This window comes from Sphingomonas sp. PEI4 (assembly GCF_056679955.1).
Window position 1 is genome coordinate 942,672 of the sequence record NZ_CM155258.1, and the last position, 111,259, is coordinate 1,053,930.

Here is a 111,259-nt window from a genome sequence, read left to right on the forward strand (position 1 = left end):
ACGCTGCTGGGCCGCGACGAGATCGGCGACGAGCTGAAGGCATTGGCGGCGACGATCGGCGAGCTGCTCCACATCCTCGGTGATCGTGCGAAGCTGTACGAAGTGATGCGCGGCGAGCTGATCGCGATCCGCGACGAATTCGCCACGCCGCGCCGCTCCGAGATCGCCGCCGCGGCCAACGGCATCGACGACGAGGACCTGATCGAGCGCGAGGACATGGTCGTCACCGTGACCATGCAGGGCTATATCAAGCGCACCAGCCTCGACACGTTCCGCGCGCAGGCGCGTGGCGGCAAGGGTCGCGCGGGAATGTCGACGAAGGACGAGGACGTCGTCACCGAGCTGTTCGTCACCTCGACGCACACCCCGGTGCTGTTCTTCTCGAACCTCGGCAAGGTCTATCGCTACAAGGTCTGGCGCCTGCCCGAGGGTGGCCCAGCCACACGCGGTCGCCCGATGATCAACCTGTTGCCGCTGGCGCCGGGCGAGACGATCTCGACCGTGCTCCCGCTGCCAGAGGACCTCAGCGAATGGAGTCGCCTGCACGTGATGTTCGCGACGCAGCGCGGCCTCGTACGCCGCAACGCGATGGATGCGTTCACCAACGTGCCGTCCAACGGCAAGATCGCCATGCGCTTCGAGGAAGGGTCCGAGGACAAGCTGATCGGCGTCGCGCTGCTCAGCGAGCATGACGACGTGCTGCTCGCGACCAAGTGCGGCAAGGCGATCCGCTTCGCCGGCGACGACGTTCGCGAGTTCCAGAGCCGGACGTCGACCGGTGTGCGTGGCGTTACGCTGAAGGGCGACGACGAGGTCATCTCGCTGTCGGTCCTGCACCGCGTCGGCGCGACACCCGATGAGCGCGAGACGTACCTCAAGTTCGCGCCTTGGAAGGGCGAGCGCGAGGGCGAGCATGATCTGGGGCTTGAGCGGTACAACGACCTGAAGGACCGCGAGCAGTTCATCCTGACGGTCTGCCAGAACGGTTATGGCAAGCTGTCGAGCGCCTATGATTATCGTCGTACCGGTCGCGGTGGCCAGGGCATCACCAACATCGACAACATCGCGCGCAACGGTCCGGTGGTGGCGAGCTTCGCCGCGGCGAAGGGCCACCAGTTGATGCTGGTCACCAACCAGGCGAAACTGATCCGCACGACGCTGGCGTCGCTCCGCGTGATCAGCCGCAACTCGGCCGGCGTGAAGCTGTTCGATGTGGCGAAGGGCGAGCATGTCGTCTCGGCCGCGCGGATCGAGGAAACCGAGGAAGACGCCGAGATCAACCTGGCGGACGCCGTGCCAGAGGTCGCTCCGGATACCGGCGCGACGATCGGCGAGGATACCGCCGCAGGACCGGAGGACGGCGAATGAGCCGCGATTCGATCGCGTATAAGGTGCTGACGGGGGAGCAGCTCGCGACCCTGGAAAGCGGGAGCTTTGCCGGTGCGCCGGTGGATTTGGCCGACGGTTATATCCACCTCTCAACCGCCGCGCAGCTGACGGAAACGGTCGACAAGCATTTCGCCGGCCAGTCGGACCTGCACGTGGCGGCGATCGACCTCGAAGCGCTCGGCGACGATGTGAAGTGGGAAGAGTCGCGTGGCGGGCAGTTGTTCCCGCACATCTATGGTGGGCCGCTGCTGCTGGAGGTCGTGCTGTCTTACGGTTCCCTGGAGCGCGACGACGAGGGCAAGGTGAAGCTACCCGTCGCGGGCTGAACCTGGCCTCAAGCTTGTTCTCCCGCGAAGGCGGGAGTCCAGACTGGGCTCCCGCCTTCGCGGGAGAACAAGGAAGCGGGGATGGCGTTCGATTAACACCGCCTCGATGCCGATCATCTAACACCACCCCGGCGAAGGCCGGGGCCCAACTGGGCACGGTAGCTAACGGAGCACCGTCCCCAATTACATCGACCTTTCCAATTGGGCCCCGGCCTCCGCCGGGGTGAATAAGCTGCTTGGTCTCCGCGAGTAATTTACCCAGCCGCAAACGCAGCCCGCACGAACCGCGCACACGCCTCAGGTGCGGTGATCGGGATCATATGCCCCCCCTCGATGGTATCGATCTTCGCCCCCGGAATAACCGCCGCAGTCCGGTGCCCATTCCAGGCCGGATCGAGAATCGCATCCTGCCGCCCGAACAGGATCCGCACCGGCACGCCGATCTCCGCATACCGCCCGACCATCGCCGCGACATCGTCGTTCGCCCCGGCAAGATCCGCCGCCGCCGCCGCGATCGCGATCGGCCGCGCCGACAGCGCACCGCCACCGCGCGTCACGAAATCCTCCGGCACCGCCTCGGGCGCAAACACGCCCTCAAGCGTCTTCTTCGCAGTCAGTCGGCTCAGTGGCGTACCAAGCACCTGCGCGAACGCCAGACGCGCGCCCGACGGGATTCGCGCCAGCCCGCGGAAACTCTCCGGAACCTGCTCCAGCGGCTGCGTCAGCGGCGCGATCAGCGCGAGGGCGCGGACCAGATGCGGATGGTCGAGCCCGACCGCGAGACTGAGCGCACCGCCCAGCGAATGCCCCACCAGCAACGGCCGATCGAGCCCGAGCTTCTGGATGAAGTCGGCGATGATCGCCGCCTGCGCGATGATCCCCGGCGTCTTGGCGCCGATCGCGACTGAATAACCCGATCCCGGCCGGTCGACGACGATCACGCGGTACTCGTCCTTGAGCAGATCGACGAGCGCATAGCTGAAGTTGCGCAACTGCCCGGCGAGGCCGTGGACCATGACGATCGTCGGCCCCCCGTTCTGGCCACCACCGACGTCGATATAATGAAGCCGCGCGCCCGCAACGTCCAGGAAGCGCCCCTCGGCTGGCACCAGCTCCTCGGCCCGCCGCGCGACGCGGCTCGAATAGAGCGACAGCCCGATCCCCGATACCGCCGCCAGCAATGCCCCACCTATCAATCCCTTGCCTGTCCGCCTCATCGCTATCTCCTTTGCGTAAAGGTAACCCCCGTCGCAACGCGTGCTCACAAATCGAGTTCTCGTTCGATGCGTAATTTCTTTGCGGCGATCATTTTGATTACGAACGCCTGCATATCCTCGCTTGGATACACGGGATTTGGACCATCCCGCACACCGGTCCACATCCTGTTGAGATTTAACAACGTCTGAGCGATGCTAGTGGATACTCCGATCGTCCGGGGCACTCGCGCATATAAAGCTTCAAGTTGATCAAGATGCTGCTTGATCTCCATTTCTGCTGCGGTGGAATTTCCGGAGGCCAAGCGTATGTTGATCAGACGTTGAATTTCGGCGTAGCTTGCTTCTTCAGTTACTCCTTCGCGTCGAACGTATATCGCTCCGGCTCGAAGGCCCTCTCCCTCGCGATCCGAAACGAAGGGAGCATGATCCAAGTCAGGCGTGATGAATACGACCTGAAAACGCTTGCCTGCTAAAGCCGCATAGTCCGATGTTTCGTAGGCAAAATCCAGGACACTGACATGATCGCCCAGCACCGCCGGAAGACGAGTCTTTAAAGCATTGCTGATGTCAGCCTTGTCGTGCAATGTTTGAAGGCCGGTAGCATCGACCGTTTTATCGTCGCGTTCGGCTACCCCAACGACGATGCACCCGCCGCCGCTGTTAGCCATTGCAAGTACGTGCTTTGCTAACTGGCCATGCTTCGGCCAGTCCGCCTTGAAATCTAGGTTCCGAGTCTCGCCGACGTGATCCTTCATCAAGTCGCGAAAGCTATCTCGAGATGGGTCCTCGAAAAAAGTGGCGAAGGTCTCTTTCAAACCGCGTTCACTGACAGCCATCTCTCGCTCCCCTTTCGATGTTGAAAAGGACCATAGGCGATTGAACGCGCGATTTGCAGTTCGATGATACCCGTTTACGAAACAGAAGATATTTTCGTCGGAAGAATGGTGCACCCAGAGCGATTCGAACGCCCGACCCTCAGATTCGTAGTCTGATGCTCTATCCAGCTGAGCTATGGGTGCATCGCCTTGCCATGATGGCTCAGCAGCGCCGCTATAAAGCGGAAAAAAATCCTGGTGCACCCAGAGCGATTCGAACGCCCGACCCTCAGATTCGTAGTCTGATGCTCTATCCAGCTGAGCTATGGGTGCACTGGAGGGGCGCTGATAGCAGGCATTTTCGGGGGCGCAAGGGTTTGCCGCGATAAAGTTGTGTCGAGCGGCGCGGACGCATAGAGCGGCGGGCATGAAACTCGCCCCTTCTTCCCGATCGCAGTCGCTCCGCTCGCTGTCGCTTTTCGCCCTGCTCGCGGTGACGGCGTGCAGCAAGGATACCTCCGCCTATCCGTCGCTCGGTCTGCGCCCGGTCGAGAAGCTTGGATTTGCAGAGCCGGAGGTGAAGACGCCGGTCGCGACGCCCGATCCGGCGCTCGATGCGGATATCCGGACGATCTCGGGCAAGCTTGATGCGATCGCGACCGGCTTCACGCGCGACGCGGCCAAGGCTGAGGCACTCGCGCGAACCGCACGCGGCGCCGCGGTCGGCAGCGACGCGTGGCTCGCGGCACAGACCGCACTGGCCGGGCTCGACGACTGGCGCGCGCAATCGTCCGCGCTGGTGACGGATATCGAGCAGCGCGCCACCGATCGCGCCGCCAAGCTGCAAGCCGATTACCCCGCGCTGGCCGAAATCCGCGAGAAGGCACAGGCCGAGAACGATCGCCAGGGCGCCACGATAGCACGCATCCAGGCAAGCCTGCCGGACGCCTGATTCGCTTACGATCCCTCCCCCTGGCGGGGGCGGATCGAGAGGCTAGAACCCCTTCAGCAACGGCAGGATCGTCGAATAATCGTCGGTCCACGCAGTGAAGCCCCTTCGCGGCACCAGCGGCGCCCACTCGGTATCGCCCGAACGCAACGCGGCAATCGCACGCGGGTCACGCGACAACGCCACCCAATCCGATGCCGTTGCGCGATCGACCAGCAAGCTCGACGGACGGTATTTCAGCTCGATCGCGGTCCACCCGCCTTCACGCGCCGCCGCCGCGATCACCGGCTCCATATCGATGAACCGATTGGAGATATGCACCAGCAACACGCCGCGCGGCGACAGCACCCGGCCATAGGTCGCGAACGCCTCGCGCGTCATCAGGTGCATCGGCACCGAATCCGACGAGAACGCGTCAAGCGCGAGCAAATCGAGGCTGTCTGGCATATCCTGTGCCAGCGCGATCCGCGCATCGCCCATCCGGATCTCCGACTTGGGCAGGCACCGCGACAGATAGGTGAACTGCCCAGTATCGCGCGCGATGCGCACTACCGCCGGATCGATCTCGTAGAACCGCCAGCGCTGCCCCTGCCGAGCGTAGCAGGCGAGCGTCCCCGTCCCGAGCCCAACCACGCCGATCCGCGCCTGCGGGCCGTACAGCGCGGGCGCGGCTCGCATCGCCTGCCCCACGCCGGATCCGGCCGCGTAATAGGTCGTCGGCGTCCGCTCACGCTCGGCTGAACCGCGCAACTGGATGCCGTGCACCGTCGTCCCGTGATCGAGTTCGCGTACGCCGCCATTCGGGCCCGGCGTGTTGCGCACGGTATAAACGCCGAAATAGCTGCGCACCCGCGCACCCGGATCGAGCGAGAACTCGAGCGAGCGATACCCGCCGAACAGCACGAGCGCGCCCGCCAGCACGACCATGTACGGCCGCCGCGCCCCGATCGCGACGAACCCGATCGCTGCAATTACGAGGAAAACGAGGCCCTGCCGGCTCTCACCGAATACGCCGGCGGGATTGGTGATCCGCAATCCGGTAAGGACGACCAACGCGACGACGATCGCGAGCAGAGCGGCATGTTTCGCCGGCCCCTTGCCCATCCACAGCGCGCGGAACCGGCCGAACAGATAGACTTGCGGCACCAGCGCGCCTGCCGCGAGGATCAGCAGCGGATATTCATACGTCCAGTCGAACACCACCGGCGCCACCAGCGCGGCGAACACGCCCCCGAGCGCGCCGCCAGCCGACATCGCGAGGTAGAACCCGGTCAACCGATCGGGCGCCGGTCGCTTGCGGTACAACGCAGTGTGGAGCGCGACCGAGATCATGAACAGCAGCACCAGCGCGATCCCCGCGCTGAAGAACGGGCGTTCGTTGACCCCGCCCATGATGATCCCGCCGAACAGCAGGATCGTGATAGGCGCGATCCGCGTCAGCAGGTCGGCAAGCCAACGATCGTTCGCGAACGCCACGCTGAAGCTCAGCAGGTACAGCCCGAGCGGGATTACCCACAGCAGCGGCATCGCGACGATATCGGTAGTGATATACGTGGAGGTCGCCAGCATCATCCCCGACGGCACGAGCGCCAGCGCGATCCAGTGTGCGATCCGCCTGGCGCCCGGCGGCGCACTGGTCGCCGCGACATGATCGACCGCCGCGGTCTTCGGCAATCGCGTGGCACAGGCGAGCACCAGCACGATCAGCAGCAGATACCCGCCGCTCCACAGCAAGCTCTGCCCGTGCACCGCCATCAGCGGCTCGACCAGCAGCGGATAAGCGATCAGCCCCGCGAAACTGCCGAGATTTGACGCCGCATACAACGCATAGGGATCACCGCCGCCGCTCGCGTCGCTGAACCACCGCTGGATCAGCGGCGCCTGTGCGGAGACCGCGAAGAACAACGGCCCGATCGACAGCCCGAGCAGCCACGGCACCCACAAGGCGGGTAGCGCGTCCGCTGGCAGATCCATCGCGATCAACCCGATCGGCAACCAAAGCGCCGCGACGATCAGCACGCCAAGGTGAATCGCCGCCTGCGCACGCGGCCTGACCCGCCCGAGCCAATGCGCATACGCATAGCCCGCGAGCAGCAACGCCTGGTACACCAGCATCGCCGAGTTCCACACCGCCGGCGCGCCCCCCAGCCGCGGCAACGCCATCCGCGCCACCATCGGCTGGACGAGGAACAGCAGGAACGACCCCGTCAGGATCGTCGCCACGAACATCGTCCGGCACCAGCGCGCCATCAGCGGCTTGTCGTCCGCGCCGACAGTGTCAGCCATTCAGCAATTTCGCCGCATGCGCCGCGTGATAGGTCAGCACGCCCGAGCAGCCAGCGCGCTTGAACGACATCAGCGTCTCCAGCACCATGACGTCGCGGTCCGCCGCGCCCGCCGCGACGGCGTGCTCGATCATCGCATATTCGCCCGACACCTGGTAAGCGAACACCGGAACCTCGAACGCCTGGCGGACGCGGACGATGATGTCGAGATACGGCAGGCCGGGCTTGACCATCACCGTGTCGGCGCCCTCCGCGAGGTCCATCGCGACCTCGCGCAGCGCTTCCTCGGCGTTGGCGTTGTCCATCTGGTACGTCTTCTTGTCGCCCTTCAGCAGCCCGCGCGAGCCGACCGCGTCGCGGAACGGGCCGTAGAACGCGCTGGCGTACTTTGCCGCGTAGGACATGATCTGGACGTTATGATGCGACTCCGCCTCGAGCGCGCTGCGGATCATGCCGATGCGGCCGTCCATCATGTCGGACGGCGCGATGATGTCGGCGCCCGCGTTCGCTTGGTTCAACGCCTGCGCGACGAGCATCTCGGCGGTCGTGTCGTTGACGACATAGCCCGCGGCGTCGACCAGCCCGTCATGCCCGTGGCTCGTATACGGATCGAGCGCGACGTCGGTCAGCACGCCGATTTCGGGCACCGCATCCTTCAGCGCGCGGATCGCCTGGCACATCAGATTATCGGGGTTGAGCGCCTCGCGACCGTCCTCTGTGCGACGCTCGGGCTGCGTGTACGGGAACAGCGCGATGCAGGGAATTCCAAGGTCGCGCGCCTCGCGGCCACGCGCGACGATCCCGTCGACCGACCAGCGCGACACGCCCGGCAGGCTGGCGATCGGTTGCTCGATGATGCCGCCAGAACTGGGCCCTTCTGCAACAAACAGCGGCCAGATCAGGTCGGCGGGCGTCAGCACGGTCTCAGCATGGAGGCGGCGGCTCCAGGCAGAGGCACGGGTGCGACGGAGGCGAAGCGCGGGATAGCTTGCGGTCATGCGCGGGCTTTGCGGGATGACCGCGGGCGGATCAAGCTTTACGCAAGAGCGTTACGGGTGCGAAACCGCATTCCGTGCGTTGAGGGCCCTATGCAGAACGATACGATCACCTCCGCTGCGCTCGTCGTCAACGCCAAGTCGCGTAAAGGGCAAAAGCTGTTCAAGCGCGCCTGCGCGGCGATGTCGGGGCTGCCCTACGAGGTCGACGCGCACGCGGTCGAGGATCCGAAGGACCTCGAGGCGACCGTGCTGCGGGCACTCGCAAAGAAGCCCGACCTGCTGATCCTCGGCGGCGGGGATGGGACGGTCAGCGGGCTGGTCGACCTGATGGTCGGGCACGACGTGATCCTCGGCGTGCTGCCGCTCGGCACCGCCAACAGTTTCGCGCGCACGCTCGGCATCCCGCTCAACATCGAAGGCGCGGTCGAGGTGATCCGCACCGGCAAGCCGCGCCGGATCGATCTCGGCATGATCGACGGTGATTATTTCGCGAACTGCGCTGCGATGGGCATCAGCCCGAAGATCGCCGCCACCGTGCCCCACGGGCTGAAAAAAGTGCTGGGCAAGGTCGGCTATCTCAGCTGGGCGGCGTATCAATATCTCCGCTTCCGGCCGTTCACGCTGATCGTCGGCGAAGGCCCGACCGCCGTGAAGATCCGCGTCGTCGAGGTGCGGATCTCGAACGGGCCGTATCATGGCGGCACCGAACTGGTGGATGCCGCGGCGGTCGATTCGGGCGAGATCGTGGTGCAGGCGGTGATGGGCCACGTGAAGCGGCGGCTGGTGCAGAACTGGGTCTCCAGCGTGTTCCGGCTTGAGTCGCGGCATGAGAAGGTGCGTGATTTTCGGGGGAAGAGCCTGAAGATCAACACGATCCCGCCGTTGCCGATCTCGATCGACGGGGAAGTGCTGGCGAAGACCCCGGTGACGGCGAAGGTCGCGGCGGGGATCATTCGGGTGATGGCACCGGCCTGAGGGGCGGGAGACCGCAACTGGCGGCACCTCCCGCCCCCTTGTTCTCCCGCGAAGGCGGGAGCCCAGACTGGGTCCCCGCCTTCGCGGGGAAACAATTTGGTAGAGGGATCACATCGGTATTCCTGCGCCACCCCGGCGGAGGCCGGGGCCCAATTGGGGAACGTTGCTAACTGAGCGCCGCGCGCCGTTACTCCAACCTCTCCAATTGGGCCCCGGCCTCCGCCGGGGTGGAATGAGGTGCCGTTACTTAACCCTACGAACGGTGAGTACCTTAACCGGCGCCGCAATCATCTGCCCCTTCATCACCCCAATCCCAGCAGTCGGCGACGTCGGCGCAGCAAGGATGCGCTTCACCACGTCCATCCCCTCCACGACATGCCCGAACGCGGCGAACCCCGCCGTATCCCCACTCCCCGCCGGGTTGGCATCGAGCGACAGCACCGGCCCGACCGTGATGAAGAAGTCCGCCGTCGCACTCCCCGGCGCGAACCGCGCCAGCGAGATCGTCGCGTCGACATGCGACAACCCGGTCTGGCTGGTCGGCTCATGCTTCACCGGCGGCAGGAGACGCTTCGCATCGCCCTGCGGCCCGCCCTGGATCAACCCGGCGTCCGCGCCCAACTTCATCGCCCGGTAAAACGTCACTCCGTCGAGCCGCTTCTCATCGACATAGCGCAGGAAATTCGCCGTCGTCAGCGGCGCGCGATCCTTCTCCAGCGCCAGCGTGATCGGCCCCTCGCTCGTCGTCATCACGATCGAGACGGTCGCCGGAGCAACAGGCGACGGCACAGGCGGAGCCTCCTGTGCCGAGACGGAAACGGCGCCGAGAACGGCAAGAGCGAACGTGACGAATCTTGAAATCATCCACCACGCTACCGCGTCATCTACCCGCTGTCAGCCGGCTCCCTGTCAGCGGGCGCACGACGATATTGCGCGCAGCAAAGTTTTGCTTGGGTTTGCACGCCCGCACGCAATGCGTATCCGGGACGCGATGACCGATCTTGCCATTCTCTACGAGCACCCGCTCTGGTTCGAACCGCTGTTCGCCGCCCTTGACCGCCGCGGCGTTGCGTTCACCCGCGCGACGCCCGACGGCTTCTGGAACCCCGCCGACCGTAGCGCCCCCGCGCCCGTGGTCTTCAACCGCATCGCGATGTCGAGCTTCCTCCGCAACGACGAGCATCCGATCTTCGACACGATGGCGATGCTCGATCACTGGCGCCGCACGGGCGCGCGCGTGATCAACGGCACCGACGTCCTCGCGATCGACGCCTCGAAGGCTCGCCAATTGTCGCTGATCGCGTCGCTCGGCCTCGCAATCCCGGAGACCCGCGTGGTCCACCGCGCCGCCGACGTCGTCCCCGCCGCGCAGACGCTTCGCTTCCCGCTGGTCGTGAAAGCCAATATCGGCGGATCGGGCGCCGGCATCATCCGCTTCGACAGCCTCGACGAGTTGCGCACCGCAGTCGCCGACGCCGGCCTGCCGAGCAGCGTCGACGGCGTGTTGCTGGTTCAGGAATACGTCCCCGTCCGCGATGGCACGATCACCCGGATCGAGACGCTCGACCGCAAGTTCCTCTACGCCATCGAGGTCGCCGGCGGCGGCGCGTTCGATCTCTGCCCGGCGGACGCCTGCGTCGTCCCCGGCTCCGGCATCAAGATGGCTGCGGTCGAGCCCTCGCAGACGTTGAAGGACGCCGCCGAAGCGATCGCCAGCGCGGTCGATCTCGACGTTGGCGGGGTCGAGGTGATGATCGACGACCGCGATGGCATTGCGCGCTTCTACGACATCAACGCGCTGTCGAACTTCGTCGCAAAGCCATTGGAGGTGCTCGGCTGGGATCCGCACGACCGCCTCGTCGATTACCTGATCAAACAGATTGGGAAGGCACGCTGATGCGCTATGGTTACTGGACTCCGGTCTTCGGCGGCTGGCTCCGCAACGTCCCCGACGAGGGGATGGAGGCGAGCTGGGCCTACACCAAGGCACTGACGCAGAACGCCGAGCGCTGGGGCTATGACCTGACGCTGATTGCCGAGCTGAATCTCAACGATATCAAGGGCATCGAACAGCCTGCTCTCGACGCGTGGTCGACCGCGGCAGCGCTGGCGGCGGTGACCGACAGCATCGAACTGATGGTCGCGGTCCGCCCGAACTTCCACCACCCCGCGCTGTTCGCCAAGGCGGCGGCGAACATCGACCGGATTTCGGGCGGGCGGCTCGCGCTGAACGTCGTGTCGTCCTGGTGGGCGGACGAGGCCAAGCAATACGGCCTCCAGTTCGACCAGCACGACGATCGCTACGCCCGCACCGCCGAATGGCTGACCGTCGTCGACGGGTTGTGGACTCAGGAGCGGTTCGACTTCGCCGGCCAATTCTACACCACCGAACAGGCGATCTGCGCGCCCAAGCCCGCCAAGCGCCCGATCGTCTATGCGGGCGGCGAGAGCGAGAAGGCCAAGGCGATGATCGCCGCGCAGTGCGACGCCTACGTCATGCACGGCGACCCGGCCGACGCGATTGCCCCGAAGATTGCCGACATGGCAGCGCGACGCGCGGCGGCCGGTGGCGCACCGATGCAGTACGGCATGGCCGCCTACGCGATCGTGCGCGACAGCGAGGCCGAGGCGAAGCGCGAGTTGGAACGCATCACCAGCGTCACCGAACTCCCTGCAGGCTATGCGAACTTCGACCAGTGGCTGTCGGGCACGCAGCTCGAACGCGAGTTGAAGATCCAGGAATACTCCGTCTCCAACCGCGGCCTGCGCCCCAATCTGGTCGGCACGCCCGAACAGCTAAAGGAGCGCGTTGCGGAATACGAGGCCGCGGGTCTCGACCTGTTGCTGCTCCAGATGAGCCCTCAGGCCGAAGAAATGGAGCGGTTCGCGTCGCAGGTCATGGGGACCGCATGATCCGCCTCACCGACGTCGTTAAAACCTACCCGGCAAGCGAAGCGGCAGCACTCGACGGCGTATCGCTGGAGATTCCGGCGCGCGGCGTGTTCGGTGTCATCGGCCAGTCGGGCGCAGGCAAGTCGACGCTGATCCGCCTGATCAACGCGCTCGAACGTCCGACTTCGGGCCGGGTCGAGGTCGATGGCGTCGACGTCGCGGCATTGTCAGCCTCGGACCTGCGTGCGTTGCGCCGCCGGATCGGCATGATCTTCCAGAACTTCGGTCTGCTGTCGTCGCGCACAGTCGCGGCGAACGTCGCCTTCCCGCTGGTCCTCACCGGTGTCGCAAAGGCCGAGCGTGAGACGAAGGTAGCGGCATTGCTTGACCGCGTAGGCCTGTCCGATCACGCCACCAAATACCCCGCACAACTCTCCGGCGGCCAGAAGCAACGCGTCGGCATCGCCCGCGCCCTCGCCACTGATCCCGACATCCTCCTGTGCGACGAAGCCACCAGCGCGCTGGATCCCGAGACGACCCGCTCGGTTCTGACCCTCCTCCGCGAGCTGAACCGGGACCTCGGCCTGACGATCGTCCTGATCACCCACGAGATGGACGTCGTCCGTTACGTCTGCGACCGCGTAGCCGTCCTCGAACGCGGCCGCATCGTCGAGACCGGCGAGGTCACCGACATCTTCGCCAACGCCACGCACCCGGCGACGAAGCGGATGCTCGCGGCGCTCGCAGCATGAGCTTCTTCGCCAACATCGACTGGTCGGACATCGGCCAGGCCTGCCTCGACACGCTTATCATGCTCGGCGGCTCCCTCGTCCTGACGATCGCACTCGGACTCCCGCTCGGCGTGCTGCTCTACCTCACCGGGCAGGGCCGGCTGTCGCAGAACCGCGTCGCCAACGCCGTTCTCGGCATCATCGTCAACATCCTCCGCTCGGTGCCGTTCATCATCCTGCTGATCGTGATGATCCCGCTCACCGTCATGCTCGTCGGCACTTCGCTCGGTGTCGCGGGCGCGATCCCGCCGCTCGTCGTCGGGGCGGCGCCGTTCTACGCGCGGCTCGTCGAGGGCTCGCTCAAGGAAGTCGACCGCACCACGATCGAGGCGGTGCAGGCGATGGGCGCCACCACGCGCCAGATCGTCACCGGCGCGCTGATCCCCGAGGCACTTCCCGGGCTGATCGCCGGCGCCACCGTCACGGCGGTCGCGCTCGTCTCGTTCACCGCGATGGCGGGCGTCGTCGGCGCCGGCGGCCTCGGCGATCTCGCGATCCGGTTCGGCTATCAGCGCTTCCAGACCGACGTCATGGTCGTCACCGTCGTGCTGCTGGTCGTGCTCGTCCAGATCATCCAATATGCCGGCGACGCGCTCGCCCGCCATTTCACCCGCCGCTAGGAATGTCTATGAACCGCCGCACGCTCCTTGCTACGCTCTCCGTGCTCGCGCTCGCCGCCTGCGGTGGCGCCAAGACCAACGACGGCAAGACGCTGACGATCGCCGCGACTGCGGTCCCGCATGCCGAGATCCTGGAATCGATCAAGCCGTCTCTGGCAAAGGAAGGCGTAAATCTCCAGATCCGCGTCTTCAACGATTACGTCCAGCCCAACCTCCAGGTCGAGCAGAAGCAGATCGACGTCAGCTATTTCGAGACCAAGCCGTATCTCGACCAGTTCAACGCCTCGCGCGGCACGCATCTGGTGACCTATGCCGGCGTCCATGTCGAACCGCTGGGCGCCTATTCGCGCAAGTGGAAGTCGATCGCGCAGATCCCGAACGGCGCGACCGTCGCGATCCCGAACGAGCCGAGCAACGGTGGCCGCGCGCTGCTGTTGCTGCAAAAGGCCGGGCTGATCACGCTCCGGAACCCGACCAACCCGCTGGCAAGCCTCAACGACATCGCGACCAACCCGCGCAACCTGCAGTTCAAGGAGCTGGAGGGCGCCACCCTGCCCCGTACGCTCGGCGAGGTCGATCTCGCGCTGATCAACACCAACTACGCGCTCGACGCGAAGCTCAACCCGGTCCGCGACGCGCTCGCGATCGAGGACAAGAACAGCCCCTATGTCAATTTCGTCGTCGGCCTGCCCGGCAACGAGAAGGACCCGCGGGTGGTGAAGCTGATCGCTGCGTTGCGCAGTCCGGCTACCAAGACCTTCATCGAGCAGCATTATCGGGGTGCGGTGTTGCCGGCGTTCTGATACCGGCGCGAGCCTCGTTCGTGTAATTCAGAGGCTCCATGACGGTCGTCGCCGCGTATCTCTATCGTCATGGCAAGCGCGTCCGCGCGGTCTCGATCGACGAAAGGGTCGATTGCCCCGCGGATCGTTCCGAGTTCGTCTGGATCGGCATCTGCGACCCGACCGACGACGAGATGCGGACGCTCAAGGAGCAGTATAATCTCCACCCGCTGGCGGTGGAGGACGCGATCAAGGCGGACCAGTTGCCCAAGGTCGATGTGTACGGCGACCAGCTGTTCGTCGTGGCGCGCACCGCGCAGCTCGAGGCGGACAAGATCGCTTACGGGGAGACCGCGATCTTCGTCGGCCACAGCCACATCATCAGCGTCCGCCACGGTTCGGCGCGATCGCACAAGGCGCTGCGCGAACAGCTCGAGGCCGCGCCGACCTTGCTGATCAACGGCGTAGACTATGTCCTCCACGCGATCCTCGACTACGTCGTCGACGGCTACCTGCCGATCATGGAGAGCATCGAGGACGAGGTGCTGGCGATGGAGCAACGCACGATCGACGCGTTCCTCGGCCGCGACGAGATCGTCCGGATCTTCGGGCTCAGGCGCGAAATGATCCGCTTCCAACGCATTCTCGGCCCGATGGGCGAGGTCGCGAGCAAGATCGTCCGCCTCGACGTCCCCTGCATCGACTCCGAGGCCAAACCCTATTTCAGCGACGTCCTTGATCACGTCCGCCGCGTGCAGACGATGGTCGAGGGGTTGCGCGAAGTGCTGACATCCGTGTTCGAGTTCAGCAACCTGCTGGAGCAGCAACGCACCGGCGCGATCACCCGCCAGCTCGCTGCATGGGCCGCGATCCTCGCCGTGCCGACCGCGATCGCCGGGATCTACGGCATGAACTTCGAGAACATGCCGGAGCTAAAGACGGAGTACGGATACTTCGTCGTGCTGGCCGTGATCGGGGTGGTCTGTTCGGCGCTGTATGTGAAGTTCAAGCAGGCGAAGTGGCTGTAGCGGGGACGACCACCCACTCCGTCATGCCGGGCTCGTTCCGGCATCCACCGGCCGCCATACTCGCCAGCCGTCGTTTCGCGGCACCGTGCACCCCGGAACCAGTCCAGGGTGACGAGGGTGAAACCAGCCCCTTACTTCATCCTCCCCCGCCAGGGGGAGGTGGCTGGCACTCGCCAGACGAAGGGGAGGTAAGGGCAAACCGCTGTTGTGCAGTCCGCCCCCTCCGTCGCCTTCGGCGCCACCTCCCCCTGGCGGGGGAGGATCAAACGCCGAGCGACTGTCGTTCAAACCTTGACGAGCATCTTCCCCGTATTCCCACCCGAGAACAGCCCCAGGAACGCATCCGGCATCGCCTCCAGCCCCTCATGCACGGTCTCCTGCCGCTTCAACGTCCCCGCAGCCAGCATCCCGCCCATGTCCTTGTAGAACTCCTCGGCGCGATCCATGAAATCGCTGACGATGAACCCGCGGATCTGGATGCGGTTGCCGATCAGCCGCGCGAGATATTTCAGCTGCGTCGCCGCGCCGCTGTTGTAGACGTCGATCATCCCGCACACTGCGAACCGCGCATGCATATTCGCATGTGCAAGCGCGGCGTCGAGATGTTCGCCGCCGACATTGTCGAAGTAAACGTCGATGCCCTTCGGAGCGACCTGGCCAAGCGCCTTCACCACCGGCACGTCACCCTTGTAGTCGATCACCGCGTCCGCCCCGAGCGACTTCACCCAGGCGCATTTCTCCGCGCCGCCCGCAGACCCGATCACGGTCATGCCCTTGGCCTTCGCGACCTGTACCACGGTCGAGCCGACCGCGCCCGCCGCCGCCGACACGAACACCGTGTCGCCTGCCTTGGCTTCGGCGACCTGGAGCAACCCGAAATATCCGGTCATCCCCGGCATCCCGAGCTGTCCCAGAAACGCCTGTGGCGGCACGTCGAGCCCTGGCAGCTTCTGCACCTGCGCCGCCGGCACCACCGCCTCGTCGCGCCAGCCCGCCATGTGCAAGACCATGTCGCCGACCTTGATGCCGTCGTCGTTACTCGCGACCACTTCGCCGACCGCGCCGCCCTGCATCGCCTCGCCCAGCGCGAACGGCGGGACATAGCTTTTCACGTCATTCATCCGCCCGCGCATGTACGGGTCGACCGACAGCCAGCGATTGGCGATACGGACCTCGCCTGCACCCAGCGAGGACTGGTCGAGATCGATCATGGCGAAGTCGGTATGCTTCGGCATGCCTTGCGGACGCGCCTTCAGGCTCCATGCACGGGCCATATCTTTGCTCCTGTCTAGAATATTCGTATCGCGGGTATGGCAAAACGTGCCCGCAGCGCAACCCGCAAAAAAGCCCGGACGTTTCCGCCCGGGCTCTTGTCGGATCGGGATCGCAGGACCCCGATCATTGCCACCGAGCGATCAATAGGTGCCCGAAAAGCTCTTGCCGAGGGTCTGGCCCGACGTACTGGTCGTGCCGGTGCCCGTCATAGGCTGACCGCTGACGTCGGTGCCGTTGGTCGAAGATGGCGCAGTTGGCGACGTGCCATAGTCGGTGTTCGAGGCGTCCTTCTTGTCGCCACCGATGCGATCGCCGCCAGTACGATCGCCGTAATCGAACATCGCCGAGTTGCGCTCTTTCTCTTTCCATGCCGCCTTGGCTTCGTCAGCCGACTTCGAGAGCGTCACCTTGCCGTCGACGGTCTTGATCCAGCGCGACGGGATCGAGTGGTGCACGCCGCCCGCATCCTTGTCGTTCTTGGTCAGCAGGATCCGGTCGCCCTTCACCTTGTCGACCGTGCCGACATGGCTGCCGTCCGAACCGACGACTTCCATATGCTCGATGACCTGTGACAGCGAGCTGCGCTGCCCCTGACGCTCGGTCCGCCACGACGAAAACTCGTTTTCGAACTTCGAGCGGTTCTCGTTGCGATACTCGTCATAGTCGCGGTCGAGCGCCGCGATCTGCGTACTGCGCCAGCTATGGTAATGGTCATCGTGCGTGTTCGACGAGCGGTTGCCGGACGAACGGTTGTCCGAGTTGCCATAGGACCGCTCGTCGTAGCGCGCATCGGCTTCGCGGCGACGCTCGGCCTCGTCGTCACCGAACCACGAGCGAACCTCGTCGCCTGCACGCGCGATGAACCCGCGATCGTCATAGTCGTAACCCTGGGGCTGGCGACCATAATTACGGCTATCGCCACGCGACGCGTTGCCGCGGCGGTTGTCATCGTCCGCGTCGCGGTTGCGACCTACGTCCTCGAAGCGGCGACCGTCCGACGCATAGCTGCCGTGATATTCGGTATCGCCCGAGCCCTGGCTGCGCTGTCCGTAGGATTGCTGGCCATAGCCTTGCCCCGAGCGCTGCTGGCTATACCCCTGGCCCGACGCCTGACCATAACGGGACTGACCATAACGGGACTGCCCATAGCGGTCACCGCCCGACGGCTGCGAACGATCATTGTGGCCACCATAATAGTCACGACCGCCCTGCTCCCGACCATATTGGTCGCCGCGACCCTGTTCATCACGCGCTTGATCGGCCTGCGAACGGCCACCGCGGTTGTCATCGCGATCATATTCGCCGGCCGCTTCATATTCGCGCGCGCTGGATCGACCATAGTCGCCGCCATCGGAGCGGAAATCGCGTCCATAATCCTGCGAGTTGGGCCGGCCGAAATAATCGCCCGACTGACGATCTCGGGTATAGCGTTCGTAGACCATAGGAACCTCCTAATTGCTGTCCTGCGGCTGTCGACTTCGTCGATCGATGTGTCGATCGCGCGGCCGTACACTCCGAAAACTACAAAGGCCGAAAACGGTGAATGTTCCTGCAAACGCGGCCGTGTGGCGGCGACAGGACGCAGCCTTGCGACGACATGCGGGACGGACTGCAGCGATAGTTGCATCGCCCAAAACCACCCGCTAATGACCGGATCATGGCCTCTGGCCAACGCACGGGGCCGTAGCTCAGATGGGAGAGCGCCGCAATCGCACTGCGGAGGTCAAGGGTTCGATTCCCTTCGGCTCCACCAGCATCAAGATACTCAAATCATTAAGTTGTTACTCGGCCGAAGAGGCGACTAGCACCGACTTTGCCGGGTTCAAGCGTGCAGCCGATCTGACTTGGTCCTCGCTTGGACTTCAGCGGCATTCGAAGCTCCTCGGGAAGTACGAAACTGAGCCCATTCACGACCGACTTGATATAAATTAGTCCTTCAATATCGGCGCGAAATCTCCTATTTGTGCCCTTCTTGTAAAAATATTGGAGCGTTCAAATGCGTAAACTCATCCTCTCCCTGTCCGCGATCGCCGTTGCAGCAATGCCAGTGGCCGCAAGCGCAGCCTCGAACTCCGCAGCATCGCTTTCGACCACGAAGTCGGTTCGCGCCGCGACCTCGACCGGGAAGAAGAGCAATTTCGCCGACATGAGCGGCTCCGGCCTGCTGATCATCGCTATCGCTGCCGTCGCAGTTGGCGGCGGTCTGTACATGGCGATCGACAACGACGACAATTCCGACAGCAACTAAGTCGGTTGGGGCGGCGAAGAACCGCCGCCCCTTTTGCTACTCCCCACCGAAGCGCGAAGTCGTCATCAACACCCAATACCTCTAAATATCGAAGACTTCGAACAGCCAAAGCCCGGCGGCAACCACCGTCAGCCGCGACGGTTCTCGTGATCCTTATGTTGGTCCATCATCGTCCATTCCCGCGTGCTGTCTGCATCGTGGATATACCGGCTTGAAGACCCGCCCGCGCGACGACGGCGTTTCTTGACGACGAGCAACAGTAAAGTCGCGCCGGTCGCTATCCCGCCGCCCACAATTATCCAGAACATCGCCGCCCCACTTGATTTACATCATGATGGCCCGTGCATCTTTGTGGACCGCATGGCCATAACCTGTTTCTTACAACAGTCCCGGACAGGGACTTTCCGCCGTTCGAGAGTTTTATAGCAGGCCGCTCGGCGCGATTGCGGCGGCCCTACCCGGCGTCAGGGGAGACGAAGGGGCAGCGAGCGTTGTCGCCCGCAATGCGGAGCCTCGACCGCCATGACTCTCGCCGATATCGCCACCGAAATTGCCACTGCCGTCCAGCGCGATGCCCGCGACATCGAGCATATGGACGACGGCATCCGCCAGAGCAGCCTTAGCGAGGAGCCTGCCCGCGTCACGTGCATCGACGAGGCCACCGATGTACGGAGTCGCGAGCAGACCCGGCAGCAACTGCGCCACGAGCAGCATCGGTACGGCGAACGGCTCGCGGGCGGCGGTCGGCGGTCGGCGGTGGGCCGGAACATCAGCGTGTCAGGCGAGTCTCGTCGCCGGTCGTCGAGATCGCGACGTCGTAACAGCAACCACGCCCATCCCTCCTGAACTCGACAGTCCCATGTCGCGCCCTCTTCCCGATTGCACATCTGCATGGAAGCACGATCGAGGCAACGGACAGAGGCTCGGGACTACGAGGCGCAGGCTTGGCGTTTCACTGCGTGGGCGGAACCTCGCCGGCGAGCGCGCGGCGTAGTGCCGCGACTTCCGCATTGAGCGACGAGAGACGGTCCGGCGTCATGCCGGATCGCTCGACAATCAACGGCCCGAGGCAACCCGTTTCGGTCCAGCGCGCCCTGCCCGCCTCGGTCAAGCGAACGCGCACCTGGCGTTCGTCGGCGGGGTTGCGAATCCGGGTGACGAGCCCGGCGGCCTCGAGCCGCTTTGCCAGTGGCGTGATCGTGCTCGGCTCCAGCGCGAGCCGCTCGGCTATCGCCCCGATCGAACAGCCATCCTCCGCCTCGTTCAGCGTCTGGAGCACGAGAAACTGCGGATAGGTGATGCCGAGCCGGTCGAGCACGGGCTTGTACGCGCGATTGATCGCGATCGTCGCGGCATACAGGGAAAAGCAGAGCTGTTGATCGAGGGGCAGGGGATCGGACATGGCAGGCTCCTTCAAGATCCTTAATAGCACGAAAATGCTTATCGCGACAATTGTTGCTGGACTTCGGTATCGCATTCGCCTAGATAGTTATCGCGATAACAAATATGGAGATAGAGCATGTCGATCGACGTAAAGTACACCACCGAAGCCACCGCAACCGGCGGCCGTGACGGCCACGCACGCTCGCAGGATGGGCGCTTCGACGTAGCACTCTCGACGCCGAAGGAACTGGGCGGCGCAGGCGGCGACGGCAGCAACCCCGAGCAGCTGTTCGCGGCCGGCTATTCCGCCTGCTTCATCGGCGCGCTCAAGGTCGCGGGCCAGCAGCTGAAGGTGAAGGTTCCGGACGACGTCGCCGTCACCGCCAAGGTCGGCATCGGCCCGCGTGCCGCTGGTGGCTTCGGCATCACGACCGATCTGACGGTGTCGCTGCCGGGTCTGGAGCGCGATCAAGCGCAGCAGTTGATCGATGCGGCGCATCAGATCTGCCCGTATTCGAACGCGACGCGCGGCAATGTCGATGTCGGCCTGACGCTCGCCTGAACGATGCCCCGGGCGGGCGGCGCGATGTCGCCGCCCGCTTGGGATACGTCTTTACTCTGCGGGTATCGGCTTCAATTGCGCCGACCCGATATGCCACCGCGACTGGCTCGCCGACGCGCCGTCGACATCGTTGATCCGCCGTATGACATAAGTGCCGCGGAAGCGTTGGTGCGTACCGTCGTCTAGCGTCGCATCGACGGTGACGGGCACCGGCTGGTAGATCGATCCCGCGCCGCCGTTGCCGGGCTGTAGCGTACCGATCGTCACGCGCGTGCTGCGGGTATGCGCGAACCCGGCTTCGAACGCGGCCAGCGTCTGGCCCGGCCGTCCGTCATCGCCCCACTGCGTCCAGGCCGTCGCGTAGTCGCGCGCATTGATCGCCGAATAATAGCGGCGCACCACGGCGGCGGCGGCGTCCATGCTCTTTGGTGCCGGTCCGCACCCGGCCATCGGCGCGTCCTTCCCATCGAACAGCGCGCAACTCCGCGCGATCTAGTTCCCGATGATCGCACAGCTATTGACGACGTTGCACGGCGGATGGGTCGCCGGTGAGACATTCCGGCAGATCGCCACGCGCTTGGCGGCGGCAACATCGCCGATCTCCGCCTTGCAGGACAGCGGCTCCGACGAGATCGGTGTCGAGGCGACCGGCTTCGAAGACGGACCAGACGTCAGGGCGACCTTCGCTGGTGCTCGCGTCGGTTCTGCCGCCGGTGCGGTGGTTTCGGCGTCGCGCGCTACGGTCGTCTGGTTCGATCGGTCGGGTTCCGCACCGCATGATGCCAGCGCCAGACATACGAACATACTGGTCATCATCACGCGCATAGGGTGCTTCTCTCCTGCGATCGTCATTGCCGTCGCCTTGGCCCGACTTAGCTCCTGGGGCGTCCTAACAAAAGTCGCCAAGTCATTCGGAAGTGAGCCAGTTTACCGAGCTGAGCGGAGAGTGATCCGCGTCATCTCCGATGGCCGCCCCAGTCGCAACGCGAACCCCGGCCACAGCGCAGTGCCGTTGCTGACGTACAGCGTCATGCCATCGACATCGTACCGCCGCGTCACGAACCCACCATTGGCAGACGCGAACAGCCGGTCGAACCCACGGATCATGCCACCGTGCGTATGTCCCGAAAGCTGGATTGCGATGCCCCGTGCCGCCGCCCGCCGCGCATTCTTCGGTTGATGATCGAGCAGCACGACCGGCATGCCGGCCGGAGCACCCGCCAGCGCGGTATCGAGATCGGGGCCGGCCTGTCCGGCTCCGGGGGCCGACAGATCGGTGACGCCCGCGATCACGAGCCCGGCGCCGCCACGCGTCAGCACGGTATGTGCGTTCGGCAACATGCGAATGCCAAGCCCGGACAGATGCCGCATCCACGCGGCGTAATCGAAGAAATATTCGTGGTTGCCGGGAATGGCATACACACCGTCCGGCGCACGAAGATCCGCCAGCGGGGCCACGTCCGTACGGCGCATGGCGACGGACCCGTCGATGAAGTCCCCGGTCACGACGATCAGGTCGACGCCGGTCGCATTGGCCCGGTCGACGACCGCACGCGTCCAGCGTGCGGGAAACAAGCGGCTGATATGGAGATCGGTCAGTTGCAACAGCCGATACCCGTCGAATTGCGGCGGCAGGCCGCGCACGCGGATCTCGACATCCTCGATCGGCGGGACTCGCACGGCGTTCGCCACACCGATCGCGGCGAGCAGCCCCGCGAGTCCGCCGATCGCATAGCGAACGCCATCAGGCACCCCGACCGATCCACGGCGCACCAGCATCGTCGCGAGCGTACCGAGGTCGAGCAGGATCTGCAGCACCGCCAGCAGCATGATCGCGCCGAACGCCCAATTGAACAGAATGACGATCGCGCGCGGAAACTCCGGCGCGAAGATCGATCCGGACGATAGCCGACTCCAGAAATGATATTGCGAGGCCAGCAGGAGCACTATGGCGATGCCGCCTTTCATCCAGAACGGCAGCGCCAGCGGCCATAGCCAGCGCGCGAGGACGAACAGGCACGGCGTCGCGAATATCAGGTTGAAAATCGTCAGTCTCCATCGCCGAAGCGCTATTGGCACCCACGTCCTCGACCGGATTTCCGACCGGGCCACCGAAAGGCGAGGATCGAGATAGCCCGCTTCGTTCGACTCCATACCGATATCCTCGCCGGGTTCCATGCGACAATATCCGCGCGGGCTCGGCGAACCTGTACGCCAGCCGACAATGTCGTTCAGGAACGATGCTGGCGAACAACCGTATCAAAGGCGCATCCCGATCGTCGGGTTCGAGAGGACATCTCATGAAGTTTACGCATCTCATCGCCGCGGGCCTCGCCTTTGCAACGCTCGGCCTCGGCGCCGCCGCTCCCGCAGAAGCGCAGCGTGATCGCGGGCACAGCCAGCAATACCGCGACAACGACCACCGCGGCGACCATCGTGGCGATCGCCGCGACTATCGCCGGAACGATCACCGCGGCGATCGTCACGACAACCGCCGCTATCGTGGTCGCGACAACGATCGTCGCAACTGGAACAACAATCGCCGCTGCCGCACCGAATGGCGCCACAACCGCCGCGTGCAGATCTGCCGCTGATCCAGCGGTCGACATAGGCCATTGATATCGGGCGGGCGGCAGTCTCATACTGCCGCCCGCTCTCGTCGTGAAACCCTGGAAGGATCCGGATCATGAAGCGTTTTCTCGGTACGGCTACACTGATCGCCGCTACCTGCCTTTCCGCCGCCACCCCCGCGCTCGCGCAGTCGCAGGCCGATGACGCGCGTTTTGCCGCCGCACAGTCGCGACTCGACAGCGAACTGCAGATCTTCCGCCAGGAATTCGATCGCTATCAGTCGGTCCGCGGCAACCGTGGCAGCTACGCGCCGCAGGGCGGTTATCGCCAGGCGCCCGATCGCAGCGGCGGCTATCAGGAAGCGTATCCGGACGAGCGCGACGAGGGCAATTACGACCCCTCGCGCTACTATCGCGCGGGCCCGAACTACCAGGAGCGCACGCTGGCAACCAACGACCGGGTCTATGCCGGACAAGACGGCAAATATTACTGCAAGCGCAACGACGGCACGACCGGGCTGATCATCGGTGCGGCCGGTGGCGGCATCCTCGGCAACGTCATCGACGGCGGCCGTTCGCGGATCGTCGGCTCGCTGCTGGGCGCGGCCGCTGGCGGCCTGGCCGGGCGTGCGGTCGAGCAGAGCAACAGCCAAGTCCGCTGCCGCTGACGTTGAAGAACTAGCGCCTCACTGTTCCCCCGCGAAAGCGGGGGCCCAGGACCGCAAGCGATAGCGCTCGTGACCCTGGGCTCCCGCTTTCGCGGGAGAACGGAAGGGAGCGGGCGTAGAACAGTAAGGCGGCTTCTACTTCGCCGGCCCAACCAGCTTCTGCGTGAAATACGTCATCTGCAACGCCTGCAACCGAGCCCCCTGCTCGATATCCGCATCGCCCGAATGCCCGCCCGCGGTATCCTCGTAGAACAGATACGGCAGCCCATACTCCTTCAACCGCGCCGCGAACTTCCGCGCATGCTGCGGCCCGACGCGGTCGTCCTTGGTGGTCGTCCAGATATATGGCTCCGGATACGCAACGCCCTTCTTGATGTTCTGATACGGCGAGATCGTCTCGAGAAACGCCTTCTCCTCGGGCACCGTCACCGATCCATATTCGTCGACCCACGATGCTCCCGCAGCGATCCCCTCATACCGGATCATGTCGAGCAGCGGCACCTGGATCGTCACCGCCTTCCACAGATCCGGATGCTGGTTGAACTCGACGCCCATCAACAGCCCGCCGTTCGACCCACCATAGATGCCGAGCTTGGCCGGACTGGTCAGCTTTCGCGTGAACAGGTCCTTCGCAACAGCCGCGAAGTCGTCATAGATCACCTGCCGCTTGGTCTTGCGCCCGGCATCATGCCACTTGGGCCCGAACTCGCCGCCGCCGCGGATGTTCGCGAGCACATAAGACCCGCCCCGCTCCAGCCAAAGCTTGCCGGTGCTGCCCGAATAGCTCGGCGTCATCGACACCTGGAAGCCGCCATACGCCGTCATCATCGTCGGCGTCGTGCCATCGAGCGTAATGCCCTTCTTGTGCACCACGAAATACGGGACCTTCGTCCCGTCGGTCGAGGTCGCCTCGAACTGCTCGACGACGTCGTTCGACGCGTCGAACTTAGGCGGCAAGGTCTTGATCGGCTTCGGCGCAGCACCCGTCGCCGCATCCAGCGAATAGAGCGAGGTCGGCGTCAGGAACCCCGTCACCGTCAGGTACGCGTCGTCGCTGCGATCGGTCGTGCTCGCCACGTCGATCGAGGCGTTGTCGGGCAGCGCGATCGGCTTGGCGGTCCAGCCCCCCGCCCCGTGCGTGTAAACCGACGCGCGGCCGCGGACGTTGTCCGACACCACCAGCAGCAGCTTCGACCGGGTCAGCGTCATCCCGTCGACCGACTGACGCGGCCCCGGTGCGAACACGATCGTCGGGTTGATCGTCCCCTTCTCAACCTCAGCAAGCGGCGCCGACGCGACCGCACCCTCGGGAATCTTTCCCCACGGGTCGCTGGTCGAGAAGATCACCTGTCCATCGATCATCCCTGCCGGAAACGTCCGATCTGGCAGCGTCAGCGGGCGCGTGCCCGCCGGCGTCCACACCAGCTTGTCCGCGCCGAAGAACGTTTTCCGGCGCTGGATCACGACCAGCCGGTTGCCCTTCTCGTCGGTCAGCACGTCGGCACCGGTCGGACCCTGGTCGGTCGCGGCACCACGATACACCTCGGTCGCAGCGGTCAGCGGCTGGCCGCGCTTCACCTGCTTCAGCACGAACGCATAGCCCGACTGAGTCGTCGTCCCCGCCCCCCAGTCGCGCGCGACCAGCAGCGTATCCTTGTCGACCCAACTCGCGTCCTGCTTCGACTTCGGCAGCGTGAACCCGTTCGCGACGAACGCGCCGGTCGACAGATCGAACTCGCGATACGTCACCGCATCCTCGCCGCCCTCGGACAGCGCGACCAGGCACAGCCGCTCCTCGGGCTGGAGACAGGTCGAACCCTTCCACACCCACTGCTTGCCCTCGGCCTTGCCCAGCGCATCGAGATCGAGCGCGGTAGTCCATTTCGGCGTTGCGCTCGCGTAATCGGCCGCACTGGTCCAGCGCCACAGTCCATGCGGATGATCGGCATCGCGCCAGAAATTGTAGATCCGCCCGAACATCTGGTTCGGCATCGGGATGCGATCCTTCGCCGACGCGATCGCGAGCGCCTCCGCATAGAAGGTCTTGTAACGCGGATCGTTCTGGAGCCGCGGAAGTGTCTTCGCGTTCTCCGCCTCGACCCAGGCCAAGGGCTTTGCGCCGTCCTTGTCCTCGAGCCAGATATACGGATCGGCGGCAGTATCTGTTTTGGTCATCGGTGCGACTTGGGCGAGAGCAGGTGCACCCGCAAGGAGTGTCGCCGCCGTCGCGAACAAGATACCACGCATATACAACTCCTTGCCGTCACCCCGACCCTTCGACTTCGCTCAGGAGAGCCTTGTTCCGGGGTCCACCGTTCCGCATAGGAAACCGCGGCGAGTGTGCGGCACGGTGGACCCCGGAACAAGCCCGGGGTGACGAAGGGAGTCGAAATTATGCAGGACGGCCTGCCCAAACCCCGCCGCTTCGTCGCGATCGCCGCGATCTCGGCGGGCACCGCGCTCACCATCATCGACGGCGGCGTCGCGACCGTCGCGCTCCCGACGATCGCCCGCGACCTCAACGTCGGCAGCAGCGCGGTCGTCACCGTCGTCACGGTGTACCAGCTGATCCTGGCGATGGCGCTGCTCCCCTTCTCAGGGCTCGGCGACCGCATCGGCCTCAAGCGCATGTATCAATATGGCCAGCTGATCTTCACGATCGCGACGGTGCTTTGCTTCTTCGCGAAGAGCCTGCCGTTCCTGCTCGTCGTCCGCGCCGCCCAAGCACTCGGCGCCGCCGCCGCGCTCAGCGTCTCGTCGGCGTTGATCCGCTCGATCTACCCGACGAAACAACTCGGTCGCGGGCTAGGCATAAACTCGGTCGTCGTTTCAAGTTCGGCCGCACTCGCCCCGACGATCGGCGGCCTCGTGCTCGCCATCGCCCCCTGGCCGTGGGTGTTCGCCAGCGCAGTCCCGTTCGCGATCATCAGCCTGCTGCTCGGCCGCACGCTCCCCGAACCGCAGAAGCACGACCAACCCTTCGACGTGCTCGGCGCGGTGATGTGCGCGGCGATGATCGGCCTCATCATCGGCGGTGCGGAGAGCGCGGTCCACGGCGACAGCCCGATCGTTTCCGCTGCGATCGTGCTTACCGGAGTCGTCATCGGCTGGTTCTTCGTGAAGCGCGAGCAAGGCGAGACCAAGCCGATCCTGCCGATCGACCTGCTTGCGCGGCCGGTGCTCGCGCTGTCGGCGATCGGCGCCTACACCGCGTTCATCGCGCAGATGACGTTGCTGCTGTCGACGCCGTTCCGCCTGACGCATGCTTACGGCTTCAGCGCGGCGGAGGTCGGCGCGGCGATCGCACCGTGGCCGCTGGCCAACATGTTCGTAGCGCCGCTGTCCGGCTGGTTGTCGGATCGCTATCCGGCGGGCCTGCTTGGCGGCATCGGCATGGGGATATCGATCTGCGCGCTGTTGCTGATCGCGTTCATGCCGGTCCATCCGAGCTATTTCGACATCGCCTGGCGAATGGCGTTGTGCGGGTCGGGATTTGGGATGTTCATGGCCCCGAACGCGCGGCTGATCATCGGCTCGGCCCCACGGGAGCGGGCGGCTGCGGCGGGCGGCCTCGTCTCCACGGTGCGCCTGGTAGGCCAGACAACCGGCGCCACCCTGGTCGCCGCCCTCCTGGCCATGGGCGTAGGCGCCGGCATGACCCCGCCGCTGGTAGCAGCCGGCCTCGCGCTAGTAGCAGGCCTATGCAGCCTAAGCCGCCTCCGCCCCTCGATCCGCAACCCGCCGACCGAAGAAACCCAAGACGTCCAACCCGCGCAACAGACGCGGTAATTCCCACTCCCTCTCCCCTCCGGGGAGAGGGTCGGGGTGAGGGGCAGCCAAGCAATGCTCCACCCGGAACAGCCCCTCACCCCAGCCCTCTCCCCACAGGGGAGAGGGAGCCGAAGAGAGACAGAAGAATGTTCACCCGCGAAGGCGGGTGCCCAGTCTGGGTCCCCGCCTTCGCGGGGACACATGCTTTGATTTGAGGCGCCCTCACACCCAACAGCTACCACCCCGGCGGAGGCCGGGGCCCAATTAGCAAGGTCGGCGTAACGGAGGACTGCGCTTCGTTAGCGACGTTCCCCAATTGGGCCCCGGCCTTCGCCGGGGTGGTGCAAGGAGAACGCCTGCTCAACAAGATCAAAACGCCGCGCTCGCCTTGGCCTCCCCCATCATCGCAGCCCTAACCAACGGAACCGGCGGCCCACCATAACTCAGGAACTGGTCGTGGAACGCCTTCCAGGCCTTCCGCCCACCCCTTGTCGCAGTCCAGTCGCTACGCAGCTTGCGGATCATCAGCTTGCCCATCGTGTAGTTCAGGTACGCCGGATCATACGTCCCCCGCGCCGCCTGCTGCCTCGCGTTCCCTTCGTCCTGGTAACACTCGTCGACGAACATCCGGAACGACTGCTCCTGCGTCATCCCCTTCGCATGCATGCGGATCGCCGATAGATACCGGCAGTCGCGCAACAGAGCGTTCGAGATCTGGCCGACATGCGTCTCCGGATCGCCGTCATTGAGCCCGGCCTCCCACATCATCTCCTCGGCATAATGCGCCCAGCCTTCCGCAAACGCATACCCCACGAACAGCCGCCCGAAGAGCGACGGCGAGCGGTTCGCATGCAGGAACTGGACGAAATGCCCCGGCATCACCTCGTGCACCGACGTGAACAGCAAGTCGTTCTTGCCCGGCACGAACGCGTCCTGCACGGCCTTGGTCCAGCTCGGGTCGGGCGGCGAGATGTAATAGATCGACGGCACGCCCTTCTCGAACGGCCCCGGTGGATCGATATACGCCGAGTTCTGCCGGTTATACGGCGGCGATTCCTCGACCAGCGCATGCTCGGTCCCTGGAATCGTCAGCAGATCGTGATCGATCACGAATTTCCGCAACGTCGGGATTTGGCGCCGCGCCTCGGCAACCGGCCCGCCGACCGGCTTGTTCGCGTTCATCTTGTTCATGCATGCGGTGATCGACAGCCCCTTGGCGAACACCCCGCACGCCTGCGCCAACGCCGCCTGGTTGCGCTTCAGATCGGCGACACCCGCCGCCTCCAACTGATCGAGCGGCGTATCGACGCCCTCGGTCATCGACACCATCCGCGAGAACTTGTCCGCCCCCAGCGCGAAATCCTGCGTCGCGGTCGCCCGCTGGCCCTCGGTCCACGTCCCCAGATCGCGCATCGCCGCCGCAGCCGCCTTCGCCGCATCGGCCAGTTGCTTCTGCGCCGCCGCATCCTTCACGCCCGCAAACGCCTTCACCGCGTCGCCCGCATAATAGTCCGCAAAGCCGTTGAACGCCGCCGTCCCGAAATTCACATAGCTCAGCGGCATCGGCGCCTTGAGGTTCGCCTTGATGTTGCCCGCCGCCGCCGGGATCTTCTGCAGGAGCGCGGTCAGCGCCTTCATCCGCGTCGGCGCATCGGCATAGTTGCGCGCGATATACACGTTCGGGTCGAGCCCCGCGCTCACATACCAGGACGGATTATGATGCGGTTGGTCAGCGTCCTCGAGCCAGAACAATTTACCCTTCGCGGCCTGCACCAGATAGTCGCGCTCGAACGCCTCGGCGGGCTTCAGGTCCTTGAACGCCCCCGCCTTGTCGATAGCCGCGTGGAGGAAGTCCGCCTGCCGCTTCAGTCCCGCGGCGCTCCAGTCGCCGAGCCCGCCGTCGTACTCATGCTTGCCCTGATACACCGCGTTCGCCGGATCAATCTTGAACCACCCATCGATGAAGCCGTCGCGGAATCCGGCCCAGTCGCTCTTCGCCTCGGCCGTAGGTGCAGGCGCCGCAGCCTGCGTATTCGACGCGGTCTGCGCGGGTCCACACGCCGCCAACGCCAACGCCGCCCCGATCGCGGTAGCAGTCGCCAAAAGTCCGATCCGCATCCTGTCTCCAATTCGATTCGTACGCGGGCGCCATGCTGCCAGCCGAACCCCCGGCACGCCAGTACGCGGAACGGCAAAAGCGCTGGGCCGTTTAACGTGCATCTACCTCGAGAAACTGGACAGCTTCATGCCCTATGTAAAAACCCGTGACGGTACAGATATTTACGTCAAGGACTGGGGCACGGGACGCCCGGTCATCCTGACGCATGGCTGGCCGCTCAACGCCGACAGCTGGGACGCGCAGGCGATGGCGCTCGCCCACGCCGGCTTCCGCGCGATCGCATACGACCGCCGTGGCTTCGGCCGTTCGGGCCAGCCCTGGACCGGCTACAATTACGACACGCTCACCGACGATCTGGCCGACGTGATGGAAGCGACCGGCGCGACCAATGACGCGACGATCGTCGGCTTCTCGATGGGCGGCGGCGAAGTCGCGCGCTACATGAGCCGCTACGACGGCAAGGGCGTGGTCGCCGCCGGGCTGATCTCGTCGGTGGTGCCGTACATGCTGAAGACCGAGGACAATCCAGACGGCGTCGACGAGGAAACGCTGGCCAACATCGGGGCCGGTATCGAGGACGACCGCCCGGCGTTCTTCAAGACGTTCCTCCAGCAGTTCTTCGGCGTCGGCTTCATCACCTCGCCGGTCAGCGACGAGGTCGTCGACTGGGCCTGGAGCCTCGCGATGCAGGCGGGCCTCCACCCGACGCTGGAATGCGCCAAGGCGTTCAGCCACACCGACTTCCGCGGCGACCTCGCAGCATTCCGCGTACCCACGCTGATCGTCCACGGCACGAGCGACAAGACCGTGCCCATCGACCCGACCGGCCGCGCCGCCGCAAAGGGCATCGCCGGCTCGCAGTTGGTGGAATATGACGGCGCCCCGCACGGCCTGACAGTGACGGAGAGCGATCGCTTCACCAACGACCTGCTCACGTTCCTGGGTCGGTAACGCCTCAATCCTCCCCCGCAAGGGGGAGGTGGCAGGCACTAGCCTGACGGAGGGGGAGGAAAGGGAAACGATTGTTCCGTGTCCTCCCCCTCCGTCACCTTCGGCGCCACCTCCCCCTGGCGGGGGAGGATCGAGCGCTCAATTCCCCAGCGGCACGATAACCTCGTCCGGATGCGCGACGTTCAGCTCCCTCCGGACCATCTCGTCGACCATGTCCGGGTTCGCATGATCCGGGTTCAGCAGAGCAACCCGGTTCTTCAGAACCTCGCGCTTGCGATCGAGCGCAGCATAGTCCTGCTCGCGCTTCGCAAGCTGGCGCTTGTAATCGCCATACGCGAACATCCCGTTCGGCCCGAGCACGGCATACGCGCCGAAGAAGGCCATCAGCGTCAACCCCAGCGCCGGCCACGCGGCCTTGCGCATCGTCTTCCGCAACTTGCTGGTCTTCGTCGTCACGCGTGCCATTTCGTTCTCCGGTACTCCCGCTTTCGCCACCCACTCCGTCACCCCGGACTAGTTCCGGGGTCCACCGTTCCGCACAATCATCGCTGTCGATTATGCGGGACCGTGGATGCCGGAACAAGTCCGGCATGACGGAGTGGGTAAGTAATCAGCCCCCAATCAGGATGTCGCGACCCGCATAGCGCGCCGCATCGCCCAGTTCTTCCTCGATCCGGATCAGCTGGTTGTACTTCGCCAACCGGTCCGACCGCGCAAGGCTGCCCGTCTTGATCTGCCCGCAGTTGGTAGCCACCGCCAGATCGGCGATCGTCGAATCCTCGGTCTCGCCCGAGCGATGCGACATCACCGCGGTGTACTTCGCCCGCTGCGCCATCGACACAGCCTCAAGCGTCTCGGTCAAAGTACCAATCTGGTTCACCTTCACCAGCAGCGAGTTTGCAATACCCTCGTCGATCCCGCGCTTCAGACGCTTCGGATTGGTCACGAACAGATCGTCGCCAACCAGCTGCACCTTGTCGCCGATCAGGTCGGTGAGCGTCTTCCAGCCCTCCCAATCGTCCTCGCCCATGCCGTCCTCGATCGAGAAGATCGGGTAACGCCGCGTCAGGTCCGCCAGATACTCCGCCATCTCGCCGCTCTCGAGGATCTTGCCCTCGCCCGAAATGTCGTACTTGCCGTTCTTGTAGAACTCGGTCGCTGCGCAATCGAGCGCGAGCATGACGTCCTCGCCGGGCTTGTACCCAGCCTTCTCGATGCTCGACATGATGAAGTCGAGCGCTTCGGTGGTGCTGCCGATGTTCGGCGCGAAGCCGCCTTCGTCGCCGACGCTGGTCGACAGGCCCTTCTCGCTCAGGCCCTTCTTCAGCGTGTGGAAGATCTCCGAGCCGCAGCGGACCGCCTCGAGGATGTTCGACGCGCCGACCGGCACGATCATGAATTCCTGGAAATCGATTGGGTTGTCGGCATGCTCGCCGCCGTTGATGATGTTCATCATCGGCACCGGCAGCAGGTGCGCCTGAATGCCGCCGACATAACGATACAACGGAAGCCCGCGCGCTTCGGCCGCAGCCTTGGCGACGGCGAGGCTGACGCCAAGGATCGCATTCGCGCCCAGCCGACCCTTGTTCTCGGTACCGTCGAGTTCGATCATCGCGCGGTCGAGGTCCGACTGGTCCTCCGCGTCCATGCCCAGCACGGTATCGGTGATCTCGTCGTTGACCGCATCGATCGCGCCATCGACACCTTTGCCGCCCCAGCGGCTCTTGTCGCCGTCGCGCCGCTCGACCGCCTCGTGCGCGCCGGTCGATGCGCCCGACGGCACCGCCGCGCGGCCGAAGCTGCCGTCTTCGAGCAGCACGTCGACCTCGACGGTCGGATTGCCGCGGCTATCGAGGATCTGGCGTGCATGAAGGTCGATGATTGCGGTCACGTAACGATGCTCCTACAAATTCCGGGGACTGGACCTCGGACCGTTCGCGACGCCTCTACCGCCTCGCGACATAACGGGCAATCGCACCGGTTATCGGGAACCGCGCTTCGGCGACGGTGTTGAGAACGTAACAATTTCGAAAGGGATGGCCATGGCCGACACGAACGCAACACCGATGAGCGATGCAGATGTTTCGAACACTGCCGATCTGACCCAGTCGGAGCCCCTGAAGGGTGCGACCATCGACAGCGCAACCGACACGGCAGGCGAGAAGACCACCGATGCGAAGCAGTTGATCAAGGACAATGCCGGCAAATACACCGCGCAGGCGACCGACAAGGTCCGTACCTTCGCCGAAGACGGCAAGGCGCGTGCGAGCGGTGCATTGGAGCAGGTCGCGCAGTTGCTCACCGACGCCGCCGGCCAGGTCGATGAAAAGCTCGGTGCGCAGTATGGCGGCTATGCCCGCAGCGCCGCCGACAGCGTCTCGGGCTTTGCCGACCAGGTGAAGGCCAAGGATATCGACGAGTTGTTCGACGATGCGCGCGAACTCGTTCGCAAGTCGCCCGCCATTGCCGTCGGTGCAGCCGCCGCCATCGGCTTCGTCGTCGCACGACTGGTGCAGTCGGGCGTCGATGCCAACTCGAAGGGCTAACGCGTTGTCTGACCCACTGACGTTTGCCACCAACGAAGACGAGAGCATCGCGTCGATCGTCGGACGCCTGGCGACCGAGACGAAGAGCCTCGCGACAGCGGAAGTCGCTGTCTACAAGGCCAAGTTCGGCGAGACGGCGACGGCGTACAAGTCGGCCGCGATGTTCTTCGCGGTCGCCGGCGTGCTGGCTTTGGCCGCGCTGATCGCACTGCTGGTCGGTGCGATCTTGACGGTGGCGACGCTGGTGGGGCCAGGATGGGCGACCGCCATCGTCGTGGTGGCCGTCCTCGCAGTGGCGGCAATCCTGGCGATGATCGGCAAGTCGAAGCTTCAGACGAAGAGCGAGCCCGCATCATGACATCCGCCAAAGTCGCCGCCGCCGAGATCGAATCGGCCCTCGCCCGCCAGCGCGTCATGATGACGCTCGGGCAGTTGCAGGACCGGCTCAACCCGCGGAAGCTCGCACTCAACGCCAGCCGCGACGTCGCCGATGCCAGCACCGCCGCACTCAGCGCCAGCGTAGAGACCGTGAAGCGCAACCCGGGGCCGACCGCAGGGTTTGCCGCGGTCGCCGGGTTGTTCCTCGCGCGGCACCGGATCGTCGGACTGTTTCGCCGCGGACGCTAATCGTTGAAACCTTGAAGTCCCGGCTCGCGTTGAACGACGAGCAGCTTGCCATCAGAAGGACACTTCCATGACCGACGCAAAGACCACCGCAAACGAAACTCCCCACGAGACCGCCCACGAGACAGAGAGCCGTCTGCGCGAGGGCCTCGACACCGTCCGCGAGACCGCATCGAAGGTCTATCACGACGCTGGAGACAAGGCGTCCGAGGTTCTCGAAGTCTCGCGCGAGAAGACGAAGCGCGTCGTCAACACCCTCGAATCCAACCCGCTCGGCATCCTCGTCGGTGGACTCGCGGTCGGTGCACTCGCAGGTGCACTGATCCCACGTTCCGCGCGTGAGAAGGAATTGCTGGCCCCCGTGGGCAAGCGCCTCAGCGAAACGCTCGTCGCGGCGACTGCTGCTGCGAAGGACGCTGGCCGTTCTGAACTGGGCGAACTCGGCCTGACCAAGGACAATGCACGCGACCAGGCCAAGGGCTTGCTCGAGGGCATCGTCAAGGCCGTCACGACCGCCGGTACTGCAGGTGCGAAGGCGGTTTCGCAAAAGCCTACCGTCTAAGGGTTCAAACCGCGGGTCGAACACGCTAGGGAGGCGGCAACCCCCTCCCTAGGAAAGCAAGCGCATGAGCAAGCTCCACCTCGTATTCGGCGGCCGCGTCAGCGACCCGCGCACCCTGGATTTTAACGATCTGAGCAAGATCGAGTTCGTCGGCCTGTTTCCCGACTACGCCAGCGCCGAGAAGGCTTGGCGTGCTGCGGCGCAGCGTACTGTCGATGATGCCGAGATGAAGTTCGTGGTGGTCCACCTGCACCGCATGCTCGAACCCAACCTAGGCGCGACTGCAGCTTAAACTATACTGCGACCGTCGTTCCGCGGAGGCGGGAGGCCATATCGGTTGACGTCGCGATGTAGTCGCAACGGCATAGAATATGGATCCCGCCTCTGGGGAGATGACGGCCGCAGCGCTGCTGCACCTGCAGCCAGCGCTATGCCCCGCTGATATGTCAGGCGCGCCGGGCCCACTCGCTATCCATAAGCAAAACGATCACCTCAACCCCTCCCCTCTCCCACCGGGAGAGGGAGAGACGCCGAAGGCGGCAAGGGTGAGGGCACGCCAAGCAATGCAATCGCTGTTTTCTCACGCCCGCCAACGCGCCGACGCTGACGCAGCCGCTACCGGTTACACCCCACCCGTTCGTGCTGAGTAGCTCCCTCAGGAGCGGATCGAGGGCACGCATCGAAGCACAGGCCCACAAATCTAACCATCCTTCGATACGCCGCTTCGACAAGCTCAGCAGCTACTCAGGACGAACGGTGTGGGAATGGGTGTGGGTGTGAGGCAGCGTTAAGTGGAGTGAGAGGTTCGTCAGCAGCCAGCCGCTCAGGCAGCCCGGTAATGCCAAAGCAACAGCGGCCGAGCCAGCACCAGCCCCGCCAAGAACCCGCCAATATGCGCGCCAATCGCAATCGGACCGCTAGCCCCAACCGACGCGCCAAACCCGGCCAGCCCCATCAGCAACTGGATCCCGATCCACGCCGCGGCCAGCCAGACCACATGCACGACCCCAGCCGGCACCGGCCCGATCGCTTGCGCTCGCCGCTCGCCATACAACAGAGCATAAGCCCCAACGACTGCGGAAATAGCCCCGGAAGCGCCAATCATAGGCGCAGTGGACTCAGGCCCGAACGCCCAATGCCCCGCCGCCGCCGCATACGCGCCCAGCACGTACAGCACGACCAACCCGACCGTCCCCAGCGCACGCTCGACGAACTGCCCACAATACACCAGCATCACGAGGTTCAGCGCGATATGCGCCCACCCGCCATGGATCAACGTCGCGGTCAGCGGCGTCGCCCAGGACGGCACGACGAACATATGGTCGCTCGGAATACCAAGATCGGTCATCCGCAACGGGATGAACCCAGCATTCACCGCCCAGTACCCAAGCGACCCGCTCAGCACCAGAAATCCCGAGACGATGACCGTCACGATCGTGATGATCGCCGTCGCCCGCGTCTCGAAAAAATTCATATCGGTCAGATGAACTCGATCTTGGAGACGACGTAATAGCGCTCGCCAGCCGGCACCGTCACCTCGACCTCTTCGTCGAGCTTCCGCCCGATCAGCCCGCGGCCCAGCGGCGAGTTGTATGAAATCCGCCCGGTCTTGGCGTTCGCCTCGGTCTGGCCGACGATCTGATACTTCACCGGCTTGTCGTTCTCGTCGAGCAACGTCACCGTCGCCCCGAACACGACCTTGTCGCCCGACAGGTCCTTCGGATCGATGATCTGCGCGCGGCTCAGCTTGTCCTCGATGTCCGAGATCGACGCCTCGACCTGGCCCTGACGCTCCTTCGCGGCATGATATTCCGCGTTCTCGCTCAGATCGCCGTGCGCGCGCGCCTCTTCGATCGAGTCGACGATCGTCGGGCGTTCGGCCTTCAGGCGCTTCAGATCCGCCGTGAGCGTTTCATAGCCTTCCTGCAGCATCGGCATCTTTTCGACGGTCGCCATTATCTAGTCCCCAAATTCATTTCCCCGTGCAGGGCGCCATAACGGCCCCGCCCACACATCACGCTTATGTCGGGATCAGTTGTGCGACTGCGAATAATAGGATTGCAGCGGCCGTACTTCAAGGCTGTGCGTCGAAAGCTTGGCAATCGCCTTCGCCGCCTCGAGCGAAGCCGGGGCCGTCGTGAAGTACGGAATGCGTTGCCCTAGCGCCGACGCGCGGATCGGCTGCGAGTCCTTCAGGCTCTGCCACCCCTCCGTCGTGTTGAAGATCAGCGCGATGTCGCCGTCCTTGATCCGGTCGACGATATGCGGACGACCCTGCGCCACTTTATTGACCTTCTCGACCGCAAGCCCCGCGAGTGCGAGGTAATCTGCGGTCCCACCGGTCGCGACGATCGAGAAGCCGGTATCGATCAACGCCTTCACCGCCTCGACGATCATCGCCTTGTCGCCGTCCTTCGCGCTGACGAAGACGTTGCCCTTCGTCGGCAGGATCGTCCCCGCACCAAGCTGTGCCTTGGCGAACGCGATCGTAAAATCGGGATCGATTCCCATGACTTCGCCGGTGGACTTCATTTCCGGTGAGAGCACTGGATCGACGCCCGGGAACTTGTTGAAGGGGAACACCGCCTCCTTCACCGCGTAATAATCGATATGCCGGTCGATCTTGGGAAGGTCGACGAGCTTCTCCCCCGCCATCACCCGCGCGGCGATCTTGGCGATGGGCGCACCGATCGCCTTGGCGACGAACGGCACCGTGCGCGACGCGCGCGGGTTCACCTCGATGAGATAGACCAGCCCGTCCTTCACCGCGAACTGGATGTTCATCAGGCCGACGACCGACAAGGCATGCGCGAGCGCCACCGTCTGCCGCTCGATCTCGGCGATGATCTCCGCCGACAGCGAATAGGGCGGGATCGAGCACGCGCTGTCGCCCGAATGGACGCCCGCCTCCTCGATATGCTGCAACACGCCCGCGACCACCACGTCGGTCCCGTCACAGATCGCGTCGACATCGACCTCGATCGCATCGCGCAGATACTGATCGATCAACACCGGCGAGTCGCCCGAAACCTGCACCGCGGTCGCGATGTAATTATCGAGTTGCGCCGGCCCGTCGACGATCTCCATCGCCCGCCCGCCCAGCACGTACGACGGCCGCATCAGCACCGGATATCCGATCCGCTCCGCCGCCGCGATCGCTTCGTCCCGGCTCCGCGCCAGCCCGTTCTTCGGCTGCAGCAACCCGAGCTTGGTGATCAGCGCCGCAAACCGCTCGCGATCCTCCGCCAGATCGATCGCATCCGGCGTCGTCCCCAAAATCGGAATACCCGCAGCCTCAAGCGACCGCGCAAGGTTCAGCGGCGTCTGGCCGCCGAACTGCACGATCACGCCCACCAGCGTCCCGTTCTGCTGCTCGACATGCAGGATCTCCAGCACGTCCTCGGCGGTCAGCGGCTCGAAATACAGCCGGTCCGACGTGTCGTAATCGGTCGACACCGTCTCCGGGTTGCAGTTGACCATGATCGTCTCATAGCCCGCGTCCGCGAGTGCAAAGCACGCATGGCAGCAGCAATAATCGAACTCGATCCCCTGCCCGATCCGGTTCGGCCCGCCGCCGAGAATGACGATCTTCTTCCGGTCGGTAGGCTCGGACTCGTTCTCGGGCTCGCCGAAGCTCGGCGCCTCGTAGGTCGAATACATATACGGCGTCTTGGCATCGAATTCGGCCGCGCACGTATCGATCCGCTTGAACACCGGCCGCACGCCCAGCTTCAGGCGATGCTGGCGCACCTCCTCCTCGGTCACGCCACCGGTCATCGCCTTGACGACCTCGTGGATCAGCCCCGAGCCACGCGCGACGCCGCGGTTCATCCCGCGCAAATTTACCGACTTCAGCGCCAGCCATGCGAGCCGCTTGTCGCTGAACCCCATGCTCTTCAGCCGCCGCATACCCGCCGCGTCGATCGGCAAGCCGTCCTTCATCACCTCGGCCTCGACTGCGATGATCTCGGCGATCCGCTCCAGGAACCAGGGATCATACTTCGCGATCGCATGCACCTCGGCGACCGTGAAACCCTCGCGCAAAGCCTGCGCCGCCACGAGCAACCGGTCCGGCGTAGCCACGGCCAGCGCCGCCTCGATCTCCGCCCGCGGCGCGCCGACCAGATGATCGACCTGGTTGAAGCCCGACAGGCCCGTCTCCAGCCCACGCAAAGCCTTCTGCATCGATTCGTGGATGTTGCGACCGATCGCCATCACCTCGCCAACCGACTTCATCGCCGTGCCGAGCGTGTTGGACGCGCCCTTGAACTTCTCGAACGCGAACCGCGGTATCTTCGTCACGACGTAATCGATCGTCGGCTCGAACGCGGCCGGCGTAGCGCCGGTAATGTCGTTCTCGATCTCGTCGAGCGTGTACCCAACCGCCAGCTTCGCCGCGACCTTCGCGATCGGGAAGCCGGTCGCCTTAGACGCCAGCGCCGAAGACCGCGACACACGCGGGTTCATCTCGATGACAACCAGCCGGCCGTCCTTCGGATTCACTGCGAACTGTACGTTCGAACCGCCTGTTTCGACACCGATTTCACGCAATACCGCAATCGATGCGTTACGCATGATCTGGTATTCCTTGTCGGTCAGCGTCAGCGCGGGCGCGACGGTAATCGAGTCGCCGGTGTGGACGCCCATCGGATCGACATTCTCGATCGAACAGATGATGATCGCGTTGTCGTTCCGATCGCGCACCACCTCCATCTCATATTCTTTCCAGCCGAGCAGCGATTCCTCGATCAGCACCTCGGTCGTCGGCGACAAATCGAGCCCGTTGCGGACGATCGCGATGAATTCCTCGCGATTATACGCGATGCCGCCCCCCGAGCCGCCCATCGTGAAGCTCGGCCGGATGATCGACGGAAGCCCCGTCTTCTCAAGGCCTTCCAAAGCTTCTTCAACAGTATGTGCGATCGCCGAGCGCGCGCTTTCCAGGCCGATCCGGTCCATCGCATCGCGGAACTTCAGCCGGTCCTCCGCCATGTCGATCGCGTCGGCATCCGCCCCGATCATCGTCACGCCATATTTGGCCAGCGTACCGTCATGGAACAGCGCGAGCGCGGTGTTGAGCGCGGTCTGCCCGCCCATCGTCGGCAGGATCGCGTCGGGACGCTCCTTCTCGATGATCTTGGCGACGATCTCGGGCGTGATCGGTTCGACGTACGTGGCGTCGGCCAGTTCGGGATCGGTCATGATCGTGGCGGGGTTCGAATTGACGAGGACGATACGATAGCCCTCCTCCTTCAACGCCTTGATCGCCTGCGTGCCCGAATAATCGAACTCGCACGCCTGGCCGATGACGATAGGTCCTGCGCCGATGACGAGGATCGAGGAGATGTCGGTGCGTTTTGGCATTTCAGGAAAACATTCCAAAATAGCTGAAAATCAAAGCGAGCAGCGCAGTCGCAGCCGTGCCAACTAATGCACTAGCTGCCTGTGATCCGATCCATCGGAGCGTTGTTGAAGCAGCATCCAGAAACGGCTGAAGTCTAATAAAACTACCCGAGAGGTTTTGCCTCAGGCCTTTAAGCTCACCGATGGCTGCGCCGACCTCCTCTGCGGAAAGGTCGCCTACATCGTTGCCCCGCTCTAGTTGAGCTATCAAAGCGTCAGTAGATTGATTTATTTCTACTAGGCCGAAGCTGTTATGATCCAGCGGAACCATCCTATCGGACGCCGGTATGACCGCCGCATCCCCCACTTCCGATAATTTTTGCTCAACTAGCAATATTCCCGTCTCTGTTATGGAATAGTCGCCATGATCGTAATCGATCAGACTTTCCGCCTCGAGCGAGTTTAAAGCCTTAAAAACGTATGAGTATGTATATTGGGGAATGAGTGAATGAACCTGCTCGCTACTCAGCGCTAGCATTCCGTCGTCAGACGTCAGGCTCTCATATATGCTAACTAAAACTTTTTGCTTGGCTTGCTTAAAATCTAGTATCGGCATCAACCTAGGCTCGCCACGAACTTATCGAACAGGTACAGACTATCCTGCGGCCCCGGGCTCGCTTCCGGATGATACTGCACCGAGAACGCCGGCTTGTCAGTCAGTTCCAACCCCGCATTCGACCCATCGAACAGCGACACATGCGTCTCGCGGACATTCGCGGGCAGGCTCTCCCGCTCGACCGCGAAGCCGTGGTTCATGCTGGTGATCTCGACCGTGCCGTCGGACAGGCGCTTGACCGGATGGTTGGCGCCGCGGTGGCCCTGGAACATCTTGGTCGTGGTCGCGCCGACCGCGAGGCCGAGCAACTGGTGGCCGAGGCAGATGCCGAACAGCGGCTTGCCCGTCTCAAGCAACTGCTGGATCACCGGCACCGCATATTCGCCGGTCGCGGCGGGATCACCGGGACCGTTCGACAGGAAGATGCCGTCGGGCTTGAGCGCCATCACGTCGTCGAAAGTGGCGGTCGCACTTACGACCGATACTTGAGCACCCGCCTCAACAAGGTTGCGGAAGATGTTGCGTTTGCTGCCATAATCGATCGCGACGACATGCGGGCGCGAACCGTCCTTGGTGACACCTTCGTAACCTTTGGCCGGCGCATCATACCCAAACCCCAGCCGCCACACGCCGCCCGGCGCATCCTCACCCCAGCCATAATGCGTCTCGGTCGAGACCGCCTTGGCGAGGTCCATGCCCTCGATCCCCGGCCAGCCGCGCGCCATCGCCAGCAACGCCGGCACGTCGAACGCCCCGCTCGCCGAATGCGCGATCACCCCGTTAGGAGCCCCCGCCACCCGGATCCGCCGCGTCAGCGCGCGCGTGTCGATGCCCGAGAGCCCGATCCGCGCATGCCGCTTCATCCAGCCGTCGAGGTTCTCGACCGCCCGGAAGCTCGACGGCTGGGTCACATCCTCGCGGACGATGATCCCCAGCGCGTGCGGGCCGTCCGCCTCGGCGTCGTCGGGGTTCGCGCCGACATTGCCGATATGCGGGAAGGTGAAGCAGATCATCTGCCCCGCGAACGACGGGTCGGTCATCACTTCCTGATAGCCGGTCATCGCGGTGTGGAAGCACACTTCGCCGACGGCCTGCCCCTCGGCGCCGAACCCGCGCCCCCAGATCACGTCGCCATTCGCCAGCACCAGAACGCCGGTCGCGCCTGTAGGCATTGCCATGGACATGGGTGTGGGCTGGGCGTCGGCCATCAGGCTGGGCACTCTCTTTAGATTGTCGATGTCGCTAAGTGGTGTCCGCTAAGGCCGGCGCGCCGCAGCGTCAATCTGTTAAACATTCGGCGGAAGCGCTATCCCACCTGGCTAAGCACGAACCACCTGAAAGACCAGTACATGATTCGCGACGACATCAAGGCCGCGCAGCTCACCGCCATGAAGGCCGGCGACAAGCAGAGCCGCAACGCTATCTCCCTGATCCAGGCCGCAATCAAGAACCGCGATATCGAGGCGCGCACCGGGAAAGCGCCGGAAAGCGACGACGCACTGGTGGTCGAAGTGCTCCAGAAGATGGTCAAGCAGCGCCGCGAGTCGATCGAAATGTTTTCGAAAGGCGGCCGTCAGGAACTGGCCGATGCGGAAGCGGCCGAGGTCGCCGTGATCGAACGCTTCCTCCCCCAGCAGATGAACGAAGCGGAAACGACCGCCGCGATCCTGGCGATCAAGGACGAACTCGGCGCCACCGGCATGAAGGACATGGGCCGAGTGATGGCGGAGCTCAAGACACGCCACGCAAGCGAGCTGGACATGAGCAAGGCAAGCGGCCTAGTAAAGGCAGCGCTGTCGTAAATGGAAAAGGGCGGGCCCTTACTTCCTCCCCTCCCGCAAGCGGGAGGGGACCGAGGGGTGGGCCCGCGCCATCGCCTGGACCGACCAACCGAGAGAGCACGAGAACTCCGCAACGAAGCGACGAATGCCGAACAGATGTTATGGCGGCAGCTGAAGGGTTCGCGACTGCAAAACCTCAAGTTCAGCCGCCAGATGCCGATAGCCGGGTATTTCACCGACTTCGTATGCCGCTCGCACATGCTGATCGTCGAACTCGACGGGCGCCAACACGTCGAAGACCAACCCTATGACGACGCACGAACGAAGCAGCTCGAAGCCGCCGGCTACCGCGTCATCCGCTTCTGGAACAACGATCTGACGAGCAACATGGCCGGCGTCTTGGAGACCATTCTGACCGCTGCGATCGGAACCGAGCGCCTGCCCACCCCCCAGCCCCCTCCCGCTAGCGGGCGGGGGGGCTCTGTCGTGGCCGGGGCGAACTAATGGCGCTAACCCCACAATTCCTCGACGAACTCCGCGGCCGCACCTCGCTCTCCGCTCTCGTCGGAAAAACCACCAAGCTCACCAAAGCAGGCCGCGAGTACAAGGGCTGCTGCCCGTTCCACAACGAGAAGACCCCATCGTTCTACGTCAACGACGACAAGGGCTTCTACCACTGCTTCGGCTGCTCGGCGCACGGCGACGCGATCAAGTGGATGACCGATCAGCGCGGCCTCCCCTTCATGGACGCCGTCAAGGAGCTCGCGCAGGCCGCCGGGATGGACATGCCAGCGATGGACCGCCAGTCCGCCGCCAAGGCCGAACGCGCCAAGGGCCTGCACGAGGTCATGTCGGACGCCGCCGACTGGTTCACCGAGCAACTCAACGGCCTCCCCGGCACCGACGCCCGCGCCCTCCTCGACCGCCGCGGGATCAAGCCCGAGACGGCACGCGCGTTCGGCATGGGGTTCGCCCCCGACAGCCGCGGCAAGCTGAAGAGCGCGCTGAACACTTACGGCGACCCGATGCTGGTCGAGTCCGGCATGCTCATCTCGGTAGAGGGCAAGGATCCGTACGACCGGTTCCGCGGCCGGCTGATGATCCCGATCCGCGACCCCCGCGGCCGGACGATCGCGTTCGGCGGACGCGTGCTCGACGGCGGCGAACCCAAATACCTGAACTCCCCCGACACGCCGCTCTTCGACAAGGGCCGCACGCTCTACAATCTCGACAAGGCCGCCCCCGCCTCGCGCAAATCCGGCCGCGTGCTGGTGGTCGAGGGATACATGGACGTCATCGCGCTAGCCCAGGCCGGCTTCGGCGAAGCGGTCGCCCCACTCGGCACCGCGCTCACCGAAGCGCAGCTCGAACGACTGTGGCGGATGGTCGACGTCCCCCTGCTATGCTTCGACGGCGACGGTGCGGGCCAGAAAGCCGCGCTGAGAGCCGCACACCGCGCACTCCCGATGCTAGCCCCCGGCCGCAGCCTCGCCTTCGTCACGCTCCCGCAAGGCCAGGACCCCGACGACCTCGTCCGCACCGGCGGCCCCGCCGCGTTCGAAGCGTTGCTGAAGACCCCCGAACAGCTCGTCGACCGGCTCTGGGCGTCCGAAGTCGCCGCCGAGGCGCTCGACACCCCCGAACAGCGCGCCGGCCTCAAGCGCCGCCTCCACGAACTCGCGGAGGGCATCGCCGACCCCTCGGTGAAGCAGCAATACCATTCCGAGTTCAAGAACCGCTTCTACGAGCATTTCAAACCCGTCCGAGCCCCCTTCGTACCCAGAGGCGAGCGACCGAAAGGCGGCTGGAAGCCCCCCACCGCGCCCGTAACCGAAGACGCAAAGGCCTTCCTCGCCACTGGCATCGACCGCGTCCTGGCGAAGGCGGTGCTAGCCGGCCTGATCCGCCACCCGGTCGAGATCGCGCGCCACATGGAGGTGCTCGGCCCCCTCCAAATGATCGACGGCGCGCTCGGCCGATTGTTCGAAGCGGTCGTAGATGTTGCACTTGAGGACCAGAAGCTTGATAGCGGGCGACTTCTCACCATATTGGCGAGGTCCGGTTTCAATTCAGTCGCAAGTGATTTGTTGAGAGCCGATACGATGCCCTATTCGTTCACGCAGACCACGGCCGATCCAGCCCGCGTCCGTGCCGACCTCGACGAGGCGATCGCGATCATGGTCGCACGTCCCGAGGTCGACGCGGCACTGAAGCAGGCGACCGCGGCGATGCAGACGCACTTCACCGAAGATGCGTTCGAACGACAAGTGGCTATGGTAAGAGAGAAACAGGCGTTGGAAGTCCGACTTGCAAATCTTGTACAGTCGAACGAAGACGCCCGAGCGTTGGGTACCGAGGGCGATTGATGGCTAAGGCGAACATGGCGGAACCCGCCGAGACGAACGAAACCGGCGATGCGCCGCTGATCGACATGAACGATGCGTCGATCAAGAAGGTCATCGCGCGCGCCAAGAAGCGCGGCTACATCACCTATGAGCAGCTCAACGAAGCGCTGCCCCAGGGCGAGATGTCGTCCGACCAGATCGAGGACATCAGCGCCGCGCTGAGCGAGATGGGCATCAACATCGTCGAGAACGACGAGGCTGGTGAAGACGGCGAGACCGAGCCCGCCAAGGAAGACGAGGACGAGCCGGAGACCGCCGACGCGGATGCCGACACAGGCCCTGCGATCGAGAAGAAGAAAGAGACGATCGATCGCACCGACGATCCGGTCCGCATGTACCTGCGCGAGATGGGCGCGGTCGAGCTGCTCAGCCGCGAGGGCGAGATCGCCATCGCCAAGCGCATCGAGGCGGGTCGCGACACGATGATCCTGGGTCTCTGCGAATCGCCGATCACCTTCAACGCAATCATCGACTGGTCGACCGCGCTGAACGAGGGCACGATGCAGCTGCGCGAGATCATGGATCTCGATGCGATGCTGTCGAAGGACCCTGCCCCAGAGGCAATGGCCGAAGACGGCGAAGCGGACGACGGCGAGATCAGCGAAAAGAACGCCGGCCCTTCGTTCAAGGAAGAGGCCGAGCCCGAAGAGCCGTCCGCCGACGAGGACGAGGACGGCGAGCGCCGGACTCCGCGCGCATCGGACGACGAGGAGGAGGACAACACCCTCAGCCTCGCGCAGATGGAAGAGCAGCTCAAGCCGATCGCGCTAGAGCGGTTCGCCAGCATCACCGCGCTCTACAAGAAGTTCAGCAAGATCCAGCAGGCGCGCGTCGACGCGATGGGCATCGGCGGCGATTTCTCCGCGGCCGACGAGCGCAAATACCAGAAGCTGCGCGAGGAACTCACGGCGGAGGTCGAGAGCGTCCAGTTCCACAACGCCAAGATCGAATATCTGGTCGATCAGCTCTATGCCTATAACCGTCGCCTCACCGCGCTGGGCGGCCAGATGCTGCGCCTCGCCGAGCGCCACAAGGTGCCGCGCAAGGACTTCCTCGATCGCTATATCGGCCACGAGATCGACGAGAACTGGCTGACGACCCTCGCCAAGATCGACAAGAAGTGGACCGCGTTCGTCGCGAACGAGGGCGAAGCGGTCGAGCGCATCCGCGCCGAGATCGCCGACATCACGCAGCAGACCGGCATGGCGCTCACCGAGTTCCGCCGGATCGTCAACATGGTCCAGAAGGGCGAGCGCGAGGCGCGTATCGCCAAGAAGGAGATGGTCGAGGCGAATCTGCGGCTGGTGATCTCGATCGCCAAGAAATACACGAACCGCGGCCTTCAGTTCCTGGATCTCATCCAGGAGGGCAATATCGGCCTGATGAAGGCGGTCGACAAGTTCGAGTATCGCCGCGGCTACAAGTTCAGCACCTACGCGACGTGGTGGATCCGCCAGGCGATCACCCGCTCGATCGCGGATCAGGCGCGGACCATCCGTATCCCGGTCCACATGATCGAGACGATCAACAAGCTGGTCCGCACCAGCCGCCAGTTCCTGCACGAGCAGGGCCGCGAACCGACTCCGGAGGAGATGGCCGAGCGCCTCTCCATGCCGCTGGAGAAGGTCCGCAAGGTGATGAAGATCGCCAAGGAGCCGATCAGCCTCGAAACGCCGATCGGCGACGAGGAGGATTCGCATCTCGGCGACTTCATCGAGGACAAGAACGCGATCATCCCCGTGGATGCCGCGATCCAGGCGAACCTCAAGGAGACGGTCACGCGGGTGCTGGCGTCGCTCACCCCGCGCGAAGAGCGCGTGCTGCGCATGCGCTTCGGCATCGGCATGAACACCGATCACACGCTTGAAGAGGTTGGCCAGCAGTTCTCGGTCACCCGCGAGCGCATCCGCCAGATCGAGGCAAAGGCGCTGCGGAAGCTTAAGCATCCGAGCCGGTCACGGAAGATGCGGAGTTTCCTCGACCAGTAAGGGTTGCGAAATTTCTGATCGAACAAACGGGCCGCGGTGGAAACACCGCGGCCTTTTTTGCGCCAGCGATATAGCAGCTAAATCCAATTGACAGCGATCGATAAGATTACATCGATTCGCCACGCAGAACTCGGCGCGCGTTCACTGTTCTTGTATCACCAGCCTGCTGTCGGCCACTTATGTGGCCGCACTTGCAGCGATGCCGAGCACCTTAAACCATCCATGATGAGCAAGGTAACCTATCGCCTTACCGCCAATGTCAATTATTGCATATGCAGATGATGCTAGTCCTACCGTCTTTGCAGCGACGCCATCAACACTGCGCTCCATCTTAACTAATGTAGTCGATCTGGTAGTTTTTAGCTTTTTGTCGAGCGTCAGTTCGACGACATCGGAGAAAAATTTGACTTTGCATACTGTCGACGCGTGAAGTCGCGCGTACTCTTTCTGTCGAAATAGTTCAACTTCATCTTTTCCCAGAACAAAATCGCGACGAATGCCGCCGTTTACCTCCATGAGTTTCTGCATGTGAGGAGTTCCGACGTAATTCTCGCCGTAAATTCCGAACAAGATAGCTGCTATGTTAATTCGGTTGTCGATATCAATAGACGGCGCATTCCGGCCCGTAAGTACATAATAGCGATGAGCGAGCGTCTCAAATCCGTAATGAATATTTATCATATTCCAGTGCAACCACAGATCGCCACTATGGCTTTGAACGAAGCTATAAAAGTCTTCCAATAGCTTAGTTTCTATTTCCAGAAACCTGCCCTCAATGTCATCTTTCGCGATGTGCATTTTCTCAGCCACGAGATGCGCCGCGAAGCTAACTGTTTGGTCGTTTTCCCAATCTTTGATGACAATATTGGATATGCTTGGGGACAAACTTTCCCGATCGTCATATAGGCTCTGACAAGCGTAGTGAACGACAAGGCAACGACTACTGTTCCGTCGAATTTTAGCCAAGGCGTCCCGCGAGCGATTAAATGCGATCGCCATTATGTACTTGTCGCCTCTGCCATCTTCACTTCCCCGCTACGATCACAAACCATAGACAGTGCTCCGGTAGTAGCAAGAGACGGGTAAGCCTCCAATTTTGCGATCCTCCCCCGCCAGGGGGAGGTGGCACCGGAGGTGACGGAGGGGGAGGATACGCGACAGCTGTTACCCTTTCCTCCCCCTCCGTCTGGCAAGAGCCAGCCACCTCCCCCTGGCGGGGGAGGATCGTTGGCTTCGACAATCGTGAGTGATGGTTCGCCCTGCCGCGTTCCGAACACCTGATCCTCCCCTGTAAGGGGAGGTGGCGCGAAGCGACGGAGGGGTGTCGCCCTATCGAGAGCGGGTCACCCCTACGTCAGCGCTATGCGCTGCCACCTCCCCTTGCAGGGGAGGAATTACGGTCGAACCGGATCGACATTCCCTCTAAGCCCCCGTCATGCCCCGCATAATCCTGTTCAACAAACCGTACGACGTCCTCAGCCAGTTCACCGACGTGAACAGTCCGACTCCGCGCGCGACGTTGTCGCAGTTCGTCGATGTGCCGGGCGTCTATCCGGCGGGGCGGCTCGACCGCGATAGCGAAGGACTGTTGCTGCTGACCGACGACGGCCGCCTCCAGGCGCGGATCGCGGACCCGCAGTTCAAGCTGGCCAAGACCTATCTCGTGCAGGTCGAGGGCGATGCCGGCGAGGACGCGCTCGATGGCCTGCGCGGCGGCGTCGTGCTGAAGGATGGCCCCACCCGCCCCGCCGACGTCGAGCGGATCGCCGCGCCCGACCTCTGGCCGCGCGTGCCGCCGATCCGAGTCCGCGCGAGCATCCCCGATTGCTGGCTGAAAATAACGATCCGCGAAGGCCGCAACCGCCAGGTCCGCCGCATGACCGCCGCGATCGGCCACCCCACCCTCCGTCTCGTGCGGTGGAGCATCGGGGAGTGGACCTTGGCAGGTCTGGCACCGGGGACATGGCGCGACGCCTGACGGCGGTTGAGGGGGCTGGCGGGCACCTGCGAGCCAGCTGGCGCGTACGCCCCGCTAAGACATGCCCTTTGGACGGCAGCGTTCGTGACCACAAGCGGAACGCCTCCCCACCCACGCCGTCATCCTGACGAAAGTCAGGATGACGGAGAAGGGGATGTTCACGCGAAGGCGCTAAGGCGCGAAGAGAAGATCGAGCAAGTGAAGCAAAACACGCCACTTCTCTTCGCGCCTTAGCGCCGTCGCGTGAATCCAGTCCTGGAGCTGCGCTACGCCCCGAAGGACAGAGGAGGCATGCAGACATCACGGCCACCGCTGGTCGAAATGCTAATCGGCTGTCCTACACGTTCGGAGAAGCGCACCGTCACCGGATGCCCGCGCACGCCCCCTTCACCTCGACACCGCCCCCACATCCCCGCGCCACCGCCGCGGCGAAAATGCTCCCCAGCGTCTATACTTCCTATACTTCCGTGCTGCAGCATAAACGCGAGTTGCGGTTAAACAGTAGCGCTTCCAATACCTTGCCGCTCCAACCAGCCCCCACCGCGCGCACAACGAAAAAGGGCGCGGGGACCATCGCCCCCGCGCCCTTCTTCAACCCAAACAGTCTCCGATTACTCGGCGGCTGCGGTGCCCTTTGCGGGGCGCATGTCGCGGCGCTCGGCGATACGCGCTGCCTTGCCGGTGCGGCCACGCAGGTAATACAGCTTGGCGCGACGCACGGCGCCCTTGCGGACGACTTCGATCGAATCGACGTTCGGCGAGTAGAGCGGGAAGACGCGCTCGACGCCCTCGCCGAAGCTCATCTTACGCACGGTGAAGTTCGAGCCCATGCCCTTGTTCGAGCGCGCGATGCACACGCCCTCGTAGTTCTGAATACGCGTGCGCTCGCCTTCGACGACCTTCACGCCGACCTTCAGCGTATCGCCAGGGCGGAAATCGGGGATCGTCTTGTTGGCCAGGAACTTCGCGATGTTCTCGGCTTCGATCGTCTGCAACAGGTTCATGTCTCGTCCTCGTGTCGCCGCGCGCCAGAGGGCGACTGGACCCGAGCACCCTCATGGCGCTCCCAAAGGTCCGGTCGCCGTGACCGTGTATCGATCTCCGCGCGGCGTTTGCGCCATGCAGCGATCTTCGCATGATCCCCCGATCGCAGCACCTGCGGGATCGTGCGCCCTTCCCATTCCTGAGGTCGGGTATAATGCGGATATTCGAGCAGCCCCGTTTCGAAGCTCTCGTCATCCCCACTAGAAGCCGCGCCCATTACGCCGGGCAGCAGCCGAATGCAAGCATCGAGCAGCACCAGCGCCCCCATCTCGCCCCCCGACAGGATGTAATCGCCAATCGAAACCTCCTCGATCTCCCGCGCCTCGAACAACCGCTCGTCGAACCCCTCGAACCGCCCGCAGAGAATGGTAACGCCGGGCCCCCTGGCCAGCTCGCGAACGCGCTCCTGGGTAAGAGGCTTCCCCCGAGGCGTCATGGCCAGCACCGGCCGCCCGTCCGCAACGCTGTCGATCGCAGAGGCCACCACATCGGCCCGGAGCACCATCCCAGCCCCGCCCCCAGCCGGCGTATCATCCACCGACTTGTGCTTGTCCGTCGCAAAGTCCCGGATCTGCACCGGCGAACAAGACCACCGTCCCTCCCCCAGCGCCCGCCCCGCAAGCGAAGTCCCCAGCGGCCCCGGAAACATCTCCGGATACAACGTCAATATCGTGGCAGCGAAAGTCACAGCGTCCAATTCTCTATGCGAAGGCCGGGCACATCGGCGAAGTCGCGCTCGTTGTTGGTGATCAGGGTCAGTCCGAGCGACAGGGCATGGGCTGCGATCAGCCGGTCGAAACTCCCACGCCTGAAGGGCAACTGTGCATATAGCCGGGCCGACAATTCGTCGAAGGGAAGCACCGGCACCCATCGGCTGAATGCATCGACCGCGTGCAACGGCGGCAGCTTGCCTTGCCAACTGCCGACCGCGAGTTCGGCGAAGACGATCGCCGACATGCCCAGCTCGCCCTCGTCGCATTGCTCGACGCGATTTCGCAGGACTGGAACGTTACCGCCGAGCAACAGGATGCAAATGTTGGTGTCGAGCAGATACTTCACTGCTCGTCAGACCGGCCCGGCCAGGACGGATCGTCCCACGGACGCGGCGAGGGTTCGAAGATCCGGTCTTCGCGGTCGATGAGTTTAAGCCCGGGGATCGAGCCGTAGATGCCCGTCAGATCGATTTTCCGAGGCGTAGGTGAATAAGGCTCGACGATGAACTTGCCACTGTCCTCTCGCACCGTCATTTCCGCACCCTCGGCAATTCCAAGCGCTTTTGGCAAACGCAACGCAACCGAGTTGCCGGACTTGAAGACCTTCGCGCGATATTCCTTACCCATTCCAGCCTCCGTATGCACATGCCGTATATACCAGAATGGAGTAAGGAACAATTGCGGCTGCGAAACGCTCGCGCCGGATGGACGATTGCATCATCATCGGCGCGGGGCCGGCGGGGCTGACCGCTGCCATCTATCTGGCGCGGTTCCACCTCTCGATCCGGCTGTTCGATTGCGGGAGCAGCCGCGCCGCGTTGATCCCGTGTACGCATAACCATGCGGGGTATCCGGACGGTATCCGCGGCACCGATCTGCTCGCGCGGATGCTGGCGCAGGCGGAGACGTACGGTGCGGTCCGCGAGGGTGCTCGGGTCGATGCGATCGAGGTGGACGACGACGGGTTCACCGTGCGGCTGGGCGATCGCCGCGCGCGGGCGCGGAGCGTGCTGCTCGCCACCGGAGTCGTGAACAACCGTCCGGCCATGCCCGACGCAGTCCATGACGAGGCGCTGGAGGCGGGGTTGCTGCGCTACTGCCCGATCTGCGACGGCTATGAGGTCACCGACAAGCGCGTCGGCATCATCGGCACCGGCGACCACGGCATGCGCGAGGCGCTGTTCCTGCGTGCCTATACGAAGGACGTGACGCTGATCGCGCCCGAGGGTGGCCATGATCTCGATCCGGCGTGTGAGGCGGCGCTCGACGATGCGGGGATCGTCCGCGTCAGTGGGCCTTGCGGCAATTACGCGATCGAGGGGGACCGGCTTGCGCTGGACACGGTTGAGGGGCGGTTCTCGTTCGACAGCATCTATCCTGCGCTAGGCTCGGTCATTCGTTCGGAGCTTGCCGTCGCCGCGGGGGCGAGCGCGTCGGAGGATGGGTGCCTGGAGGTCGACTCGCACCAGCGCACGTCCATCCCCGGCCTGTTCGCGGCGGGCGACGTGGTGAAGGGCCTGGACCAGATCAGCCACGCGATGGGCGAGGCAGGGGTCGCCGCCACGACGATCCGGAATATGCTCGCCGAGCAACGTCCGTTGCGGCGGTAGTCGCTACTCAACTTGTTTCCCCGCGAAGGCGGGGACCCAGACTGGGCTCCCGCCTTCGCGGGAGAACAAGCAAGTGCTGGTGAGTACGCCTACTCGGCGGCGAACGAAGCCTCTACTACGAGACGGTCGGCGTCCCATTCGGGTACCGCTTCGGCACGCATCGGTACCATGAAGCGCTTGCCGGGCTTGTCGTCCACAGGAAGGCGTTCGATCTCGATCACGTCGCCCGCACCGAAATTGTCGATCGCGACCACACGCCCGATCGCTTCACCGTCGGTCGAGACGACATCGAGCCCCATCAGGTCGGCGTGATAATATTCACCGTCTTCCAGCGGTGGCAACGACGACCGCGGCACCGTCAGTTCGGTCCCGCGCATCGCCTCGGCAGCATTGCGATCGACGACTTCGGCGAAGCGCGCGATCGTGCCGTTGTTGCCGTTGCGGGCGGATTTCAGCGACAGCGCGCCGTTGTTGAAGCTCTTATAGCTCCCGAAATTCTCGGCGAAAACCTTCAGCCGCACTTCGCCACCGATGCCGTGCGCACCTATGACGACCGCGAGCGTGACATCAGCCTTGCGCTGAGCCCTGGTCTGGACCGGGGGTGTCGTCGGATCCTTCGGCGGGGTCTTCGGCGGAGACGCCTTTGTTGGTGGCATCTTCGATGTCCTCGGGTGCGGGGGCTGTGCGGGGGTCGGATTCGGGGGCCATCGTGCGCTCCATGTCGGGGTTACCGACAGAGAACGCACGAACGACCGATCGGGTGCGGTTGCGCACCGTAGGATGGAGCGGAAGTTGCCTCCCACACCTCCGTCACCCCGGGCTTGTTCAGGGGTCCACCGTTCCGCGTATCCAAATCTCTCGAATGCGCGGAAGCGTGGATGCCGGAACGAGCCCGGCATGACGGGCAAAGGGCGGAGCGACCAAGCCCCGCCCCCGTATCTTACGAAGCGCTCGTTGCGTCTTCGACTTCGGCAGCGACGACCTGCTCGGTCTCTTCGTTGCTTCCGGTTGCAGGCGCTGCGCTCGCTGCGGCAGCGGCCTCGGCAGCTTCAGCCGCCTTGGTCGCACGCTCTTCAGCGCGCTCGGTGGCCTTCTCGCCGGGCTTGCCCTTGTTCGGGTTGTTGCGTGCCGAACGCTCGAGCACGCCAGCCTGGTCGAGGAAGCGCGCGACGCGGTCGGTCGGCTGCGCGCCGACGCTCAGCCAATGCTTCGCGCGGTCGGCGTCGAGCTGCACGCGCTGCTCGTTGTCCTTGGCGAGGAGCGGGTTGTAGTTGCCGATCTTCTCGATGAAGCGGCCATCACGCGGCGAGCGCGCATCGGCAACGACGATCTTGTAATACGGACGCTTCTTGGAGCCACCGCGCGCGAGGCGAATGTTGATTGCCATGATATTTTCCTTCTAGATCTAAACGTCACCCCAACGAAAGCTGGGGTCTTGTGGTTGTCAGGGTCCGCACTCTCACCGGGAGATCCCAGCTTTCGCTGGGATGGCGGTGGGGATGGGGTTCGTTATTTCTTCTTCAGAAAATCTTCGAAACCGGCAGGCATCTGCGGCATCTTGGGGCCACCAAGCCCCGGAAGTCCGCCGCCGGACGAGCCGCCCGGCAGGCCACCGGCCCCGGCCTTGTTGAGCATGTCGCCCATCTGCGGCCCGCCGATCGCATTGCCGATCCCGCCAAGGCCGCCACCAAGGCCGCCCTTGCCGAGCATCGCCATCATGCCCTTCATGCCGCCCATCTTCTTGATCTTCTTCATGGCGGTCGACATTTCGAGGTGCATCTTGAGCAGCTTGTTGACCTCCTGGACGGTCGTCCCGGAGCCCTTGGCGATGCGGATCTTGCGCTTGGCGTTGATCAGTTCGGGCTTGTTGCGCTCCTTGATCGTCATCGAACCGATCATCGCGTCCATGTGCACCAGCACTTTTTCGCCACCGACCGACGCGACTGCGCCCTGCGCCTTCTTCATGCCGGGGATCATCCCCGCCAGCGCGCCGAGCCCGCCCATCCGCTGCATCTGCGCCAGCTGGGCGCGCAGGTCGTTCATGTCGAACTGACCCTTGGCCATCTTGGCAGCCATCCGCTCGGCGTCTTCGACCTGGATCGACTCAGCCGCGCGCTCGACCAGGCTGACGACGTCGCCCATGCCGAGGATACGGCCGGCGACACGCTCGGGATGGAACGCCTCGAGCGCGTCGAGCTTCTCGCCAGTGCCCGCAAACTTGATCGGCTTGCCGGTGACCGCACGCATCGACAGCGCCGCGCCACCGCGCGCATCGCCGTCCATGCGGGTCAGCACGATACCCGTCAGCGGCACCTGATCCGAGAAGTTCTGCGCAACGTTGACCGCGTCCTGGCCGGTCAACGAGTCGACGACCAGCAGGATCTCGGCTGGGTTCGCGACGTCGGCGACCGCCTTCATCTCGTCCATCAACGCCTGATCGACATGCAGTCGACCCGCGGTGTCGAGCATCAGGACGTCATAGCCCTGGAGCTTGGCCGCCTGCATCGCACGCCGCGCGATATCGACCGGCTGCTGCCCCTGTACGATCGGCAGCGTCGCGACGTCGATCTGCGTACCGAGCGTCGCCAGCTGCTCCTGCGCATTCGGGCGATTGACGTCGAGCGACGCCATCAGCACCTTCTTGCGCTCGCGACCGGCCTGTCCGAAATTGGCCTGCCCCGCCGCCAGCCGCTTGGCGATCTTGGCGGTGGTGGTCGTCTTGCCCGACCCCTGAAGGCCGACCATCATGATGACGGCTGGCGGGGTGACGCCCAGCTCCAGCTCCACGGCATCCGAACCGAGCATCTCGACCAGCGCATCGCTGACGATCTTGACGACCTGTTGCCCCGGCGTGACCGAGCGCAGGACGTTCTGGCCGATCGCCTTCTCGGTCGCCTTCTCGACGAACTCGCGTGCGACGGGCAGCGCGACATCGGCTTCGAGCAGCGCGACGCGCACCTCGCGCATCGCCGCGCGCACGTCCGCTTCGGTCAGCGCACCCCGGCCGCGAAGGCGGTCGAATACGCCGCCAAGTCGATCGCTCAGGCTTTCGAACATCGCAATACTCCCATACACCGTCACCAAACGCAAAAGCGCCGGCGGGCGAAACCTCGCCGGCCAGCGTGCATCCTTGGATGCTCGTCCTATGCGCTCCGTAACGGAACGTGGCGGGTCCACTACTGGAACCGGGTTCGGGATGCAAGACCAGTGACAGCGCCTTTCCCATCCCTACCGTCACCCCGGATGTGTTCCGGGTCCACCGTTCCACGCGATCGATGATCGGCGAGCACGCGGAATGGTAGATGCCGGAACGAGCCCGGCATGACGGACGTGCGCAACCAATCGCGTATCGGCCACGTCCTGCCCCGCGGCCACGCCGCCTTAACACCTCCTACACCTCTCGCATGGCACACCCCGGACCAATCAAGGACACCTCCATGACCGCAAAGCCGGTGGCGACGCGCTCGCCCCGCAACATCAGTCGGGAATTCATGACCGGCGCCATTACCGGCGCCGCGATCCTGCTGTTCATCGGCACCGGCGGCACGGTCTTCATGAGGGCAGTGGCGCATCTGCAGGGCAGCGAGGCGGTGGTCGACCGTACGCTGATCGCAACGATGCTGCTCAACGTCGCGCTGATCCTGTTCGGCTGGTTTCGGTACCGCGCGCTTGCCGAGGAACTGAGCGATCTCACAGATGCCGGCCACCGCGCCCAGGCGCTGGCGCATTGCGATCCGCTGACCGGATTGCTCAATCGCCGCAGCCTGTCCGAAGACGGCGCGACGTTGTTCGCCAGCGCCCGCCGCCGCGGCAAGGCGATGGCCATGCTGACGATCGATATCGACCATTTCAAAAGCGTCAACGACCTGCACGGCTATGCGGTCGGCGACCTGCTGCTCGGCCATGTCGCCGAGACGATCGCAGCGATCGCGCCTGGTGCCAGCCTGCTCGCACGGCTTGGTGCGGATGAATTCGCCTGCACCTTCGTCTTCGATTCCGCACATAAGAACGTCGCCGACCGGATCGCCGAGCGCATGGTCGCCGGCCTCGCGCTCCCGTTCAACACCAACGGCGTCGACATCCATATGAGCGTGTCGATCGGCATCGCGCGCTCCGACGCCGACTGCGCCTCGGTCGACGCGCTGTTGCGCAATGCCGATATCGCGCTCCACGCCGCCAAGACCGCCGGGCGCGGACGCCACACCTGGTTCGACCGATCGATGGAGAGATCGCTGCAACTGCGCGGCGAACTCGAAGCAGGCCTGCGCAACGCGATCCCCGCGCACGAGGTCGTTCCCTATTTCGAGCAACAGGTCGACCTTACCACTGGCCGCATCACCGGCTTCGAGGTGCTCGCGCGCTGGGAACACCCGACGCGAGGCACCATCGCGCCCGATGTGTTCATCCCGATCGCGGAGGAGATCGGTCTGATCGGCGACCTCTCGCTGTCGATCATGCGCCAGGCTTTTACGGCCGCACGCGACTGGGACGCCAGCCTTACCCTGTCGGTCAACGTCTCGCCACTGCAGTTGCGCGACGCCTGGCTCGCGCAGAAGATCATCAAGACGCTGGTCGAAACCGGTTTCCCCGCCAGTCGCCTGGAGATCGAGATCACCGAGAGCGCGCTGTTCGACAATCTCCCGCTCGCGCAGTCAATCGTCGGCAGCCTCAAGAACCAGGGCATCTGCCTTGCGCTCGACGATTTCGGTACGGGCTATTCGAGCTTGGCGCATCTGAGGGCGTTGCCGTTCGACCGGATCAAGATCGACAAGAGCTTCGTCACCTCGATTCTCGACAATCCCGAGAGCATGGCGATCGTCAACACGATCGTGCGGCTGGGCGACAGCCTCAACCTGCCGACGACCGCGGAGGGGATCGAGGACGCTGCGATCGAGGAACGCCTGTGCGCGATTGGCTGCGCGAAGGGCCAGGGGTATCTGTACGGGCGACCGCTGGGCGCGGCGCAGGTCCGGCGGTTGCTGGCGGAGAAACGCTTGCTGGCGCAGCGCCCGGACCGCGACGCGCCGCCGCCGCGCGGGATTGCGCCGCGGTTGGCGGGGTAAGCTCCACCCACCAAACGCGACCCCGGCGGAGGCCGGGGCCCAGTTGAAGAAGTTGCAGTAACAACGCACCCGTCCTTCACCATAATCTTCTCCCAACTGGGCCCGGGCCTCCGCCGGGGTGGTGTTGGGTGGACGGCCGCTCCCCAATCTGTTCTCCCGCGAAGGCGGGAGCCCAGGACCAAGCAGCGCTCCGTCTGATACCCTAGGGCTCCTGCGTTCGCGGGAGAACGGCGGTGGGCAGGCAGGCATTCCGACCACGACAAACCGCAAAGCGTGGACTTCGCCCCCCGCCCCTCCTAAATCGCGCCCCATGCCATCTGCCCCGCAGCCAGAGGTGATCAGCCTCGGCTGCCGCCTCAACATCGCCGAAAGCGAGACCATCCGCGCGCTCGTCGCTGGGCGGGACATGGTCGTGGTCAACAGTTGCGCGGTCACCAACGCCGCCGTGAAAGCGACGCGCGTCGCGATCCGCCGCGCCAAACGCGACCGCCCCCAGGCACAAATCGTCGTTACCGGATGCGCCGCGCAGATCGATCCGGCGAGCTTTGCCGCCATGCCCGAGGTCGATCGCGTCATCGGCAATGCCGACAAGCTCACGCCGCAAGCCTGGAAGTCCGACGACGCCGTACTCGTCTCCGACATCATGCAGGTCCGAGAAGCCGCGCCCCATCTCGCCGCCAGCTTCTCCGCGCACGCCCGCGCCTTCGTCGAAGTCCAGAACGGCTGCGACCATCGCTGCACCTTCTGCGCGATCCCCTTCGGCCGCGGCCCGAGCCGCTCGGTCCCCGCCGGCGCAGTCGTCGACCGGATTGCCGGCCTGGTCGACGCAGGCCACCGAGAGATCGTCCTCACCGGCGTCGACCTTACCAGCTACGGTCCCGACCTTCCCGGCGCACCGACGCTCGGCCATCTCGTCGAACGCATCCTGCACCACGTGCCGAAGCTCGAACGCCTGCGCCTTTCCTCGCTCGACGGCATCGAGATCGACGACCGCCTTTTTGCACTGCTCACGACGGAGGCACGCATCATGCCGCACGTCCATCTCTCGCTCCAGGCCGGCGACGACATGATCCTCAAGCGCATGAAGCGCCGCCATTCGCGCGCGGAAAGCGTAGCGCTGGTCGACCACCTCAAGTCCGCCCGCCCCGACATCGCGATCGGCGCGGACCTGATCGCCGGCTTCCCGACCGAGGACGCGGCGATGTTCGCCAACACGCTCGCGCTGATCGACGACTGCCAGATCGTCCACCCGCATATCTTCCCCTACTCGCCTCGCGCAGGTACGCCCGCCGCGCGGATGCCGCAGGTCGAACCCGTAGTCCGCCGCCAACGCGCCGCCCTACTCCGCCAAGCCGGCGAAACGGCAAGAGCGAACTGGCTCCAAACACTGGTAGGAACGTCGCAGGATCTGCTCGTCGAACGGCCCGGCGACCGCGGCCATATCGGGAGCTTCGCCGAAGTCGCACTGGACGAACCAGGACTACCGGGCGAAATCGTCCGCATCACTATCACCGGGGTCACCGACGACCGCCTCAGCGCAACACGAGAATCATCATGAGCACCACCCCAACCTGGCACGACAAGCTGATCGGCGGCTTCAAGCGCACCTCCGACCGGCTGGTCGGCAACCTAGCCGGCCTCGGCGGCGCGCGGCTCGACAACGCGACGCTGGACGACATCGAGGAAGCGCTGATCGCGTCGGATCTGGGGCCCGAGACCGCCGGCCGCATCCGCCACCGTCTCGCCGAGGGCAGTTTCGAGCGCAACATGGAGGAGCTCGGCATCCGCGTGATCGTCGCGGAGGAGGTCGAGAAGGTGCTCGCCACGGTCGCCAAGCCGATAGAGATCGACGCCTTCCCGCGCCCGCAGGTGATCCTCGTCATCGGCGTGAACGGATCGGGCAAGACCACCACCATCGCCAAGCTCGCGCATCTGCTGATGGAGCAGGATTACGGCGTGATGCTGGCCGCCGGCGACACGTTCCGTGCGGCTGCGATCGGCCAGCTCCGCACCTGGGCCGAGCGCGTCGGCGTGCCGATCGTGACCGGTCCCGAGGGCGGCGACGCGGCCGGCGTGGTGTGGGACGCGGTCAAGAAGGCGACCGAGACCGGCATCGACGTGCTCATCGTCGACACCGCGGGCCGCCTCCAGAACAAGCGCGAACTGATGGACGAACTGGCCAAGATCCGCCGCGTGCTGGGCCGCATCAACCCCGAAAGCCCGCACGACATCGTCCTGGTGCTCGACGCGACCACCGGCCAGAACGCGCTCCAGCAGATCGAAGTCTTCAAGGAGGTCGCGGGCGTCACCGGCCTTGTGATGACCAAGCTCGATGGAACGGCGCGTGGCGGCGTGCTTGTCGCGGCGGCGGAGAAATACGGCCTGCCTATCCACGCGATCGGGATCGGCGAGGGCATGACCGACCTGCGGCCGTTCGATGCGAACGAGGTCAGCCGGATCATCGCCGGGGTGGAAAGCGTGCGGAAGTAATCCCCCCGTCCCCCCGCGAAAGCGGGGGTCCAGGAGCCACAAGCGGTATCATGCTTGACCTTGGGCTCCCGCTTTCGCGGGAGAACAATGCCATACGCCCCCACCCCGTTCGTGCCGAGTAAGATCGAGCTTGTAGAGAGCCTGTATCGAGGTACATGCCCGCAAAGCTGCGAACGCCCCTATCCCGCTCGTCCTGAGCGAAGTCGAAGGACTGGTCAGCTTGTGGCAATGTCCTTCGACTACGCTCAGGACGAACGGCATCTCACCGTATTTCGTGGATAACCCAGTGACCAAGCCCCCCCTATCCCCCGGCCTTCGCATGGCGGTCGATTACGGCCCGCTCGCGATCTTCTTCGCGGTGAATTTTCTCACGCCCGGTCTGCCGATCGTCCGCGTCGTCGCCGCCACCACCGCGTTCATCATCGCCACCATCGCCGCAATGATCGTGTCGAAGCTCAAGACAGGCCATATCTCGCCGATGCTGTGGCTGTCGGGCGCGCTGATCGTCGTGTTCGGCGGGCTTACGATCTATTTCCACGACCAGCGCTTCATCCAGATGAAACCGACGATCATCTACGCGATGTTCGCCGCCATCCTGACGTTCGGGCTCCTCACCGGGCGGCCGCTGCTCCAGTCGCTGCTCGGCACCGCCTATCCCGGCCTCTCCGCCGATGGCTGGGGCAAGCTGACGCGCAACTGGGCGGTCTTCTTCGTCTTTATGGCGGTGCTGAACGAAGCGGTGTGGCGCAACACGACCTGGGATTTCTGGGTCGGCTTCAAGCTGTGGGGTGCGATCCCGCTGACGCTGATCTTCGCGTTCGCCAACATTCCGATGCTGCTGAAGCATGGATTGCAAACGGGCGACAAAGCCGTGACTGACCTGCCGCCCGAAGGGTAATTCTACTGCTCCCCTCCCGTTCACGGGAGGGGTCGGGGGAGGGCCTGACCAAACAAGCCGGACGCCAGTATTTACGTCGCCCCCTCCCCTAACCCCTCCCGCAAGCGGGAGGGGAATGCGGCCTCAGCCAGCAACCTTCGCGTAACGCTCGGCCACGACGTCCCAGTTCACGATGTCCCACCAGGCCTTCAGATAGCCCGGACGATCGTTCTTGTACGTCAGGTAATAAGCGTGCTCCCACACGTCGTTACCCAGCAGCGGCGTGCCGGGCTCCTTGGCGTCGTCCATCAGCGGATTGTCCTGGTTCGGCGTGCTCGTCACCTTCAGCTTGCCGCTGTCGTCCGCGATCAGCCACGCCCAGCCCGAGCCGAACTGCCCCGCGCCCTTGGTGTTGAACTCTTCCTTGAGCTTGTCGAGGCTGCCGAAATCGCGATCGATCGCCTCGGCGAGCTTGCCCGACGGTGCCTGGCCGCTCTTGGCCGCCATCGTCTTCCAGAAGAAATCGTGGTTCCAGAAACCACCGCCATTGTTGCGCACCAGCGGCGGCTGCGACGAGATCATGCCGAGGATGTCCTCGATCGACTTGCCTGCCAGTGCGGAGTCCTTCTCGACGCCTTCGTTCAGCTTGGCCGTGTAGGCCGCGTGATGCTTGTCATGATGAAACTTCATCGTCTCCTGGTCGATCACCGGCTCGAGCGCGTCATAGGCATACGGCAGCGGTGGGAGTTCGAAAGCCATGGGGTTTCTCCTTTATGGGGTCGGACGCTCAACGCCCGCAGGGTGCAAATGCTCCCCGCACAGTCGTTACGCAAGCGGACCAGGCGTAACTTCGCGGTCGCTTAATACGCGGGTTGCGGTGGATCGAACATGACGGGCGGCGCACCGGGCTTGCGCACGGTCGGCCCCATCCGAAACTTCACCCGGTCGACGCAGCCGCCATAGCCGCTCGCGGACGGCACGCGCTTGGCCATCGACAGCAGCCGTACCGCCTGCTCGCCGAACTCCTCGGCAGGTTGCGCCGCGAGCACGCGGACATTCCCCGTCTGGCCCCATGGGGCCACGTCGTAGCCGATCACGGCCCATCCCTCGACCGCGCGGCGCCTGAACTGCTCGGGATAGGTGAGTCCCGGCTCGACCGCCCACTCCGCCTTGGACGGACAGGTCGCCTTCGCTCCACGGAAGCTGGCTTCCTCCGGCATCGGCGGGGCCGGCATCGTCGCGGAGCCTACCCAATACGGATATTGGCACCCGGCCCGGGCGCTTGCCGCGAACCGTGACTCCGCAATGGCGGCCATCGACGCCGCTTCCAGCGCCGCGTTGCCGTTCCCCGCCACCGGCTTCAGGCGAATCGGCTTGCCGGTATCGTCGATATCGAAGCCGATCATGCTCCAACTCGGCCGGCCGGGTTGTCTCGGGATCGCGTCGAAGTCCGGAAACGCACGGTTGCGAACCTGCGGCGCCGGATCGTAGCAGGTCGATCCCGCCGGCTTCACGCGCGCCCACATCTCTGCCGTCGGCCTTTGCTGAGGGAACATCGTATAGGCCATCACCGACGCCACCGGTGCGGCAGCGACAGGTTGTGGCGCGGGTACGAAAGTCAGGCTGCAATCGCTCCGCGTGGCACCGGGCGCGAACTGGCTTACCGCAAGCGCCGGGGTCAGGTCCTCACCCGCAACCACATACCCCTTCGCGATACGCTTGATGTCGAGCGGACGACCGGTCGGATCGATCGTAAACCGGTACGCGACCGGTTTCATGGCGTTGTCGGGCATCGACCACCCGAGCGCGGGCATCACGCCGGGCGGTCGAGCAAATTCCACCGGGATCCCCGCGCAACGGACGTCCTGCGTCGTCCAGGTGATGAACATCTGTCCGGCGCTCGGCCCGATGCTGGACCCGATACTGGGCCCGATACTGGGCCCGGCATGAGGAAACGGAACGCTGATGATGGGCGGCGGAACTTGTGCTGCTGCAGCGACCGTGACGGCCGGCAGTATCGACAGGACGGATCGAACCAGCCTCGTCACATGCGTTCCTCTGTATCGTGGCGTATTTTGGCGCATCGTGCCGTCTGTACATTACGACCGCAAGTCAGGCAGCGGTCTTGCCGTATTCCTGCCGCGTGACCGGGTGGCTCGACGAGAGACCGCCATCGACAGCGATCGCCTGGCCGTTGACGTAGCTGGCGTCGTCGGAGGCGAGGAACAGCGCGACCTTGGCCAGTTCTTCGGGCTGCGCGCCGCGGTGGAGGGGGTTGAGCCGGCCCACGCGGTCCATCTTGTTCGCCTCGCGCGCGTAATCGAAGACGGGCTTGGTCATCCCGGTTTCGGTGAGGCCGGGGCAGATCGCGTTGACACGGACGTTCGAGCCGGTGAGTTGCTGGGCCGAGACCGCGGCAAGATTTATGACGCCGGCCTTCGAGGCGGAATAGGCGGGCGAGCCGGCGCCCGATCGGATGCCGGCGACGCTGGCGGTGAGGACGATTGCGCCCTTTCCCCGCTCGGCAATGCGCGGTGCGGCGTGCTTGATCGCGAGGAACGGGCCGATCAGGTTGACGCGCAACACCTCGGTGATGAGCGCGACGTCGGTATCGAACAGGTTCGCCATGCCGCCGGAGATACCCGCATTGGCGAACATCACGTCGAGCCCGCCGAAACTGTCGCAGGCGAGCGCGACGGTGCGGATCACGTCCTCTTCGATCCCCGCGTCGATGCGGATCGCATTGGCCGTGCCGCCGGCCTGCACGATAAGGTGCGCGGTCTCGTCGGCGCCTTCCGTCTTGTCTGCGACGATGACCTTGCCCCCTTCTGCTGCGAACAGGAGCGCGGCGGCGCGGCCTATGCCGGAGCCTGCGCCGGTGACGATGATGGATTTGTCCGTAAAGCGCATCGCATGGTCCTTCGGTTAGATCGTTACCCCGCCGTCGATGACCATCGTCTGGCCGGTCATGAAATTGCTCGCGGACGACGCGAGGAAGACGACCGCGCCCGCGATCTCCTCGGGCTCGCCGATCCGGCGTAGGGGCACGCTGGTGTTCGCCGCCTCGATCCGCTGCGGGTCTTCCCACAAGGCTCGCGCAAAGTCGGTCTTGATGAGGCCGGGTGCGATGCAGTTCACACGGACGTTGGACGGGCCGAACTCGACCGCGAGATTGCGCGCGAGCTGCATGTCGGCGGCCTTGCTGATGCAGTAGGCGCCGATCACAGGCGACCCGCGCAGGCCACCGATCGAGGATATGATGATTATGCTGCCGCTGCGCCGCTCCAGCATCTCGGGCGCGACCATCTGGATCAGCCAGTGGTTGGAGATGATGTTGTTGTCGAGGATTTTCCGAAACTGGTCGTCGGCGATGCCGGACTGCGGACCGTAATAGGGGTTCGAGGCGGCATTGCAGACGAGGACGTCGATCCGGCCGAGCTGGGTGCGGGTCTCATCGACGAGGTGCTGGAGGCTTACCTTGTCGGAGATGTTCGCGGCTATGGCGATCGCGGTACCTTCGCCGTGTCTGGCGTTGAGTTCAGCGGCGACTGTGTCGCAGGCGTCCTGCTTGCGGCTGGAGATAACGACTTTCGCCCCGTGCTCGGCGAGTTCCCGCGCGGAGGCGAGGCCGATCCCCCGCGACGACCCGGTGACGATCGCGACGTGTCCCGTAAGATCGAACTGCGACATTCTTGCTTCTCCCCTCCCGCATGCGGGAGGGGCCGGGGGTGGGCGCCCGGCCTTCCACACACGGTGTACGACATGGTGAGCGCGAGCCCACCCCTAGCCCCTCCCGCCTGCGGGAGGGGAATGAGTCAGGCCCCCGCCTTCACCGCGAACCCCCAGGCCGCGTCCGCCAACCCGTGGATCTTCGCAACCGTCTTCTCCGCCTGCGCGCTCGAGGCGGTGCCATCGATGATGCGCTTCTTGATGCCCTGGACGATGCCGGTCAGGCGGAAGAGGTTGTACGCGAAATACCAGTTGAGATCGGGGACGCCGTCGCGACCTGTGGCGGTGCAATAGCGCGCGACGACCTGCTCGATCGTCGGGATGCCGGTGCCGGGGCCGGTCATGCCGAGTACGCCGGAACGACCTTCGGGTTCGGTCACCCAGCTCATCAGCAGATACGAGAAGTCCGCGAGCGGATCACCGAGTGTCGACAATTCCCAGTCGAGCACCGCGATCACCTTGGGTTCTGTCGGCGCGAAGATCATGTTGTCGATGCGGTAGTCGCCGTGGACGATCGAGGTCCGCGTCTGTTCGGGGAGCGTCCGCGGGAGCCATTCGATCAACCGCTCGACCGACTCCATGTGCTCGGTCTCGGCTGCGCGATACTGCTTGGTCCAGCGACCGACTTGGCGCTCGAAATAATTGCCAGGTTTGCCGTACTCACCAAGACCGGCTGCCGCATAATCGGTGTTGTGAAGCGCGGCGAGCGTGTCGATCATTGCCTCGTAATGCGCGGTACGTTCGGCCGGCGTCGCGCCGGGCATCGATCCGTCCCAGATCGTCCGCCCCTCGACCATCTCCATGACGTAGAACGCCGATCCGATCACGGCCGCGTCTTCGCACAGACCGTATGGACGCGGGACGGGGAAGCCCGTCGGATGCAGACCGGCGATCACGCGATATTCACGGTCGACGGCGTGCGCGCTGGGCAGGATCGGGCCGAACGGTTTCCGTCGCAGGACATAGGCGCAATCGGGCGTGTCGAGACGGTAGGTCGGGTTCGATTGGCCCCCGGCGAACTTCGCATAGGTGAGCGGGCCGGCATAGCCCGGAACCTTGGCGGTCATCCACGCGCCGAGCTTGTCGAGGTCGAGACGGTCCTTGTCGCCAACCGCGATCGTGCCGACCATGCTGGTGGCTGCGTCGCTCGTCACGAAAACGTGATCACGCTGCGAGTGGTGTCGCCGCGGCGGAGTTCGTCGAACGCGTCGTTGATGCGCTCCAGCGGCATGCGATCGGCGATGATCGTGTCGAGATCGAGCAGCCCCCGCATGTAGAAATCGACCAGCCGCGGTATGTCGACCGGAAAGCGGTTGGATCCCATGAAACCGCCCTGCAAGCGCTTGCCCGAGAGCAGGTCCATCGCCGACAGCCCGACCTTTTCGCCAAGCGGCATCATCCCGAGGATCGTAGCGGTACCGCCGCGTCGCAGCACCTTCACCGCGGTGGCCGCCGATTGCGCACGGCCGACCGCCTCGATCGCGTGGTGCACGCCGCCCTTGGTAATCTCGACAACCTGATCGGCGGCAGTATCGGACAGCGCGTCGATGCTGTGCGTCGCGCCCAGCTTCTCCGCCATCGCGCGCTTTTCGGGGACGGGATCGAGCGCGATGATCTTCCCCGCGCCCGCGATCTTGGCGGCGTTCACCGCCGCGAGGCCGATGCCGCCGCAGCCGACCACGCACACCGTCTCTCCCGGTGTCACGTCCGTGGTGTTGAACACCGCCCCTGCCCCCGTCGTGATCGCGCAGCCAAGCAAGGCCGCACGGTCCATCGGCATGTCGCGGTCGATCGCGACGCAGGCATGTTCGTGTACGAGCATCATTTCGGCATAGGCGCTGAGGTTGAGCATCTGCGCGATCGGCCGGTCGCCGAGCATGAGACGTGGTGCGGCACCCTTCGGACGGCGCACGCTGGCGTCGATGCACAGTGACATCCGCCCAGTGACGCAGAACTCGCATTGGCCGCAGAATGCCGAGAGACAGGTCACGACATGGTCGCCGACCTTCACGCCGCGCACTTCCTCGCCGACCGCCTCGACCACACCGCAGGCCTCGTGCCCCGGGATCGTCGGCATCGCGTGCGGGTAGGCGCCGTCGACGAAATGCAGGTCGGACCGGCACACGCCGACCGCCACCGTGCGGATCAGAACCTCGTGGGCCGTCGGCTTCGAGACGGTCACGTCTTCGATGCTGAGCGGGGTGTTGGCTTCGAAAAGGACTGCGGCTTTCATGTCTGCCTTTCGTATGGGTATCAGCGCGTTCCAACTCAGCCCGTCATCCCAGCGAAAGCTGGGATCTCCCCGTTCCGGGTCGCGGCGTCAGCCAAGAGGGATACCCCAGCTTTCGCTGGGGTGACGGACTGGGGGAGATAATGGTCCTTCGACTTCTCTCAGGACGAACGGGGGGTGGGTGAGTTTACCGGCTGACCCCAATATCTCCGCTCGACACGCCACCTTTGCGAAAATCCCCATACTTCCCGAACTCGTTGCGCGCGATCGAGCGGTTGTGGACTTCATCCGGACCATCCGCGAACCGCAAGGTCCGCATCGCCGCCCAGTCGTGCGCTAGCCGGAAATCACCCGAGACCCCCCCGCCACCATGCGCCTGGATCGCGTCGTCCAGGATGCGCAACGCCATGTTCGGCGCCGCCACCTTGATCATCGAGATCTCGATCTGCGCGGATTTGTTGCCCGCCTTGTCCATCATGTCCGCCGCCTTGAGGCAGAGCAAACGAGTCATCTCGATGTCGATCCGCGCAGTCGCGATCCGCTCCTCCCACACCGAAAAGTCCGCGATCCGCTTCCCGAACGCAACGCGGGTAAGCAGCCGTCGTGCCATCGCCTCGATCGCAGTTTCCGCAACGCCGATCGTCCGCATGCAGTGATGGATACGGCCTGGCCCAAGCCGCCCCTGCGCGATCTCGAACCCGCGCCCCTCGCCGAGCAGCACGTTCTCGACCGGAACACGGACGTTCTCCAGCACGACCTCGCCATGCCCGTGCGGCGCGTGGTCATAGCCGTACACCGACAACATCCGCTTGATCGTCACGCCGGGCGTGTCCATCGGCACCAGGATTTGACTCTGCTGCTGGTGCCGCGAACCTTCGAAGCTCGTCTTGCCCATGACGATCGCGATCTTGCAGCGCGGATCGCCGACGCCCGACGACCACCATTTCGTGCCGTTGATGACGTAGTGATCGCCGTCCCGCACCATCGACGTCTCGATGTTGGTCGCATCCGACGACGCCACCGCCGGCTCGGTCATCAGGAACGCCGAGCGTATCTTGCCGCGCATCAGCGGGCCGAGATACGCCTCCTTCTGTGCGCGCGTGCCATAGCGGTGGAACACCTCCATGTTACCGGTATCGGGCGCCGAACAGTTGAAGCATTCGCTCGCCCAACCGACCTTGCCCATCTCCTCCGCACATAACGCATATTCGAGATTGGTGAGCTGCGTGCCTTCGAACTCGAACGAATCGTCGACATGCGTCTGACCCGAATGCGGCGGCATGAAGAAATTCCAGAGCCCAGCCGCCTTGGCCTTCTCCTTCATCTCCTCGATCACCGGAATCACCTTCCAGCGCTCGCCCTCATGCGCCTGCGCGTCGTAATCCGCCTGGCGCGGACGGATATTCTGGTCGATGAAATCCCGGACCCGATCCCGGAAATACGTCTCTCGTTCGCTCAGCGTGAAATCCATGCGGGCTCTCCGTTCGTCATCGCGTTTTCGGCGGGTTAGACCATACCGCGTATTCGGTAAAGCGTCCGAAGGCCTCCCGAAAGACCGATTTTAAGTCCGCCCTGAAAGCGCCTAAAAAGCACTGTATCTTCAAATCGAAGGTGATAGGGTGTTTCGATGAAGGTTCCGGCAGACGTCAGCGACGAGAGCGAACAGGGCACGAAGCGCTTCCGTGCGAAGCGGGACGCGATCCTCGCCGCAGCGGCAGAGGCGATCAACGAACAAAGTGCCAAGGGCATGACGTTCGCGGACGTGGCGCGGCGCGTCGGGCTCAACACCACCAGCGTTACCTATTATTTCAAGCGCAAGGAAGACCTCGCGGCGGCGGCGTTCGAGAACACGCTCGAGTCGCTGATCGCGATGCTTGACGTCGCGGCGGAAGAATCCTCACCCGAAGAGCGCGTGCGGCGCTATCTCGGGCTCAACATGGCGCGGCTCGGGCGGATTCAGCGCGGCGAGGAGAAGGCGTTCGCGGTCCTCTCCGATCTGCGTGCGACCGAGGAGCCGATGCGCGGTCGGCTGATGGCGGGCTGGCGTGAGGTGTTCCGCCGCACGCGCCTGTTGTGGGGGCCGACCTCATCACGCGCGCAGACCGATCTCAACGGCGCGCGCGCGCACGTGCTGTTGGAGAACACGTTCTGGCTGCCGATCTGGCTGACGCGGTACGAGCCCGATCAATATGGTCGCGTCGAGGAACGGCTGATGGACGTGTTCGCACACGGCATCGCGAGCAAGAACGCAAAATGGTCCCCTACCCTGCTCGATCTCAGCCATGACGAGGCGGAGCCCGGGCGCGAGGCGTTCCTGCTGGCCGCCACCCGCCTGATCAACGAGCTCGGCTATCGCGGCGCATCGGTGCAGAAGATCGCGTCCGAACTGAACGTGACCAAGGGCAGCTTCTACCATCATCTCGACGCGAAGGACGACCTCGTCATCGCGTGCTACCGCCGCAGCTTCGACACCATCGCCGATGCGCAGAGCCGTGGCGAGACCGAAGGCGGCAGCTACTGGCACAAGCTGTCGAGCACCGTCGCGACGCTGCTCGACGTCCAGTTCGCCGAGCGCGGGCCATTGTTGCGCACCACGGCACTGAGCGGTCTCCCGGTCGGCGTCCGCAACGCGATGGTCGACCGCTCGAACGGCATTGCGCGTCGCTATGCCGGCATGATGATGGACGGGATCGGCGAAGGCTCGATTCGCGCAGTCGATGCGCTGATCGCGGCGCAGGCGTTGATGGCGCTGCAGAACGCCGCGTTCGACATGCGTAAATGGGCGTCGACCATGCCGCGCGAACGAGCAATCGCGATGTACGCCTCGACGCTGATGTACGGGCTGTTCGATGATCGGATGGCGAAGGCCTAACCGCAATCGGTTGCGATCGCATCCGTTACGGTTTCCTTACCTTGCATTAATCGGCCTCACCCGATGCGACCTCCGAACGGAGGCGGCATGCATAGTATCACCACGGATCTCGGGTCAGGGATCATCGAAGTCGAAGCATCGGGGTTCTGGACGCTCGCGCATGTCGAAGACTTCCTGCGGGATCTTAATCGCGAGGCGCGCCGCGTGCTGGCGACCGGCAAGCGGCACATGCTGCTGTGCGATTTCACGCGGGCCGCGATCCAACCCCAGGAGGTGATCACGATGCTGCAGCGGGTCGCCGTGACGATGCCGCTGAAATCCCGCAAGGTGGCGCTCTATACCGACGGGAAGCTCGCGCGGTTGCAGGTGAAGCGGATCGCGTCGGTGCGCGACGACATGGCGGTGTTCGGCGATCGGAAATCGGCGCTGGCGTGGATGCTGGCGGGTGGGCCTAACGCATAGCTTGGCCAAGCAGTATCCCATCAATCATCCCGCGGTCGCGTGGGGATCGTCAACGCCCCCACCCCGTCATCCTGACGAAAGTCAGGATCCAGGATTGCAAGGTACGGCGTTCGTAACTCTGGGCCCTGACTTTCGTCAGGATGACGGAGGAGGGTGCGCGTTACCTAGCCAAATCCTCCGCGCGCTTCAGCAAAACGCCCGCGCGCCAATAGTGGAACAGCGCCCAGGGCGTCATCAGCACGATGATGATCAGCGCATAGCGCAGCGAATCTTCGCCGAAGCCGGGCTTTAGCAAGTCGCTCAGCCAGCCGACCATCGTCGGCCCCAGTCCCAGCCCGACCAGATTGATCACCAGCAACGTGATCGCCGCCCACATCGCCCGGATCTGCAACGGCGCGAGGTGCTGGATCAGCGCGAAGCTTGGCCCGAGATACGAGTTCGCGAAGATCAGCGACACGAAATAGCTGCCGATCGCGATCGCCGGCACATCGATCAAGTAGAAGGCGAGTGCGAACGGCAGCGACAGCCCCTTCATCGCCAGCACCACCCAGGCCTGGACATGCAGCCCATGGCGCTTGGCAAGCACGTCCGCGATCTTGCCGCCAGCCAGCGCCGAGATCGCGCCGAACAGCGCCCCCGGCAGCGCGATGTAGCGCGAGATGTCGAGCATCGAGATGCCGAGCGACCGCTGGATATAGCTCGGGCCCCAGCCGGTCAGCGCGTAACCGATCATCGAGGTCAGCGTAACACCGACCACCAGATGCCGCGCCGGCGCACTTGCCCACATCGACGCGAACCCTTGCGCGACGCTCGGCATCGGCGTCGCCACCGCGCGCGTCGCATCGGACAGGCCGCGACGGGGCTCGACCATGAACAGGCGGACGAGGACGGCGAGCACGATACCCGGCAGGCCCACGGTCATCATTGCGATCCGCCAGCCATAGCTATGCGCGACGACGCCGCCGATCAGCGTGCCGAACCCCGCGCCTAGCACCACGCCGAGCGAATACACCGCCATCGCGCTCGCGCGTTTCTCGGGCGGATACAGGTCGGCGATGATCGAATGGCTGGGCGGGCTCGACCCCGCCTCGCCGATGCCGACGCCGATCCGGAACAGCATCAGTTGCGTGAAGTTCTGCGCGAGCCCGCATAGCGCGGTCATCGCACTCCAGATCGTCAGGCTGGCGGCGATGATGTTGCGGCGACTTGTCCGATCCGCCAGCCGCGCCACCGGAATACCCAGCGTCGCGTAGAAGATCGCGAACACGAGTCCCGACAGCAATCCGAGCTGCGTATCGGTCAGCAGCAGGTCCGCCTTGATCCGCTCAAGCAGGATCGCGAGGATCTGGCGGTCCATGTAGCTGAAGAAATAGGTGAAGGTGAGCAGGGCCAGCGTCAGGCCCCGTCGCTTCATCGCCAAGGCGTCGGCGATCTCGGGATGGGACTGATACGCTGAAGCCATCGACAATACCTCGAAGTCTAAACTGCGTTTACGCTAGGGCATGGAGAGCGTACCAGACAAGCTAAAGCTGACTTTCGCGCCGACTTGCGACGAGCCGAGCGCCCAAGGGCGACAAACCGAATCAACGCGGAAAGGCAAAGTCTTGCGGCTTTTGCAGGTAGTAGGGGGTTCGTGAGAAGGACGGCGGAAGATGCGTCCTCGTTCGGGTCGCTCTTCCGCCTTATCCCCTCTCCAACGTCGTGGCCGGGCTCGTTTCCGCATCAGCTATGAAACGAAACGTCCGGGCAATCTGAATACCGGGTATGCGGCTCCCCTCGCATAGATTCGCGGCGTTGCAAAGCGTATTTTGCTTTGCCGCGTCCGCCGGCGGACTCCTTCAGTCGCGCCTGGCTTGCCGTCCACGGCCCCCGTCCCATCTGCGAAGCGACACAATCGCTGGAGCATTCCGATGATCGACCTGTTTTACTGGCCCACGCCGAACGGCCACAAGATCACGCTGTTTCTCGAGGAAGCCGGGCTCGATTACACGATCAAGCCGGTCAACATCGGCAAGGGCGAACAGTTCGCGCCTGACTTCCTGAAGATCGCGCCGAACAACCGGATGCCTACAATCGTCGATCATGCGCCGAGCGACGGCGGCGAGCCGATCGCGATCTTCGAATCGGGCGCGATCCTGCTGTATCTGGCCGAGAAGACCGGGCGATTCGGTGGCGGGGATTTGCGCGGCCGGACGGACGTGAACCAGTGGCTGATGTGGCAGATGGGCGGACTTGGGCCGATGCTCGGCCAGAACCATCATTTCAACCGCTATGCGCCGGAGAAGATTCCGTACGCGATCGATCGATACGTGAAGGAAACCAACCGTTTGTACGGCGTGCTCGATCGGCGACTTGCGGGCCGGGACTTCATCGCAGGCGACTATTCGATCGCGGACATGGCGGCGTATCCCTGGATCGTACCGTATGAGGCGCAGGGGCAGCGGCTGGAGGATTTCCGCAATTTGAAGCGCTGGTTCGAAGCGATCGCGGCGCGACCGGCGACGATCGCCGCCTACGAGAAAGGCAAGGCGGTCAACGACAGCAGCGTGCCGATGACGGACGAGGCGAAGAAGACGCTGTTCGGACAGACTGCGGCGACTAGGTAGGAAGCGCTCAGTAGAGTGCCCTCCTGTAGCGCCGCGTGATCGCCATGTAAGGGCAATGCCGCCCCCTAGCCCCACCCCGGCGAAGGCCGGGGCCCAGTTGGGGAACGCTGCCTAACCGCGGCCGCGCTTCGCTACAGGCGCCTTGCCAACTGGGCCCCGGCCTTCGCCGGGGTGGTTACCTTCCCTGTCCACATTGACCGGTTCAACTCGTGTCATCAGTTCGAGACGTGTCGATCTGTGCTGAGGCCAGGCTTGTTAGTCCTACCCTGGTGGGAAAGATCGAACGCCTGCCGCGGTCCAAGGTCATTCACGCCTTCCCGCTCGCGACGTTCACCCTTCCCGACCCGGCCGCCGCGACAGCGCGACATCCAGGTGACCGCCGCCATCCAGCAGCAGCACCTTGCCCGTCAACGCCCGGCTCATCGGATCGAGCAGCATCTCGATCGGTCCTGCGACATCGTCGGGTCCAGTGGCGAACCCCATCGGCACCGACGCCGCCACCTTTGCGTTGAGCTTGGCGAATCCTTCCGCCCCGAGCCGCTTCTCATACCAACCGGTCGCGACATATCCCGGCGCGACCGCGTTGACGCGGATTTCAGGCGCCAGGACGCGCGCCAGACTCTTCGTCATCGTCACGAGCGCGCCCTTCGACGCGGCATAGGCGATCGACGATCCCATTCCGAACACGCCAGCGACACTGGCCACGTTGACCACCGCTCCGAACGGACTGCCGCGCAGGGCCGGCACGCATGCGCGGACCATCTGGAACGGCGCGATCGTGTTGAGCCGGTAGATGTCGATGAAGTCTTCTGCGTCGAGCGCATCGAGATCCTCGTGGGCTGCGAATTTCGTGCGGCCGGCATTGTTGACGAGGAAGTCGATCCGCCCGAACGCGTCGGTCGCGGCCGCGGCGAGCGCCCGGCACGCGGCGTCCTCGACGATGTCGGCCTTTACCGCGATCGCGTCGAGCCCCACGTCGACGGCGAGCGCTTCGGCTTCGTCTCGACTTGTCGCGTAGTTTATTACGCAGCGAACACCGCGCGCGGCCAGCCGCCGCACCACCGCCGCACCGATCCCGGTGCCACCACCGGTGACGATCGCGACGGCGCCTTCGATGCCGGCACTCACGCCTGCGCACTCGGACGGGCCGACGCGCGCGCGTGCCACGCGTGCAGATGCGTCAGGTCGTCGGGCATTCGCACGCCGACGAACGTCGCGAAATCGATCGTCGTCAGCAAGACAATGTCAGCTATCGTATAGCGCTCGCCGTCGAGCCAGTTGCAACCGTCCAGCGCGTGATCGAACTCCGCCATCGCCGCCAGCACGCGCGGACGCTGGCTCTCGCCGAACTCGGTATATTGCGGCTGGACGATCCGCGCGGTCCAGGGATGCGTGTGCTGCCACACCATCGACAAGGGCGTCATCAGCCGCAGCTCGATCCGCCGCGTCCACATGTCGATCACGGCGATGTTGTGCGCGCCGTGGCCGAACAACGGGGGGTCGGGGTGCAGCGCCTCGAAATAGCGGCAGATCGCAACGCTCTCGGTCAGCACACGACCATCGTCGAACGCGAGCGCGGGCGTCTGGCCAAGCGCATTCACGGCAAGGAACGAATCCTGCTTGTGCTCGGCCTTCGGGATCGAGATCTGCACCATCGGCACGCGGATATGCTTTTCTGCGAGGAAAATGCGGACGCGGCGCGGATTGGGCGCCGGCAGCGCGCTATCGTAGAACAGCAAGCGGTCTCTCCTCGACTCGTATTTTCGAATATAGCGTATGGCATTACGGGTCGCGTTCGCCTAGCGGTGCCGGGATGACGACCGCTGCAGAGATGCTCGCCACCGGCTTTGCCACCTTGCCGGACCTGATCCACACGCACGCGCAGGAACGTGGCAAACGCGCGGCAGTGGCCGATGCTCAAGGCAGCATCGGCTATGCGACGCTCGATGGTTTGATGGACCGGGTGGCGGCCGCATTGCAGCGGGACGGAGTGACGCCAGGTACCGCGGTGGCGATCGTCTCGGCGCCCACGAAGGACTATGTGGCGGTATTCCTTGGTACGGTACGCGCGGGGTGTGTAGCGACGCCGATCGCGCCGTCCGCTACGCCAGCGGCGATCGCGGCGATGATCGCGGATAGCGGCGCACCGATCGTGTTTCTGGATGTTGAGAATGCGCGAGCATTGGATGGGCACCACCTCACGGCCCGCCCCATCTTGTTCCCCCGCGAAGGCGGGGGCCCAGACAGGGCTCCCGCCTTCGCGGGGGAACAAGCTTTTGGGGGTTTTAACGATTGGTTGGCTTCTCCCGACGCCAAGCCAAATCCCGTCGCAATCGCGCCCGAAGACCCCTTCAACATCATCTACTCCTCGGGCACGACCGGCACGCCGAAGGGCATCGTCCAGAGCCACGCGATGCGCTGGGCGCATATCTCGCGCAACACTGCCGCCGGGTTCGACACCGCGGTCACGATGATCGCGACGCCGCTCTATTCGAATACCACGCTGGTCAGTTTCCTGCCGACGCTCGGCTGGGGCGGCACCGTCGTGCTGATGAAGAAGTTCGAGGCGCGCGCCTATCTCGAACTCGCCGAGCATTACCACGCCACGCACACGATGCTGGTCCCGGTGCAATACCAGCGGATCATGGCGCTGCCTGATTTCGACAGCTTCGACCTGTCGGGGTTTCGCTTCAAGACCAGCACCAGCGCGCCCTTCTCCGCGGCGCTGAAGGCCGACGTCGTCGCACGCTGGCCCGGCGTGCTCGTCGAGTTCTACGGCATGACTGAGGGCGGCGCGAGCTGCGCGCTCAATGCCACAGCCAACCCGACCAAGCTGCACACCGTCGGCCAACCGATGCCGGGCCACGAGATCCGCCTGATCGACGACGATGGTATCGAAGTCGCGCCCGGCGAGATGGGCGAAGTCGTCGGCCGCAGCCCGGCGATGATGAACGGCTATCACGGCCGTGCGGAGGCAACGCGGGATGCCGAATGGTATGACGAGAACGGCAACCGCTACATCCGCCACGGCGACGTCGGGCGCTTCGACGAGGACGGTTTCCTGACGCTGATGGACCGCAAGAAAGACCTCATCATTTCGGGCGGCTTCAACATTTATCCATCGGACCTCGAGGCAGTATTGGCACAGCACCCGGCGGTAGCGGACTGCGCGATTATTGGCGTTCCATCGGAAGCCTGGGGCGAGACGCCGGTCGGGTTCTACGTCCCCCGTGCCGATGCGGTCGTCGATGCTACGGCGATCCTAGCCTGGGCGAACGGCCAGCTCGGCAGGACGCAGCGCCTGTCCGCCCTCCACGTCGCCGACGAACTGCCCCGCAGCGCGATTGGCAAAGTCCTCAAGCGAGAACTGCGCGACAGGCTGGCAGGTGCCGCCGCATGACCAGTCTCAAACAGGCGATCGACGCGCTGGAGCCAACCGAGGGTGGCTGGCACGGGACGGTGCCCGAGAATTGGTTGCAGGGCCGCACCGCCTATGGCGGCTTCTCCGCTGCGCTGGCGCTGCATGCCGCACGGCAGTCCGACGTCGATCTGCCCCCCCTGCGATCTGCGCAGGTTTCCTTCATCGGGCCGCTTTCAGGCGATATCGTGATCCGCGCGAGTCGGTTGCGGCGGGGGCGCAATGCGGCGTTCGTGCAGGCGGATGTCGAGAGCGAGGCCGGGCTTGGCCTGCGCGCGACGTTCGTGTTCATGGGCGCGGTCGCATCGCGCGTCGATCACCAGACCGGTCGGGCGCCGGACTTCCCGATGCCGGAGCCCGATACGCAGACGTTTCGCGGCCATAGCGCCGTTGCGTTCTCGCGGAACTTCGACTTGCTCGAACGCCGTGACGACAGCGTCGGCCCCGCGGAATGGCTGCGGTGGGCGCGGCTTGTCGAGCGCGACGGGCTGGATCCGATGGTCGAGCTCATGGCGGTTGCCGACGGCCTGCCACCTGCCGCGCTGAAGCTGCTGGGCGGCCACGCCCCGCTCAGTTCGATGACTTGGTTGCTCAATATCCTCGGCCCGCAACCGGCGACGCGCGACGGCTGGTGGCTGCTCCGCGCGACCACCGACTATACCAAGGACGGGAGTTCGAGCCAGCAGATGGCGATCTGGAACGCAGACGGCACGCCGGTCGCCGAACAGATGCAGAGCGTCGCGATCTTCGCCTGACCCCATATCCTGAACCCTGACATATCTTGCGACACATTGCCGGCGCGGCGGCAAAACCCTGCGACAACCGGAGTTTAGAACGACTGTCATTCGATGGGAATTCGTCCCACTCCGCCGGAGACCGACATGCGCAAGACCGTCCTCACCCTGATGCTCGCCGCCAGCGCGATCACGTCTGCCGCTAGCAGCGCGCAGACACCCATCACGCCGCGTCCACCGATGCATCAGGACGCCAACCGCGACGGCGTCGCCACGCGCGCGGAAGCAATCGCGCAGTCCGACGCCCGGTTCGCGCAGATCGATACCGACCATGACGGCCGGGTGACCGGCGGCGAGATGCGCGCCTATCGTGCCGCGCTGCATGACCGGATGGTGGCGAGCGGTCGCGACGTTCCCGTGGCACCGCCGGGCGGCCGCAAGCATGACGGAATGGGTCACCGGATGGATCCCAACGGCGACGGCAGCGTGACACGCGAGGCGTTCGAGGCACGCGCGCTCAAGCAGTTCGACCGGATGGACGCCAATCACGACGGTACGATCGATGCGACCGAGCGCGCCAACGCCGCCGAGATGCGCCACGGCGACCGGCGCGAACGCCGCGAAGGCGTTACCGCGCCCACGCTTGCTCGATAACCCGAAAGCCGGGAAGCATCGGGCAAACCCCGGTGCTTCCCCTGGACAGCCGCCATGCTAGACACTGCTCCGATGGGAGATATGCCGCATTTGCTGCTCGTCGACGACGAGCGCTCGATCCGCGAGCCGCTGGCCGTGTACCTCACCAAGCAGGGGTTTCGCGTCACGCAGGCCGGCGATGCCGAGGCGGCGCGGACGCGGCTGACGGCATATGCGATTGACCTCGTCATCCTCGACATCATGATGCCGGGCGAGGACGGGCTGTCGCTGTGCCGCCACATCGCCGCGACCAGCGATGTGCCGGTCATCCTGCTGACCGCACGCGCCGAGGAAACCGACCGGATCGTCGGCCTCGAAATGGGCGCGGACGATTATGTCGTGAAGCCGTTCTCGCCGCGTGAACTCGCGACCCGCGTGAAAGTGATATTGCGGCGTGCTACTGCGGGCGGATCGCGCCAGCACGCACCGGAGAGCAGCTCCTACGGGTTCGCCGGCTGGGTGCTAAAATCGGGCGAGCGTGCGTTGATCGACCGCGAAGGCGTATCGGTGCCGCTGTCGACCGGCGAGTATAACCTGCTGCTCGCGCTCGTCACCCGCCCGCGCCAGGTCCTCACGCGGGACCAGTTGCTCGACCTGACGCAAGGCCGCGAAGCCGCCGCATTCGATCGCGCGATCGACAACCAGATCAGCCGGTTGCGGCGAAAGATCGAAGCCGACGCGAAGACGCCCGAACTGATCAAGACGGTATGGGGCGGCGGCTATACGCTGGCGGCCGAAGTCACGCGGTTGTGACGCATTTTCGGCCGTGGCCGCGCAGCCTCGCCGGGCAGATGGCCTTGCTGATCGCGCTCGCGCTGTTCGTCGCGCAGGCGATCAACTTCGGCATGATCCTGCACGATCGGTCCGAGTTCCGCCTTGCCCAGGCAACCCGGCCGGTGGCGACACGGATCGCGGATGCGTTGGACCGAGAAGCGCATGCCGACCGCCCATTGACTGCCGACCGGGGTCGCGTCCGCCGTATGCCGACCAACCCGATCCCGCCCGCGGTGTTCGAGCGTCGTCCAGAAGTCGCCACCGAACTGCGTCGGCAATTCGCCGATCTCGGCCTGACGGTCGGACGAATCGATACCGGCCTACGTCCTGCCGCCGACGAGACCAGCGATGCGCATCGCCACGACGGGCTGCGGCGCGGCGATCGACAAGGCCCCACGCTGCTGATCGCAATCGAGCAACCTGGACGCGGATGGCTGGCGATTACAGCGCCCTGGCCCCAGCCCGGCTGGCGGCTGTTGTTCGCGGTGCTGACGCAGACCGCGATCCTGTACATCGTGGTGCTTCTGCCCGTGCTGTGGATCGTTCGCCGGATATCGCGCCCACTCCAGGATCTGCGCCATGCAGCGGAGAGCTTTCGGCCGGGCGATCCGGGCGCGCCGATGCCGCCGCATGGGCCCGAAGATGTCGTCGCCCTAATTACAGCGTTCAACGCGCTGAGGCTTCGCGTGACGGGGATGCTCGACGAAAAGGACCGTATGCTCGGCGCGATCGGCCACGACCTACGCACGCCGCTCGCGGCACTGCGCGTGCGGATCGAGTCGGTGGAGGACGATACCGATCGGGCACGAATGATCGATACGGTCGCCGAAATGAACCGGACGCTCGACGATATCCTCTCGTTGGCGCGGTTGGGACGGCCGAGCGAACCGCTGACCGATGTCGATCTTGCCGCGCTGGTCGATGCCGTGGTCGAGGATTTCCGCGATATTGGCAGCGATGTCAGCTTCGTCGAAGCGGACCGTTTGCGGATGCGGTTGCGGCCGTCGCTGATGCGGCGTGCGGTGCGCAACCTGATCGAGAATGCGGTGAAATACGGCGTCTCGGCGGAGGTCCGGGTCGAGGCCGGCGCGCAGTCCGTGGCGATTGTCGTTGCCGATCAGGGACCCGGTATTCCCGAGGACCGGATGGGCGACGTGTTCGATGCGTTCACCCGGCTGGAAAGTTCACGCAACCGCGAGACCGGGGGCATCGGCCTGGGCTTGGCGCTGGCCCGCGCGATCGTGCGCGAGGCGGGCGGAGAGATCCGCTTGGTCAACCGCGCCGCGGGCGGCCTCGACGCGATCATCGAACTACCGCGCTAGCGCTTCTGCTCCCTCTCCCCTCCGGGGAGAGGGTCGGGGTGAGGGGCAGTTCCGGGCGGAGCGTTGCTTGGCAGCCCCTCACCCCAGCCCTCTCCCCTAAGGGGAGAGGGAGCAACACACCTCAATCCTCGACGATCTGGCTGTTCGTCCGCGTGTCTTTCATGCGCAGATACACCACCAGCGACACCGCGATCATCGCCGTCACATACCAGTAGAAGCCGCGTTCGAAGCCGGCGCCCTTGAACTTCAGCGCGACGAACTCGGCGGTCCCGCCGAACAGCGTGTTGGCCAGCGCATAGGGCAAGGCGACGCCCAGCGCGCGGATATGCGCCGGGAACAGTTCCGCCTTCACGACCGCGTTGATCGAGGTGTAGCCCGTCACGATCACCAGCGCCGCCATCACCAGTAACCCGGCGTAGATCGGGTTGGTCGCGCTCTCCAGCGCGGTGAAGATCGGATAGGTGAACAGCACGCCGGCGATGCCGAACCCAACCATCAACGGCTTGCGCCCGATCCGATCCGACAGGCCACCCGCGATCGGCTGCAACAGCATGAACACGAACAGCGTCGCGGCGTTGATCTGGCTCGCCACCTCGCGGCTGAACCCACTGGTATTGACCAGGAACTTCTGCATGTAGATCGAGTAGGCGTAGAAGGCGAGCGTACCGCCCGCGGTCAGCAGCATCACCGTGACGGTTTCACGCGGATGCTTGGTGATCAGCTGGATGAAGCCCGACTTCGGCTTGCCGGTCCCTGCGTCCGCCTTGGCATTCTCGAAGCTCTGCGTCTCAGCCAGCCCACGGCGGATGTAGAACACGACAACGGCCAGTACCGCACCGATCGCGAACGGAATGCGCCAGCCCCAGGAATCAAGCGCCGCCTCGCTCATCGTCGCCTGCAGCACGAGCAGCACGCAGATCGCGAGCAACTGGCCCGAGATCAGCGTGACGTACTGGAACGACGAGAAGAACCCGCGGCGGTCCTTCCCCGCCATCTCGGTCAGGTACGTCGCCGAAGCCCCGTATTCGCCGCCGACCGACAGCCCCTGCATCAGGCGCGCGATCACCAGCATCGTCGGTGCGAATACGCCGATCGTTTCATAGCCGGGCGTGCATGCGATGATCAGCGAGCCGGCACACATCAGCGTGACAGACACCGTCAGTCCCGCCTTGCGACCATGGCGATCGGCATAGACGCCCATGATCCACGCGCCGATCGGCCGCATCAGGAAGCCGACCGCGAAGACGGCCGCCGTGCTCAGCAACTGCGCGGTGCGATCCGTCGATGGGAAGAAATGCGGCGCGAAATACAGCGTAAAGGCGGAATAGACGTACCAATCGAACCATTCGACGAGATTGCCGGTCGATCCGCCGATGATCGCCTTGAGGCGTGTTTTCTGATCGGGTGCCATTACTTCACTTCCTGCGTCGGGAATCCGCGCTTTTTCAACAATGCATTCACGTCGGGATCACGCCCCCGGAACGCGCGATACGCCTCGGCGCGATCGGTCTCGTTGCCCGTGGACAACAGGATCTTGGCGAACTTGTCCGCGGTCGGCTTGTCCCAAGGGCTGCCTGCTTCCTCAAACGCCGCGAACGTGTCGGCGTCCATCGTCTCGGACCAGAGATAGCTGTAATAGCCCGCCGAATAGCTGTCCGACGCGAACAGATGCTGGAACTGCGGCACCCGGTGACGCATCACCAGCTGCTTCGGCATGCCGATCTCGGCAAGCGTCGCGGCCTCGAACTTGTCGGGGTCGATCACGCCGTCGGGAACGGTGTGGATCTTCATGTCGACGATCGCCGACGACAGATATTCCGCGGTCTTGAAGCCCTCGTTGAACTTGGCTGACTGTTCGATCTTGTCGAGCAACGCCTGCGGCATCGCCGCCTTGGTCTGGTAATGCCGCGCATATTTGTCGAGCACGTCGCGGGTCAGCAGCCAGTGCTCGTTCACCTGGCTCGGATACTCCACGAAGTCGCGCGGCGTGCCCGCCAGCCCCGGATAGTACACGTTCTGGAGCATCGCATGGATCGCGTGGCCGAACTCGTGGAACAGCGTCTGCGCATCGTCGAGGCTGATCAGGATCGGCTCGCCGGGCGCACCCTTGGCGAAGTTGTTGTTATTCGAGGACAGCACGAGCTGCGCGGGGGCGAGGCCTCTTTGACCACGATACGTGTTCGCCCACGCGCCCGACCGCTTGCCGGTCCGCGCGAAATCGTCGCGGTAGAACAGCCCGACATCCTTGCCGTTCTTGTCCGTGACGCTCCACACCCGCATGTTCGGCTGGAACACGGGAACGGTGCCGGTGATTTCCTTGAAGTTCAGCCCGTACAGCCGGTTGGCGGCGTACAGCGAACCCTGGATGATGTTGCCGAGCTCGAAATACGGCTTCAGCTGCGCCTGATCGAGGTCGTACCGGGCTTTACGCACCTTCTCCTGATAGAAGCGGTAATCCCACGGCTCGATCGTCAGCGAGGTGCCGGCGACCTTCTGCATGTCCGCGACTTCCTCAGCCACGCGCGCCTTGGCGGCAGGCCAGACGCGCATCATCAGGTCCATCGCCGCGGCAGGCGTCTTCGCCATCGTGTCCTGCATCCGCCAGTCGGCATGCGTCTTGAACCCGAGCAGATGCGCGCGGTCGGCGCGCAGCTTCACGATCTGCGCGATCGTCGTGTTCGTGTCGTTAGCGTCCGCGTTGTCGCCACGATTGACGAACGCGCGCCAGACCTTCTCGCGCAGTGCGCGGTCAATGGCATAGGTCAGTACCGGATCGACCGCAGACCGCGTGTTGACGATCGCGAAGCCCGGCAGCTTGCGCTCCGCCGCGGCCGCCTTGGCAACCGCCTTCACGCTATCGGGCAACCCGGCGAGTTGCGCCTCGTCGGTGATCGAAATCGCCTTGCTCTCGTCAGCGAGCAGCTTCTCGCCAAACGTCGAGAACGCCGTGGCAAGCTGTTGATTATACTGTGAGAGCTGCGTCTTCTGCGCGTCGGTCAGCTTGGCGCCCTGGCGGACATAGCTGTCGTAGATTCGCGTCACGAGGCGGATCTGCTGCGCGTTCAAACCGCTCGAATTGCGTGCATCGTAGATCGCCTGGATACGCGCGAACAGCGGCTTGTCGAAGGTGATCGCATCCGATGCCGCCGAGAATTTCGGCGACCATTCGCGGTCGAGCTTCTGATAGGCCGGTGTGTTCATGTTGCCGGTCATCACGCCGAACAGCGTCATCACGCGACCATAGCGCTGACCGGCGAGTTGCATCGGCACGATCGTGTTGGCGAAGGTCGGCTTGGCCGGATTGTCGGCGATCTTGCGGTATTCGGTGGCACGCTCGGCGAGCGTCGTCTCGAACGCCTGCGGGAACAGTTCGGGGCGAACCTTGTCCCAGGGCGGCACTCCGCCGGTCGGCCCGGTCCAGTCGGCGAGCAAGGGGTTCGCGGCTGGTGTCGCGGACGTTGCACCAACCTGCGCAACGGTCGACGTAGACGCCATCAGCGCAACGGCACTGGCGGCGAGGTATAGAAACTGCACATGGATCTCCCGGTCAATGTACCGGGTAGCATAGTGATAAAGTCAGATGGAGGAACCCGTATGGGTCATTTGGCCCCGCCCGATTCATTTTTAGCAGCCTCACCGCTTACTCCAGGGGCTGCTCGTCCGTCGATTGCGTCGCCGCGCGTGCCGCGGCTGCGATGAGGCGACGACCAGTTTCCGCGGCAGCCTCGGGGGTCATCGCGATCGCCAGCCCGCCGGGCCCGTCGAGTGTCACGACGCCATTCTCTGCTGCTGCGACGCCCGGTATCGTTTCCGGCTTCAACATAATCGCACTCCAGGCCCGGTTCGGACGGCGACCCGCAGCAGTCAGTCGCCTCTGGAACCGTACAAATATTGTGGTTCGAACTCCGCAACGGCTGCAAGTGCCTTACGATCCAGGATATTCACCTCGCCTGCCTTGAACGTCAGCAGATTTTTCTCGCGGAGCGCTCTCAGCACGCGGTTGACGTGCACCCCGGTCAGCCCGCTCGCCTCGGCCAGATCGGGCTGCGTCATCGGCAACATGTAGCGACCATCCGCCGCCATTCCGACCATTTCGAGCCGCGTATTCAACTCGCAGAACAGATGCGCGATTCGACCTTCCGCACCAAGCCGCCCTAGTCGGAATATCCACTCGCGGTGCATCGCCGCATCGAGCAACGTGCTGAACCACAATTTCTGCGTGAGGTGCGGATAACGCTCGGTGATCGACAGCAACGTCTGGTGTTCGAAACAGGCGATCTTCACCGGCCCGAGTGTCGCGATGTCATGATCGAGCCGCTTCATCGGGAAAGCGTGAAGATCGACAAAATCGCCCGGCACGTGGACCGCAACCAACTGACGCTGACCTTCACGGTCGTCCATGTAGCGACACACAAAGCCTTCGAGCAGCAACGTGCTCGTATCGATCAGCTCACCCGCGCGGACGATCTGCTTGCGTGGCGGCACCTGTCGGACGGATCCGATGCCGTCCTCGAGGACCTGCTTTTCTTCGTTGCTGAGCTCATGGCGACCACGGCCCATGAGAAATTTTTCCGAGATCATCGACGCCCCTTCTTCGCCTGCTCCCGTACCGCCACGCCGGAGAAAAGAACAGATCGGGATTCGTACTGATACATATCAAAATGTTATGCCGTGGGCGAAACATTGCCGCGGTTCGCGGGTTCCTGCCCGACCATGTACCAACCAATCTTTCAGAACGATCATCCGCTCGCGCGCAAGTTCATCGAGAATGTGCAGGCGCCGCAGTTTCCGTGCGTCGGCGCAAAATCCGCCCTGGCCAAGGGGCAGATGGACATTCTCGTCGCCCGGGATCTGCGATCCGCTTGGGATGACATGAGAATCTCTCCGGCACTAGGCGAGACAGTCCGCAAATATCGCGAGGATCGGGCGATCTTCCGGACGCTCATTATTCTGTTCGAAGCGCCTGCTTTGCTGTCGGAAGAAGAGTTCGAAGCGCATCTCTGGGCTCGCGCGCAGTCGCTCAGCGACAAGGACGAGTGGCTTGGCTACCGCCCCGATCCGTCGGTGAGCAGCGACCCCGACGATCCGCATTTTTCGCTGAGCTTTGCCGGCGAGGCATTTTTCGTCGTCGGCCTGCACCCGAATGCCAGCCGTCCCGCGCGTAAATTCGAGTCACCGGCGATGGTGTTCAACCTGCACGACCAGTTCGAGGTGCTGCGTGATCAGCAGCGCTACGACAAGCTGCGTTCGTCGATCCTCGCGCGCGATCTCGAATACGCAGGCTCGATGAACCCGATGCTGGCACGCCACGGCGAATCAAGCGAAGCACGGCAATATAGCGGGCGCGTGGTCGACGAGTCCTGGAAATGCCCTTTCAAGCGAGGCGAGGCCCGTGGCTGACATCAAGACAATCCCGCCGCGTTCGGGAGCAGGCTTCACGCTCGACAAGGGTCAGACGCTCACCGTGATCGATCCCGAGGGTCGGCAGGTGTCCGACCTTCTCGCGTACAACCGCGCGGACGTGCGCGAGGCGATCTCGTCGGGGCGGACGCTCGATTACGCAAGCCGACTGTACCTGACGACGGGCGACCTGCTCTATTCGAACCGCAGCAACGTCATGCTGGAAATCGTCTCGGACGATGTCGGCCGCCATGATTTCCTGCTGACACCGTGCTCGAAGGAAACCTTTGCGATCATCTACGGCGACACCGATCCGCATCGCGGCTGCTTCGGCAATCTCGCGGAGGCGCTCGCACCTTGGAACGTCGAACCCGACCAGATCCCGGTTGCGTTCAATTGCTTCATGAACGTGCCGATCAATGGCGAGACCGGCGCATTCACGGTAGAGCCGCCGTTGAGCAAGGCCGGCGACACGATCGTCTTTCGCGCGGCAATGGATCTCGTGATCGGCATGACCGCCTGTTCGGCGCTGCAATCGAACGGCGGCAGCTTCAAGCCGATCCAGTACCGGATCGACTGAACGGTCAGCGTCGCTGGTAGAAGATATGCGAATCGACGGTCGCCACCTTCACAAGCGAACTGCGCCAATACGGCACGAGCCAGTCCGTGTGATAATGGGTCGCCCGGCCGACCGGAGCATAGACGTAGCCGGTCAGGGCTCGACGGGCAGTATTGCGCGCCTGCTCCCATCCTTCGTGCTCAGGCCGGCGCGTTTGCGAGCCGTCGCAGGTGAACGAGAACTGGCACCCCGTCTTGCGGTTCGCGCCCTGGTAGACGACCCCGCACACCGTCTTGGGAAACCCGCGAGCGCTTGCCCGGTTGAGCACAACCTGGATCACCGCGCGCTGCGCGTCGTGGCCGCTGCCCGCTTCGTAGAGCGCCGCAGTCGCCAGGCACTCGGTCGCTTGTAGACGCGCGGCCGGACCGCCGCGGAAGCGGAACGGCTCTGCCCTTTTGCGTTTTTCAGTCTCGATCGGAACCAGCGCGTTAGAGACGCGCGCCTGGGCCATCGTCAACCGCGGCTTGCGGTCAGTTGTGGCGGTTTCGGTCGGCCAGGGCAGGTCGGTGAGCGATCCGAAGATCGCCGCGAACACGACCGCCGTGCCGAGCAGGAGAAGCCAATGCTCGGAGGATGGTCTCAGCCCGGATCGATTGCGCCGACGCGATGAGACATATCGGGCCGGTCGCTTCGCCATCCCGCGTCCTTCCGACGAAATTTTCGCGAGGAAACGATCCGTGTGTCGCTCGCCCCGAAGGTCGACGCGTAATCGTCAGGAAGAGTTGGTGCCCCTGGCCGGAATCGAACCAGCATGCCTTGCGGCAACCGATTTTGAGTCGGTCGCGTCTACCAATTTCGCCACAGGGGCAGCGGCGGGTTGGCTAGACGAAGCTTTCCTCCGCCGCAAGCTGTCTTGATCGGAAAAAATATCGGTTCAGTTCCTCGGCGGCTGGCGGCGATAGCTGAGCGCTTCGGCGATATGGATGCGGCCGACGGTGTCGCTGCCGGCGAGATCGGCGATGGTGCGGGCGACGCGGAGGATCCGAGTGTAACCGCGCGCGGTGAGCCGCATGGCTTCGGCCGCTTGGGCGAGGAGCTTTCGACCTGCTTCGTCAGGCGTGGCTACCGCATCGAGCAACGCGCCGTCGGCCTCGGCGTTGGTGCGAACCGGATGGTCGCGGTATCGGTCGGACTGGATGGCGCGCGCGACGGCAACACGTGCGGAAACCTCCGCCGAGCCTTCGGTTGGCGGGGGGAGGATCAGGTCCGCGGCGCTGACGGCTTGGACGTCGATGTGCAGGTCGATCCGGTCCAGCAAAGGGCCGGAAACCTTCGCCTGATAGTCCGCAGCGCATTTCGGGGCGCGCGCGCAGGCGAGGCTCGCATCGCCGAGATGCCCGCACCGGCACGGGTTCATCGCGGCGATCAACTGGACGCGCGCCGGGAAGGTGACGTGCGCGTTGGCCCGCGCGACGCTGACCGTACCGGTTTCCAGCGGTTGGCGCAGCGAATCGAGGACGGCACGCTGGAACTCCGGAAGTTCGTCGAGGAACAGGACGCCGAGGTGCGCAAGGCTGACCTCCCCCGGCTTGACCTTCAAACCGCCGCCGGTGAGTGCCGCCATCGAGGCGGAATGGTGCGGGGCCCGAAAAGGCCGCGTGCGGGTCAGGCGCCCGCCGGAGAGCGTGCCGGCCACCGATTGGACCATCGACACTTCGAGTGCTTCAGCCGGGTCGAGCGGCGGCAGGATACCAGGCAGGCATGAGGCCATCAGCGACTTGCCCGACCCAGGCGGACCTACCATCAGCAAATTATGCGATCCGGCGGCGGCAATCTCCAGTGCGCGCTTGGCGGTCTCCTGACCCTTCACCTGTCGCAGGTCCGGACCGTGATCGGCTTGTTCAGCAATGCCCGGCTTGGGTGGGCTAAGCAGGCCATGACCTTTGAAGTGGTTCAGCAGCGACAGCAGATCCGGCGCGGCGATGACTTCGATCTCGCCCGCCCACGCCGCCTCAGACCCTTGTGCGGCGGGGCATACAAGCCCCTTCCCCACTTCCGACGCATGCAGCGCAGCCAACAAGACGCCCGGCGACGCGGTGATCCGCGCGTCGAGGCCAAGTTCGCCGACGATCACGTAGTCGGCCAACGCCTCCGCATCGACCACGCCCATCGCGGCCAGCAATGCCAGCGCAATGGGTAGATCGAAATGCGATCCTTCTTTCGGCAGATCGGCGGGCGACAGGTTCACCGCGATGCGCTTGGGTGGCAACGACAGGCCCATGCCGGCGATCGCGCCGCGCACGCGTTCGCGACTTTCGCCGACCGCCTTGTCCGCGAGGCCAACCACGTTGAACGCGGGAAGTCCTGGAATCAGTTGGACTTGCACCTCGACCGCGCGCGCTTCGAGTCCCAGATACGCCACCGTCGCTACGATCGCCGCCATGCCCGCTCCCCCGCGACACGACGTCACGCCTTATTCATACCCGATTTGTCATCTCTGCAAGGACGCGCTCAGAACTCCCCGGCCGTGCCGTCTTGCCAACCTAATACACCGGACCCACATGCCTTCCGTGAAAACAGTCCGCTCCCCTGTCCTCCGCCTCGGTCAGTTGCTGCTTGGGGTACTGCTGATCCTGAGTGCGCCGCTGCTTGCGCCACTGCCGGGGCCAGCGGGCATCTTTCTGTTCGCGGGCGGCATGGTTCTCGTCCTGCGCAATTCGCGCTGGGCACGGTTGAAATGGGCGCGGTTGAAGCGGCGCTGGCCGCGGACCGGTCATTTCGTCGACCGGATGATGCGACGACAGAGCGCGATGCGACGTCACGAGCGCGCAAAGGCGTCGAAAAGTACCGCTGCCACTGCCGGTGCGAATTGACTTCCCCCGCCCCTTTCCGTAAGCGCCCAGCCATCAAGGCCGTCCCCGTGGCGGCCGTTTTCTATTTGATGACCTAGGGAATGACCAATGAAGCGGACCTTTCAGCCGAGCAACCTGGTACGCGCACGCCGTCACGGCTTCCGCGCACGGATGGCGACGGTCGGCGGCCGGGCAGTGATCCACGCACGCCGCGCACGCGGTCGCAAGAAGCTGTCGGCCTAACTATTCTCGACAAACGCCGCGATTTTCTCGCGGCGAATGCGGGGAAGCGCGCGCCGATGCCGGGATTCGTCCTGCTGATGCGCCCCCGCGATGACGGTGACGAGACGATGCGAATCGGCTTCACCGTCACCAAGAAGATCGGCAACGCCGTCGTCCGGAACCGCATGAAACGGCGGTTGCGGGCGTTGGCGCGCGAGCTGTTGGCGGAACGCGGCGTTGCTGGGGCCGATCATGTTTTGATCGGGCGCAATGGCGGGGTCGAGCGGGACTTCGCCTTGTTGCGGACCGAACTGGGCAAAGCGTTCCGGAAGGTTACGCCGCAAGCTGCTGCTACCTCGGCAACGAACACCATCACCCCGACGGATGCCACCACCCCGGCGAAGGCCGGGGCCCAGGTGGGAAAGCGGTCGTGATGCAGCACCGCCATTCGTTAGCTATGTCACCCAACTGGGCCCCGGCCTTCGCCGGGGTGGCGGATAGGTTTGCCGTGGTGCTAGGGTTCGGATGGTGTGGTGCTGGATGCCAAATAGCCACCTTCCTCCCGTTACTTGTTCACCCGCGAAGGCGGGTGCCCAGTCTGGGTCCCCGCCTTCGCGGGGAAACAATCTTGGGGTTTCGCGCAGCTAATGATCTCGCGCAGCGTTGCAAAAAGTCATGCTAGCCCGCCTCCTCATCCTCCTCGCCCGCGCCTGGCAACTGGGCCCTTCCCTCGTCCTGCCATCGAGTTGCCGCTACGATCCTTCCTGTTCAGCCTATGCAATCGAGGCCGTTGGGCGCTATGGCGCGCTCAAGGGGGGCTGGTTGGCGGCGAAGCGTATCGCGCGTTGCCATCCGTGGGGCGGGTACGGCCCCGATCCGGTCCCAGACATCGACAAGAAATTGAAAGACGCCGCCCTGTGAAAGACGACAAGCAGAATTTCGTGCTGTTCGCGGTGATCGCGGCGCTGATCCTGTTCGGATGGCCGCTGATCCAGGGCAAGTTCTTCCCGACGGCGAATCCACCGGTGACCCGGATCGAGGACGGCAAGACCAAGCCGATCGCCAACCCCGCCGCCGATCCGGCCGCGGATGGTGCCGCCGCAATCGGCGACCGCAACGCCGTAATCGCGAGCACCCCCCGCATCCGTATCGAGACGCCGCGCGTGTCCGGTTCGATCAACTTGAAGGGCGCGCGGATCGATGATCTCGTGCTCAAGAATTACGACGAGACGGTTGCGAAGGACTCGCCACCGATCCGCCTGCTTTCGCCCGCCGGTGCGCCGGGCGCCTATTTCGCAAGCTTCGGCTGGCGTGCGCAGGGGCTGACCCCGCCCGCCGCCGACGCCGTCTGGACGGCTTCGGGCGCAACGACGCTGACGCCAGCCACGCCCGTCACGCTCGACGCGACCAACGCCACCGGCCAGCGCTTCCGCATCCAGATCGCAGTCGACCAGGATTACATGTTCACGGTTCGCCAGACCGTCCTGAACGCCGGCACCGCGCCCGTTCCCGTCGCGACGTACGGCCTCGTCAACCGCGTCGGCGTCTCGAAGGATCCGTCGTCGATGACGATCCATGTCGGGCCGATGTCGGTCGACAATGGCGGCGCGCATTACCGCCCGGACTACAAGGACATCGACGAAGCCGCGCAGAAGTTCACGACGACCGGCGGCTGGCTCGGCTTCACCGACAAATACTGGCTGACCGCCCTCGTTCCCGACCAGGGCCAGGCGTTCGACGGCCAGTTCCGCGCCGGCGCCAACAAGGCATACCAGGCGGACTACGCGCTCCAGCCCAGGCAGGTCGCACCCGGCCAGGCCATCACGCAGACGTCGCGCTTCTTCGCCGGCGCAAAGGAAGTCCGCCTGCTCGATCGCTACACCGATCAGGCCGGCGGCGTCGCCAAGCTCGATTACGCGATCGACTGGGGCTGGTTCCGGATCGTCGAGAAGCCGATCTTCTATTATCTCGACTGGCTGTTCCGCATGGTCGGCAACTTCGGCGTCGCGATCATCCTGCTGACGGTGACGATCCGCGGCCTGCTGTTCCCGATCGCCCAGCGCCAGTTCAAGTCGATGGCCGCGATGCGCGCCGTCCAGCCAAAGATGAAGCTGATCCAGGAGAAGCATAAGGACGACAAGGTCCGGATGCAGCAGGAAGTGATGGCGTTGTACAAGACGGAGGGCGTCAATCCGCTCGCCGGCTGTGCGCCGACGCTGCTCCAGATCCCGATCATGTACGCGCTGTACAAGGTGCTGATGCTGACGATCGAAATGCGTCATCAGCCGTTCGTCGCGTGGATCAAGGATCTGTCCGCGCCCGATCCGCTGACGCCGCTCAACCTGTTCGGCCTGCTGCCGTTCACGCCGCCGCACATGATCGCGATCGGTGTCGTGCCGATCATCCTGGGCATCAGCATGTACTTCCAGTTCAAGCTGAACCCGACGCCGATGGACGACACGCAGAAGCAGGTCTTCAAACTGCTGCCATGGGTCCTGATGTTCGTGATGGCGCCGTTCGCGGTCGGCCTTCAGGTGTACTGGATCACGTCGAACGTCCTGACGATCATCCAGCAGAAGCTGCTCTACGCCCGCCATCCGGGCCTGAAAGTGCCGGTGACCAAGTGAACGACGTTCCGAACTTAGGCCCCGACCTGGAGCCGACCGACGCGCCGTTCACGCCCGAGATGCTGGAGCATGCGCGAAAGCTGTTCGCCGGGCATGTCGGCTTCTTGAAGTCGGCGCCGACGCTCGAATTCCTGCCCGACGCTTCGGTGCCGGAAGTAGCGTTCGCCGGTCGTTCGAACGTCGGCAAGTCGTCGTTGTTGAACGCGCTGACCGGCCGCAACTCGATGGCGCGCACGTCGAACACGCCGGGCCGAACGCAGGAGCTGAACTTCTTCGACGTCGGCGCTCCGCTTGCGTTCCGGCTCGTCGACATGCCCGGCTACGGGTTCGCCAAGGCGCCGAAAGACGTCGTCAAGAAGTGGCGCTTCCTGATCAACGACTTCCTGCGCGGCCGTGACGTGTTGAAGCGCGCGCTGGTGCTGATCGATTCGCGCCACGGTATCAAGGACGTCGACCGCGAGATCCTGGAGATGCTCGACAAGGCAGCCGTCAGCTATCGCATGGTCCTGACCAAGGCGGACAAGATCAAGGCGTCCGAGCTCGTCGAGGTTACCGAACGCACTGCGATCGAGGCCCGAAAGCGCCCTGCCGCGCATCCTGACATCCTGGTCACGTCGAGCGAATACGGCATGGGTATTCCCGAACTCCGCGCAGCCGTGGTCGAAGCCGTCAGCTAAGCGGCGCGAGATCGGCACAGACGCGACGAGATCGAACCAACCTTGCGTTTCCAGGCTGACATTATTCGTCAAACTTCGTAGCTTTCCCGCAACGGGGGAGAATGCGTAATGCGTAAGCGTTTTGGGACGACACTGGCACTGGCCGCCATGCTGGCAGGCTGTGGCGGCGGGGACGGCGGCGGATCGAGCACGACCGGGGGCGGATCGGCCACCACTCCGACCCCGACACCCACGCCGACGTCGACCGCCGGATGCTCGTTGCGCGAACGCCAGGATTGGGCCGCAGCACAGCTTCGCGAATGGTATCTGTTCCCGGACACGCTTCCCGCGACGCTCAGTCCGGCTGCTTACACCACGGTCGACGACTATATCGATGCGCTGACCGCGACCGCGCGGGCGCAGCGCAAGGATCGGTACTTCACGTATCTGACGTCGATCAGGGAAGAGAACGCGTATAATAATTCGGGCGCGACGGCGGGCTTCGGGCTGCGCTTTGCGCTGGACCAGACCGGCCAGCGGCTGTTTGCCGCAGAAGCGTTCGAAGGTGCGCCCGGCCTCGCCGCCGGCATCGACCGCGGTACGGAAATCGTCGCCATCGGCACCTCATCCAGCACGTTGCGAGCCGTCAGCGCGATCGTCGCCGCAGAGGGTACCGCTGGACTGACCACGGCGCTCGGCCCCGACACCGTCGGCACATCGCGGGTCATGAGCGTCAGCGACGCCGCGGGAACGCGCACCGTCACGGTCGCCAAGACCAACTTCGAGCTGTTGCCCGTTTCAACCCGCTACGGCGCCAAGATCATCGACGATGGCGGACGCCGCGTCGGCTATCTGAACCTGCGGACGTTCATTCGGACCGCCAATGCGCCCTTGAAGGCGGCCTTTGCCGATTTCCGATCGAAGGGCATCACGCAAGTTATCGTCGATCTACGCTACAATGGCGGCGGCCTGATCGAGACGGCCGAATATCTCGGCGATCTGCTCGGCGGCGCCCGGTCGACGTCCGAGGTATTCGATTACGTCACGTTCCGCACCGAGAAGGCTTCGAACAACACGACGCGGTTCTTCGCACCCCAGCCCGAATCGATCGCGCCGACGCGGATCGCCTTCATCGGCACGGGCGGCACGGCGTCCGCGAGCGAACTGGTGATCAACGCCTTCACGCCGTACCTGCACACGAACGCCGGGCTGATCGGCACCAACACATACGGCAAGCCGGTCGGCCAGATCGCGCTCGACAGGGAATCCTGCGACGATCGTCTGCGCGTGGTCGCCCTGGCGACGCAGAATGCCGCGCGCCAGGGTGATTACTATGACGGGCTGGCCACCAAGGTTGAGGCGTCGTGCCGGGCGTCGGACGATATCGGCTACCAGCTTGGCGACCCGCTCGAATCGTCGACGCGACAGGCGCTGAACTTCCTGGCCGGACGCAGTTGTACGCCGATTACCGGCGATGCGAGCGCTCGCTCGTTGCGTACGTCCGAAACGCGGCACGATCTGCTGATGCCCGATCGTCCCGGCACGGCGCAACGCGAGGTCCCCGGCCTGTTCTGATACACCAACGTCTACCCCGATCCGCGAGCGGGGCGATTGCCTCTTGTCGTCCCCTCGCCTAGCACCGCGCGCATGAAACTGATCATCGGCAACAAGGCCTATTCCTCCTGGTCGCTACGCGGCTGGCTCGCGTGCAAGCAGTCTGGGCTGCCGTTCGAGGAGGTCGTCGTGCCGATGTACGACGCCGATTGGGAAAAGCGCCGCTCGGGCGACGAGTTCGCACCGTCGTCCGGTAAGGTGCCGATCCTGTGGGACGGCGACGCGGTGGTGTGGGACAGTCTCGCGATCGTCGACTATCTCGCCGACAAGGTCGGGCGCGAGCGCTTCTGGCCCGAGGACAACGCGGCGCGCGCGATGGCGCGGTCGATGGCGGCAGAGATGCATTCGAGCTTTGCCGCGCTGCGTCGCAAGCACAGCATGAACGTGCGCCAGGTCTTCCCGGCGCAGACGCCCGACGACGACGTGCTCGTCGAATTGCAGCGTGTCATGGAGATCTGGGCGCAGGCCAGGGCACGCTTTGGCGGCGGCGGGGATTTCCTGTTCGGCCAGTTCGGCGCTGCCGACATCATGTTCGCGCCACTCGTCACCCGAATCGTCACGTACCAGTTGCCGATCGCACGCTTCGCGGCAGGCTATATGCAAGCGATGTTCGAACATCCCTTCATGCAGGACTGGATCGCCGCCGCCCAGGAAGAGGAATGGGTCCTCGAACAATTCGAGCAGCCGGTGCCTGCGACCGCATGATCGATCCGGTCGCGCTCGCCCAGGCCTTGCTGCGCGCGGATAGCGTAACGCCAGCGCGTGGAGCGGTCTTCGATGTGCTGGAGGCGGCGCTCGTCCCCCTCGGTTTTGCGGTCGATCGCTTCACGGTCGGCGAGGCGCCCGACGGCCCGGTCGAGAATCTACTCGCGGTGCGCGGCGAAGGACCGCGGCATCTCGCATTTGCCGGGCATGTCGACGTCGTACCCCCCGGCGAAGGCTGGACAGGCTCGCCTTGGTCCGGCGAAGTCCGAAACGGGTTGCTCTACGGACGCGGTGCGGTCGACATGAAGGGCGCGGTCGCGGCTTTTGTTGCGGCCGCGAGCCGGAGCGATGCCGGGATGCTTTCACTTATCGTCACCGGTGACGAGGAGGGCCCCGCCACCTACGGCACCGTCGCGTTGATGGAGCGGATGGCCGCGCGGGGGATCGTGCCCGACCTGTGCCTCGTCGGCGAACCGACCTCGACCAAGCGGCTCGGCGACATGGTGAAGATCGGGCGGCGCGGCTCGGTCAATATCTGGATCGACGTGCCGGGGCGCCAGGGCCACGTCGCCTACCCGCATCTCGCCGACAATCCGATCCCGCGACTGATCGCGATCCTGGCAGAGATCGAGACCGTGGTGCTCGATGAAGGGACCGACTGGTTCCAGCCGTCGAACATTGAAGTCACCGACATCGCGGTCGGCAACCCCGCCCACAACGTCATCCCCGCCAAGGCATCGGCTCGCCTCAGCATCCGGTTCAACGACTGCCATCGCGGGCCCGACTTGATCGAACGGATCCGCGCGATCGCGGAGCGTCATGCGCCGGGCGCGGTGGTGACCGGCAAGGTGTCGGGTGAAGCGTTCCTCACCGAGCCGGGCGGCTTCTCCACAATGTTGTCGGACGCTATCGTAGGCGCGACCGGGATCGTCCCGGAACTGTCGACCACCGGGGGAACCTCCGATGCGCGCTTTCTGTCGAAGCTCTGCCCCGTGGTCGAGTTCGGCCTCATCAACGCGACGATGCACAAGGTCGACGAGGCGGTCGCGGTCGAGGATTTGAAGGCGCTGACGAATATCTACGAAGACGTGATCGCCCGCGCACTGCGCTAACGCTTCGAGTCTGTCGTCGACGCAGTATATAAATCCTCCTCCGCCAGGGGGAGGTGGCGCCGAAGGCGACGGAGGGGGAGGAACATGCAACGGCGGTTCTTCCTTACCTCCCCCTCCGTCTGGCCAGAGCCAGCCACCTCCCCCTGGCGAGGGAGGATTGCAAGATCAAATGCCGCCAGTCCTAATCCCGCCCCCGACGCAGGACGATATACAACGCCCCCTGCCCGCCATGCCGCGGGTGCGCACCGCGGACCGCCGCGATCGAGTCCGCATGACGCGAGCCTGCCAGCCAGTCCGCCACGGCCGATCGGATCGCGCCACGTGCGTGCGGACGCTCGCTTTCAGGCCGCGGCGGCTTGCCCGTTACTAGCAACAACACGCGGTCGCCACGCGCGATCGCTCGCCCCAGCCCGACATCGAGCAACGCATGCGCAGACGCCAGCGTATGGCCGTGAAGGTCGATCGAACTGTCGGGGACCACCGCACCGCGCACGAGTTTCTTGTCCCAGCCGCCGTCGAGCGTGTTGGCCGTGATCGGCTTGGCCACCGGCCGCGGCACCACCGCTGGTTTCGCCCCCGCCCGGCTGGCGAACGGCGTGACGACCGTGCGGATCAGCGGCTTCACCTTGCCCATCGGCGCAGGCGGAGGCGGTATGATCTTGCCGTTGGGACCGATCAGCGGCTTGGGTGGTGGTGGCAGCGGCGGTGCGCGATCCGGGATGCGGACCGCGACCACCCGCATCGGCCGGACGCTCGCCATCACGCGCGCCCAGAGTTGCGCCTCATCAGGGTTGAGGGATCGGCCCGCCATCTTGCGCCCCATTCATCTGACCGTTGAAAGGCTGGCCGCTCAGACGTTGGCCATTCAGACGTTGGACCGTACCGATCGGCAGCAACAGGAACGCGGTACCACGCCCGGCCATGCCGCCTGCGGTCGACTCCGCCGCGGGGCCGGCACCCCAGAAGGTGTCGAAACGATTGCTGCCCTTGATCGCACCGCCGGTATCCTGCGCAATCCACAAGCCGCTGGCATCCTGCCGATCAAGCGACAGGAACACGGGCGCGCCGAGCGGCACGAACTTGACGTCCGCCGCCACGCTGACCTGGCCGGTGACCGGCAAGCCCAGGGCTCCCAACGGCGCCCCCTCCAACTCGCGAAAGAACACGAAGCTCTTGTTCTCGCGCATGATCGCCTGCCCTTCGGCCGGGTGCGCGTGGAGCCACGCGACGATTCCCTGCATCGAAGTCTGTCCCGGCTGGAGCAACCCGCGTGACTTCATCAGTGCGCCGATGCCGGTATAGTCGCGCCCGTTCTGGGTAGCATAGCCCACGCGCAGAATCTCGCCGTCGGGCAGTCGCAACCGCCCCGATCCCTGGATCTGGAGAAAGAACAGTTCGATCGGATCGCGTGCCCAGGCCAGGATGGGCGCCCGGCCCGAAATCGCCCCCTGCTCGATCGCGGTCCGATCGTAATACGGCACCAGATTGCTGCGATCGACGCGACCGCGGATCTTCTTGCCCTTCAGCGCGGTCGAGAACGCGCCGAGGTCTACGTCGATCAGGTCGTTCGGACGGCCATAGATCGGCGCATAGCCATCGCGCCGTTCCAGCGAACCAGCGATCTCAGGCTCGTAATAGCCCGTTGCGAACGCCTTGCCGTCGCCGACCTGCGCCGCCTCGAACCATTGCGCAAAGAAATTGCGCGCCCCGCCACGTGGCACCGAAACGGCGGCGGCACAGGCCGGCTGCCAATCGGCGCCGCGGGTGAGACCCGATGCGTCATTACGCCGAACCAGCGACGGGCAACTCGTGATGAAGGCCTGCAGCGCGGACTGCGCCTGAGCGTCGTCGATCGGCAGGCTAGCAATCGCCGGGCCCGCAACGACGCCAGCGGTTGCCGCATTCGTCGGCGCCGTCGGTGCATTAACGGGGATCGGCAACACCGGCACCGCACCGACGATTCGCGCCGGCATCTGAATGCCGCGGATGTTCGGGGATGCGCCAGTGTCGCGCGAGGGATGAACGCGTACGGGCGCACGCGCTTGTTCGCGATCGGAGTCACGGTTATCGTCAACCGGTGCTGGCCCCGATCGCGGCGGCGCGACTCCGCCGACACATGCGCTGAGCAAAATCGACAGCGCCAAAGCGCTGGCCCCGCCCCCCCTGGACCGCACGATCACGCCTCGTCGGTGTCGGCAAGCTTCCAGTTCGGATCGCTACTCTTGAGCGTCCGTGCGAAGGTCCAGACGTCATGCGTCTCGACCGCGTCGGTCAACGACCCGGCCAGCACGACGCCGTCGCCATCGCGTGTAACCGCAGCGATATCCGCATCGAACCGAACGGTAATCCGGGCATCGCGGCCCGAAACGCTCGCGTCGGAAATCACCGCGCGCTCGATCGACACAAGACGATTGTCGAGCACTTCGCCGGCCGCGACACGTGCAGCGATAGCCTCTGCGAACGCGGCACGGACATCGTCTTCCGCAAGATACCCGAGCTGTTCCTCGTCGCCCTTCCAGAACGCTTCAAGGACCATGCGGTAGGCCGCCTGGGAACCTTCGAGGAACTGGTTGACGTCGAACCCAGGTTCGGCGGCGACGATCGAGCGCAGGCCTGCTTCGGCGCCCGGCTCGATGTTACGGCTGGCCACCTCGCGTGGCTCAGGCGTCGCATCGATCGTTCGCGGAACGACGGCGAGCGCGGGACGGTCTTCGGCCGTACGCGGCAGGGGCTGTTCATGCCCCGTCCGCTTGCCGAGCACGCTATAAAGTCGCATCGCCAAGAAGCCTGCAACCATCGCGAGAAGAACTACGTAAAACAACCGTGCCTCCGATCTTCGGGCTAACATAGGCCAAAGCTGCGCTTATTCAAACCCGGGCCCGTTGAAACGCCCCGTCGGCACTGCTACTCGCAGCGCCTTGACCGATATGAACGCGCAAGCGTGCCGCTTCGGTCCCATTTCTCCGCTTATCTTCTAAGGACATGACGAATGGATGATCAGGACAACGGCTTCACCATGCCCGACCAGGCTCTCGCGAACGGTGAAGACACGGTCCCCGCTGCCGGGCTGATCTCGCAATACGTCAAGGACTTGTCGTTCGAGAACCCGAACGCACCCGCGGTCTATCAGAACCAGACCCCGCCGGCGATCGACGTGCAGTTCAACATCGGTGCGGCGCAGGTCGGCGACGAGGTTCACGAGGTCGTGCTGAAGATCGACGTCCGCGCCGAGAGCGACGGCCAGGTCGCGTTCATCGTCGACCTTTCGTACGCGGGCCTGTTCGGGCTGCGCAACATCCCGGCCGAGCATGTTCAGCCGTTCCTGCTGGGCGAGGCGCCGCGCCTGCTGTTCCCGTTCGCGCGTCGCGTGCTGTCGGATGCGGTACGTGACGGTGGTTTCCCGCCGCTGCTGCTCGAGCCGATCGATTTCGGCCAGCTGTACCTGACCCAGTCGGAGCAGGCTGGTATCCAGCCGAACGTCGGCGATTTCGGCCAGGCCTGATCGAGTGGGGCGGAGCGCGCGTAGATGAACCTTACCAAGGCGCTGGGATCGGTCGGTGGGCTGACGCTCGTCAGCCGTATCCTGGGGCTGGTACGCGATTCGCTGTTCGCGCGGTTCGTCGGCGCCGGGTTCGCGTCCGACGCGTTCCTGATCGCGTTTCGCCTCCCCAATATGTTCCGTGCGCTGTTCGCGGAAGGCGCGTTCTCCGCGGCGTTCATTCCGATGTTCAATCGGAAGGTCGGCGCCAAGGACGGGCGCGGATTGCCCGACGGGATCGCGTTCGCCGAGGACGCCCTGTCGGTGCTGCTGCCGACGCTGATCCTGATGACCGCGATCTTCGAGATCGCGGCCTGGCCGCTGACATGGCTGCTGACCTTCGGATTCAATGGCGCGAGTGCCGAGCGGTTCGACTATGTCGTCCATCTGTCGCGGATCATGTTGCCCTATCTGCCGCTGATCAGCCTCGTCTCGCTGCTCGGCGGCATCCTCAATTCGCTGCACAAATTCTGGATCAATGCGGCCGCGCCGATCCTGCTGAATGCAACGCTGATCGCCGCACTGCTGCTGTTCCACGAACATGACCCATTGCTGACGTCGCGCAACCAAGGCATCGCCGTCACTGTATCGGGCGCATTGCAGCTTCTCTGGCTGATCTACGCTTGCCGCGCCTCGGGCGTAAAACTCCGGCTAAAGCGTCCGCAGCTCAATCCCGACGTCAAGAAACTCATGTCGCTGATCTGGCCTGCCGCGGCGGGTGCCGGTGCCGTGCAGATCAATCTCGTCGTCTCGACCGCGCTCGCTGCCGCGCTGCTGCCGGCGGGATCGGTCTCGTATATCTATTTCGCGGACCGACTGAACCAGCTCCCGCTCGGGTTGATCGGCATCGGTCTCGGCACCGTCCTGCTTCCCACCATTTCGCGCCAGCTCGGCCGCGGCGAGGATGCGGAGGCGATGACGACGCAGAACCGCGGCATGGAACTCGCGCTGTTCCTCACCCTGCCCGCGACGGTCGCGCTGATCGTGTGCGGCGTACCGATCGTCGGCGCGCTGTTCCAGCACGGCAAATTCGCGCTCGAAGACAGCGTGCTGACCGCGCAGGCGCTCGCTGCCTTCTCGATCGGCCTGCCGTCCTACATCCTCGTAAAGGTCCTCACGCCGGGCTATTATGCGCGATCCGATACGCGCACACCGGTCCGCTATGCGACGATGTCGATGGTCGTGAACCTCGTCCTCAACCTCGCCTTCATAAAGCCGCTCGGTCACATGGGGCCACCGCTTGCCACGGCGATCGCGAGCACGGTCAACGTCGCGATGTTGTACCGGACGCTGGTGCGTCGCGGGCATTTCATACCCGATGCGCGGCTGCGGCGACGGACATGGCGGCTGCTAGTGGCCGCGCTGATCATGGGCGTCGTGATGTATTTCCTAAACGACCTGTTCCAGCCCTTCGTGACCGGCACCAGCATACAACGCTGGGGCGCCATGCTGGTGCTGGTTACCACCGGCGGCGTGGTCTATGCGGTCGCGACATTGCTCACCGGCGCGTTCCGGCTGGGCGACATCTCCACGCTTCTGCGTCGTTCCAGATAGGTTTCACTATGCGCGCCCCTGTTCAACGGGTTGTTTCCGGCATCAAGCCCACCGGTAATCTCCACCTCGGCAATTACCTGGGGGCGGTGAAGCAGTGGGTCACGCTCCAGGACGACGTCGCAGCGCAGGGCGGCGAGTCGATGTTCTTCATCGCCGATCTCCACGCGCCGACCGAATGGATCGCGCCTGCCGAGCTGTCGTCGCACACGATCGAGGTCGCCGCGACGATGATCGCGGCGGGGATCGATCCTGCGAAGTCGATCCTGTTCAACCAGGCGCGCGTCCCCGCGCATAGCGAGATGGCGTGGCTGCTCAACACGGTCGCGCGCGTCGGCTGGCTGAACCGCATGACGCAGTTCAAGGACAAGGCGGGCAAGAACCGCGAAGGCGCGAGCGTCGGGCTCTACGACTATCCGGTACTGATGGCGGCCGACGTGCTTCTCTACAATGCGACGCACGTGCCGGTCGGCGAGGACCAGAAGCAGCATCTCGAACTCGCGCGCGACATCGCGACCAAGTTCAACGGCGACTATGGCGTCGACCTGTTCACGCTGCCCGCGCCGCTGATCAGCAAGGCGGCGCCGCGGATCATGTCGTTACGCGATGCGTCGGCGAAGATGTCGAAGTCGAACCCCTCCGAGCAGTCGGTGGTCAAACTGATCGACAGCGACGACACGATTGCGGACAAGTTCCGCAAGGCCAAGACCGATCCGGACGTGTTGCCGGCGACGGTCGAGGAACTGGGCGACCGGGCGGAGGCCCGCAACCTGCTGACGATCTACGCGGCACTGGCGGACACGGACGTTGCGACAGTGCTCGGCGAGTTCGGCGGCACGGGCTTCGGCGCGTTTAAGCCTGCGCTGGCAGACCTGGCAGTGGCCAAGCTCGGACCGATCCGAGACGAGATGGTGCGGTTGCTGGACGACCGCAGTGCGGTGACCGCGGTGTTGCAGGCGGGAGCCGAGAAGGCGCGCGCGCTGGCGGCGCCGGTGTTGAAGCAGACGCAGGACGCGATGGGGTTGCAGGTCTAGCGCGACCAGACGGCACCTGTCCGCCCCCTTTCTACTTCCGTCACCCCCGCGAAAGCTGAGGTCTCCCCCGTTGGACGCGACGCTCCCCACACGACGAGATCCCAGCTTTCGCTGGGATGACGGTTTGGGGGTGTGGTTACGTCCTGTGGAAGCCTGATACCTAAGAGTGTTCCCCCGCGAAGGCGGCGGTCCAGACTGGACTCCCGCCTTCACGGGAGGACAATGAAGTGGGGGCCGGCCTAGCCTTCGAGCTCGCGCATCAGCACGCGCACGGCCGCATCGATGTCGCGGTCCGAATCGCGCAGTTCCTCGATCTTCCGCACCGCATGGATCACCGTCGAGTGATCACGCCCACCAAATTTTCGGCCGATCTCGGGAAGCGACCGAGTCGTCAGCCGCTTGGCCAGATACATCGCGATCTGCCGCGGTCGTGCCACCGCCCGAGCGCGCCGCGCCGAAATCAGGTCGAGCGGCTTCAGTTCGAAATGCGCGGACACGAGCTTCTGGATCTCGTCGATCGTCACGCGCTTCTGCGCCCCGCGAAGAACCTCGCCCAACGTCGCGACCGCGAAGTCGAGGTCGATCGTATCCCCGGTCAGCTGCGCGTACGCCACGACCCGGTTCAGCGCGCCCTCAAGCTCGCGGATGTTCGCGTGGATGCGCGCCGCCAGCAGGTCGAGCACGTCGGTCGGCACGCGCATGTCGGGCAGGTCCACGAGCTTCCGGTCGAGGATCGTCCGACGCAGCGTAAGATCAGGCGCCTTGATGTCCGCGACCAAGCCCACCGCCATGCGGCTGACGATCCGCGCCTCGACGCCTTCGAGCGCCTGCGGGCAGCGATCGGCGGAGATCACCAGACGCTTGCCCGCCGCCATGATCTCGTTGACCGTGTGGAAGAATTCTTCCTGCGTCGCGTCCTTGCCGGCGATGAACTGGAGATCGTCGATCAGCAGCAGGTCGGCACCGCGCAGGCGCTGCTTGAACGCATGCGTATCGCGCGCGCGCATCGACGCGACGAAGTCGTACATGAAGCGCTCGGCGGACATGCACAGCACGATCGCGTGCGGGTTATGTTCGAGGAACGCGTGGCCGATCGCGTGCATGAGGTGGGTCTTGCCCTGCCCCGTGCCGCTGTGGAGGAACAGCGGGCTGAATCGCACCGGGCCCGGCTCGGCGAGCACCTTGGCCGCGTTGAACGCCACCTTGTTGGACGGATCGACGACGAATCGCGCGAAGGTATAGCGCGGATCGAGCGGCGGCCGCTCGGCCGGCACGCCGACCGGCGCCAACATCACGACAGGCGCCGGTGCCGGCTTCAGCGACGGATCGACGCCGAACTTCATCGAAGCCTGTACCGGCTCGGCGCCCCGCTCGGGGGCAGGCTCGGCCCGGACCGGCAAAGGATCTGCAACGGGCCGAGGCGCAACGGCGTCAGCCACCGGCTCGATCGCGAGCACGACAGGAGCGCGACCCGGCGCCCGGGTCTCGATCTGGACGGTGCGGACGTTGGGCAGGATCTGCTTGAATTCGAGCACCAGCCGGTCCGCATAATGATTGCGGACCCAGTTGGTCATGAACGCCGATGGCAGCGCGAGTCGGATCGTATCGCGGTCCTCGCCGGGGATCAGCTCGATCGGCTTCAGCCACTGCTCAAACAGTCGTGCGCCGGCCGACTCGCGCAAGGATGCACGAACGCGGGCCCAGGCCTTCTCGGCCTCGGTCGCGTGCGTCACTGATCCTTGCCACTTCGTCACGCGCACACTTCTCCGACCCCGCGAGATTGCTCGCGCGGGTGATATAGCCCCGACAGAAAATGATCCCCGTGACGCCGTCAAACGGTCGTCCGGCATCTTCGCCCTATTCCCCCGGCCCCGTTGGTCTCGTCGGTGATTCACGTCCGTGATCCGCCAGCGCCGTGCAATCAGTTATGAAGCGATCGGCGAGTCTAGCAAGGCCCCGACACGTCACATTTTCGAAATAAAGCGGGTTGACTTGACCAAGCCCCGGAAATGCGTCGGAATTTTTATAAGTCGCTGTGTTAAGGCAATTTTTGGGATTGTTGCACTTTCATGACTTGATCTTAGGTCGCTCGAATCGCGGGGAATCCGTTGATTGTGCTGCCCCGACATCGGTTCCGTTCGCAGACGCAAAAAACCCGCCGGGAATGTCCCGACGGGTGATCCGCTCTGGCAGTGATCGGTCGCTTAGGCGAGCCCGGTGACGGCCTTGGTCAGACGCGCGAACTTGCGGCTCGCGGTGTTCTTGTGCAGCACGCCCTTGGCGACGCCGCGCTGAAGCTCAGGCTGTGCCGCGGCCAGTGCGGTGGTCGCTGCGCCCTTGTCGCCCGAAGCCAATGCGGCCTCGACCTTCTTGATGAAGGTACGGATACGGCCGACTCGGTTGCCGTTCACTTCCGCGCGACGGTCGTTGCGACGGATACGCTTTTTCGCCTGCGGCGTGTTCGCCATGAAGCCCTCTGGATGTTCGAATGAATAAAAAGGGGCGCCGGATTGCTCCTACGCCCTCTCGAAGCCGCGGCCCTACCCACTTTGCGTTACACCGTCAACCGCGTTGGCACTTCGGACACCAGAACGTCGAGCGTCCACCCTCGGTACGCCGCCTGACGGTAGCACCGCATTCGCAAGCCTCGCCCTCGCGACCATAGACGCGCCATTGCTTGGAGAAATAGCCGAGTTCGCCGTCCGGCCGGACGTAATCGCGAAGCGACGACCCGCCAGCGAGGATCGCGGCGGTCAGCACCGTCCGAATCGCCTCGACGAGTCGCTCGAGTCGAAACAACGATATCCGGCCCGCCGCGCGTGACGGCGCGATCTTCGCCATGTGCAGCGCCTCGCACACATAGATGTTGCCGAGCCCCGCGACGATTCGCTGGTCGAGCAGCATCGCCTTGATCGACGCCCCCCGCCCTTCGAGCGCCTCCAGCAGATACGCAGCGGTCAGATCGGGTCCGAGCGGCTCCGGTCCCATGCTGAGAAACGGCGGATAATTGGCGATGTCGTCGGTCGCCCACAGATCGAGAAATCCGAATCGCCGCGGATCGTTGAGCGCGACCGTCCGCCCCGCCGCCGTGCCGATCAAAAGGTGATCGTGCGCGAGCAGTTCGCTCGGATCGACTCGCCACCGCCCCGACATGCCGAGATGGAAGACAAGCGTGTCCCCGCGATCGGTATCGATCAGCCCGTATTTCGCGCGCCGCCCGAGCGTCATGACAGTCGCGCCGGTCATTCGCTGGCGCAGGTCGACCGGGATGGCTTTGCGCAGGTCGGCGCGGCGCGGCTCTACCGAGGTCAGGCGCTGGCCCTTCAGCACGGGCTCCAGCCCGCGCACGGTGGTTTCGACTTCTGGTAATTCTGGCACGCTTTGCAGCTAGGTTGCGTTTGCTCGCGCCACAAGGCGCGGCTAGAGCGCAGGATATGAACGACTTGATCGCGCCCGCAGCCACCGTCACGCCCGATACCGTCTCCTTCGGCTACGAAGACATCCCCGCGACCGAGAAGACCGCCCGCGTCGGCGGCGTCTTCTCGAACGTCGCGGGCAAATACGACCTGATGAACGATGCGATGTCGGGCGGCATGCACCGCCTGTGGAAGGACCGCTTCGTCCGCCGCGTAAAGCCGCGCGAGGGCGAGCAGATCCTCGACATGGCCGGCGGCACGGGCGACATCGCCTTCCGCATGGAGCCGTCGGGCGCGTCGATCACGGTGGCGGACATCAACCCTCAGATGCTCGAAGTCGGCATGCAGCGCGCCCAGAAGCGCGGGATCGACGGCCTAGTCTGGACCGAAGCCAACGCCGAGACGCTAACCTTCCCGGACAAGTTCTTCGACGCGTACACGATCGCGTTCGGCATCCGTAACGTCACCGACATTCCCAAAGCATTGCGCGAGGCTCACCGAGTGCTCCGTCGCGGCGGGCGCTTCTACTGCCTCGAATTCTCGACGACGGTGTGGCCTGGGTTCGCCGAGGTGTACGACGCCTATTCGCACAAGATGGTCCCAAAGCTCGGCCAGCTTCTGGCGCAGGACGCCGACAGCTACCGCTATCTGATCGAATCGATCCGCCGCTTCCCCGACATGCCCAAGTTCAAGGCCATGATCGCGGATGCGGGCTTCGTGCAGACCAAGGTCGAGCCTTTGCTGGGCGGACTCGTCGCGATCCACAGCGGGTGGAAGATCTAGTGATCATGCGAAGGCGCGCGAAGATGTGTTCGCGCAGAGGCGCAGAGGCGCGGAGAGTAAGAAGAAGCAAAGGCGCAACGGCCTCCTGCGCGCAGCCGCGCTTTGTTTCTCCTTCGTCAATGATGAAAAGCCGCATCCGCGGCGGGGCGCCACACCTCCGCGCCTCTGCGCCTCTGCGCGAACCAATTCTTACTTCTCTTCGCGCCTTCGCGCCTTCGCGTGAACACGCCTCTTCTCGCAGCGCACACTCTCAGTGACCGCCTCAACCACCCACATCTGGCGACTCCTCAAATGGGGCCGCATCCTCGCTCGCCACGGAGCGCTGCGGGGCATCGAGCGTGACCCGAACACGCCAGCCCCCGTCCGTCGCCTCGCACGGATCGCCCGGTTCGGCGCGCGCGTGCCCGCAGTGCCGCGCTACGCCGATGCGTTCCAGGCGATCGGACCCGCGGCGATCAAGCTCGGCCAGACGCTCGCCACCCGCCCCGATCTCGTCGGGGAGGAGGCCGCTCACGATCTGCTGCGGTTGCAGGACCAGCTCTCGCCCGTCCCCTACGAGACGATCGAAGCGGCGATGCGGGCGAGCTTCGGCAAGCCGCTGGAGACGTTGTTTTCGCGCATCGAGCCCATCCCGGTCGGCGCCGCGTCGATCGCACAGGTCCACCGCGCCGTCACCACCGATGGCCGCCAGGTCGCGGTCAAGGTTCTCCGCCCCGGCGTCGAGGACGATTTCGCCCGCGCGATCGACACGTACAGCTGGGCCGCAGCACAACTCGAGGCGCTCAGCCCCGAGGCGATGCGCCTCCGCCCGCGCCTCACGATCGAGACGTTCAAGCGCTGGACGCTCAGGGAACTCAACTTCCGCCGCGAAGCCGCCTCTGCATCCGAACTCGCCGAGGGCATGACAGCCGAGCCCGATTTCGTCATCCCCGCGATCGACTGGGCGCGCTCGACCAACAAGGTCATGACGATCGAGTGGATCGACGGCATCAAGCTCTCGAACCGACCGGCGTTGGTCGCTGCCGGCTACGACCTCCCAGGCCTCGCCAACACCCTCGTCCGCGCGTTCCTGCGCCAGGCGATCGCCGACGGCTTCTTCCACGCGGACATGCACCAGGGAAACCTGTTCGCGCTCCCCGGCAACCGCATCGCCGCGATCGACTTCGGCATCATGGGCCGGATCGACCGGCGCGCGCGCGTCTGGCTCGCCGAGATCCTCTACGGCCTCATTACCGGCAATTATAAGCGTGTCGCCGAGATCCATTTCGAGGCGGGCTACGTCCCCGCGCACCACGACGTCGCCGAATTCGCCACAGCCTTGCGCGCGGTCGGCGAGCCGATGCGCGGGTTGCCGGTCAAGGACATGTCGATCGGCATGATGCTCGACAGCCTGTTCTCGATCACGCGCGATTTCGACATGGTGACGCAGCCGCACCTGCTGCTGCTCCAGAAGACGATGGTGATGGTCGAGGGCGTCGCGACCAGCCTCAACCCCGACATCAACCTCTGGGAAGCCGCCGAGCCATTCGTCCGCGACTGGATCCGCGGCGAGCTCGGCCCGGAGGCGATGATCGCCGAGCGCCTGATCGCCGATTTCCAGACGCTGACCCGCCTGCCAGAGTTGGTCCGCCGGATTGAAGCGCATTACCCGGCCCCCGGCGGCGCCCCGCCGACGATGCCGCTGCGCGAGATCGAAGTGATCCGGCTCGGCGGCGGCTGGCGCTACGGCCTGGTCGCCGTACTCGCCGCCGCCGCCGGGGTCGTCGGATCCTGGTTCGTCCTGACGTGATCCGCCGGGTCGAGATTCGACGAGAAGAGTGCGGGAAAGTCGGGCGATGCGCCGCGCGCTGACCCCGCGGTGGCTTGCATCGCCATCCCGGTTCGCGGTCGTGTCGCAACCCACGGCACGCGTAGTGCTGGCGTTGCTCGTCCTCGTGCTGCTCGCCACCGTGATTGCGGTCTCGGCTCCCGCAGGGCCGGCCGACACCAGCCTGTATGCCGGGATCGTCGAAGACGTACGGCATGGCGGCAGCTATTATACGGTCGCAGGCGATGCGTTGCGCGCCGGGAAATATCCGCTCGAACCGTTCACGGCGTTTCCCCTGCCGACGCTGGCCGTCGTGGCAGGCTCGTTGCCCGGCCTGGCCGTCACGACGATGCTCTATCTCCTCGCGGCGGCCGTCGCGGTGGCCTGGTATGCGCGACTAAAGCTCGTGCTGAAGACGCGCGCGGCACGGACGCTTGCCGCGGTCCTGCTGTTCGCCGGGCTCGCGCCCCTGTTGCGGACGGAGCTCTCGAATTTACCAGAGACCTGGGCGGGCTTGCTGATAGCCTTGTCGCTCGGCTTACGTCTGCCGGGTAACTGGATCGACGCGGTCGCGTTCGGGCTGGCCGCTGCGCTGATCTGCGATTCGGCCGCGCTCTACATCGTGACGATGGCCGGGTTCGCGGTACGCGATCGTCGACGCAACGAAACGCTAGGCTGGATCGCAGCGCTGGGCCTGCTCATGATCGTGCTCGCCTTCCACGCCCATGCGGTCGCTGCGATCGTTACGCCGCTCGACATCGCCGTGGCCGGCACAGACGCTCCGGCCGGTACCGGCAGCGTCGTATCGGCGTTCGCGTCGGCCACCATGCTGGACTATGTCCCGCTATGGGTGGCCGGGCCGGTCGTCGGTCTTGCGCTGTTCGGATGGACGATTTGGCGCGACGCCATCGCGACGCGTGTTCTCGGCACGATCCTGCTGGCGATGCTTCTGATCGCGCTGCTCGACCGATCGGGCACGTCGCAGAGCGCGGTGCTGGTCTCCCCGTTGCTGCTGACGGGTCTCATCCTGGCGCTTGACGGATTGCGCGACCTGTTCGCCGCGGCGCTCGATACCCGACGCATTACCGTGAAGCGCATTATCCGTTAGGGTAGCGGCATGAAACGCATCCTCCTGATCGTCGGTGGCGGGATCGCCGCCTACAAGGCCGCCGAACTGATCCGCTTACTCAGGACGCGCGGGTACGCGGTGCGCTGCGTGATGACCGAGGCGGCGCATCATTTCGTCACGCCGATGACGCTCGCGGCACTGAGCGAGGACAAGGTCTACACGACGCTCTGGGACCTCAAGGACGAGGCCGAGATGGGTCATATCCAGCTCAGCCGGGAAGCCGATTTGATCGTCGTCGCGCCGGGGACCGCCGACCTGATGGCGCGGATGGTGGCAGGCCTCGCGAACGACCTCGCCACCACGCTACTGCTCGCAACCGATACACCCGTCCTCGTCGCGCCGGCGATGAACGTTCGGATGTGGACCCACGCCGCGACCGTGCGCAACATGGCGCAACTTCGTGCCGATGGCGTGACGGTAATGACGCCCGACGAGGGTATCATGGCGTGCGGTGAGTACGGCCCCGGCCGCCTGCCCGAGCCGCCCGCGATCGTCGCCGCGATCGAAGCGCTGCTCGCCCCTGCCCCGCCGAAGCGCCTGGCCGGCCGCCACGTCCTCGTCACCGCCGGCCCGACACACGAGCAGATCGACCCGGTCCGCTACATCGCCAACCGTTCGTCGGGCAAACAGGGCTTCGCGATCGCCGCAGCGCTGGCACGGCTCGGCGCGCGCGTGACGCTGGTTGCCGGCCCCGTGACGCTGCCGACGCCGCATGGCGTCGACCGGATCGACGTCGAGACCGCGCGAGAGATGGCGGACGCGGTTGATCGTGCGCTGCCTGTCGACGCCGCCGTCATGGTCGCCGCGGTGGCGGACTGGCACGTCGAGTCCTCCCAGCAGAAGATCAAGAAGGGCAATGCGACCCCAACCCTGACCCTCACGGAAAACCCCGATATCCTAGCGGCTTTGGCGCGCAGTCCGCACCGCCCACGCCTGCTGATCGGGTTCGCCGCCGAGACCGAACGCGTGATCGAGCACGCCGTCGCAAAACGCGTTCGCAAGACCGCGGACTGGATCGTCGCCAACGACGTATCGGGCGACGTGATGGGCGGCACGGACAACAGTGTCCACCTCGTCACCGAAGCCGGCGTCGAAAGCTGGGAACGCCTTCCCAAGGACGCAGTCGCCGCCCGACTGGCGGACCGCATCGCCGATGCGCTAGAAGCCGCGTCATGATCCGTATCGAACTGAACCGCCTGCCGCACGGCGAGGGCCTGCCCCTGCCCGCCTATGCGACCGAGGGTGCCGCCGGGATGGACGTCGTCTCCGCCGAAGCGCTGACGCTTGCCCCAGGCGAACGCGCCGCCGTCGCGACCGGCTTCGCAATCGCCATTCCCACCGGCTACGAGGTCCAGGTCCGCCCACGCTCGGGCCTCGCGCTGAAGCACGGCGTCACCTGCCTCAACACCCCCGGCACGATCGACAGCGATTATCGCGGCGAAGTGAAGGTCATACTCGCCAACCTCGGCCAAGACCCCTTCGACATCGCGCGGGGCGACCGCATCGCGCAGCTCGTCCCCGCGGTCGTCCTGCGCGCGACGCTCGCCGAAGTCGCGACGCTGGACGAGACGTCGCGCGGAGCCGGCGGGTTCGGATCGACTGGCCGATGATCGCCGCACTTCTCCTCCTGGTTCAGGCCGTTGCGCCGATCGCCCCGCCGACGATCCTCGTGCCGTCGAGCGTGACGACCGCCGGAATGCCGCCGCAGGACTGGACCGCGCTGCCCGTCCTGCGCATCCGCAAGCAGGCCAGCACGCTCGCGAACACGTCGGCCTATGTGCATGGCGAAGTGATGGCCGGGCGGTGCGTCAAGGCGATCCGCACGATGCAGGGCTGGAGCCTGACGCTCGACCTTGCGGTATTGATAACCCCCGATGGCCGCGTCCGCCGCGTCACGCCGCGCGCGATCGACTGCCCGACGGTCGAGCAATATGCCGCCGGCGTGATCCTCGGCGCGCGCGATTCGATCGACGTGGTCGATGCGGATACCGACACCTGGTATCGAACCAGCCTGACGTTCGCCTGGGGCGCATGATCCTCTCCGACGACGAACTCACCCGGTATGCACGCCATATCGTCCTCAAGGAATTCGGCGGTAGCGGCCAGGCGCGGCTGAAAGCGGCGAGTGTCGCGATCGTCGGCGCCGGCGGTATCGGCTCGCCCGCGATCCAATATCTGGGGGCAGCGGGCGTCGGACGGCTGATCCTGATCGACGACGATTCGGTCGAGCCGTCGAACCTTCAGCGCCAGACGATCTTCACGACCGCGGATACCGGCATCGCCAAGGTCGAGGCGGCGGCAGCGGCGGTACGGCGGATCAACCCGCACGTCGCGGTCGACACGCACCGCGTTCGGATCGACGTCTCGAACGTGGCGGGCCTGCTCGCTGGCGCCGATGTCGTCCTCGACGGCTGCGACAATTTCGCGACGCGGTTCTGCGTCGCGGACGCCGCATATGCCGCGAAGATCCCGCTCGTCTCGGCCGCCGTCGGTCAGTTCGAAGGACAACTCGCCACGTATCGCGGCTGGGAAGCAGACAAGCCGTGTTATCGCTGCTTCGTCGGCGAGGACCCCGAACGCGCCGAGACGAGTTGCGCGGGAGACGGCGTGCTGGGGCCGGTCACGGGCGTTCTCGGCAGTCTCGCCGCGCTGGAAGTCCTCCGCGCGATCGCGCCGTTCGGCGACGATCCTGCGGGGAAATTGCTGCTGGTAGATCTGCTCGCGCTACGCTTCCGCTCGATCCGCCTGCCAAAGGATCCAGGGTGCCGCGCCTGCGGTACTGCAAGCGCGGCGTAATCCTGGAACTCCGGCGGCTTTAGCCCGCCAGCAGGCCCTTCGCAAAGTCACGTACGGCCGGCCCGATATCGTCGCGTGCCAGAGCGAGCGCGAAGTTCGCCTGGATATACCCGGCCTTGTCGCCGCAATCATAGCGCTGGCCGTCGAAGGTAAAGCCGTGGAAAGGCTGGTTGCCGATCAGCTGCGCCATCGCGTCGGTCAGCTGGATCTCGCCACCCGCACCCTTTTCCTGGTTTTCGAGAATCCGCATCACGTCGGGCTGGAGGATATAGCGGCCGGGAATCATCAGGTTCGACGGCGCAGTACCCTGCTTGGGCTTCTCGACGAGCGCGACCACTTCGGTCAGCCGGCCATCAATCGCGCC

114 protein-coding genes and 4 tRNA genes (2 of these 118 only partly in view) are annotated in these 111,259 nt (G+C 64.7%); 62 read left to right on the forward strand and 56 right to left on the reverse strand.

The window, feature by feature from the left end; translation table 11 throughout:
* Together gyrA and AC1MLZ_RS04065 are read left to right on the forward strand one after the other, a co-directional pair.
* Positions 1-1,368, forward strand: partial view of a DNA gyrase subunit A gene (gyrA, locus tag AC1MLZ_RS04060; RefSeq protein WP_480960570.1) — the 3' end only. Its footprint begins 1,398 nt before the window's first position; only the last 1,368 of its 2,766 coding nucleotides appear in the window; its start codon lies off the left edge, out of view; it ends in the stop codon at positions 1,366-1,368.
* Positions 1,365-1,715 (forward strand): DUF952 domain-containing protein, encoded by a 351-nt coding sequence (locus AC1MLZ_RS04065; RefSeq protein WP_480960571.1) that lies wholly within the window; start codon positions 1,365-1,367, stop codon positions 1,713-1,715. The genes gyrA and AC1MLZ_RS04065 overlap by 4 nt, the downstream gene beginning before the upstream one ends.
* A gap of 254 nt (positions 1,716-1,969) precedes the next feature.
* Here AC1MLZ_RS04065 and AC1MLZ_RS04070 read toward each other — a convergent pair whose 3' ends face one another.
* The 4 genes from AC1MLZ_RS04070 to AC1MLZ_RS04085 form a co-directional block, all read right to left on the reverse strand.
* The gene (locus tag AC1MLZ_RS04070) at positions 1,970-2,932 is read right to left on the reverse strand and encodes an alpha/beta fold hydrolase (protein ID WP_480960572.1); all 963 of its coding nucleotides are present in this window, start codon (positions 2,930-2,932) and stop codon (positions 1,970-1,972) included.
* A gap of 44 nt (positions 2,933-2,976) precedes the next feature.
* Positions 2,977-3,768, reverse strand: coding sequence for an AlbA family DNA-binding domain-containing protein (locus AC1MLZ_RS04075; RefSeq protein WP_480960573.1), 792 nt, complete (start codon positions 3,766-3,768; stop codon positions 2,977-2,979).
* 106 nt (positions 3,769-3,874) lie between these two features.
* A tRNA-Arg gene (locus AC1MLZ_RS04080) sits at positions 3,875-3,951 on the reverse strand.
* 52 nt (positions 3,952-4,003) lie between these two features.
* Positions 4,004-4,080: transfer RNA gene (locus AC1MLZ_RS04085), tRNA-Arg, on the reverse strand.
* A gap of 94 nt (positions 4,081-4,174) precedes the next feature.
* Between AC1MLZ_RS04085 and AC1MLZ_RS04090 the strand changes: the two genes are divergently transcribed.
* Positions 4,175-4,699, forward strand: coding sequence for a hypothetical protein (locus AC1MLZ_RS04090; protein ID WP_480960574.1), 525 nt, complete (start codon positions 4,175-4,177; stop codon positions 4,697-4,699).
* Positions 4,700-4,741: 42 nt separating this feature from the next.
* Here the strand turns inward: AC1MLZ_RS04090 and AC1MLZ_RS04095 are convergent, their stop codons facing one another.
* Positions 4,742-6,982 (reverse strand): fused MFS/spermidine synthase, encoded by a 2,241-nt coding sequence (locus AC1MLZ_RS04095; protein ID WP_480960575.1) that lies wholly within the window; start codon positions 6,980-6,982, stop codon positions 4,742-4,744.
* Entirely contained in the window at positions 6,975-7,979 is a 1,005-nt protein-coding gene (gene hemB, locus AC1MLZ_RS04100; RefSeq protein WP_480960576.1) for a porphobilinogen synthase, read from the reverse strand. Before hemB ends, AC1MLZ_RS04095 begins: the two co-directional genes overlap by 8 nt.
* A 90-nt stretch (positions 7,980-8,069) precedes the next feature.
* Between hemB and AC1MLZ_RS04105 the strand changes: the two genes are divergently transcribed.
* Entirely contained in the window at positions 8,070-8,954 is an 885-nt protein-coding gene (locus AC1MLZ_RS04105; RefSeq protein WP_480960577.1) for a diacylglycerol/lipid kinase family protein, read from the forward strand.
* A gap of 243 nt (positions 8,955-9,197) precedes the next feature.
* Here AC1MLZ_RS04105 and AC1MLZ_RS04110 read toward each other — a convergent pair whose 3' ends face one another.
* Positions 9,198-9,818, reverse strand: coding sequence for a peptidylprolyl isomerase (locus AC1MLZ_RS04110; RefSeq protein WP_480960578.1), 621 nt, complete (start codon positions 9,816-9,818; stop codon positions 9,198-9,200).
* Between the two features lie 127 nt (positions 9,819-9,945).
* On the opposite strand from AC1MLZ_RS04110, the gene AC1MLZ_RS04115 reads away from it, so the two are divergent.
* Genes AC1MLZ_RS04115 through AC1MLZ_RS04140 form a run of 6 tightly spaced genes read left to right on the forward strand, consistent with a single transcriptional unit; the run spans position 9,946 to position 15,067 of the window.
* Entirely contained in the window at positions 9,946-10,851 is a 906-nt protein-coding gene (locus AC1MLZ_RS04115) for an ATP-grasp domain-containing protein (RefSeq protein WP_480960579.1), read from the forward strand.
* Positions 10,851-11,867, forward strand: a complete 1,017-nt coding sequence (locus AC1MLZ_RS04120) for an LLM class flavin-dependent oxidoreductase (protein WP_480960580.1) — start codon at positions 10,851-10,853, stop codon at positions 11,865-11,867. The genes AC1MLZ_RS04115 and AC1MLZ_RS04120 overlap by 1 nt, the downstream gene beginning before the upstream one ends.
* Positions 11,864-12,598, forward strand: a complete 735-nt coding sequence (locus AC1MLZ_RS04125; protein ID WP_480960581.1) for a methionine ABC transporter ATP-binding protein — start codon at positions 11,864-11,866, stop codon at positions 12,596-12,598. The genes AC1MLZ_RS04120 and AC1MLZ_RS04125 overlap by 4 nt, the downstream gene beginning before the upstream one ends.
* Positions 12,595-13,257: a methionine ABC transporter permease gene (locus AC1MLZ_RS04130; protein ID WP_480960582.1), complete on the forward strand. Its 663-nt coding sequence runs from the start codon at positions 12,595-12,597 to the stop codon at positions 13,255-13,257. Before AC1MLZ_RS04125 ends, AC1MLZ_RS04130 begins: the two co-directional genes overlap by 4 nt.
* 8 nt (positions 13,258-13,265) lie before the next feature.
* The gene (locus tag AC1MLZ_RS04135; RefSeq protein ID WP_480960583.1) at positions 13,266-14,060 is read left to right on the forward strand and encodes a MetQ/NlpA family ABC transporter substrate-binding protein; all 795 of its coding nucleotides are present in this window, start codon (positions 13,266-13,268) and stop codon (positions 14,058-14,060) included.
* A 38-nt stretch (positions 14,061-14,098) separates the two neighbouring features.
* A complete protein-coding gene (locus tag AC1MLZ_RS04140) occupies positions 14,099-15,067 on the forward strand; it encodes a magnesium and cobalt transport protein CorA (RefSeq protein ID WP_480960584.1) in 969 nt (322 codons plus the stop codon).
* A 284-nt stretch (positions 15,068-15,351) separates the two neighbouring features.
* Here AC1MLZ_RS04140 and AC1MLZ_RS04145 read toward each other — a convergent pair whose 3' ends face one another.
* On the reverse strand, positions 15,352-16,341 hold the full coding sequence (locus AC1MLZ_RS04145) for an NADP-dependent oxidoreductase (protein WP_480960585.1): 990 nt from the start codon (positions 16,339-16,341) through the stop codon (positions 15,352-15,354).
* A gap of 141 nt (positions 16,342-16,482) precedes the next feature.
* Positions 16,483-17,784: a DUF2171 domain-containing protein gene (locus AC1MLZ_RS04150; RefSeq protein ID WP_480960586.1), complete on the reverse strand. Its 1,302-nt coding sequence runs from the start codon at positions 17,782-17,784 to the stop codon at positions 16,483-16,485.
* Between the two features lie 235 nt (positions 17,785-18,019).
* On the opposite strand from AC1MLZ_RS04150, the gene AC1MLZ_RS04155 reads away from it, so the two are divergent.
* Both AC1MLZ_RS04155 and AC1MLZ_RS04160 read left to right on the forward strand, forming a co-directional pair.
* A tRNA-Ala gene (locus tag AC1MLZ_RS04155) sits at positions 18,020-18,095 on the forward strand.
* A 243-nt stretch (positions 18,096-18,338) separates the two neighbouring features.
* Complete coding sequence (locus AC1MLZ_RS04160; protein WP_480960587.1) at positions 18,339-18,590, forward strand: hypothetical protein; 252 nt, start codon at positions 18,339-18,341, stop codon at positions 18,588-18,590.
* A 128-nt stretch (positions 18,591-18,718) separates the two neighbouring features.
* Here AC1MLZ_RS04160 and AC1MLZ_RS04165 read toward each other — a convergent pair whose 3' ends face one another.
* The 3 genes from AC1MLZ_RS04165 to AC1MLZ_RS04175 form a co-directional block, all read right to left on the reverse strand.
* Positions 18,719-18,898, reverse strand: a complete 180-nt coding sequence (locus tag AC1MLZ_RS04165; RefSeq protein ID WP_480960588.1) for a hypothetical protein — start codon at positions 18,896-18,898, stop codon at positions 18,719-18,721.
* A gap of 112 nt (positions 18,899-19,010) precedes the next feature.
* Complete coding sequence (locus AC1MLZ_RS04170) at positions 19,011-19,304, reverse strand: hypothetical protein (protein ID WP_480960589.1); 294 nt, start codon at positions 19,302-19,304, stop codon at positions 19,011-19,013.
* 238 nt (positions 19,305-19,542) lie between these two features.
* The gene (locus AC1MLZ_RS04175) at positions 19,543-19,992 is read right to left on the reverse strand and encodes a MarR family winged helix-turn-helix transcriptional regulator (RefSeq protein ID WP_480960590.1); all 450 of its coding nucleotides are present in this window, start codon (positions 19,990-19,992) and stop codon (positions 19,543-19,545) included.
* Positions 19,993-20,109: 117 nt separating this feature from the next.
* Here AC1MLZ_RS04175 and AC1MLZ_RS04180 point away from each other — a divergent pair, with 117 nt between their 5' ends.
* Entirely contained in the window at positions 20,110-20,535 is a 426-nt protein-coding gene (locus AC1MLZ_RS04180) for an organic hydroperoxide resistance protein (protein ID WP_480960591.1), read from the forward strand.
* A gap of 51 nt (positions 20,536-20,586) precedes the next feature.
* On the opposite strand, the gene AC1MLZ_RS04185 is transcribed toward AC1MLZ_RS04180, so the two are convergent.
* From AC1MLZ_RS04185 to AC1MLZ_RS04195, 3 genes are all read right to left on the reverse strand, one after another.
* Positions 20,587-20,985, reverse strand: coding sequence for a hypothetical protein (locus AC1MLZ_RS04185; protein ID WP_480960592.1), 399 nt, complete (start codon positions 20,983-20,985; stop codon positions 20,587-20,589).
* A gap of 42 nt (positions 20,986-21,027) precedes the next feature.
* Positions 21,028-21,387, reverse strand: a complete 360-nt coding sequence (locus AC1MLZ_RS04190; protein WP_480960593.1) for a hypothetical protein — start codon at positions 21,385-21,387, stop codon at positions 21,028-21,030.
* A 75-nt stretch (positions 21,388-21,462) separates the two neighbouring features.
* Positions 21,463-22,713 carry a metallophosphoesterase gene (locus AC1MLZ_RS04195; protein WP_480960594.1) on the reverse strand — a complete coding sequence of 417 codons (1,251 nt, stop codon included), beginning with the start codon at positions 22,711-22,713 and terminating at the stop codon, positions 21,463-21,465.
* 122 nt (positions 22,714-22,835) lie between these two features.
* On the opposite strand from AC1MLZ_RS04195, the gene AC1MLZ_RS04200 reads away from it, so the two are divergent.
* Both AC1MLZ_RS04200 and AC1MLZ_RS04205 read left to right on the forward strand, forming a co-directional pair.
* Positions 22,836-23,129: a hypothetical protein gene (locus AC1MLZ_RS04200; RefSeq protein WP_107961801.1), complete on the forward strand. Its 294-nt coding sequence runs from the start codon at positions 22,836-22,838 to the stop codon at positions 23,127-23,129.
* Positions 23,130-23,221: 92 nt separating this feature from the next.
* The gene (locus AC1MLZ_RS04205) at positions 23,222-23,773 is read left to right on the forward strand and encodes a glycine zipper 2TM domain-containing protein (protein ID WP_480960595.1); all 552 of its coding nucleotides are present in this window, start codon (positions 23,222-23,224) and stop codon (positions 23,771-23,773) included.
* A 135-nt stretch (positions 23,774-23,908) separates the two neighbouring features.
* On the opposite strand, the gene AC1MLZ_RS04210 is transcribed toward AC1MLZ_RS04205, so the two are convergent.
* The gene (locus tag AC1MLZ_RS04210; protein ID WP_480960596.1) at positions 23,909-26,020 is read right to left on the reverse strand and encodes a prolyl oligopeptidase family serine peptidase; all 2,112 of its coding nucleotides are present in this window, start codon (positions 26,018-26,020) and stop codon (positions 23,909-23,911) included.
* A gap of 147 nt (positions 26,021-26,167) precedes the next feature.
* Between AC1MLZ_RS04210 and AC1MLZ_RS04215 the strand changes: the two genes are divergently transcribed.
* Positions 26,168-27,562, forward strand: coding sequence for an MFS transporter (locus tag AC1MLZ_RS04215; protein ID WP_480960597.1), 1,395 nt, complete (start codon positions 26,168-26,170; stop codon positions 27,560-27,562).
* Between the two features lie 351 nt (positions 27,563-27,913).
* Here AC1MLZ_RS04215 and AC1MLZ_RS04220 read toward each other — a convergent pair whose 3' ends face one another.
* The gene (locus AC1MLZ_RS04220) at positions 27,914-29,662 is read right to left on the reverse strand and encodes a DUF885 domain-containing protein (protein ID WP_480960598.1); all 1,749 of its coding nucleotides are present in this window, start codon (positions 29,660-29,662) and stop codon (positions 27,914-27,916) included.
* Positions 29,663-29,789: 127 nt separating this feature from the next.
* Here AC1MLZ_RS04220 and AC1MLZ_RS04225 point away from each other — a divergent pair, with 127 nt between their 5' ends.
* Positions 29,790-30,614 carry an alpha/beta fold hydrolase gene (locus AC1MLZ_RS04225; RefSeq protein ID WP_480960599.1) on the forward strand — a complete coding sequence of 275 codons (825 nt, stop codon included), beginning with the start codon at positions 29,790-29,792 and terminating at the stop codon, positions 30,612-30,614.
* Between the two features lie 138 nt (positions 30,615-30,752).
* On the opposite strand, the gene AC1MLZ_RS04230 is transcribed toward AC1MLZ_RS04225, so the two are convergent.
* Positions 30,753-31,079, reverse strand: a complete 327-nt coding sequence (locus tag AC1MLZ_RS04230; protein WP_480960600.1) for an FtsB family cell division protein — start codon at positions 31,077-31,079, stop codon at positions 30,753-30,755.
* A gap of 145 nt (positions 31,080-31,224) precedes the next feature.
* On the reverse strand, positions 31,225-32,505 hold the full coding sequence (gene eno / locus AC1MLZ_RS04235; RefSeq protein WP_480960601.1) for a phosphopyruvate hydratase: 1,281 nt from the start codon (positions 32,503-32,505) through the stop codon (positions 31,225-31,227).
* 175 nt (positions 32,506-32,680) lie between these two features.
* On the opposite strand from eno, the gene AC1MLZ_RS04240 reads away from it, so the two are divergent.
* The 5 genes from AC1MLZ_RS04240 to AC1MLZ_RS04260 all read left to right on the forward strand — a co-directional run bounded on the left by AC1MLZ_RS04240 (position 32,681) and on the right by AC1MLZ_RS04260 (position 34,638).
* Positions 32,681-33,160: a hypothetical protein gene (locus tag AC1MLZ_RS04240; RefSeq protein ID WP_480960602.1), complete on the forward strand. Its 480-nt coding sequence runs from the start codon at positions 32,681-32,683 to the stop codon at positions 33,158-33,160.
* Between the two features lie 4 nt (positions 33,161-33,164).
* Positions 33,165-33,518, forward strand: coding sequence for a phage holin family protein (locus tag AC1MLZ_RS04245; protein ID WP_480960603.1), 354 nt, complete (start codon positions 33,165-33,167; stop codon positions 33,516-33,518).
* Positions 33,515-33,787, forward strand: a complete 273-nt coding sequence (locus AC1MLZ_RS04250) for a DUF3618 domain-containing protein (protein WP_480960604.1) — start codon at positions 33,515-33,517, stop codon at positions 33,785-33,787. Before AC1MLZ_RS04245 ends, AC1MLZ_RS04250 begins: the two co-directional genes overlap by 4 nt.
* A gap of 67 nt (positions 33,788-33,854) precedes the next feature.
* Positions 33,855-34,346, forward strand: coding sequence for a hypothetical protein (locus AC1MLZ_RS04255; protein WP_480960605.1), 492 nt, complete (start codon positions 33,855-33,857; stop codon positions 34,344-34,346).
* 64 nt (positions 34,347-34,410) lie between these two features.
* The gene (locus AC1MLZ_RS04260) at positions 34,411-34,638 is read left to right on the forward strand and encodes a DUF4170 domain-containing protein (RefSeq protein ID WP_480960606.1); all 228 of its coding nucleotides are present in this window, start codon (positions 34,411-34,413) and stop codon (positions 34,636-34,638) included.
* A 531-nt stretch (positions 34,639-35,169) separates the two neighbouring features.
* Here AC1MLZ_RS04260 and AC1MLZ_RS04265 read toward each other — a convergent pair.
* From AC1MLZ_RS04265 to carA, 5 genes are all read right to left on the reverse strand, one after another.
* A complete protein-coding gene (locus AC1MLZ_RS04265) occupies positions 35,170-35,820 on the reverse strand; it encodes a rhomboid family intramembrane serine protease (RefSeq protein ID WP_480960607.1) in 651 nt (216 codons plus the stop codon).
* A 5-nt stretch (positions 35,821-35,825) separates the two neighbouring features.
* Positions 35,826-36,302, reverse strand: a complete 477-nt coding sequence (gene greA / locus AC1MLZ_RS04270) for a transcription elongation factor GreA (RefSeq protein WP_480960608.1) — start codon at positions 36,300-36,302, stop codon at positions 35,826-35,828.
* A 75-nt stretch (positions 36,303-36,377) separates the two neighbouring features.
* Positions 36,378-39,710 carry a carbamoyl-phosphate synthase large subunit gene (gene carB / locus AC1MLZ_RS04275; protein WP_480960609.1) on the reverse strand — a complete coding sequence of 1,111 codons (3,333 nt, stop codon included), beginning with the start codon at positions 39,708-39,710 and terminating at the stop codon, positions 36,378-36,380.
* Between the two features lies 1 nt (position 39,711).
* Positions 39,712-40,305, reverse strand: a complete 594-nt coding sequence (locus AC1MLZ_RS04280) for a hypothetical protein (protein WP_480960610.1) — start codon at positions 40,303-40,305, stop codon at positions 39,712-39,714.
* Complete coding sequence (carA, locus tag AC1MLZ_RS04285) at positions 40,305-41,513, reverse strand: glutamine-hydrolyzing carbamoyl-phosphate synthase small subunit (RefSeq protein WP_480960611.1); 1,209 nt, start codon at positions 41,511-41,513, stop codon at positions 40,305-40,307. Before carA ends, AC1MLZ_RS04280 begins: the two co-directional genes overlap by 1 nt.
* A 141-nt stretch (positions 41,514-41,654) precedes the next feature.
* Here carA and AC1MLZ_RS04290 point away from each other — a divergent pair, with 141 nt between their 5' ends.
* The 4 genes from AC1MLZ_RS04290 (at position 41,655) to rpoD (ending at position 46,479) form a co-directional block, all read left to right on the forward strand.
* Positions 41,655-42,107, forward strand: a complete 453-nt coding sequence (locus tag AC1MLZ_RS04290) for a GatB/YqeY domain-containing protein (protein WP_480960612.1) — start codon at positions 41,655-41,657, stop codon at positions 42,105-42,107.
* A gap of 135 nt (positions 42,108-42,242) precedes the next feature.
* Positions 42,243-42,590, forward strand: coding sequence for an endonuclease domain-containing protein (locus AC1MLZ_RS04295; RefSeq protein WP_480960613.1), 348 nt, complete (start codon positions 42,243-42,245; stop codon positions 42,588-42,590).
* Complete coding sequence (dnaG, locus tag AC1MLZ_RS04300) at positions 42,590-44,452, forward strand: DNA primase (protein ID WP_480960614.1); 1,863 nt, start codon at positions 42,590-42,592, stop codon at positions 44,450-44,452. The genes AC1MLZ_RS04295 and dnaG overlap by 1 nt, the downstream gene beginning before the upstream one ends.
* Positions 44,452-46,479, forward strand: a complete 2,028-nt coding sequence (gene rpoD, locus AC1MLZ_RS04305) for an RNA polymerase sigma factor RpoD (RefSeq protein WP_480960615.1) — start codon at positions 44,452-44,454, stop codon at positions 46,477-46,479. Before dnaG ends, rpoD begins: the two co-directional genes overlap by 1 nt.
* A 177-nt stretch (positions 46,480-46,656) precedes the next feature.
* On the opposite strand, the gene AC1MLZ_RS04310 is transcribed toward rpoD, so the two are convergent.
* Positions 46,657-47,478, reverse strand: coding sequence for a hypothetical protein (locus AC1MLZ_RS04310; RefSeq protein WP_480960616.1), 822 nt, complete (start codon positions 47,476-47,478; stop codon positions 46,657-46,659).
* A 436-nt stretch (positions 47,479-47,914) separates the two neighbouring features.
* Here AC1MLZ_RS04310 and AC1MLZ_RS04315 point away from each other — a divergent pair, with 436 nt between their 5' ends.
* The gene (locus AC1MLZ_RS04315; protein ID WP_480960617.1) at positions 47,915-48,457 is read left to right on the forward strand and encodes a pseudouridine synthase; all 543 of its coding nucleotides are present in this window, start codon (positions 47,915-47,917) and stop codon (positions 48,455-48,457) included.
* Between the two features lie 611 nt (positions 48,458-49,068).
* On the opposite strand, the gene rplS is transcribed toward AC1MLZ_RS04315, so the two are convergent.
* The 4 genes from rplS to AC1MLZ_RS04335 are packed head-to-tail and all read right to left on the reverse strand — an operon-like array spanning position 49,069 to position 50,841.
* Positions 49,069-49,461 carry a 50S ribosomal protein L19 gene (rplS, locus tag AC1MLZ_RS04320; RefSeq protein ID WP_031395442.1) on the reverse strand — a complete coding sequence of 131 codons (393 nt, stop codon included), beginning with the start codon at positions 49,459-49,461 and terminating at the stop codon, positions 49,069-49,071.
* Positions 49,458-50,189: a tRNA (guanosine(37)-N1)-methyltransferase TrmD gene (gene trmD, locus AC1MLZ_RS04325; RefSeq protein ID WP_480960618.1), complete on the reverse strand. Its 732-nt coding sequence runs from the start codon at positions 50,187-50,189 to the stop codon at positions 49,458-49,460. The genes rplS and trmD overlap by 4 nt, the downstream gene beginning before the upstream one ends.
* Positions 50,186-50,560, reverse strand: coding sequence for a PIN domain-containing protein (locus tag AC1MLZ_RS04330; protein WP_480960619.1), 375 nt, complete (start codon positions 50,558-50,560; stop codon positions 50,186-50,188). The genes trmD and AC1MLZ_RS04330 overlap by 4 nt, the downstream gene beginning before the upstream one ends.
* Positions 50,557-50,841 carry an AbrB/MazE/SpoVT family DNA-binding domain-containing protein gene (locus AC1MLZ_RS04335; protein WP_480960620.1) on the reverse strand — a complete coding sequence of 95 codons (285 nt, stop codon included), beginning with the start codon at positions 50,839-50,841 and terminating at the stop codon, positions 50,557-50,559. Before AC1MLZ_RS04335 ends, AC1MLZ_RS04330 begins: the two co-directional genes overlap by 4 nt.
* Positions 50,842-50,918: 77 nt before the next feature.
* On the opposite strand from AC1MLZ_RS04335, the gene AC1MLZ_RS04340 reads away from it, so the two are divergent.
* Positions 50,919-51,824 (forward strand): NAD(P)/FAD-dependent oxidoreductase, encoded by a 906-nt coding sequence (locus AC1MLZ_RS04340; protein ID WP_480960621.1) that lies wholly within the window; start codon positions 50,919-50,921, stop codon positions 51,822-51,824.
* A gap of 89 nt (positions 51,825-51,913) precedes the next feature.
* On the opposite strand, the gene rimM is transcribed toward AC1MLZ_RS04340, so the two are convergent.
* The 3 genes from rimM to ffh all read right to left on the reverse strand — a co-directional run bounded on the left by rimM (position 51,914) and on the right by ffh (position 54,881).
* Complete coding sequence (rimM, locus tag AC1MLZ_RS04345; RefSeq protein WP_480960622.1) at positions 51,914-52,480, reverse strand: ribosome maturation factor RimM; 567 nt, start codon at positions 52,478-52,480, stop codon at positions 51,914-51,916.
* A 284-nt stretch (positions 52,481-52,764) separates the two neighbouring features.
* Complete coding sequence (gene rpsP / locus AC1MLZ_RS04350) at positions 52,765-53,211, reverse strand: 30S ribosomal protein S16 (RefSeq protein WP_480960623.1); 447 nt, start codon at positions 53,209-53,211, stop codon at positions 52,765-52,767.
* 122 nt (positions 53,212-53,333) lie between these two features.
* A complete protein-coding gene (gene ffh, locus AC1MLZ_RS04355) occupies positions 53,334-54,881 on the reverse strand; it encodes a signal recognition particle protein (protein WP_480960624.1) in 1,548 nt (515 codons plus the stop codon).
* A gap of 380 nt (positions 54,882-55,261) precedes the next feature.
* Between ffh and AC1MLZ_RS04360 the strand changes: the two genes are divergently transcribed.
* The 4 genes from AC1MLZ_RS04360 (at position 55,262) to AC1MLZ_RS04375 (ending at position 60,275) form a co-directional block, all read left to right on the forward strand.
* A complete protein-coding gene (locus tag AC1MLZ_RS04360) occupies positions 55,262-56,887 on the forward strand; it encodes a putative bifunctional diguanylate cyclase/phosphodiesterase (protein ID WP_480960625.1) in 1,626 nt (541 codons plus the stop codon).
* 310 nt (positions 56,888-57,197) lie between these two features.
* Positions 57,198-58,445 (forward strand): tRNA (N(6)-L-threonylcarbamoyladenosine(37)-C(2))-methylthiotransferase MtaB, encoded by a 1,248-nt coding sequence (gene mtaB / locus AC1MLZ_RS04365; protein ID WP_480960626.1) that lies wholly within the window; start codon positions 57,198-57,200, stop codon positions 58,443-58,445.
* Positions 58,442-59,377, forward strand: a complete 936-nt coding sequence (gene ftsY, locus AC1MLZ_RS04370) for a signal recognition particle-docking protein FtsY (protein ID WP_132740487.1) — start codon at positions 58,442-58,444, stop codon at positions 59,375-59,377. The genes mtaB and ftsY overlap by 4 nt, the downstream gene beginning before the upstream one ends.
* Positions 59,378-59,696: 319 nt before the next feature.
* Positions 59,697-60,275, forward strand: a complete 579-nt coding sequence (locus tag AC1MLZ_RS04375; RefSeq protein ID WP_480961463.1) for a septation protein A — start codon at positions 59,697-59,699, stop codon at positions 60,273-60,275.
* A 123-nt stretch (positions 60,276-60,398) separates the two neighbouring features.
* Here AC1MLZ_RS04375 and AC1MLZ_RS04380 read toward each other — a convergent pair whose 3' ends face one another.
* Positions 60,399-61,013: a superoxide dismutase gene (locus AC1MLZ_RS04380; protein ID WP_480960627.1), complete on the reverse strand. Its 615-nt coding sequence runs from the start codon at positions 61,011-61,013 to the stop codon at positions 60,399-60,401.
* Between the two features lie 101 nt (positions 61,014-61,114).
* Positions 61,115-62,032, reverse strand: coding sequence for a TonB family protein (locus AC1MLZ_RS04385; RefSeq protein ID WP_480960628.1), 918 nt, complete (start codon positions 62,030-62,032; stop codon positions 61,115-61,117).
* Here AC1MLZ_RS04385 and AC1MLZ_RS04390 point away from each other — a divergent pair.
* On the forward strand, positions 62,031-62,204 hold the full coding sequence (locus tag AC1MLZ_RS04390) for a hypothetical protein (protein WP_480960629.1): 174 nt from the start codon (positions 62,031-62,033) through the stop codon (positions 62,202-62,204). The genes AC1MLZ_RS04385 and AC1MLZ_RS04390 overlap by 2 nt on opposite strands.
* 162 nt (positions 62,205-62,366) lie before the next feature.
* Here AC1MLZ_RS04390 and AC1MLZ_RS04395 read toward each other — a convergent pair whose 3' ends face one another.
* From AC1MLZ_RS04395 to AC1MLZ_RS04415, 5 genes are all read right to left on the reverse strand, one after another.
* Positions 62,367-63,164: an SDR family NAD(P)-dependent oxidoreductase gene (locus AC1MLZ_RS04395; protein ID WP_480960630.1), complete on the reverse strand. Its 798-nt coding sequence runs from the start codon at positions 63,162-63,164 to the stop codon at positions 62,367-62,369.
* A gap of 15 nt (positions 63,165-63,179) precedes the next feature.
* Positions 63,180-63,944, reverse strand: a complete 765-nt coding sequence (locus tag AC1MLZ_RS04400; protein WP_480960631.1) for an SDR family oxidoreductase — start codon at positions 63,942-63,944, stop codon at positions 63,180-63,182.
* Positions 63,945-64,069: 125 nt separating this feature from the next.
* Positions 64,070-65,113 (reverse strand): phosphotransferase family protein, encoded by a 1,044-nt coding sequence (locus AC1MLZ_RS04405; protein ID WP_480961464.1) that lies wholly within the window; start codon positions 65,111-65,113, stop codon positions 64,070-64,072.
* A 20-nt stretch (positions 65,114-65,133) separates the two neighbouring features.
* Positions 65,134-66,216 carry a Zn-dependent alcohol dehydrogenase gene (locus AC1MLZ_RS04410; RefSeq protein WP_480960632.1) on the reverse strand — a complete coding sequence of 361 codons (1,083 nt, stop codon included), beginning with the start codon at positions 66,214-66,216 and terminating at the stop codon, positions 65,134-65,136.
* A 184-nt stretch (positions 66,217-66,400) separates the two neighbouring features.
* Positions 66,401-67,684, reverse strand: a complete 1,284-nt coding sequence (locus AC1MLZ_RS04415) for an acyl-CoA dehydrogenase family protein (protein ID WP_480960633.1) — start codon at positions 67,682-67,684, stop codon at positions 66,401-66,403.
* Between the two features lie 156 nt (positions 67,685-67,840).
* On the opposite strand from AC1MLZ_RS04415, the gene AC1MLZ_RS04420 reads away from it, so the two are divergent.
* Positions 67,841-69,085 carry a TetR/AcrR family transcriptional regulator gene (locus AC1MLZ_RS04420; protein ID WP_480960634.1) on the forward strand — a complete coding sequence of 415 codons (1,245 nt, stop codon included), beginning with the start codon at positions 67,841-67,843 and terminating at the stop codon, positions 69,083-69,085.
* Between the two features lie 87 nt (positions 69,086-69,172).
* Positions 69,173-69,547, forward strand: a complete 375-nt coding sequence (locus AC1MLZ_RS04425; protein ID WP_480960635.1) for a hypothetical protein — start codon at positions 69,173-69,175, stop codon at positions 69,545-69,547.
* 160 nt (positions 69,548-69,707) lie between these two features.
* Here AC1MLZ_RS04425 and AC1MLZ_RS04430 read toward each other — a convergent pair whose 3' ends face one another.
* A complete protein-coding gene (locus AC1MLZ_RS04430) occupies positions 69,708-71,009 on the reverse strand; it encodes a spinster family MFS transporter (RefSeq protein ID WP_480960636.1) in 1,302 nt (433 codons plus the stop codon).
* 448 nt (positions 71,010-71,457) lie between these two features.
* Here AC1MLZ_RS04430 and AC1MLZ_RS04435 point away from each other — a divergent pair, with 448 nt between their 5' ends.
* Complete coding sequence (locus AC1MLZ_RS04435) at positions 71,458-72,153, forward strand: glutathione binding-like protein (RefSeq protein WP_480960637.1); 696 nt, start codon at positions 71,458-71,460, stop codon at positions 72,151-72,153.
* Positions 72,154-72,483: 330 nt separating this feature from the next.
* Here AC1MLZ_RS04435 and AC1MLZ_RS04440 read toward each other — a convergent pair whose 3' ends face one another.
* Both AC1MLZ_RS04440 and AC1MLZ_RS04445 read right to left on the reverse strand, forming a co-directional pair.
* The gene (locus AC1MLZ_RS04440) at positions 72,484-73,320 is read right to left on the reverse strand and encodes an SDR family NAD(P)-dependent oxidoreductase (protein ID WP_480960638.1); all 837 of its coding nucleotides are present in this window, start codon (positions 73,318-73,320) and stop codon (positions 72,484-72,486) included.
* Positions 73,278-73,892, reverse strand: a complete 615-nt coding sequence (locus AC1MLZ_RS04445) for a glutathione S-transferase family protein (RefSeq protein ID WP_480960639.1) — start codon at positions 73,890-73,892, stop codon at positions 73,278-73,280. The genes AC1MLZ_RS04440 and AC1MLZ_RS04445 overlap by 43 nt, the downstream gene beginning before the upstream one ends.
* A gap of 74 nt (positions 73,893-73,966) precedes the next feature.
* On the opposite strand from AC1MLZ_RS04445, the gene AC1MLZ_RS04450 reads away from it, so the two are divergent.
* From AC1MLZ_RS04450 to AC1MLZ_RS04470, 5 genes are all read left to right on the forward strand, one after another.
* The gene (locus AC1MLZ_RS04450) at positions 73,967-75,553 is read left to right on the forward strand and encodes a class I adenylate-forming enzyme family protein (RefSeq protein ID WP_480960640.1); all 1,587 of its coding nucleotides are present in this window, start codon (positions 73,967-73,969) and stop codon (positions 75,551-75,553) included.
* Complete coding sequence (locus AC1MLZ_RS04455; RefSeq protein ID WP_480960641.1) at positions 75,550-76,326, forward strand: thioesterase family protein; 777 nt, start codon at positions 75,550-75,552, stop codon at positions 76,324-76,326. Before AC1MLZ_RS04450 ends, AC1MLZ_RS04455 begins: the two co-directional genes overlap by 4 nt.
* Before the next feature lie 126 nt (positions 76,327-76,452).
* Positions 76,453-76,959 carry an EF-hand domain-containing protein gene (locus tag AC1MLZ_RS04460; protein ID WP_480960642.1) on the forward strand — a complete coding sequence of 169 codons (507 nt, stop codon included), beginning with the start codon at positions 76,453-76,455 and terminating at the stop codon, positions 76,957-76,959.
* A gap of 72 nt (positions 76,960-77,031) precedes the next feature.
* On the forward strand, positions 77,032-77,751 hold the full coding sequence (locus AC1MLZ_RS04465; protein WP_107952252.1) for a response regulator: 720 nt from the start codon (positions 77,032-77,034) through the stop codon (positions 77,749-77,751).
* Between the two features lie 38 nt (positions 77,752-77,789).
* Positions 77,790-79,094, forward strand: a complete 1,305-nt coding sequence (locus AC1MLZ_RS04470) for a sensor histidine kinase (RefSeq protein WP_480960643.1) — start codon at positions 77,790-77,792, stop codon at positions 79,092-79,094.
* Between the two features lie 121 nt (positions 79,095-79,215).
* Here the strand turns inward: AC1MLZ_RS04470 and AC1MLZ_RS04475 are convergent, their stop codons facing one another.
* The 4 genes from AC1MLZ_RS04475 to AC1MLZ_RS04490 all read right to left on the reverse strand — a co-directional run bounded on the left by AC1MLZ_RS04475 (position 79,216) and on the right by AC1MLZ_RS04490 (position 83,675).
* On the reverse strand, positions 79,216-80,505 hold the full coding sequence (locus AC1MLZ_RS04475) for an MFS transporter (protein WP_480960644.1): 1,290 nt from the start codon (positions 80,503-80,505) through the stop codon (positions 79,216-79,218).
* Positions 80,505-82,628 (reverse strand): M3 family metallopeptidase, encoded by a 2,124-nt coding sequence (locus AC1MLZ_RS04480; protein ID WP_480960645.1) that lies wholly within the window; start codon positions 82,626-82,628, stop codon positions 80,505-80,507. Before AC1MLZ_RS04480 ends, AC1MLZ_RS04475 begins: the two co-directional genes overlap by 1 nt.
* 106 nt (positions 82,629-82,734) lie before the next feature.
* Entirely contained in the window at positions 82,735-82,917 is a 183-nt protein-coding gene (locus AC1MLZ_RS04485) for a hypothetical protein (RefSeq protein ID WP_480960646.1), read from the reverse strand.
* A gap of 41 nt (positions 82,918-82,958) precedes the next feature.
* The gene (locus tag AC1MLZ_RS04490) at positions 82,959-83,675 is read right to left on the reverse strand and encodes a Crp/Fnr family transcriptional regulator (protein WP_480960647.1); all 717 of its coding nucleotides are present in this window, start codon (positions 83,673-83,675) and stop codon (positions 82,959-82,961) included.
* A gap of 132 nt (positions 83,676-83,807) precedes the next feature.
* On the opposite strand from AC1MLZ_RS04490, the gene gntA reads away from it, so the two are divergent.
* The gene (gntA, locus tag AC1MLZ_RS04495; RefSeq protein ID WP_480961465.1) at positions 83,808-84,494 is read left to right on the forward strand and encodes a guanitoxin biosynthesis heme-dependent pre-guanitoxin N-hydroxylase GntA; all 687 of its coding nucleotides are present in this window, start codon (positions 83,808-83,810) and stop codon (positions 84,492-84,494) included.
* Complete coding sequence (locus tag AC1MLZ_RS04500; protein ID WP_480960648.1) at positions 84,487-85,074, forward strand: DUF1989 domain-containing protein; 588 nt, start codon at positions 84,487-84,489, stop codon at positions 85,072-85,074. Before gntA ends, AC1MLZ_RS04500 begins: the two co-directional genes overlap by 8 nt.
* Positions 85,075-85,078: 4 nt before the next feature.
* Here the strand turns inward: AC1MLZ_RS04500 and AC1MLZ_RS04505 are convergent, their stop codons facing one another.
* From AC1MLZ_RS04505 to AC1MLZ_RS04515, 3 genes are all read right to left on the reverse strand, one after another.
* Positions 85,079-85,648: a cell wall hydrolase gene (locus tag AC1MLZ_RS04505; protein WP_480960649.1), complete on the reverse strand. Its 570-nt coding sequence runs from the start codon at positions 85,646-85,648 to the stop codon at positions 85,079-85,081.
* 188 nt (positions 85,649-85,836) lie between these two features.
* A tRNA-Leu gene (locus AC1MLZ_RS04510) sits at positions 85,837-85,921 on the reverse strand.
* Positions 85,922-85,987: 66 nt separating this feature from the next.
* Complete coding sequence (locus tag AC1MLZ_RS04515) at positions 85,988-87,496, reverse strand: YifB family Mg chelatase-like AAA ATPase (RefSeq protein WP_480960650.1); 1,509 nt, start codon at positions 87,494-87,496, stop codon at positions 85,988-85,990.
* A 127-nt stretch (positions 87,497-87,623) separates the two neighbouring features.
* On the opposite strand from AC1MLZ_RS04515, the gene AC1MLZ_RS04520 reads away from it, so the two are divergent.
* The 9 genes from AC1MLZ_RS04520 (at position 87,624) to dapE (ending at position 94,841) form a co-directional block, all read left to right on the forward strand.
* Entirely contained in the window at positions 87,624-87,926 is a 303-nt protein-coding gene (locus tag AC1MLZ_RS04520) for a hypothetical protein (RefSeq protein WP_480960651.1), read from the forward strand.
* Positions 87,927-88,013: 87 nt separating this feature from the next.
* On the forward strand, positions 88,014-88,148 hold the full coding sequence (rpmH, locus tag AC1MLZ_RS04525; protein WP_031393806.1) for a 50S ribosomal protein L34: 135 nt from the start codon (positions 88,014-88,016) through the stop codon (positions 88,146-88,148).
* 56 nt (positions 88,149-88,204) lie between these two features.
* The gene (gene rnpA, locus AC1MLZ_RS04530; protein ID WP_480960652.1) at positions 88,205-88,561 is read left to right on the forward strand and encodes a ribonuclease P protein component; all 357 of its coding nucleotides are present in this window, start codon (positions 88,205-88,207) and stop codon (positions 88,559-88,561) included.
* A 241-nt stretch (positions 88,562-88,802) separates the two neighbouring features.
* A complete protein-coding gene (gene yidD / locus AC1MLZ_RS04535; RefSeq protein ID WP_056051180.1) occupies positions 88,803-89,048 on the forward strand; it encodes a membrane protein insertion efficiency factor YidD in 246 nt (81 codons plus the stop codon).
* Entirely contained in the window at positions 89,045-90,754 is a 1,710-nt protein-coding gene (yidC, locus tag AC1MLZ_RS04540) for a membrane protein insertase YidC (protein WP_480960653.1), read from the forward strand. The genes yidD and yidC overlap by 4 nt, the downstream gene beginning before the upstream one ends.
* Before the next feature lie 59 nt (positions 90,755-90,813).
* Positions 90,814-91,431 carry a ribosome biogenesis GTP-binding protein YihA/YsxC gene (gene yihA, locus AC1MLZ_RS04545; RefSeq protein WP_056052878.1) on the forward strand — a complete coding sequence of 206 codons (618 nt, stop codon included), beginning with the start codon at positions 90,814-90,816 and terminating at the stop codon, positions 91,429-91,431.
* 108 nt (positions 91,432-91,539) lie between these two features.
* A complete protein-coding gene (locus AC1MLZ_RS04550) occupies positions 91,540-92,985 on the forward strand; it encodes a S41 family peptidase (protein ID WP_480960654.1) in 1,446 nt (481 codons plus the stop codon).
* A gap of 72 nt (positions 92,986-93,057) precedes the next feature.
* Positions 93,058-93,729, forward strand: a complete 672-nt coding sequence (locus AC1MLZ_RS04555; RefSeq protein ID WP_480960655.1) for a glutathione S-transferase — start codon at positions 93,058-93,060, stop codon at positions 93,727-93,729.
* Entirely contained in the window at positions 93,726-94,841 is a 1,116-nt protein-coding gene (dapE, locus tag AC1MLZ_RS04560; protein ID WP_480960656.1) for a succinyl-diaminopimelate desuccinylase, read from the forward strand. The genes AC1MLZ_RS04555 and dapE overlap by 4 nt, the downstream gene beginning before the upstream one ends.
* A 181-nt stretch (positions 94,842-95,022) precedes the next feature.
* On the opposite strand, the gene AC1MLZ_RS04565 is transcribed toward dapE, so the two are convergent.
* The 3 genes from AC1MLZ_RS04565 to AC1MLZ_RS04575 all read right to left on the reverse strand — a co-directional run bounded on the left by AC1MLZ_RS04565 (position 95,023) and on the right by AC1MLZ_RS04575 (position 97,662).
* Positions 95,023-95,652, reverse strand: a complete 630-nt coding sequence (locus AC1MLZ_RS04565) for a Smr/MutS family protein (RefSeq protein ID WP_480960657.1) — start codon at positions 95,650-95,652, stop codon at positions 95,023-95,025.
* Positions 95,627-96,814: a murein transglycosylase A gene (gene mltA, locus AC1MLZ_RS04570; RefSeq protein WP_480960658.1), complete on the reverse strand. Its 1,188-nt coding sequence runs from the start codon at positions 96,812-96,814 to the stop codon at positions 95,627-95,629. The genes AC1MLZ_RS04565 and mltA overlap by 26 nt, the downstream gene beginning before the upstream one ends.
* Positions 96,815-97,017: 203 nt before the next feature.
* Positions 97,018-97,662 (reverse strand): Tim44/TimA family putative adaptor protein, encoded by a 645-nt coding sequence (locus AC1MLZ_RS04575; RefSeq protein WP_480960659.1) that lies wholly within the window; start codon positions 97,660-97,662, stop codon positions 97,018-97,020.
* Between the two features lie 168 nt (positions 97,663-97,830).
* Between AC1MLZ_RS04575 and secB the strand changes: the two genes are divergently transcribed.
* From secB to trpS, 3 genes are read left to right on the forward strand one after another with little or no spacing between them, the layout of a single operon-like run.
* Positions 97,831-98,343, forward strand: a complete 513-nt coding sequence (secB, locus tag AC1MLZ_RS04580; RefSeq protein WP_480960660.1) for a protein-export chaperone SecB — start codon at positions 97,831-97,833, stop codon at positions 98,341-98,343.
* Between the two features lie 24 nt (positions 98,344-98,367).
* On the forward strand, positions 98,368-99,933 hold the full coding sequence (gene murJ / locus AC1MLZ_RS04585; protein ID WP_480960661.1) for a murein biosynthesis integral membrane protein MurJ: 1,566 nt from the start codon (positions 98,368-98,370) through the stop codon (positions 99,931-99,933).
* An 8-nt stretch (positions 99,934-99,941) separates the two neighbouring features.
* A complete protein-coding gene (trpS, locus tag AC1MLZ_RS04590; protein ID WP_480960662.1) occupies positions 99,942-100,964 on the forward strand; it encodes a tryptophan--tRNA ligase in 1,023 nt (340 codons plus the stop codon).
* 239 nt (positions 100,965-101,203) lie between these two features.
* Here the strand turns inward: trpS and dnaA are convergent, their stop codons facing one another.
* The 3 genes from dnaA to mutM form a co-directional block, all read right to left on the reverse strand.
* The gene (gene dnaA, locus AC1MLZ_RS04595) at positions 101,204-102,718 is read right to left on the reverse strand and encodes a chromosomal replication initiator protein DnaA (protein ID WP_480960663.1); all 1,515 of its coding nucleotides are present in this window, start codon (positions 102,716-102,718) and stop codon (positions 101,204-101,206) included.
* A 450-nt stretch (positions 102,719-103,168) separates the two neighbouring features.
* Positions 103,169-103,432, reverse strand: coding sequence for a 30S ribosomal protein S20 (gene rpsT, locus AC1MLZ_RS04600; protein ID WP_031394736.1), 264 nt, complete (start codon positions 103,430-103,432; stop codon positions 103,169-103,171).
* A 94-nt stretch (positions 103,433-103,526) separates the two neighbouring features.
* Positions 103,527-104,342: a bifunctional DNA-formamidopyrimidine glycosylase/DNA-(apurinic or apyrimidinic site) lyase gene (gene mutM / locus AC1MLZ_RS04605; protein WP_480960664.1), complete on the reverse strand. Its 816-nt coding sequence runs from the start codon at positions 104,340-104,342 to the stop codon at positions 103,527-103,529.
* A gap of 56 nt (positions 104,343-104,398) precedes the next feature.
* Between mutM and AC1MLZ_RS04610 the strand changes: the two genes are divergently transcribed.
* The 7 genes from AC1MLZ_RS04610 to AC1MLZ_RS04640 all read left to right on the forward strand — a co-directional run bounded on the left by AC1MLZ_RS04610 (position 104,399) and on the right by AC1MLZ_RS04640 (position 110,895).
* On the forward strand, positions 104,399-105,163 hold the full coding sequence (locus AC1MLZ_RS04610; RefSeq protein ID WP_480960665.1) for a class I SAM-dependent methyltransferase: 765 nt from the start codon (positions 104,399-104,401) through the stop codon (positions 105,161-105,163).
* Positions 105,164-105,416: 253 nt separating this feature from the next.
* Entirely contained in the window at positions 105,417-106,952 is a 1,536-nt protein-coding gene (gene ubiB / locus AC1MLZ_RS04615) for a 2-polyprenylphenol 6-hydroxylase (RefSeq protein ID WP_480960666.1), read from the forward strand.
* Between the two features lie 46 nt (positions 106,953-106,998).
* Positions 106,999-108,078 carry a hypothetical protein gene (locus AC1MLZ_RS04620; protein ID WP_480960667.1) on the forward strand — a complete coding sequence of 360 codons (1,080 nt, stop codon included), beginning with the start codon at positions 106,999-107,001 and terminating at the stop codon, positions 108,076-108,078.
* A 9-nt stretch (positions 108,079-108,087) separates the two neighbouring features.
* Entirely contained in the window at positions 108,088-109,275 is a 1,188-nt protein-coding gene (gene coaBC, locus AC1MLZ_RS04625; RefSeq protein WP_480960668.1) for a bifunctional phosphopantothenoylcysteine decarboxylase/phosphopantothenate--cysteine ligase CoaBC, read from the forward strand.
* Positions 109,272-109,709 (forward strand): dUTP diphosphatase, encoded by a 438-nt coding sequence (gene dut, locus AC1MLZ_RS04630; protein ID WP_480960669.1) that lies wholly within the window; start codon positions 109,272-109,274, stop codon positions 109,707-109,709. Before coaBC ends, dut begins: the two co-directional genes overlap by 4 nt.
* Entirely contained in the window at positions 109,706-110,134 is a 429-nt protein-coding gene (locus tag AC1MLZ_RS04635) for a hypothetical protein (protein WP_480960670.1), read from the forward strand. The genes dut and AC1MLZ_RS04635 overlap by 4 nt, the downstream gene beginning before the upstream one ends.
* Positions 110,131-110,895 carry a HesA/MoeB/ThiF family protein gene (locus AC1MLZ_RS04640; protein ID WP_480960671.1) on the forward strand — a complete coding sequence of 255 codons (765 nt, stop codon included), beginning with the start codon at positions 110,131-110,133 and terminating at the stop codon, positions 110,893-110,895. The genes AC1MLZ_RS04635 and AC1MLZ_RS04640 overlap by 4 nt, the downstream gene beginning before the upstream one ends.
* Positions 110,896-110,914: 19 nt before the next feature.
* Here AC1MLZ_RS04640 and galU read toward each other — a convergent pair whose 3' ends face one another.
* Positions 110,915-111,259, reverse strand: partial view of a UTP--glucose-1-phosphate uridylyltransferase GalU gene (gene galU, locus AC1MLZ_RS04645; RefSeq protein WP_480960672.1) — the 3' end only. It continues 528 nt past the right edge of the window; the window shows 345 of its 873 coding nt (coding positions 529-873); the start codon falls outside the window, past its right edge — the gene reads right to left on this strand; its stop codon occupies positions 110,915-110,917.

Coding starts and splice junctions, on each gene's coding strand:
- AC1MLZ_RS04065 (WP_480960571.1), top strand. CDS start 1,365: ATGAGCCGCGATTCGATCGCGTATAAGGTGCTGACGGGGGAGCAGCTC.
- AC1MLZ_RS04070 (WP_480960572.1), bottom strand. CDS start 2,932: ATGAGGCGGACAGGCAAGGGATTGATAGGTGGGGCATTGCTGGCGGCG.
- AC1MLZ_RS04075 (WP_480960573.1), bottom strand. CDS start 3,768: ATGGCTGTCAGTGAACGCGGTTTGAAAGAGACCTTCGCCACTTTTTTC.
- AC1MLZ_RS04090 (WP_480960574.1), top strand. CDS start 4,175: ATGAAACTCGCCCCTTCTTCCCGATCGCAGTCGCTCCGCTCGCTGTCG.
- AC1MLZ_RS04095 (WP_480960575.1), bottom strand. CDS start 6,982: ATGGCTGACACTGTCGGCGCGGACGACAAGCCGCTGATGGCGCGCTGG.
- hemB (WP_480960576.1), bottom strand. CDS start 7,979: ATGACCGCAAGCTATCCCGCGCTTCGCCTCCGTCGCACCCGTGCCTCT.
- AC1MLZ_RS04105 (WP_480960577.1), top strand. CDS start 8,070: ATGCAGAACGATACGATCACCTCCGCTGCGCTCGTCGTCAACGCCAAG.
- AC1MLZ_RS04110 (WP_480960578.1), bottom strand. CDS start 9,818: ATGATTTCAAGATTCGTCACGTTCGCTCTTGCCGTTCTCGGCGCCGTT.
- AC1MLZ_RS04115 (WP_480960579.1), top strand. CDS start 9,946: ATGACCGATCTTGCCATTCTCTACGAGCACCCGCTCTGGTTCGAACCG.
- AC1MLZ_RS04120 (WP_480960580.1), top strand. CDS start 10,851: ATGCGCTATGGTTACTGGACTCCGGTCTTCGGCGGCTGGCTCCGCAAC.
- AC1MLZ_RS04125 (WP_480960581.1), top strand. CDS start 11,864: ATGATCCGCCTCACCGACGTCGTTAAAACCTACCCGGCAAGCGAAGCG.
- AC1MLZ_RS04130 (WP_480960582.1), top strand. CDS start 12,595: ATGAGCTTCTTCGCCAACATCGACTGGTCGGACATCGGCCAGGCCTGC.
- AC1MLZ_RS04135 (WP_480960583.1), top strand. CDS start 13,266: ATGAACCGCCGCACGCTCCTTGCTACGCTCTCCGTGCTCGCGCTCGCC.
- AC1MLZ_RS04140 (WP_480960584.1), top strand. CDS start 14,099: ATGACGGTCGTCGCCGCGTATCTCTATCGTCATGGCAAGCGCGTCCGC.
- AC1MLZ_RS04145 (WP_480960585.1), bottom strand. CDS start 16,341: ATGGCCCGTGCATGGAGCCTGAAGGCGCGTCCGCAAGGCATGCCGAAG.
- AC1MLZ_RS04150 (WP_480960586.1), bottom strand. CDS start 17,784: ATGGTCTACGAACGCTATACCCGAGATCGTCAGTCGGGCGATTATTTC.
- AC1MLZ_RS04160 (WP_480960587.1), top strand. CDS start 18,339: ATGCGTAAACTCATCCTCTCCCTGTCCGCGATCGCCGTTGCAGCAATG.
- AC1MLZ_RS04165 (WP_480960588.1), bottom strand. CDS start 18,898: ATGTTCTGGATAATTGTGGGCGGCGGGATAGCGACCGGCGCGACTTTA.
- AC1MLZ_RS04170 (WP_480960589.1), bottom strand. CDS start 19,304: ATGCTGCTCGTGGCGCAGTTGCTGCCGGGTCTGCTCGCGACTCCGTAC.
- AC1MLZ_RS04175 (WP_480960590.1), bottom strand. CDS start 19,992: ATGTCCGATCCCCTGCCCCTCGATCAACAGCTCTGCTTTTCCCTGTAT.
- AC1MLZ_RS04180 (WP_480960591.1), top strand. CDS start 20,110: ATGTCGATCGACGTAAAGTACACCACCGAAGCCACCGCAACCGGCGGC.
- AC1MLZ_RS04185 (WP_480960592.1), bottom strand. CDS start 20,985: ATGGCCGGGTGCGGACCGGCACCAAAGAGCATGGACGCCGCCGCCGCC.
- AC1MLZ_RS04190 (WP_480960593.1), bottom strand. CDS start 21,387: ATGACGATCGCAGGAGAGAAGCACCCTATGCGCGTGATGATGACCAGT.
- AC1MLZ_RS04195 (WP_480960594.1), bottom strand. CDS start 22,713: ATGGAACCCGGCGAGGATATCGGTATGGAGTCGAACGAAGCGGGCTAT.
- AC1MLZ_RS04200 (WP_107961801.1), top strand. CDS start 22,836: ATGAAGTTTACGCATCTCATCGCCGCGGGCCTCGCCTTTGCAACGCTC.
- AC1MLZ_RS04205 (WP_480960595.1), top strand. CDS start 23,222: ATGAAGCGTTTTCTCGGTACGGCTACACTGATCGCCGCTACCTGCCTT.
- AC1MLZ_RS04210 (WP_480960596.1), bottom strand. CDS start 26,020: ATGCGTGGTATCTTGTTCGCGACGGCGGCGACACTCCTTGCGGGTGCA.
- AC1MLZ_RS04215 (WP_480960597.1), top strand. CDS start 26,168: ATGCAGGACGGCCTGCCCAAACCCCGCCGCTTCGTCGCGATCGCCGCG.
- AC1MLZ_RS04220 (WP_480960598.1), bottom strand. CDS start 29,662: ATGCGGATCGGACTTTTGGCGACTGCTACCGCGATCGGGGCGGCGTTG.
- AC1MLZ_RS04225 (WP_480960599.1), top strand. CDS start 29,790: ATGCCCTATGTAAAAACCCGTGACGGTACAGATATTTACGTCAAGGAC.
- AC1MLZ_RS04230 (WP_480960600.1), bottom strand. CDS start 31,079: ATGGCACGCGTGACGACGAAGACCAGCAAGTTGCGGAAGACGATGCGC.
- AC1MLZ_RS04240 (WP_480960602.1), top strand. CDS start 32,681: ATGAGCGATGCAGATGTTTCGAACACTGCCGATCTGACCCAGTCGGAG.
- AC1MLZ_RS04250 (WP_480960604.1), top strand. CDS start 33,515: ATGACATCCGCCAAAGTCGCCGCCGCCGAGATCGAATCGGCCCTCGCC.
- AC1MLZ_RS04255 (WP_480960605.1), top strand. CDS start 33,855: ATGACCGACGCAAAGACCACCGCAAACGAAACTCCCCACGAGACCGCC.
- AC1MLZ_RS04260 (WP_480960606.1), top strand. CDS start 34,411: ATGAGCAAGCTCCACCTCGTATTCGGCGGCCGCGTCAGCGACCCGCGC.
- AC1MLZ_RS04265 (WP_480960607.1), bottom strand. CDS start 35,820: ATGAATTTTTTCGAGACGCGGGCGACGGCGATCATCACGATCGTGACG.
- greA (WP_480960608.1), bottom strand. CDS start 36,302: ATGGCGACCGTCGAAAAGATGCCGATGCTGCAGGAAGGCTATGAAACG.
- carB (WP_480960609.1), bottom strand. CDS start 39,710: ATGCCAAAACGCACCGACATCTCCTCGATCCTCGTCATCGGCGCAGGA.
- AC1MLZ_RS04280 (WP_480960610.1), bottom strand. CDS start 40,305: ATGCCGATACTAGATTTTAAGCAAGCCAAGCAAAAAGTTTTAGTTAGC.
- carA (WP_480960611.1), bottom strand. CDS start 41,513: ATGGCCGACGCCCAGCCCACACCCATGTCCATGGCAATGCCTACAGGC.
- AC1MLZ_RS04290 (WP_480960612.1), top strand. CDS start 41,655: ATGATTCGCGACGACATCAAGGCCGCGCAGCTCACCGCCATGAAGGCC.
- AC1MLZ_RS04295 (WP_480960613.1), top strand. CDS start 42,243: ATGTTATGGCGGCAGCTGAAGGGTTCGCGACTGCAAAACCTCAAGTTC.
- dnaG (WP_480960614.1), top strand. CDS start 42,590: ATGGCGCTAACCCCACAATTCCTCGACGAACTCCGCGGCCGCACCTCG.
- rpoD (WP_480960615.1), top strand. CDS start 44,452: ATGGCTAAGGCGAACATGGCGGAACCCGCCGAGACGAACGAAACCGGC.
- AC1MLZ_RS04310 (WP_480960616.1), bottom strand. CDS start 47,478: ATGGCGATCGCATTTAATCGCTCGCGGGACGCCTTGGCTAAAATTCGA.
- AC1MLZ_RS04315 (WP_480960617.1), top strand. CDS start 47,915: ATGCCCCGCATAATCCTGTTCAACAAACCGTACGACGTCCTCAGCCAG.
- rplS (WP_031395442.1), bottom strand. CDS start 49,461: ATGAACCTGTTGCAGACGATCGAAGCCGAGAACATCGCGAAGTTCCTG.
- AC1MLZ_RS04335 (WP_480960620.1), bottom strand. CDS start 50,841: ATGGGTAAGGAATATCGCGCGAAGGTCTTCAAGTCCGGCAACTCGGTT.
- AC1MLZ_RS04340 (WP_480960621.1), top strand. CDS start 50,919: ATGGACGATTGCATCATCATCGGCGCGGGGCCGGCGGGGCTGACCGCT.
- rimM (WP_480960622.1), bottom strand. CDS start 52,480: ATGCCACCAACAAAGGCGTCTCCGCCGAAGACCCCGCCGAAGGATCCG.
- rpsP (WP_480960623.1), bottom strand. CDS start 53,211: ATGGCAATCAACATTCGCCTCGCGCGCGGTGGCTCCAAGAAGCGTCCG.
- ffh (WP_480960624.1), bottom strand. CDS start 54,881: ATGTTCGAAAGCCTGAGCGATCGACTTGGCGGCGTATTCGACCGCCTT.
- AC1MLZ_RS04360 (WP_480960625.1), top strand. CDS start 55,262: ATGACCGCAAAGCCGGTGGCGACGCGCTCGCCCCGCAACATCAGTCGG.
- mtaB (WP_480960626.1), top strand. CDS start 57,198: ATGCCATCTGCCCCGCAGCCAGAGGTGATCAGCCTCGGCTGCCGCCTC.
- ftsY (WP_132740487.1), top strand. CDS start 58,442: ATGAGCACCACCCCAACCTGGCACGACAAGCTGATCGGCGGCTTCAAG.
- AC1MLZ_RS04375 (WP_480961463.1), top strand. CDS start 59,697: ATGGCGGTCGATTACGGCCCGCTCGCGATCTTCTTCGCGGTGAATTTT.
- AC1MLZ_RS04380 (WP_480960627.1), bottom strand. CDS start 61,013: ATGGCTTTCGAACTCCCACCGCTGCCGTATGCCTATGACGCGCTCGAG.
- AC1MLZ_RS04390 (WP_480960629.1), top strand. CDS start 62,031: ATGGCGTTGTCGGGCATCGACCACCCGAGCGCGGGCATCACGCCGGGC.
- AC1MLZ_RS04385 (WP_480960628.1), bottom strand. CDS start 62,032: ATGAAACCGGTCGCGTACCGGTTTACGATCGATCCGACCGGTCGTCCG.
- AC1MLZ_RS04395 (WP_480960630.1), bottom strand. CDS start 63,164: ATGCGCTTTACGGACAAATCCATCATCGTCACCGGCGCAGGCTCCGGC.
- AC1MLZ_RS04400 (WP_480960631.1), bottom strand. CDS start 63,944: ATGTCGCAGTTCGATCTTACGGGACACGTCGCGATCGTCACCGGGTCG.
- AC1MLZ_RS04405 (WP_480961464.1), bottom strand. CDS start 65,113: ATGGTCGGCACGATCGCGGTTGGCGACAAGGACCGTCTCGACCTCGAC.
- AC1MLZ_RS04410 (WP_480960632.1), bottom strand. CDS start 66,216: ATGAAAGCCGCAGTCCTTTTCGAAGCCAACACCCCGCTCAGCATCGAA.
- AC1MLZ_RS04415 (WP_480960633.1), bottom strand. CDS start 67,684: ATGGATTTCACGCTGAGCGAACGAGAGACGTATTTCCGGGATCGGGTC.
- AC1MLZ_RS04420 (WP_480960634.1), top strand. CDS start 67,841: ATGAAGGTTCCGGCAGACGTCAGCGACGAGAGCGAACAGGGCACGAAG.
- AC1MLZ_RS04425 (WP_480960635.1), top strand. CDS start 69,173: ATGCATAGTATCACCACGGATCTCGGGTCAGGGATCATCGAAGTCGAA.
- AC1MLZ_RS04430 (WP_480960636.1), bottom strand. CDS start 71,009: ATGGCTTCAGCGTATCAGTCCCATCCCGAGATCGCCGACGCCTTGGCG.
- AC1MLZ_RS04435 (WP_480960637.1), top strand. CDS start 71,458: ATGATCGACCTGTTTTACTGGCCCACGCCGAACGGCCACAAGATCACG.
- AC1MLZ_RS04450 (WP_480960640.1), top strand. CDS start 73,967: ATGACGACCGCTGCAGAGATGCTCGCCACCGGCTTTGCCACCTTGCCG.
- AC1MLZ_RS04455 (WP_480960641.1), top strand. CDS start 75,550: ATGACCAGTCTCAAACAGGCGATCGACGCGCTGGAGCCAACCGAGGGT.
- AC1MLZ_RS04460 (WP_480960642.1), top strand. CDS start 76,453: ATGCGCAAGACCGTCCTCACCCTGATGCTCGCCGCCAGCGCGATCACG.
- AC1MLZ_RS04465 (WP_107952252.1), top strand. CDS start 77,032: ATGGGAGATATGCCGCATTTGCTGCTCGTCGACGACGAGCGCTCGATC.
- AC1MLZ_RS04470 (WP_480960643.1), top strand. CDS start 77,790: ATGGCCTTGCTGATCGCGCTCGCGCTGTTCGTCGCGCAGGCGATCAAC.
- AC1MLZ_RS04475 (WP_480960644.1), bottom strand. CDS start 80,505: ATGGCACCCGATCAGAAAACACGCCTCAAGGCGATCATCGGCGGATCG.
- AC1MLZ_RS04485 (WP_480960646.1), bottom strand. CDS start 82,917: ATGTTGAAGCCGGAAACGATACCGGGCGTCGCAGCAGCAGAGAATGGC.
- AC1MLZ_RS04490 (WP_480960647.1), bottom strand. CDS start 83,675: ATGATCTCGGAAAAATTTCTCATGGGCCGTGGTCGCCATGAGCTCAGC.
- gntA (WP_480961465.1), top strand. CDS start 83,808: ATGTACCAACCAATCTTTCAGAACGATCATCCGCTCGCGCGCAAGTTC.
- AC1MLZ_RS04515 (WP_480960650.1), bottom strand. CDS start 87,496: ATGGCGGCGATCGTAGCGACGGTGGCGTATCTGGGACTCGAAGCGCGC.
- rpmH (WP_031393806.1), top strand. CDS start 88,014: ATGAAGCGGACCTTTCAGCCGAGCAACCTGGTACGCGCACGCCGTCAC.
- rnpA (WP_480960652.1), top strand. CDS start 88,205: ATGCCGGGATTCGTCCTGCTGATGCGCCCCCGCGATGACGGTGACGAG.
- yidD (WP_056051180.1), top strand. CDS start 88,803: ATGCTAGCCCGCCTCCTCATCCTCCTCGCCCGCGCCTGGCAACTGGGC.
- yihA (WP_056052878.1), top strand. CDS start 90,814: ATGCTGGAGCATGCGCGAAAGCTGTTCGCCGGGCATGTCGGCTTCTTG.
- AC1MLZ_RS04550 (WP_480960654.1), top strand. CDS start 91,540: ATGCGTAAGCGTTTTGGGACGACACTGGCACTGGCCGCCATGCTGGCA.
- AC1MLZ_RS04555 (WP_480960655.1), top strand. CDS start 93,058: ATGAAACTGATCATCGGCAACAAGGCCTATTCCTCCTGGTCGCTACGC.
- dapE (WP_480960656.1), top strand. CDS start 93,726: ATGATCGATCCGGTCGCGCTCGCCCAGGCCTTGCTGCGCGCGGATAGC.
- AC1MLZ_RS04565 (WP_480960657.1), bottom strand. CDS start 95,652: ATGGCGGGCCGATCCCTCAACCCTGATGAGGCGCAACTCTGGGCGCGC.
- mltA (WP_480960658.1), bottom strand. CDS start 96,814: ATGCCGGCGCGAATCGTCGGTGCGGTGCCGGTGTTGCCGATCCCCGTT.
- secB (WP_480960660.1), top strand. CDS start 97,831: ATGGATGATCAGGACAACGGCTTCACCATGCCCGACCAGGCTCTCGCG.
- murJ (WP_480960661.1), top strand. CDS start 98,368: ATGAACCTTACCAAGGCGCTGGGATCGGTCGGTGGGCTGACGCTCGTC.
- trpS (WP_480960662.1), top strand. CDS start 99,942: ATGCGCGCCCCTGTTCAACGGGTTGTTTCCGGCATCAAGCCCACCGGT.
- rpsT (WP_031394736.1), bottom strand. CDS start 103,432: ATGGCGAACACGCCGCAGGCGAAAAAGCGTATCCGTCGCAACGACCGT.
- AC1MLZ_RS04610 (WP_480960665.1), top strand. CDS start 104,399: ATGAACGACTTGATCGCGCCCGCAGCCACCGTCACGCCCGATACCGTC.
- AC1MLZ_RS04620 (WP_480960667.1), top strand. CDS start 106,999: ATGCGCCGCGCGCTGACCCCGCGGTGGCTTGCATCGCCATCCCGGTTC.
- coaBC (WP_480960668.1), top strand. CDS start 108,088: ATGAAACGCATCCTCCTGATCGTCGGTGGCGGGATCGCCGCCTACAAG.
- dut (WP_480960669.1), top strand. CDS start 109,272: ATGATCCGTATCGAACTGAACCGCCTGCCGCACGGCGAGGGCCTGCCC.
- AC1MLZ_RS04635 (WP_480960670.1), top strand. CDS start 109,706: ATGATCGCCGCACTTCTCCTCCTGGTTCAGGCCGTTGCGCCGATCGCC.
- AC1MLZ_RS04640 (WP_480960671.1), top strand. CDS start 110,131: ATGATCCTCTCCGACGACGAACTCACCCGGTATGCACGCCATATCGTC.